Source organism: Nocardia sp. FBN12 (assembly GCF_050320175.1).
In the GTDB taxonomy this organism is placed as follows: domain Bacteria; phylum Actinomycetota; class Actinomycetes; order Mycobacteriales; family Mycobacteriaceae; genus Nocardia.
Genome location: NZ_CP190048.1, coordinates 786655 through 901997, shown reverse-complemented (window position 1 = coordinate 901997; position 115343 = coordinate 786655). Strand labels below are relative to the sequence as shown.

The 115343-nt window shown below is 67.6% G+C and carries 106 protein-coding genes (2 of these 106 only partly in view); 65 read left to right on the top strand and 41 right to left on the bottom strand.

What is annotated here, in order from left to right; all coding sequences use genetic code 11:
- From ACQHI0_RS04575 to ACQHI0_RS04535, 9 genes are all read left to right on the top strand, one after another.
- A protein-coding gene (locus ACQHI0_RS04575) for an LLM class flavin-dependent oxidoreductase (protein WP_427906675.1) crosses the window boundary here: on the top strand, positions 1 to 475 show its end. 596 nt of this gene lie to the left of the window's left edge; the window shows 475 of its 1071 coding nt (coding positions 597-1071); its start codon lies beyond the left edge, outside the window; it ends in the stop codon at positions 473 to 475.
- A complete protein-coding gene (locus ACQHI0_RS04570) occupies positions 472 to 2085 on the top strand; it encodes an ABC transporter substrate-binding protein (RefSeq protein ID WP_427906674.1) in 1614 nt (537 codons plus the stop codon). The genes ACQHI0_RS04575 and ACQHI0_RS04570 overlap by 4 nt, the downstream gene beginning before the upstream one ends.
- Positions 2085 to 3206: an ABC transporter permease gene (locus ACQHI0_RS04565; protein WP_427906673.1), complete on the top strand. Its 1122-nt coding sequence runs from the start codon at positions 2085 to 2087 to the stop codon at positions 3204 to 3206. The genes ACQHI0_RS04570 and ACQHI0_RS04565 overlap by 1 nt, the downstream gene beginning before the upstream one ends.
- Positions 3207 to 3301: 95 nt before the next feature.
- Positions 3302 to 4195, top strand: a complete 894-nt coding sequence (locus ACQHI0_RS04560; protein ID WP_427906672.1) for an ABC transporter permease — start codon at positions 3302 to 3304, stop codon at positions 4193 to 4195.
- Entirely contained in the window at positions 4192 to 5829 is a 1638-nt protein-coding gene (locus ACQHI0_RS04555) for a dipeptide ABC transporter ATP-binding protein (protein ID WP_427906671.1), read from the top strand. The genes ACQHI0_RS04560 and ACQHI0_RS04555 overlap by 4 nt, the downstream gene beginning before the upstream one ends.
- The gene (locus ACQHI0_RS04550; RefSeq protein ID WP_427906670.1) at positions 5826 to 7028 is read left to right on the top strand and encodes an LLM class flavin-dependent oxidoreductase; all 1203 of its coding nucleotides are present in this window, start codon (positions 5826 to 5828) and stop codon (positions 7026 to 7028) included. The genes ACQHI0_RS04555 and ACQHI0_RS04550 overlap by 4 nt, the downstream gene beginning before the upstream one ends.
- The gene (locus ACQHI0_RS04545) at positions 7025 to 8389 is read left to right on the top strand and encodes an NtaA/DmoA family FMN-dependent monooxygenase (protein ID WP_427906669.1); all 1365 of its coding nucleotides are present in this window, start codon (positions 7025 to 7027) and stop codon (positions 8387 to 8389) included. The genes ACQHI0_RS04550 and ACQHI0_RS04545 overlap by 4 nt, the downstream gene beginning before the upstream one ends.
- Positions 8386 to 9195 carry a DUF1684 domain-containing protein gene (locus ACQHI0_RS04540; RefSeq protein ID WP_427906668.1) on the top strand — a complete coding sequence of 270 codons (810 nt, stop codon included), beginning with the start codon at positions 8386 to 8388 and terminating at the stop codon, positions 9193 to 9195. The genes ACQHI0_RS04545 and ACQHI0_RS04540 overlap by 4 nt, the downstream gene beginning before the upstream one ends.
- Positions 9192 to 10340 (top strand): LLM class flavin-dependent oxidoreductase, encoded by a 1149-nt coding sequence (locus ACQHI0_RS04535; RefSeq protein WP_427906667.1) that lies wholly within the window; start codon positions 9192 to 9194, stop codon positions 10338 to 10340. Before ACQHI0_RS04540 ends, ACQHI0_RS04535 begins: the two co-directional genes overlap by 4 nt.
- 40 nt (positions 10341 to 10380) lie before the next feature.
- Here ACQHI0_RS04535 and ACQHI0_RS04530 read toward each other — a convergent pair whose 3' ends face one another.
- A complete protein-coding gene (locus ACQHI0_RS04530) occupies positions 10381 to 10860 on the bottom strand; it encodes a MarR family winged helix-turn-helix transcriptional regulator (RefSeq protein ID WP_427906666.1) in 480 nt (159 codons plus the stop codon).
- 88 nt (positions 10861 to 10948) lie between these two features.
- On the opposite strand from ACQHI0_RS04530, the gene ACQHI0_RS04525 reads away from it, so the two are divergent.
- The 3 genes from ACQHI0_RS04525 to ACQHI0_RS04515 all read left to right on the top strand — a co-directional run bounded on the left by ACQHI0_RS04525 (position 10949) and on the right by ACQHI0_RS04515 (position 13883).
- A complete protein-coding gene (locus ACQHI0_RS04525; RefSeq protein WP_427906665.1) occupies positions 10949 to 12535 on the top strand; it encodes a DHA2 family efflux MFS transporter permease subunit in 1587 nt (528 codons plus the stop codon).
- Between the two features lie 137 nt (positions 12536 to 12672).
- The gene (locus tag ACQHI0_RS04520) at positions 12673 to 13251 is read left to right on the top strand and encodes a DUF2867 domain-containing protein (protein ID WP_427906664.1); all 579 of its coding nucleotides are present in this window, start codon (positions 12673 to 12675) and stop codon (positions 13249 to 13251) included.
- 122 nt (positions 13252 to 13373) lie between these two features.
- The gene (locus ACQHI0_RS04515; protein WP_427906663.1) at positions 13374 to 13883 is read left to right on the top strand and encodes a DinB family protein; all 510 of its coding nucleotides are present in this window, start codon (positions 13374 to 13376) and stop codon (positions 13881 to 13883) included.
- 36 nt (positions 13884 to 13919) lie between these two features.
- Here the strand turns inward: ACQHI0_RS04515 and ACQHI0_RS04510 are convergent, their stop codons facing one another.
- A complete protein-coding gene (locus ACQHI0_RS04510) occupies positions 13920 to 14921 on the bottom strand; it encodes a methylenetetrahydrofolate reductase (RefSeq protein ID WP_427906662.1) in 1002 nt (333 codons plus the stop codon).
- A gap of 253 nt (positions 14922 to 15174) precedes the next feature.
- On the opposite strand from ACQHI0_RS04510, the gene ACQHI0_RS04505 reads away from it, so the two are divergent.
- The 4 genes from ACQHI0_RS04505 (at position 15175) to ACQHI0_RS04490 (ending at position 20941) form a co-directional block, all read left to right on the top strand.
- On the top strand, positions 15175 to 16329 hold the full coding sequence (locus ACQHI0_RS04505) for a polyprenyl synthetase family protein (RefSeq protein WP_427909079.1): 1155 nt from the start codon (positions 15175 to 15177) through the stop codon (positions 16327 to 16329).
- Positions 16330 to 16342: 13 nt separating this feature from the next.
- Positions 16343 to 17983, top strand: a complete 1641-nt coding sequence (crtI, locus tag ACQHI0_RS04500; RefSeq protein ID WP_427906661.1) for a phytoene desaturase family protein — start codon at positions 16343 to 16345, stop codon at positions 17981 to 17983.
- Positions 17984 to 18084: 101 nt separating this feature from the next.
- Complete coding sequence (locus ACQHI0_RS04495) at positions 18085 to 19746, top strand: alpha-(1->6)-mannopyranosyltransferase A (RefSeq protein WP_427906660.1); 1662 nt, start codon at positions 18085 to 18087, stop codon at positions 19744 to 19746.
- A 34-nt stretch (positions 19747 to 19780) separates the two neighbouring features.
- Positions 19781 to 20941, top strand: coding sequence for a phytoene/squalene synthase family protein (locus tag ACQHI0_RS04490; protein ID WP_427906659.1), 1161 nt, complete (start codon positions 19781 to 19783; stop codon positions 20939 to 20941).
- Positions 20942 to 21014: 73 nt separating this feature from the next.
- On the opposite strand, the gene ACQHI0_RS04485 is transcribed toward ACQHI0_RS04490, so the two are convergent.
- Positions 21015 to 21383, bottom strand: a complete 369-nt coding sequence (locus ACQHI0_RS04485; protein ID WP_427906658.1) for an Rv2175c family DNA-binding protein — start codon at positions 21381 to 21383, stop codon at positions 21015 to 21017.
- Between the two features lie 124 nt (positions 21384 to 21507).
- On the opposite strand from ACQHI0_RS04485, the gene pknB reads away from it, so the two are divergent.
- Positions 21508 to 23421 (top strand): Stk1 family PASTA domain-containing Ser/Thr kinase, encoded by a 1914-nt coding sequence (gene pknB, locus ACQHI0_RS04480; protein ID WP_427909078.1) that lies wholly within the window; start codon positions 21508 to 21510, stop codon positions 23419 to 23421.
- Positions 23422 to 23647: 226 nt separating this feature from the next.
- Here the strand turns inward: pknB and ACQHI0_RS04475 are convergent, their stop codons facing one another.
- Positions 23648 to 25033: a class II 3-deoxy-7-phosphoheptulonate synthase gene (locus ACQHI0_RS04475; protein ID WP_427906657.1), complete on the bottom strand. Its 1386-nt coding sequence runs from the start codon at positions 25031 to 25033 to the stop codon at positions 23648 to 23650.
- Positions 25034 to 25200: 167 nt separating this feature from the next.
- Between ACQHI0_RS04475 and ACQHI0_RS04470 the strand changes: the two genes are divergently transcribed.
- Positions 25201 to 25698: a polyadenylate-specific 3'-exoribonuclease AS gene (locus ACQHI0_RS04470; protein ID WP_427909077.1), complete on the top strand. Its 498-nt coding sequence runs from the start codon at positions 25201 to 25203 to the stop codon at positions 25696 to 25698.
- 49 nt (positions 25699 to 25747) lie between these two features.
- Here ACQHI0_RS04470 and ACQHI0_RS04465 read toward each other — a convergent pair whose 3' ends face one another.
- The 4 genes from ACQHI0_RS04465 to ACQHI0_RS04450 all read right to left on the bottom strand — a co-directional run bounded on the left by ACQHI0_RS04465 (position 25748) and on the right by ACQHI0_RS04450 (position 30135).
- Entirely contained in the window at positions 25748 to 27379 is a 1632-nt protein-coding gene (locus ACQHI0_RS04465; protein ID WP_427906656.1) for a cytochrome b, read from the bottom strand.
- Complete coding sequence (locus ACQHI0_RS04460; RefSeq protein WP_427906655.1) at positions 27376 to 28515, bottom strand: ubiquinol-cytochrome c reductase iron-sulfur subunit; 1140 nt, start codon at positions 28513 to 28515, stop codon at positions 27376 to 27378. Before ACQHI0_RS04460 ends, ACQHI0_RS04465 begins: the two co-directional genes overlap by 4 nt.
- Before the next feature lie 73 nt (positions 28516 to 28588).
- On the bottom strand, positions 28589 to 29464 hold the full coding sequence (locus ACQHI0_RS04455; protein ID WP_427906654.1) for a c-type cytochrome: 876 nt from the start codon (positions 29462 to 29464) through the stop codon (positions 28589 to 28591).
- A gap of 59 nt (positions 29465 to 29523) precedes the next feature.
- On the bottom strand, positions 29524 to 30135 hold the full coding sequence (locus tag ACQHI0_RS04450; protein WP_427906653.1) for a cytochrome c oxidase subunit 3: 612 nt from the start codon (positions 30133 to 30135) through the stop codon (positions 29524 to 29526).
- Between the two features lie 181 nt (positions 30136 to 30316).
- Here ACQHI0_RS04450 and ACQHI0_RS04445 point away from each other — a divergent pair, with 181 nt between their 5' ends.
- Together ACQHI0_RS04445 and trpD are read left to right on the top strand one after the other, a co-directional pair.
- Positions 30317 to 30733 (top strand): hypothetical protein, encoded by a 417-nt coding sequence (locus tag ACQHI0_RS04445; protein WP_427909076.1) that lies wholly within the window; start codon positions 30317 to 30319, stop codon positions 30731 to 30733.
- 90 nt (positions 30734 to 30823) lie between these two features.
- Complete coding sequence (gene trpD, locus ACQHI0_RS04440) at positions 30824 to 31885, top strand: anthranilate phosphoribosyltransferase (protein ID WP_427906652.1); 1062 nt, start codon at positions 30824 to 30826, stop codon at positions 31883 to 31885.
- A gap of 10 nt (positions 31886 to 31895) precedes the next feature.
- Here the strand turns inward: trpD and ACQHI0_RS04435 are convergent, their stop codons facing one another.
- The 3 genes from ACQHI0_RS04435 to ACQHI0_RS04425 form a co-directional block, all read right to left on the bottom strand.
- Positions 31896 to 32171: an Lrp/AsnC family transcriptional regulator gene (locus ACQHI0_RS04435; protein ID WP_427906651.1), complete on the bottom strand. Its 276-nt coding sequence runs from the start codon at positions 32169 to 32171 to the stop codon at positions 31896 to 31898.
- A gap of 4 nt (positions 32172 to 32175) precedes the next feature.
- Complete coding sequence (locus tag ACQHI0_RS04430; RefSeq protein ID WP_427906650.1) at positions 32176 to 32727, bottom strand: phosphoribosylanthranilate isomerase; 552 nt, start codon at positions 32725 to 32727, stop codon at positions 32176 to 32178.
- 104 nt (positions 32728 to 32831) lie between these two features.
- Positions 32832 to 34748, bottom strand: coding sequence for a DEDD exonuclease domain-containing protein (locus ACQHI0_RS04425; RefSeq protein WP_427906649.1), 1917 nt, complete (start codon positions 34746 to 34748; stop codon positions 32832 to 32834).
- Between the two features lie 585 nt (positions 34749 to 35333).
- Between ACQHI0_RS04425 and ACQHI0_RS04420 the strand changes: the two genes are divergently transcribed.
- From ACQHI0_RS04420 to ACQHI0_RS04370, 11 genes are all read left to right on the top strand, one after another.
- Positions 35334 to 35903 carry a C40 family peptidase gene (locus tag ACQHI0_RS04420; protein ID WP_427906648.1) on the top strand — a complete coding sequence of 190 codons (570 nt, stop codon included), beginning with the start codon at positions 35334 to 35336 and terminating at the stop codon, positions 35901 to 35903.
- 225 nt (positions 35904 to 36128) lie between these two features.
- Positions 36129 to 37193 carry an NlpC/P60 family protein gene (locus ACQHI0_RS04415; RefSeq protein ID WP_427906647.1) on the top strand — a complete coding sequence of 355 codons (1065 nt, stop codon included), beginning with the start codon at positions 36129 to 36131 and terminating at the stop codon, positions 37191 to 37193.
- Positions 37194 to 37202: 9 nt separating this feature from the next.
- Entirely contained in the window at positions 37203 to 38204 is a 1002-nt protein-coding gene (locus tag ACQHI0_RS04410) for a peptidase MA family metallohydrolase (protein ID WP_427906646.1), read from the top strand.
- Positions 38205 to 38248: 44 nt separating this feature from the next.
- Positions 38249 to 39376 carry a glycosyltransferase family 4 protein gene (locus ACQHI0_RS04405; protein ID WP_427906645.1) on the top strand — a complete coding sequence of 376 codons (1128 nt, stop codon included), beginning with the start codon at positions 38249 to 38251 and terminating at the stop codon, positions 39374 to 39376.
- A 43-nt stretch (positions 39377 to 39419) separates the two neighbouring features.
- Positions 39420 to 39812: a polyketide cyclase / dehydrase and lipid transport gene (locus ACQHI0_RS04400; protein ID WP_427906644.1), complete on the top strand. Its 393-nt coding sequence runs from the start codon at positions 39420 to 39422 to the stop codon at positions 39810 to 39812.
- 142 nt (positions 39813 to 39954) lie between these two features.
- Positions 39955 to 40392, top strand: a complete 438-nt coding sequence (locus tag ACQHI0_RS04395; protein WP_427906643.1) for an SRPBCC family protein — start codon at positions 39955 to 39957, stop codon at positions 40390 to 40392.
- Positions 40389 to 41669, top strand: a complete 1281-nt coding sequence (locus ACQHI0_RS04390) for an ArsA family ATPase (protein WP_427909075.1) — start codon at positions 40389 to 40391, stop codon at positions 41667 to 41669. The genes ACQHI0_RS04395 and ACQHI0_RS04390 overlap by 4 nt, the downstream gene beginning before the upstream one ends.
- Positions 41659 to 42453 (top strand): hypothetical protein, encoded by a 795-nt coding sequence (locus ACQHI0_RS04385; protein WP_427906642.1) that lies wholly within the window; start codon positions 41659 to 41661, stop codon positions 42451 to 42453. Before ACQHI0_RS04390 ends, ACQHI0_RS04385 begins: the two co-directional genes overlap by 11 nt.
- Positions 42450 to 43445 (top strand): ROK family protein, encoded by a 996-nt coding sequence (locus ACQHI0_RS04380; protein WP_427906641.1) that lies wholly within the window; start codon positions 42450 to 42452, stop codon positions 43443 to 43445. The genes ACQHI0_RS04385 and ACQHI0_RS04380 overlap by 4 nt, the downstream gene beginning before the upstream one ends.
- 117 nt (positions 43446 to 43562) lie before the next feature.
- Complete coding sequence (locus ACQHI0_RS04375; RefSeq protein ID WP_427906640.1) at positions 43563 to 44291, top strand: lysophospholipid acyltransferase family protein; 729 nt, start codon at positions 43563 to 43565, stop codon at positions 44289 to 44291.
- Between the two features lie 234 nt (positions 44292 to 44525).
- Entirely contained in the window at positions 44526 to 45905 is a 1380-nt protein-coding gene (locus tag ACQHI0_RS04370; protein WP_427906639.1) for an ABC1 kinase family protein, read from the top strand.
- A gap of 19 nt (positions 45906 to 45924) precedes the next feature.
- On the opposite strand, the gene ACQHI0_RS04365 is transcribed toward ACQHI0_RS04370, so the two are convergent.
- Positions 45925 to 46629, bottom strand: a complete 705-nt coding sequence (locus ACQHI0_RS04365) for a TetR/AcrR family transcriptional regulator (RefSeq protein WP_427906638.1) — start codon at positions 46627 to 46629, stop codon at positions 45925 to 45927.
- Between the two features lie 164 nt (positions 46630 to 46793).
- Here ACQHI0_RS04365 and ACQHI0_RS04360 point away from each other — a divergent pair, with 164 nt between their 5' ends.
- The 4 genes from ACQHI0_RS04360 to ACQHI0_RS04345 all read left to right on the top strand — a co-directional run bounded on the left by ACQHI0_RS04360 (position 46794) and on the right by ACQHI0_RS04345 (position 52305).
- Positions 46794 to 47486, top strand: a complete 693-nt coding sequence (locus tag ACQHI0_RS04360) for an O-methyltransferase (RefSeq protein WP_427906637.1) — start codon at positions 46794 to 46796, stop codon at positions 47484 to 47486.
- Positions 47487 to 47582: 96 nt separating this feature from the next.
- Entirely contained in the window at positions 47583 to 49136 is a 1554-nt protein-coding gene (locus ACQHI0_RS04355; protein ID WP_427906636.1) for an alkaline phosphatase D family protein, read from the top strand.
- 51 nt (positions 49137 to 49187) lie between these two features.
- On the top strand, positions 49188 to 50459 hold the full coding sequence (locus ACQHI0_RS04350) for an FAD-binding oxidoreductase (protein ID WP_427906635.1): 1272 nt from the start codon (positions 49188 to 49190) through the stop codon (positions 50457 to 50459).
- Positions 50460 to 50808: 349 nt separating this feature from the next.
- Entirely contained in the window at positions 50809 to 52305 is a 1497-nt protein-coding gene (locus tag ACQHI0_RS04345; protein WP_427906634.1) for an MFS transporter, read from the top strand.
- A 128-nt stretch (positions 52306 to 52433) separates the two neighbouring features.
- Here ACQHI0_RS04345 and ACQHI0_RS04340 read toward each other — a convergent pair whose 3' ends face one another.
- Entirely contained in the window at positions 52434 to 52850 is a 417-nt protein-coding gene (locus ACQHI0_RS04340; protein ID WP_101463622.1) for a cytochrome c oxidase subunit 4, read from the bottom strand.
- A 10-nt stretch (positions 52851 to 52860) separates the two neighbouring features.
- Positions 52861 to 53859, bottom strand: a complete 999-nt coding sequence (locus ACQHI0_RS04335; RefSeq protein ID WP_427909074.1) for a cytochrome c oxidase subunit II — start codon at positions 53857 to 53859, stop codon at positions 52861 to 52863.
- A 537-nt stretch (positions 53860 to 54396) separates the two neighbouring features.
- On the opposite strand from ACQHI0_RS04335, the gene asnB reads away from it, so the two are divergent.
- Entirely contained in the window at positions 54397 to 56340 is a 1944-nt protein-coding gene (asnB, locus tag ACQHI0_RS04330) for an asparagine synthase (glutamine-hydrolyzing) (protein WP_427909073.1), read from the top strand.
- A 60-nt stretch (positions 56341 to 56400) separates the two neighbouring features.
- Here asnB and ACQHI0_RS04325 read toward each other — a convergent pair whose 3' ends face one another.
- Both ACQHI0_RS04325 and ACQHI0_RS04320 read right to left on the bottom strand, forming a co-directional pair.
- Entirely contained in the window at positions 56401 to 57327 is a 927-nt protein-coding gene (locus ACQHI0_RS04325; RefSeq protein WP_427909072.1) for a carbohydrate kinase family protein, read from the bottom strand.
- A gap of 231 nt (positions 57328 to 57558) precedes the next feature.
- On the bottom strand, positions 57559 to 57915 hold the full coding sequence (locus ACQHI0_RS04320) for an iron-sulfur cluster assembly accessory protein (RefSeq protein ID WP_266299384.1): 357 nt from the start codon (positions 57913 to 57915) through the stop codon (positions 57559 to 57561).
- Positions 57916 to 58172: 257 nt separating this feature from the next.
- Here ACQHI0_RS04320 and ACQHI0_RS04315 point away from each other — a divergent pair, with 257 nt between their 5' ends.
- The gene (locus tag ACQHI0_RS04315) at positions 58173 to 58829 is read left to right on the top strand and encodes a DUF3043 domain-containing protein (RefSeq protein ID WP_427906633.1); all 657 of its coding nucleotides are present in this window, start codon (positions 58173 to 58175) and stop codon (positions 58827 to 58829) included.
- A gap of 192 nt (positions 58830 to 59021) precedes the next feature.
- Here ACQHI0_RS04315 and ACQHI0_RS04310 read toward each other — a convergent pair whose 3' ends face one another.
- Positions 59022 to 59189, bottom strand: coding sequence for a hypothetical protein (locus ACQHI0_RS04310; protein ID WP_427906632.1), 168 nt, complete (start codon positions 59187 to 59189; stop codon positions 59022 to 59024).
- An 85-nt stretch (positions 59190 to 59274) separates the two neighbouring features.
- Here ACQHI0_RS04310 and ACQHI0_RS04305 point away from each other — a divergent pair, with 85 nt between their 5' ends.
- The 6 genes from ACQHI0_RS04305 to ACQHI0_RS04280 all read left to right on the top strand — a co-directional run bounded on the left by ACQHI0_RS04305 (position 59275) and on the right by ACQHI0_RS04280 (position 64813).
- Positions 59275 to 60225, top strand: a complete 951-nt coding sequence (locus ACQHI0_RS04305) for a helix-turn-helix domain-containing protein (RefSeq protein WP_427906631.1) — start codon at positions 59275 to 59277, stop codon at positions 60223 to 60225.
- A 246-nt stretch (positions 60226 to 60471) separates the two neighbouring features.
- Positions 60472 to 61386, top strand: a complete 915-nt coding sequence (locus ACQHI0_RS04300) for an alpha/beta hydrolase (protein ID WP_427906630.1) — start codon at positions 60472 to 60474, stop codon at positions 61384 to 61386.
- Positions 61387 to 61471: 85 nt separating this feature from the next.
- Positions 61472 to 61999, top strand: a complete 528-nt coding sequence (gene cobU, locus ACQHI0_RS04295) for a bifunctional adenosylcobinamide kinase/adenosylcobinamide-phosphate guanylyltransferase (protein WP_427906629.1) — start codon at positions 61472 to 61474, stop codon at positions 61997 to 61999.
- Between the two features lie 76 nt (positions 62000 to 62075).
- Positions 62076 to 63149: a nicotinate-nucleotide--dimethylbenzimidazole phosphoribosyltransferase gene (gene cobT / locus ACQHI0_RS04290; protein ID WP_427906628.1), complete on the top strand. Its 1074-nt coding sequence runs from the start codon at positions 62076 to 62078 to the stop codon at positions 63147 to 63149.
- A 67-nt stretch (positions 63150 to 63216) separates the two neighbouring features.
- Complete coding sequence (locus tag ACQHI0_RS04285) at positions 63217 to 63966, top strand: adenosylcobinamide-GDP ribazoletransferase (protein ID WP_427906627.1); 750 nt, start codon at positions 63217 to 63219, stop codon at positions 63964 to 63966.
- A gap of 133 nt (positions 63967 to 64099) precedes the next feature.
- Positions 64100 to 64813, top strand: coding sequence for an MBL fold metallo-hydrolase (locus ACQHI0_RS04280; RefSeq protein ID WP_427906626.1), 714 nt, complete (start codon positions 64100 to 64102; stop codon positions 64811 to 64813).
- 260 nt (positions 64814 to 65073) lie between these two features.
- On the opposite strand, the gene ACQHI0_RS04275 is transcribed toward ACQHI0_RS04280, so the two are convergent.
- Together ACQHI0_RS04275 and gcvT are read right to left on the bottom strand one after the other, a co-directional pair.
- A complete protein-coding gene (locus tag ACQHI0_RS04275) occupies positions 65074 to 66171 on the bottom strand; it encodes a branched-chain amino acid aminotransferase (protein ID WP_427906625.1) in 1098 nt (365 codons plus the stop codon).
- 37 nt (positions 66172 to 66208) lie between these two features.
- On the bottom strand, positions 66209 to 67309 hold the full coding sequence (gcvT, locus tag ACQHI0_RS04270) for a glycine cleavage system aminomethyltransferase GcvT (protein ID WP_427906624.1): 1101 nt from the start codon (positions 67307 to 67309) through the stop codon (positions 66209 to 66211).
- Positions 67310 to 67421: 112 nt separating this feature from the next.
- On the opposite strand from gcvT, the gene ACQHI0_RS04265 reads away from it, so the two are divergent.
- The 4 genes from ACQHI0_RS04265 to ACQHI0_RS04250 all read left to right on the top strand — a co-directional run bounded on the left by ACQHI0_RS04265 (position 67422) and on the right by ACQHI0_RS04250 (position 71146).
- Positions 67422 to 67640 carry a hypothetical protein gene (locus ACQHI0_RS04265; protein ID WP_427906623.1) on the top strand — a complete coding sequence of 73 codons (219 nt, stop codon included), beginning with the start codon at positions 67422 to 67424 and terminating at the stop codon, positions 67638 to 67640.
- Between the two features lie 139 nt (positions 67641 to 67779).
- The gene (locus ACQHI0_RS04260; RefSeq protein ID WP_427906622.1) at positions 67780 to 69414 is read left to right on the top strand and encodes a bifunctional phosphatase PAP2/diacylglycerol kinase family protein; all 1635 of its coding nucleotides are present in this window, start codon (positions 67780 to 67782) and stop codon (positions 69412 to 69414) included.
- Positions 69415 to 69441: 27 nt separating this feature from the next.
- Positions 69442 to 69891 (top strand): hypothetical protein, encoded by a 450-nt coding sequence (locus ACQHI0_RS04255; RefSeq protein ID WP_427906621.1) that lies wholly within the window; start codon positions 69442 to 69444, stop codon positions 69889 to 69891.
- Positions 69866 to 71146 (top strand): hypothetical protein, encoded by a 1281-nt coding sequence (locus ACQHI0_RS04250; protein WP_427906620.1) that lies wholly within the window; start codon positions 69866 to 69868, stop codon positions 71144 to 71146. Before ACQHI0_RS04255 ends, ACQHI0_RS04250 begins: the two co-directional genes overlap by 26 nt.
- Positions 71147 to 71170: 24 nt before the next feature.
- Here the strand turns inward: ACQHI0_RS04250 and ACQHI0_RS04245 are convergent, their stop codons facing one another.
- Positions 71171 to 73144: a hypothetical protein gene (locus ACQHI0_RS04245; protein WP_427906619.1), complete on the bottom strand. Its 1974-nt coding sequence runs from the start codon at positions 73142 to 73144 to the stop codon at positions 71171 to 71173.
- Positions 73145 to 73190: 46 nt separating this feature from the next.
- On the opposite strand from ACQHI0_RS04245, the gene ACQHI0_RS04240 reads away from it, so the two are divergent.
- Positions 73191 to 74066, top strand: a complete 876-nt coding sequence (locus ACQHI0_RS04240; protein ID WP_427906618.1) for a pentapeptide repeat-containing protein — start codon at positions 73191 to 73193, stop codon at positions 74064 to 74066.
- 105 nt (positions 74067 to 74171) lie between these two features.
- Positions 74172 to 74828: a nucleotidyltransferase domain-containing protein gene (locus ACQHI0_RS04235; RefSeq protein ID WP_427906617.1), complete on the top strand. Its 657-nt coding sequence runs from the start codon at positions 74172 to 74174 to the stop codon at positions 74826 to 74828.
- A gap of 24 nt (positions 74829 to 74852) precedes the next feature.
- Here the strand turns inward: ACQHI0_RS04235 and ACQHI0_RS04230 are convergent, their stop codons facing one another.
- Positions 74853 to 75887 (bottom strand): hypothetical protein, encoded by a 1035-nt coding sequence (locus ACQHI0_RS04230; protein WP_427906616.1) that lies wholly within the window; start codon positions 75885 to 75887, stop codon positions 74853 to 74855.
- 115 nt (positions 75888 to 76002) lie between these two features.
- Between ACQHI0_RS04230 and ACQHI0_RS04225 the strand changes: the two genes are divergently transcribed.
- Complete coding sequence (locus ACQHI0_RS04225) at positions 76003 to 76251, top strand: hypothetical protein (protein ID WP_427906615.1); 249 nt, start codon at positions 76003 to 76005, stop codon at positions 76249 to 76251.
- A 53-nt stretch (positions 76252 to 76304) separates the two neighbouring features.
- On the opposite strand, the gene ACQHI0_RS04220 is transcribed toward ACQHI0_RS04225, so the two are convergent.
- Together ACQHI0_RS04220 and msrA are read right to left on the bottom strand one after the other, a co-directional pair.
- Positions 76305 to 77321: a hypothetical protein gene (locus tag ACQHI0_RS04220; protein ID WP_427906614.1), complete on the bottom strand. Its 1017-nt coding sequence runs from the start codon at positions 77319 to 77321 to the stop codon at positions 76305 to 76307.
- A gap of 134 nt (positions 77322 to 77455) precedes the next feature.
- Positions 77456 to 77971 (bottom strand): peptide-methionine (S)-S-oxide reductase MsrA, encoded by a 516-nt coding sequence (msrA, locus tag ACQHI0_RS04215; protein WP_427906613.1) that lies wholly within the window; start codon positions 77969 to 77971, stop codon positions 77456 to 77458.
- A 171-nt stretch (positions 77972 to 78142) separates the two neighbouring features.
- On the opposite strand from msrA, the gene ACQHI0_RS04210 reads away from it, so the two are divergent.
- The 4 genes from ACQHI0_RS04210 to ACQHI0_RS04195 all read left to right on the top strand — a co-directional run bounded on the left by ACQHI0_RS04210 (position 78143) and on the right by ACQHI0_RS04195 (position 82901).
- Positions 78143 to 78616, top strand: coding sequence for a carboxypeptidase-like regulatory domain-containing protein (locus ACQHI0_RS04210; protein WP_427906612.1), 474 nt, complete (start codon positions 78143 to 78145; stop codon positions 78614 to 78616).
- Positions 78617 to 78724: 108 nt separating this feature from the next.
- The gene (locus ACQHI0_RS04205) at positions 78725 to 80680 is read left to right on the top strand and encodes a GMC family oxidoreductase (protein WP_427906611.1); all 1956 of its coding nucleotides are present in this window, start codon (positions 78725 to 78727) and stop codon (positions 80678 to 80680) included.
- 164 nt (positions 80681 to 80844) lie between these two features.
- Entirely contained in the window at positions 80845 to 81312 is a 468-nt protein-coding gene (locus tag ACQHI0_RS04200; RefSeq protein ID WP_427906610.1) for a MarR family winged helix-turn-helix transcriptional regulator, read from the top strand.
- 131 nt (positions 81313 to 81443) lie between these two features.
- Positions 81444 to 82901 (top strand): MFS transporter, encoded by a 1458-nt coding sequence (locus ACQHI0_RS04195; RefSeq protein WP_427906609.1) that lies wholly within the window; start codon positions 81444 to 81446, stop codon positions 82899 to 82901.
- On the opposite strand, the gene ACQHI0_RS04190 is transcribed toward ACQHI0_RS04195, so the two are convergent.
- The 6 genes from ACQHI0_RS04190 to ACQHI0_RS04165 all read right to left on the bottom strand — a co-directional run bounded on the left by ACQHI0_RS04190 (position 82898) and on the right by ACQHI0_RS04165 (position 90083).
- On the bottom strand, positions 82898 to 83272 hold the full coding sequence (locus ACQHI0_RS04190; protein ID WP_427906608.1) for a DUF742 domain-containing protein: 375 nt from the start codon (positions 83270 to 83272) through the stop codon (positions 82898 to 82900). The two genes, ACQHI0_RS04195 and ACQHI0_RS04190, sit on opposite strands and share 4 nt — an antisense overlap.
- The gene (locus tag ACQHI0_RS04185) at positions 83269 to 85248 is read right to left on the bottom strand and encodes a sensor histidine kinase (RefSeq protein WP_427906607.1); all 1980 of its coding nucleotides are present in this window, start codon (positions 85246 to 85248) and stop codon (positions 83269 to 83271) included. The genes ACQHI0_RS04190 and ACQHI0_RS04185 overlap by 4 nt, the downstream gene beginning before the upstream one ends.
- A 182-nt stretch (positions 85249 to 85430) precedes the next feature.
- Positions 85431 to 86741, bottom strand: coding sequence for an AAA domain-containing protein (locus tag ACQHI0_RS04180; RefSeq protein ID WP_427906606.1), 1311 nt, complete (start codon positions 86739 to 86741; stop codon positions 85431 to 85433).
- Complete coding sequence (locus ACQHI0_RS04175) at positions 86738 to 88219, bottom strand: hypothetical protein (protein WP_427906605.1); 1482 nt, start codon at positions 88217 to 88219, stop codon at positions 86738 to 86740. The genes ACQHI0_RS04180 and ACQHI0_RS04175 overlap by 4 nt, the downstream gene beginning before the upstream one ends.
- Positions 88216 to 89301 (bottom strand): hypothetical protein, encoded by a 1086-nt coding sequence (locus ACQHI0_RS04170; protein WP_427906604.1) that lies wholly within the window; start codon positions 89299 to 89301, stop codon positions 88216 to 88218. The genes ACQHI0_RS04175 and ACQHI0_RS04170 overlap by 4 nt, the downstream gene beginning before the upstream one ends.
- On the bottom strand, positions 89298 to 90083 hold the full coding sequence (locus ACQHI0_RS04165) for a hypothetical protein (protein ID WP_427906603.1): 786 nt from the start codon (positions 90081 to 90083) through the stop codon (positions 89298 to 89300). Before ACQHI0_RS04165 ends, ACQHI0_RS04170 begins: the two co-directional genes overlap by 4 nt.
- Before the next feature lie 137 nt (positions 90084 to 90220).
- On the opposite strand from ACQHI0_RS04165, the gene ACQHI0_RS04160 reads away from it, so the two are divergent.
- Positions 90221 to 91729: a leucyl aminopeptidase gene (locus ACQHI0_RS04160; RefSeq protein ID WP_427906602.1), complete on the top strand. Its 1509-nt coding sequence runs from the start codon at positions 90221 to 90223 to the stop codon at positions 91727 to 91729.
- On the opposite strand, the gene ACQHI0_RS04155 is transcribed toward ACQHI0_RS04160, so the two are convergent.
- The gene (locus tag ACQHI0_RS04155) at positions 91730 to 92080 is read right to left on the bottom strand and encodes an oxidoreductase (protein ID WP_427906601.1); all 351 of its coding nucleotides are present in this window, start codon (positions 92078 to 92080) and stop codon (positions 91730 to 91732) included. It lies immediately after the preceding gene.
- A 233-nt stretch (positions 92081 to 92313) separates the two neighbouring features.
- Here ACQHI0_RS04155 and sucB point away from each other — a divergent pair, with 233 nt between their 5' ends.
- The 6 genes from sucB (at position 92314) to ACQHI0_RS04125 (ending at position 97696) form a co-directional block, all read left to right on the top strand.
- Positions 92314 to 94050 (top strand): 2-oxoglutarate dehydrogenase, E2 component, dihydrolipoamide succinyltransferase, encoded by a 1737-nt coding sequence (gene sucB / locus ACQHI0_RS04150; RefSeq protein WP_427906600.1) that lies wholly within the window; start codon positions 92314 to 92316, stop codon positions 94048 to 94050.
- A gap of 12 nt (positions 94051 to 94062) precedes the next feature.
- Positions 94063 to 94956: a TIGR01777 family oxidoreductase gene (locus ACQHI0_RS04145; RefSeq protein ID WP_427906599.1), complete on the top strand. Its 894-nt coding sequence runs from the start codon at positions 94063 to 94065 to the stop codon at positions 94954 to 94956.
- A 4-nt stretch (positions 94957 to 94960) separates the two neighbouring features.
- Complete coding sequence (locus tag ACQHI0_RS04140; protein ID WP_427906598.1) at positions 94961 to 95464, top strand: N-acetyltransferase family protein; 504 nt, start codon at positions 94961 to 94963, stop codon at positions 95462 to 95464.
- Between the two features lie 113 nt (positions 95465 to 95577).
- Positions 95578 to 96327, top strand: coding sequence for a lipoyl(octanoyl) transferase LipB (gene lipB, locus ACQHI0_RS04135; RefSeq protein WP_427906597.1), 750 nt, complete (start codon positions 95578 to 95580; stop codon positions 96325 to 96327).
- Positions 96324 to 97346: a lipoyl synthase gene (gene lipA / locus ACQHI0_RS04130; protein WP_427906596.1), complete on the top strand. Its 1023-nt coding sequence runs from the start codon at positions 96324 to 96326 to the stop codon at positions 97344 to 97346. The genes lipB and lipA overlap by 4 nt, the downstream gene beginning before the upstream one ends.
- A 38-nt stretch (positions 97347 to 97384) precedes the next feature.
- Positions 97385 to 97696, top strand: coding sequence for a pyrimidine/purine nucleoside phosphorylase (locus ACQHI0_RS04125; RefSeq protein ID WP_427906595.1), 312 nt, complete (start codon positions 97385 to 97387; stop codon positions 97694 to 97696).
- A gap of 47 nt (positions 97697 to 97743) precedes the next feature.
- Here the strand turns inward: ACQHI0_RS04125 and ACQHI0_RS04120 are convergent, their stop codons facing one another.
- From ACQHI0_RS04120 to ACQHI0_RS04110, 3 genes are all read right to left on the bottom strand, one after another.
- Entirely contained in the window at positions 97744 to 98277 is a 534-nt protein-coding gene (locus ACQHI0_RS04120; protein WP_427906594.1) for a hypothetical protein, read from the bottom strand.
- 79 nt (positions 98278 to 98356) lie between these two features.
- Positions 98357 to 99091: a glucose 1-dehydrogenase gene (locus ACQHI0_RS04115; RefSeq protein WP_427906593.1), complete on the bottom strand. Its 735-nt coding sequence runs from the start codon at positions 99089 to 99091 to the stop codon at positions 98357 to 98359.
- Positions 99092 to 99247: 156 nt separating this feature from the next.
- The gene (locus ACQHI0_RS04110; RefSeq protein WP_427906592.1) at positions 99248 to 100675 is read right to left on the bottom strand and encodes a DHA2 family efflux MFS transporter permease subunit; all 1428 of its coding nucleotides are present in this window, start codon (positions 100673 to 100675) and stop codon (positions 99248 to 99250) included.
- A gap of 144 nt (positions 100676 to 100819) precedes the next feature.
- Here ACQHI0_RS04110 and ACQHI0_RS04105 point away from each other — a divergent pair, with 144 nt between their 5' ends.
- Positions 100820 to 101821 (top strand): sigma-70 family RNA polymerase sigma factor, encoded by a 1002-nt coding sequence (locus tag ACQHI0_RS04105; protein ID WP_427906591.1) that lies wholly within the window; start codon positions 100820 to 100822, stop codon positions 101819 to 101821.
- On the opposite strand, the gene ACQHI0_RS04100 is transcribed toward ACQHI0_RS04105, so the two are convergent.
- Positions 101764 to 102390: a hypothetical protein gene (locus ACQHI0_RS04100; RefSeq protein WP_427906590.1), complete on the bottom strand. Its 627-nt coding sequence runs from the start codon at positions 102388 to 102390 to the stop codon at positions 101764 to 101766. The genes ACQHI0_RS04105 and ACQHI0_RS04100 overlap by 58 nt on opposite strands.
- 481 nt (positions 102391 to 102871) lie before the next feature.
- Between ACQHI0_RS04100 and ACQHI0_RS04095 the strand changes: the two genes are divergently transcribed.
- The 3 genes from ACQHI0_RS04095 to ACQHI0_RS04085 are packed head-to-tail and all read left to right on the top strand — an operon-like array spanning position 102872 to position 104714.
- Positions 102872 to 103087 carry a hypothetical protein gene (locus ACQHI0_RS04095; RefSeq protein ID WP_427906589.1) on the top strand — a complete coding sequence of 72 codons (216 nt, stop codon included), beginning with the start codon at positions 102872 to 102874 and terminating at the stop codon, positions 103085 to 103087.
- Positions 103084 to 104325 (top strand): hypothetical protein, encoded by a 1242-nt coding sequence (locus ACQHI0_RS04090; RefSeq protein ID WP_427906588.1) that lies wholly within the window; start codon positions 103084 to 103086, stop codon positions 104323 to 104325. The genes ACQHI0_RS04095 and ACQHI0_RS04090 overlap by 4 nt, the downstream gene beginning before the upstream one ends.
- Positions 104326 to 104354: 29 nt before the next feature.
- Positions 104355 to 104714, top strand: a complete 360-nt coding sequence (locus ACQHI0_RS04085; RefSeq protein WP_427906587.1) for a hypothetical protein — start codon at positions 104355 to 104357, stop codon at positions 104712 to 104714.
- On the opposite strand, the gene ACQHI0_RS04080 is transcribed toward ACQHI0_RS04085, so the two are convergent.
- The 7 genes in view from ACQHI0_RS04080 to brxC are tightly spaced (at most 42 nt apart) and all read right to left on the bottom strand, a layout consistent with a single transcriptional unit that may run on beyond the window.
- Entirely contained in the window at positions 104700 to 105149 is a 450-nt protein-coding gene (locus ACQHI0_RS04080; protein WP_427906586.1) for a TIGR02679 domain-containing protein, read from the bottom strand. The two genes, ACQHI0_RS04085 and ACQHI0_RS04080, sit on opposite strands and share 15 nt — an antisense overlap.
- Entirely contained in the window at positions 105149 to 105436 is a 288-nt protein-coding gene (locus tag ACQHI0_RS04075; protein WP_427906585.1) for a TIGR02679 domain-containing protein, read from the bottom strand. The genes ACQHI0_RS04080 and ACQHI0_RS04075 overlap by 1 nt, the downstream gene beginning before the upstream one ends.
- Positions 105437 to 105478: 42 nt before the next feature.
- Entirely contained in the window at positions 105479 to 107626 is a 2148-nt protein-coding gene (gene brxL / locus ACQHI0_RS04070; protein WP_427906584.1) for a BREX system Lon protease-like protein BrxL, read from the bottom strand.
- Complete coding sequence (gene pglZ, locus ACQHI0_RS04065; RefSeq protein ID WP_427906583.1) at positions 107626 to 110130, bottom strand: BREX-1 system phosphatase PglZ type A; 2505 nt, start codon at positions 110128 to 110130, stop codon at positions 107626 to 107628. Before pglZ ends, brxL begins: the two co-directional genes overlap by 1 nt.
- Positions 110123 to 110962 (bottom strand): RhuM family protein, encoded by an 840-nt coding sequence (gene rhuM / locus ACQHI0_RS04060; RefSeq protein WP_427906582.1) that lies wholly within the window; start codon positions 110960 to 110962, stop codon positions 110123 to 110125. The genes pglZ and rhuM overlap by 8 nt, the downstream gene beginning before the upstream one ends.
- Complete coding sequence (gene pglX, locus ACQHI0_RS04055) at positions 110955 to 114494, bottom strand: BREX-1 system adenine-specific DNA-methyltransferase PglX (protein WP_427906581.1); 3540 nt, start codon at positions 114492 to 114494, stop codon at positions 110955 to 110957. Before pglX ends, rhuM begins: the two co-directional genes overlap by 8 nt.
- 38 nt (positions 114495 to 114532) lie before the next feature.
- Positions 114533 to 115343, bottom strand: partial view of a BREX system P-loop protein BrxC gene (brxC, locus tag ACQHI0_RS04050; RefSeq protein WP_427906580.1) — the final stretch only. The gene runs 2702 nt beyond the window's last position; only the last 811 of its 3513 coding nucleotides appear in the window; the start codon falls outside the window, past its right edge; it ends in the stop codon at positions 114533 to 114535.

The following is a 115343-nucleotide window of genomic DNA, read 5'->3' as shown; positions in this document are numbered from 1 at the left end:
GAACGTCACCAACCCCATCGAGCCGTACGCCAAGCTGATCCGCCACTACCGCGAGCGGTGGGCGCACTACGGTCACGATCCGGCCGACGCCCTGGTCGGCGCGGGCACGGCGGGCTTCCACGTCGCACGGACCTCGCAGGAGGCCGTCGAGGTGTTCCGGCCGCTCTTCGAGGCGCGGACCGCACTGCAGCGCAAGGTCGGCAATCCGGTGGTGTTCGAGACCGTCGAGGACTTCCTCGCCCGTTCGTCGGCGCTGGTCGGCAGCCCGGAACAGGTGATCGACAAGGTGGGCCGCTATCACGAGCAGTTCGGGCACGAGGTGATCCACCTGTCCGCCGAACGTGACGGCCGCACCGAACCCGACTACCTGGGCAGTCTCGAGCTGTTCCAGGCCGAGGTGGCGCCCGAGTTGCGCCGCCGCATTCCGAGCCGTCCCCTGGCCGCTGGCCGTGAATTCTCTGGAGTTACCTCGTGATTCGACATCGACTCGCCGCTCTCGCGGGCGTCCTCGCCGCCGCTACCACGGTGGTCGCGTGCGGCGGCGACACCGGAGGCTCCGGTGGTCAGGCCGGTCCACCGCAGCCCGGCGGCACGTTGCGCTACGGGCTGTCCGGAGCGCCGACCTGCTCGGACCCGGCGCAGTCGGGCACCAACCAGACCATCTACGTGGCCCGTCAGATCGTCGACTCGCTGACCGATCAGGACCCGAAGACCGGCGCGATCACCCCGTGGCTGGCCAAGAGCTGGGAGGTCAGTCCCGACGCCAAGGTGTTCACCTTCACGCTGGCCGACGGCGTCACCTTCAGTGACGGCACCGCGCTCACCGCCGACTCGGTGCGCGATACCTTCGACGCGATCGTCCGGCTCGGTGCCGCGAAGGCGCAGCTGGGCGCGAGCTACCTCACCAGCTACGTCGGTACGACGGCGGTGGACAAGCTCACCGCGCGCGTCGAGTTCAGCCAGCCGAACGCCCAGTTCCTGCAGGCGTCCTCGACCCCGCAGCTCGGCATCCAGGCCACCTCCACCAATGCCAAACCGGCCGAGGCCAGATGCGCCGGCGACAACATCGGCAGCGGGCCGTTCACCTACGCCGCCTACCAGCAGGACACCTCGGTGACCCTGGCCAAGCGCGCCGGATACCACTGGGGCTCGCCCGTTTTCGGCCACCAGGGCGAGGCGTACCTGGATCGGATCGAGTTCACGGTCGTTCCCGAATCGGGTGTGCGCACCGGCAGCCTGGCCTCCGGCCAGCTGGACGCCGTGAGCGACGCCCTACCCCAGGACGCTCCGCAGATCGAGGCCGTCGGCGGGCGGATTCTGTCGACCTCCAACCCCGGCACCCCATTCGGCCTGCAGCTCAACGTGACTCGGGGCCCATTGCGTGATCCGGCGGTCCGGCAGGCGCTGCTGCCCGCGATCGATCGCAAGCAACTCGTCGAGACCGTTCTCGGTCCACAGTTCAAGCCGGCGACATCCAGCCTGGCCTCGGCCACCCCGGCCTACCTGGATCAGTCCACGCGACTCGCCTACGATCCGGCGAAGGCGAAGGCGATCCTCGATCAGGCGGGCTGGGTGCCCGGCGCCGACGGTGTGCGGGCCAAGAACGGTGAGCGACTGAGTTTCGCGGTGACGTTCAGCCAGGTGTTCGCGGGCAACCAGGCGATTCTCGAGCTGGTGCAGCAGCAACTGCGCCAGGTCGGGGTGGACCTGAAGCTCGATCTCGTCTCCACCCCGGAGGCGATCGCCAGGCAGAACGCCAGGGAAGTCGACGCGGGTTACGGCAATTCCACCCGTGCCGACGGCGACATTCTGCGCACGTCGTTCGGCCTCGCCGGTCGCAACATCACCGCACGCGGCCCGATCCCCGAGCTCGACGCGGCCCTCGACCGGCAGCTGGCCACCAACGATCCGGCCGCCCGCGCGGAACTGCTCGCGACCGCGCAGCGGCAGGTGCTCGACAACGGGCTCTACGTCCCCACGATCGAGCTGTCGCAGGCGATCGGTGCGGCCGCGCACACACAGGATCTGAAGTTCGAGGCCTCGGCGCGCTTGCAGTTCTTCGATACCTGGTTGAGCGGGCACTGATGAGCGGCTCGGACGGGGCGCGGGACGTGCGCGCGGCGAGTGGCGGTTTTCTGAGCCGGCGCGTCGGCCCTCGCCGCACTCCGGGCCGCGCGAACCCGGCGGGCGGCGGGGCGGCTCGCTACCTGGGTTCGCGGGTACTGCAGGCGATCTGGGTGCTGTGGGCGGCGTTCACGATCTCGTTCGTGGTGCTGTATCTGCTGCCCGCGGATCCGGTGTCGATGGCGGCCGACACCGCGGGCACCGGCGCGCCGGTCGACCAGGCGGCGATCGCCGAGTTGCAGGCTCGCTACGGCTTGGACAAGCCGCTGTGGGAACAGTATGTGACCGCACTCGGCAATGCCGTCACCGGCGATCTGGGGCGATCCATCAACACCGGTCAGCCGGTGACCCAAGCCCTCGGTGACGTCATACCGGCCACCCTCGGACTGGCCGCTCTCGCCCTGTTCTTCGCGATCATCGGCGGGACGGCCCTCGCGTTCGCCGCTACCTACACGCGGCGGCCGTGGCTTCGCAACACCTTGAGCGCCCTACCGCCACTGGGTGTTTCGGTACCGACGTTCTGGACCGGGCTACTCCTGTTGCAGCTGTTCTCCTTTCGGCTGCACTGGTTCCCGGCATTCGGTGGGACGGGGCTGCGCGGGACGCTACTGCCCGCGCTGACCCTGGCCTTGCCGATCGGGGCGGTGCTCGCCCAGGTTTTCGCCGCCGGTCTGGAACAGACGTGGCGGCAGCCGTTCACCGATGTGGCGCTGGCCAAAGGCGCGTCACGCTGGTGGGTGCAGCGTCGCCACATCGCCCGGCTGGCGAGCGTGCCCGCTTTCACCATCGCCGGTGTGCTGGTCGGCTCGATGCTGGCCGGGTCGGTGGTGGTGGAGTCGGTGTTCGCCCGTGCGGGAGTCGGCAGGCTCACCCAGACCTCGGTACTCAACCAGGACATCCCCGTTGTCCAGGGCGTGGTGCTGCTCTCGGCGCTGATTTTCGTCGGTGTGAACCTGGCGGTCGACCTGCTCTATCCGCTGCTCGATCCGCGCATCACCGGTACGCGTCGCAGTCGTCCGGTCGTGGCGCCTGCCGAAAGCGCTCCGTCGGCAGATGTCGCGAAGGCGGTGCGCGATGCCTGATGTCAGCGCGAATCGGCGCGGCGATCCACCCCGCCCCGGCAATAGCGGAGCGGGCACAGACCGGACTCGCACCACCGATACCGAAGGGAGCGAACATGGTTGACGTTCTTGTACGACGCGACAAGGTCGCTGATCGGCCCGCGGCGCCCAGCATCGTCGCGCGCCGCTCTCGCGGTGCCACGGTGCTCCGCTGGACGCGCGGACATCTCGGACTCGTGCTCTCCGGTGTCGTACTCGTGATCGCCGTCGGGTGGGCGGTGGCGCCGTCGGTGTTCGCCTCCGGCGACCCGCTGATCGGCGTGCCCGCGCAGAAGTTCCAGGGGCCGAGTGCCGCACACTGGTTCGGCACCGACAATCTCGGGCGCGACCTCTACACCCGCATGGTGCACGGCGCCGGGCTCTCGCTCACCGCCACACTCACCGCGGTCGGGATCGCGCTGGTGGTGGGGTCTTTGCTCGGGCTGCTGTCGGGGGCGGCGGGTGGCATCGTCGACACCGCGATCATGCGCGTGGTCGATGTGCTGCTGTCGATTCCCTCGCTCCTTCTCTCGCTCGCACTCGTGACCGCCCTCGGCTTCGGCACCCGCAATGTGGCACTCGCCGTGGGGATCTCACTGATCGCGAACTTCGCGCGGGTGATGCGCTCGGAGGTGCTGCGGGTGCGGCACGCACCCTATGTCGAAGCCGCGCACGCGTCGGGCGTGCGCTGGTACGCGGTCCTCGTTCGGCACGTACTTCCCAATTCGTTCCAGCCCGTCCTGGCCTTGGCCGCAGTGGAATTCGGCATGGCCGTGCTCGCGGTGTCGTCGCTCAGTTTCCTCGGGTACGGCACCAAACCGCCCACCCCCGAATGGGGTTCGCTGATCTCGGAGGGCCGCAACTTCCTCGCCTCGGCCTGGTGGCTGACCACATTGCCCGGCCTCGTCATCGTCGCCGTCGTGTTGTCGGCCCAGCATCTGGGCCGCTTCGCGGGAAAGGCCAACCGATGAGCGCAGACCGATCCGTCCCCGCCCCCCTACTGCGAGTGGACGATTTGCGCATCGCCTATCGGACCGGCGATCGGTCGGTCGACGCACTCCGTGGCGTCACCGTGGAGGTGGCGCGCGGGGAAGTCGTCGCGCTGGTGGGCGAGTCGGGGTCGGGCAAGTCGACCCTCGCGCATGCCGTGATCGGGCTTCTCGGCGCTTCGGCGCGGACGGTGTCCGGCACCGTCGAATTCGGCGGTGAGCGGATCGATCCGCGCGACGAGAAGGCGTTGCGGCGATTGCGCGGCGCACGAGTGGGGTTCGTACCGCAGGATCCGGGACTTTCGCTCAATCCGGTACTGCGAGTGGGCGATCAGGTGGCGGAGGCGCTGCTGGTGCACCGGCTCGCCGACCGGCGTGGGGCAGCACTGCAAGCCCTCGATCTGCTCGAGGAAGCCGGTTTGGATCGGCCGCGGGTGCGGGCCCGGCAATATCCGCACGAGTTGTCCGGTGGGCAGCGGCAGCGGGTGCTGATCGCGATCGCGCTGGCGTGCGGGCCGGAGTTGATCATCGCCGACGAGCCGACGAGCGCGCTCGACGCGACAGTGGCGCGGCAGGTGCTCGATCGACTGGCCGAGCGGATCGCGGCCCGCGGAACCGCGGTGCTGCTGATCACCCATGACCTGGCCGTGGCCGCCGAGCGAGCCGATCGGCTGGTCGTGCTCGAGCACGGCAGGGTTGTCGAATCAGGGTCGACCGCACAGGTGCTGGCCCGGCCCGCACAGCCCTATACCCAGCGTTTGCTGGCCGCGTCCCCGGCGCTCTCACCCACCGATTTCCGGCCACCGCGTCCCAGGGCGGCAGCTCCGTTGCTGTCGGTTCATGCTCTGCACAAGCGATTCCACGCGGGAGCCGGCTCGATCACCGCCGTCGACGATGTGGCGTTCAGCCTCGATCGCGGCGAAACACTCGCGCTGGTGGGCGAATCCGGTTCGGGTAAGTCGACGACGGCACGGATCGCCGTGCGACTCACCGAGGTGGACAGCGGCACGGTCACCTTCGACGGTCACAACCTCACCAGCGTCCGCCGCAAGCGGTTGCGCGAACTGCGTCAACGGTTCCAGGTGGTGTACCAGAACCCGTACTCCTCGCTGGACCCGCGCTGGACAGTCGCCGACATCATCGCCGAACCCTTGCGCGCCTATGGTCTCGGCGACCGCGCGAAACGGGTCGCCGAACTACTCGAACAAGTCGCGCTCCCAGCGGATTTCACCACCCGAAAGCCCGCGGAACTGTCCGGCGGGCAACGTCAACGGGTGGCGATCGCGCGTGCGCTGGCCTTGCGCCCGGACCTGCTCGTGCTCGACGAACCGGTCTCCGCACTCGACGCCTCGGTGCAGGCGCAGATCCTCGACCTGCTCGACACCCTGCAGAACGAACTCGCCCTCGGCTACCTGTTCATCTCCCACGACCTGGCCGTGGTGCGCCGGATCAGCGACCGCGTCGCCGTGATGCGCCACGGTCGCATCGTCGAAACCGGCCCCACCGCAACCCTGTTCACCGATCCACAACACCCGTACACCAGGGAGCTGCTCGCGGCGATCCCCGCGCCGGGGACCCGGATCGATCCCCTCCACGGAAAGGACCTCACCCGATGAGCAAGACCGGACTGTTTCTCGGCATCGAAATAGCGGGCACCGGAACGCATCCCGCGTCCTGGCGGCGCGCCGATTCCGCTGCCGAAGACCTGTTCACCGCCGGCTACTGGACCAGTGTCGTCAGCTCGGCCGAGGATCTCGGGTTCGACGCTGTCTTCCTGCCCGACTCGTTCGGCATCCAATCCGGTGGCGCCGCCGCGACCCGCGGCAGGCTCGACGCCGTCGCGATCGCCGCCCGCACCGCCCCGCTGAGCACGCGGATCGGCCTGATCCCCCAGGTGCCGGTGACCCACACCGAGCCGTTCCACGTGTCCAAGGCGGTGACCGCACTCGACTTCGCGAGCCTGGGCCGAGCCGGCTGGGAGGTGACCGTGTCCACCGCCGAGGCCAAGGCGTTCGGCCGCAAGGACATTCAAGATCCGGTGTCACTGTGGCACGAGGCCGACGAAGCAGTCGAGGTGGTGACCCGGCTGTGGGACAGCTGGGAGGACGACGCCGAGATCCGCGACGTCGCCACCGGCCGTTTCATCGATCGCGACCGCCTGCACTACATCGACTTCACCGGCGACAACTTCTCGGTCAAAGGCCCGTCGATCACCCCACGCTCGCCCCAGGGCCAACCGATTGTGACGGTTCGCGCCGACACTCCTGAGTCGACGGAAGTGGCAGTCCGCCGCGCCGATCTCATCCGCGTCACCGCCCCCGATCTCCCCACCGCGGCCGCACGTCGCACCGCCTTGCGCGCCGCGATCGCCGCCGAGGGCCGCGACCCCAGCACCGTGCGGATACTGCTCGATCTCCCTGTCCACCTGGCAGATTCGGCCGACGATGCGCGGGCGGCGGTGCGCGAACTCGACCGATGGGCCGAACACACCGAGATCTCCGCCGCGCATCGACCCAGCACGGCATCCACCAGCGCGGCCGAAACCACCCAGCTCCGCCATGTGGGGACTGTCGGCGAACTCGACGAACTGCTCGCCGAGATCGCGCGGTCCGGGATCGCCGACGGAGTGGTTGTGCGGCCACTGGCCCTCCAGGCAACCCTGCGCGCACTGATCACGCACCGGCGAACGGCCGTCGCACCGACGACCGACTCCGCGAGCGATCACCCGCAGCCGAACGGCCCCGCGACCCTGCGCGATCGCCTCGACCTGCCTCGCCCCGCCAGCCGATACGCCACGACAGGAACAGTGCTGTGACCTCGAAACCACGCAAGCAAGTCCATCTCGCCGCGCATTTCCCCGGCGTCAACAACACCACCGTCTGGGCCGATCCCGCGTCGAAATCGCAGGTCGACTTCGGGTCGTTCGAGCATCTGGCGCGCACCGCCGAACGCGGCCTGTTCGACTTCTTCTTCCTCGCCGAGGGCCTGCGGCTACGCGAGCATCGCGGACGGATCCACGACCTGGACGTGGTCGGCAGGCCGGATACGTTCACCGTGCTCAACGCGGTAGCCGCGGTGACCGAGCGACTCGGGCTGGCAGGCACCATCAACAGCACCTACAACGAACCGTTCGAGGTGGCCAAGCAGTTCGCCGCGCTCGATCACCTCTCCGGCGGCCGGGCCGCGTGGAACGTGGTCACCTCCTCGGATGCGTTCACGGGCGAGAACTTTCGGCGCGGCGGCTACCTCGAGCACAGCGAGCGGTATCGGCGGGCGGAAGAGGTCGTCGCGGCGACAAGGGCGCTGTGGGACAGCTGGCCTACCGACTCGCTGGTGATCGATCGGGAGCGGGGCGTTTTCGCTCGCGAGATTCCCGAAACCGCGTTCCGCAGTTCTCAGTTCGACTTCGCCGCACCGTTCGTCGTCCCGCCGAGCCCGCAGGGACATCCGGTGTTGTTGCAGGCGGGCGACTCCGACGAAGGCCGCGAGTTCGGTGCGAAGACCGCGGATGCGATCTTCACCGGGCACGGCACCCTCGAAGCGGGCCAGCGGTTCTACGCCGACGTCAAGGGCCGGTTGGCGAAATATGGTCGTGCGCAGGGCGATCTGCTGGTGCTGCCCGCGGCCACCTTCGTACTCGGCGACACCACCGACGAGGCACACGAGCGCGCCCGCGACATCCGCTACCAGCAGGTGAGCCCGCAGACGGCGCTCGCGTTCCTCGAACAGGTGTGGGGCCGTGACCTTTCCGGCTACGACCCAGACGGCCCACTGCCCGACATCGAGCCCGACGCCGCCGCCGAGATCACCCGTGGCCGGGTCAGGCACACGAAAGATCCACTGGCCGTGGCGAAAGCATGGCGCGCGCAGGCCGAGGCGGACAACCTCAGCATTCGCGAACTCATCATCGAGGTCACCGCCCGCCAGCAGTTCATCGGCACTCCCGCCGAGGTCGCCGAGCAGATCGACCACTACGTGCAGTCCGATGCCGCCGACGGTTTCATCCTCGTGCCCCATCTGACACCCGCCGGACTCGACGAGTTCGTCGACCGGGTGGTCCCCGAACTGCAGGAACGCGGCAGTTTCCGCACCGAGTACACCGGCACCACCCTGCGCGACCACCTCGGTCTGCGTCACCCCCACCACACCGTCGCCGAAGGAGCACGCGCGTCATGACCATCACTGTCGAGAACCCCAGCGCCACCACGACATTCGCCGACGACTGGTCGCGCTGGCATCATGCCCGCGAGGACGGCCTGCGCGATCCGCTCGGCTGGCTCAGCCTGGCGGGGCTGCACTGGCTCACCGACAGCCCGCAGCGCCTGGACGGCGTCCCCGGGACCTGGTGGGTCACCGACGAGAAGGTGTTCATCACCGCGCAGCCCGCCGACCGGCTCGATGTCGACGGCGAGCGGATCGGCGGCGTGCAGATCGTGACGCCCGTGGAGGGCGCGCCGGGGATCAGTGTGCTCAACGAGGAGAAGGTCCTCGAAGTGATCCGGCGCTCCGGACAATTCGCGGTGCGCGTGCACGATCCGGCCGCACCTACACTGACCGCGTTCACCGGCGTCGCCGCCTATCCGGCCGATCCGCGCTGGGTCGTGACCGGGCGTTTCACCGCGTTCGGGCAAGCACGCACCGTCACCACGGGCGCCGTCGTCGACGGGCTGGAGCACCACCACAGCGCCGCCGGAATCATCGAGTTCCGGATCGGCGACAGCCACGAGGCGCTGCTCGCGTTCGGCACCACCGACGACCTGAAGGTGCTGTTCACCGACGCCACCAGCGGCGTCACCACCTACCCGGCCGCCCGCTCGCTCGCCATCGGCGCGGTCGAGGCCGACGGCACCGTCACCCTCGACTTCAACCGCGCCGTGAACCTGCCGTGCGCGTTCACCGACTTCGCGACCTGCCCCGTCGCGCCGCGGGAGAACCGGCTGCGCGTGGCTGTCGAAGCGGGAGAACAGGATCCGAAGCGATGAGCGTTCCGCTGTCGATTCTCGATCTGTCTCCGATCAGCGAAGGTTCCAGTGCCGCAAAGGCATTGCGCAATACCGTCGACCTCGCCCGGCACGCCGAACAGTGGGGATATCACCGATACTGGCTGGCCGAACACCATTTCGTGTCGGTGGCGAGTTCGTCGTCGCTGACGCTGCTCGGATTGGTCGCCGCGGCGACCTCACGCATCCGGGTCGGGACCGGCGCCGTGCAGGTGGGGCACCACACATCGGCCTCGATCGTGGAGGCGTTCGGCACCGTCGACGCGTTGCATCCGGGCCGTCTCGATCTGGGTCTGGGCCGGTCAGGGCATCGACGCAGCCAGTTCGGTGCCGCCGCGACGACCACCAAAGGCGGGCACCCCGTACTGGACACGGTCACCGGACGGACCGAAGTGCGCGACGGTGTGGTGGTGCCGCCGCCCTTCGATCCACGCCGGGTCACCGACCGCACGAAGTTCCTCGCCTCGGCCGAGGCGCTGCAACAGCCCGGCGCGGAGTCACTGGACTTCGCGGACCAGGTGGCCGAGGTCCAGGCGCTGCTCGACGGCCGCTACTTCACTGCCGGTGGTGTCGAGCTGCACGCCGTTCCCGGCGAGGGAATCGACACCGAGTTGTGGCTGTTCGGCAGTTCGGCGGGCGAAAGCGCGGAGCTGGCAGGCAGGTCGGGGCTGCCGTTCGCGGCGGCCTACCATGTCGCGCCGGGATCCGCGCTGGACGCGGTCGAGGCATATCGGGCGGCGTTCCGGCCGTCGGAGCTGCTGGCCGAACCGCACGTCATCGTCTCGGCGGACGTAGTAGCCGCGGCCGACGACGACACCGCCCACCGTCACGCGAGCACCTACGGACACTGGGTGCACAGCATCCGCAGTGGCGGCGCGGCCGAATACCTCGACCCCGCAACAGCTTCCCCCCTCACCCCGGACCAGCTACGTCTCGTCGACGACCGCCTGTCCTCCCAGATCGTCGGCTCCCCCGCCACCGTGGTCGAGCGCCTCGACGCGCTTCAAAAGGTCACCGGCGCAGACGAACTCCTCATCACCACCATCACCCACCACCACGCCGACCGCCTCGAATCCCACCGCCTCCTGGCCGACGCGTGGGGATTGCGAGCCGCCCGCGCCGCCTGACCGCCCACTACCGAAAACCCTGGGGCGCCCCGCAGTTCGGCTACGGGGCGCCCTGCGGCTGTCCGCGGTCCATCGCCGTCCGCAATCGCCCGAGCAAACTCTCGAACTGCGCGAGCTGGGCGGGCTCGTACTCGGCCAGGATCGCATCCTGCTCGGCATTGATCGGGCGGAAGAACTCGTCGGCCAGCTGCCGGGCGTCCTCGCTGCACCGCAACGTCACGACCCGCCGATCGGTGTGCTCGCGGCTGCGAGTGATGTATCCCGCCCGCTCCAGCCGGTTGAGCAGGGTCGTCATCGCCCCCGATGTCAGGGTGATCCGCTTGCTCAGCAGCGCGGGCGACAGCGGGTCGGCGGCCTGTTCGGCGGCGGCGATCTCCATCAGCGCGAACGCGTCGGTGGAATGCACGCCGAGCGTATCCGCGAATCGCCGACCCAGTTCAGTGAAGCTCGCGCCGTAGTCGATGAGCCCCGCGGCGAGCCGCTGCCGCCGCATCGCGACATCGCCGGATGTCTGCTCCACCATCTCGTCCTCTCGTCGACCGCTCGATTGACAACCTACCGCCCCACCATTTACCTTCATCGTAAAGTCACTTTATGATGGAGGTATAGTGCGGACAGAAATCGAGACTCCACCGCTGCGCCGGTGGCTGGGCCTGATCGCCGTGTCACTTGGCGTCGCGTTGATCGTGGTCGACCTGACGATCGTGAACGTGATCCTCGCGCCGATCGTCGACGATCTGGGGATCACGTCGATTCAGGCGCAGTGGATCCAGGAGTCGTACGCGATCGTTTTCGCGGCACTGCTGCTGGTCGCCGGTCGGCTCAGTGACCTCTACGGCGCGCGCAAACTGTTCCTGATCGGATTGGTCGTCTTCGGCCTCACCAGCCTGCTGGCCGCCCTCGCGCCGACCGGCGGCTTGCTCATCGCGGCCCGCTTCCTGCAGGGCGTCGGCGGTGCGATGATCCTGCCGACCTCACTGGCGCTGGTGAACGCGTCCTTCACCGGCAAGGCGCGCGGACAAGCCTTCGCGATCTGGGGATCGACGATCGGCGCGGCGGCGGCAGTGGGCCCCCTGCTCGGTGGGTGGCTCGCCGACTTCTCGTGGCGCTGGGCCTTCGGCATCAACATCCCCGCGGTCGCGCTGATCATGGTGGCCGTGCTGATCTACCTGCCCGCCGCACCGAAGAACACCGGGCGCGTCGACCTGCTCGGCGCCGCCCAGTCCGCACTCGGCCTCGGCCTGCTCGCGTTCGCCATGATCGAAGGGCGCCGTTACGGGTGGCTGATGGTGACCGAGCCGCTGAGTATCGGTGAATTCTCTTGGCGCAGTGGACCTTCACCGGTTCTCATCGCGTTCATCGGCGCTGCCCTCGCGCTCGGACTGTGCTGGCGCAGGCAAGCGATGCTCGGCAGCACCGGCGGCGAACCGCTGATCGATGTGGGACTGTTCTCGATCGATTCGTTCCGCAAGGGCAATGTGGTGACGCTGATCGTCGGCCTCGGCGAGTTCGGCATCATCGCGGTGCTGCCGCTGTGGATGCAGTTCGCGCTCGACTACACCGCACTGCAGGCCGGGCTCGCCCTGGTGCCGCTGGCGATCGGCAGTTTCGTCGCCAGTGGCGCGAGTTTCTCACTGACAGCGTCGGTTTCGGCTCTGGGGCAGGTCAGGATCGGCCTGCTCCTCGAAGCGCTGGGATTGGCGATGCTCGGCTTGTTCGCCGCGGCGGACAGCAGCTGGTGGTCGATCGCGCTCGCCCTGTTCGTCTACGGCATCGGCGTCGGCTTCGCCACCGCGCAGGTCACCAATGTGGTGCTCGCCGACGTGCCCGGCGAGAGCGCGGGACAGGGCTCGGGAATCCAAAGCGCCGCACGCGAACTCGGCTCAGCACTCGGCATCGCCGTTCTCACCACCCTGTATTTCAGCACCCTCGGCGCCGACCTGAGCGACCGTCTGACCCGTGCGGGCCTGCCCGAGTCCGAGGTGGACCAGCTGTCGTCGACGGTTACCGACAGCGCGGGCTCGGCGATCCCGACCCTCGCCGCGAATCCGCACACGTTCCCCGTCGCGGAAGCGGCTCGCGCGGCCATGGCGGCCGGTATCGAAGTAGCGAGCTACCTGTGCGCCGGCCTACTCGCCCTCGCGCTGGTGACGACCACCTTCGTCAAACCTGCGAAACAAGCAGCAACACAGTAGTTCTCGCAGCACGTGGCGGCCATGGAATCACCCCGTGGCCGCCACGCCGTCTTCGTCACATGCCCCCTATCTATACGTAGGCGTATATCAGCGGTATCGTCGGTTTATACGCCGCCGTACAGATGGAGGTTCCAGTCATGCGACTACCCGAATCGGCCCACACCGATCAGCCATGGCGCATCCATGACATCGCCCCCGACTTCGCTGTCGAGGACATCTGGCAGTTCCGAACCCCAGGTGGGGGCCCCGACGACTTCCGCGCCCTGCTCACCGCCCTCCAAGCCGAACGCGCCTCCGAATCCACCGGCCTCAGCGGCCTGCTGTTCAAAGCCCGCTGGAAGCTGGGCGAATGGTTCGGCTGGGACCGCGAGGACGCTGGCACCGGCACCCGAGTCACCTCCCTGCGCGACCGCCTCCCCGCCGACCTCCGCGACACCGACACCCCCGTCGAGGACAGTCCGCTCACCAGCCTCTACGTCCTCGACGACGAATACGCCGCCGAAATCGCCAACGGCACGATGCACGGCATCATGCACCTGGGCTGGGTCCCCGACGACACCGGCTACCACCTGCAGATGGCGGTCCTGGTGAAACCCAACGGCTGGTTCGGCCGCTTCTACATGGCCCTGATCAAGCCCTTCCGCTACGGCATCGTCTACCCCGCGATGACCCGCAGCTGGGAACGAACCTGGAACGACCTCGCCGTCGCGCAGTAGTCAGCGCGATACCAGCCGGGTTCCAGAACATGCTGGGCTCAGTGGCTTCTGGTCGGCAAAACCAATGGTCGGGGTCGAAAGTTCCGAGCAAGATGTGGCGCGTGGATGCATCGTGTTCTGCTGTGCTGCGTTGGCAGTTCGATCTGATCTGGTCTTTGTTCGAGTTCCATCTCGACCGGCTGGAGGACGAAGACTTCCTCTGGGAGCCCGCGGATTTGTGCTGGACTTTGCACCTCGACGAACGCGGCGCCTGGGAGCCGGACTGGGCCGACTCCGAGCCCGATCCGATCCCGGTCCCGACCCTCGGTTGGGTCAGCTGGCATATCGGGTGGTGGTGGAGCGTCGCCATCGATCACCTGCGAGAACGCACTCCACGAGACCGTACCGAGATCGGGTGGCCGGGGCCAGGGCCAGCGACCGTGGACTGGCTGCGCGGCCTACGCGAGGAATGGCTGCCCATTCTGGATCAGGCCACCGAGGCCGATCTTGCTGCCCCAGCGTCCTTTCCGTGGCAGGACGACCCCGACAAGTCCGTCGCCCACACCTTCGCGTGGGTGAACAGCGAGCTGATGAAAAACGTCACCGAGATCGGCCAGTTGCGGCTACTGCGCGCAGCCCGGACCGACGGCTGACCGCGTCGCGACGCACCAGCGCCCGGCCGGTCGGTTCTAGGCGCTGAGCGGGGCGGCGGTTACTCCGTAGCCGAGGTTGGTGAGGACTTCGCTGGTGGCTTTGGCGAAGTTCAAGGTGATGAAGTGGAGGCAGGGGGCGCCTTCTTCGGTGAGGCGCTCGGCCATTTCGGTGGCTATCTGGATGCCCTCGGCGCGCACGGCGGCGCGGTCTTCTTCCGGGCCGGTGCCTGCGGCGCGGGTGAGGCGGGCGACGACCTCGGGGGGAACGGGGCGGCCGCTGAGTTCCTCGGCGCGGGCGACGGTGCGCAGGGAGGTGATGGGCATCAGTTCGGGGATGATCGGTTTGGCGCCCTCGATGGGGTCCATGGCGATCACGCGGTCGCGCAGGCGCAGGTAGTGCTCGACGTCGAAGAACATCTGGGTGATCGAATACTCGGCTCCCGCACGGAGTTTCGCGGCCAGGTGGTGGGTGTCGTGGTCGAGGTCGGGTGAGCGGTGGTGACCCTGGGGGAACGAGGCGACGCCGACGTGGAAGTCGCCGAGATCGCGGACGATGCGGACCAGTTCCTCGGCGTATTCGACGCCGCCGGGGTGCTTGGCCCATTCGCCGAGCGGGTCGCCGGGCGGGTCGCCGCGCAGGACCAGGACATTGCAGATGCCGGAGTCGGCGTAGGAGCCGATCAGGGAGCGCAGTTCGGCGATGCTGTGGCCGACGGCGGTGAGGTGAGCGACCGGGAGCAGGGTGGTTTCCTGCGCGAGGGCACCGGTGATGCGCACGGTGCGGTCGCGGGTGGACCCACCCGCGCCGTAGGTCATCGACACGAAGGCGGGGTGCATGCGTTCGAACTCGCGGACCGCGCGCCACAATCGGGCCTCGCCCGCCTCGTCACGTGGAGGGTTGAACTCCACGGAGAACGGCACGCCGTTGCCCGAATGGGTGCGCAGACTCTGCACCACCGAGGGGGTGTTCGAGACGATCGACGGCCGCTGGGCGGGTCGATCTGGGGTCGAACTTCCCCGTCCATTGTCGAAATCCACCGGCTCAGTCTAGTGGGAGGCGATGGCTGCCCGGCACCGACTGGGAATCCGGCCATCGAACACCGGACAACGTGTCAAGCCGTATGGACGTGACCACGGCGGCTGAAGCCCGCCGAAACGCCGGGTGTGGGCTGCGTCGCAGCGGCCGTGTGCGCCGCGAGTGCGCCCAGCTCACCCGCGTATCGTTCGAGACGACGCAGGTGAGGCGCACCACCGAGTGCCCAACCAGTCCCGCTGTTCACCCACCTCGCCACTGGAGGCCGCCCTGTCCGCCGGAATCGGTACCCCACTCTCCCGGTCCGCCGCCGACGCGCTGAGCTCGGTCGATCTCGTCGCGCTGACACCGGGCACACCGGCCTTCGTCGCCGCTGTCGAACAGGTTCTGACCAGTTTCTTCGCCACCCGGCGTGAGATCGTCGAGCCGCTGGGGCCCGTGTTCGTCGATGCCGTCGAGGCGCTCGAGCAGTTCGTCGTTCGTGGTGGCAAGCGGACCCGGCCCGGCTTCGCGTGGACCGGGTGGCTCGGTGCGGGCGGCGACCCGGCCGGGCACGACGCGGCCGCGGTACTCACCGCCTGTTCGGCGCTGGAATTGGTGCAGGCGTGCGCGCTCGTGCACGACGACATCATCGACTCCTCGCGGACTCGGCGCGGGTACCCGACCGTGCACATCGACTTCGAGGACCGCCACGGGACGGCGGGCTGGCCCGGCGACGGCGCCGCCTACGGCTCGGCCGTCGCGATCCTGATCGGCGATCTCGCGCTGGCCTGGGCCGATGATCTGGTCCACGAAGCCGGGTTGAGCCCGCGGGCGCTGGCCAGGTTCGCGCCGGTGTGGGCGCGGATGCGGACCGAGGTACTCGGCGGACAGCTCCTCGACATCAACGGCGAGGCCGGTGGGGACGAATCGGTCGAGGCCGCCCTGCGGATCAACCGGTACAAAACGGCCGCGTACACGATCGAACGGCCGTTGCATCTCGGTGCGGCGCTGGCCGATGCCGACGAGGCGCTGGTGGACGCGTTGCGGATCTACGGGACCGATGTGGGGATCGCGTTCCAGTTGCGCGACGACCTGCTCGGGGTGTTCGGCGACCCGGCGGTGACGGGGAAGCCTTCGGGCGATGACCTGCGCGAAGGCAAGCGGACCGTGTTGATCGCGGAGGCGCTGCGCCGGGCCGATGCGGCCACCGCCGCGCTGATCCGGACGGGTCTTGGCACCGATCTCGACGATGCGGCTGTCGACCGGTTGCGCACGGTGCTCACCGACCTCGGCGCGGTCGACGACGTCGAACGGCGGATCACCGAGCTCACCGATACCGGGCTCGCCGCCATCGCGACCAGTTCGGCGACGCCGACGGCCAAGCAGTTGTTGCACGCCATGGCCCTGGCCGCCACTCGTCGCGCAGCCTGATAGGAAAAGTGTTGTGGGACAAGTGAATCACGTCGTCGTAGTCGGTGCCGGGCTGGCGGGGCTCGCGGCCGCGCTGCATCTGCGGGGCGCCGGACTCGAGGTGACGGTGCTGGAACGGGCCGATCATCCGGGCGGGCGGGTCGGGCGCTACCGGTTCGACGACTACGAGATCGACAGCGGCGCAACGGTACTCACCTTGCCGGAGGTGATCGACGACGCGCTGGCCGCGGTCGGGCACACGCGGGAGAGCGTCGACCTGCGCATCCACCGCCTCACCCCCGCCTATCACGCGCGCTTCGCCGACGGCAGCGACATCCGCGTCTTCGACGACGCCGACCAGATGGCCGCCGAGGTCGAAAACGCGTGCGGGCCTGCCGAAGCGCGCGCCTACCGGCGCCTGCGCGAGTGGCTCGGTCGCGTCTACGACGCCGAATTCGACGAGTTCATGAACGCGGACTTCGATTCGCCGCTCGATATGGTGCGCACGCCGCGTGCCAGGGCCGCGCTGGCCGCACTCGCCAAGCTCGGCGCGTTCGGCAAGTTGGGGCCGCGCGTGCGGTCCTATCTGCGCGATGAACGGCTGACCAGGCTTTTCACGTTCCAGGCGTTGTACGCGGGCATGTCACCGGACGACGCGCTGGCGATCTACGGCGCGATCCCGAACATGGACACCTGCCTCGGCGTCTACTTCCCCGAAGGGGGGATGCGCGCGATCACCACCGCACTCGCCGCCGCCTTCACCGATGCCGGTGGCCACCTCGTGCTGAACGCCGATGTGGCCGGTATCGACTACGCGACAAGCGCCCGTCCCGACGGGCTGCGGAACACCCGAGCGAGCGCGGCAACGACTGGTGGCGCCTGGGCCCGCGGCATCGGTGCGTCGACCCGTGGACGGCGCGCCGAAGCGGTCCGCACCACCGACGGCCGCACCCGCCCCTGCGATGCGGTCGTCCTGACGGCGGACATCGGCTCGCTGCCCCGCTTCGGCCTGCGCCACCGTCGCGGCCTGCGCGCTTCACCGTCGGCAGTAGTCGCGCACGGCACCATCCCCGCCGAGATCGCCGCGCAGTGGCCGGTGCAGGCGCATCACACCATCGATTTCGGCGCGGCCTGGGCGCGGACGTTCGACGAGATCGCCGCCCGCAAGGGTCGCGGGCAACTCATGAGCGATCCGTCGCTGCTGCTCACGAGGCCCGCGCTGACCGATCCCGGGCAGTTCGTCGACCGGGCGAGCGGGCGCTTCGAACCGCTGTCGGTGCTCGCACCCTGCCCCAACCTGACCGCGGCCCCGATCGACTGGGAACGGCTCGGCCCGGCCTACTTGCGCGAGCTGCTCGCGGTGCTGGAACAGCGCGGCTACACCGGCATCACCGAGCACTTGCGCGTCGACCACCTCGACACTCCCGCAACCTGGGCCGCCCAGGGCATGATCGCGGGCACCCCGTTCTCCATCGCACACGTATTCCGGCAGACCGGGCCCTTCCGGCCACGCAATCTGCCAAGGGGTGTGGACAACGTCGTTCTCGCAGGTTGCGGCACCACTCCGGGGGTGGGTGTACCCACCACACTGCTGTCGGGCAAGCTGGCCGCGGCACGAATCACCGGCAGCCGGGCGCGCACCGGTAGCGACCACCGGGTTAGTGTTCCAACTTGAAGCCGTAAACTGACGGCCGACTTATCAGCTCGCGGTTGCGACCGCCGACCATCCGGGGGGACCGACCGAACATGCCGCCCCCCGAGACAACCGTAGGCACCATGGACAACACGCGCACACTCGAGCGCCAGCGTCACCTACCCAGCGGGAGCGATCCCGGCGTCCGGACCTGGCTGCGTACCGCAGGTGAGTTCGCTCGCAGCCCCGAAGGCCACGCGGCGCTCATGGGATTCCTCGGCGCGGCCATGATCACCTTCGGTGGGTTCGGCGCAGGCGCTGTTCGCAAACGCGACCCACTGCTCGAAGCGCTGCACCTGTCCTGGCTTCGGTTCGGCCACGGGTACGCGCTGTCGACGATCGTGATCTGGATCGGCGTGCTGATGATGATCACCGCGTGGGTTCGGTTGGGCCGCACCACGATCGGTAAGGGTGAATCGACGGTCACGCTCAACGAGTTGCGCGCGATCGTCGGGATCTGGATCACGCCACTGCTGTTCGCGGCGCCGATGTTCAGCCGCGACTCCTACTCCTACCTCGCCCAGGGCGCCCTGTTGCGCGACGGTTTCGACCCCTATCAGGTGGGTCCCGTCGCCAATCCCGGCGTGCTGCTGGACAACGTGAGCCCGGTCTGGACCACCACCACCGCGCCGTACGGCCCCGTGTTCTTGTTGATGGGCCGCGCGATCACCTCGATCACCGGCGACAATGTGATCGCCGGAACCATCGCCCTTCGCTTCGCCATGCTGCCGGGGCTGGCGCTGATGATGTGGGCCGTGCCGTATCTGACCAAGCATCTCGGCGGCAAGCCGACGGTGGCGCTGTGGCTGGCGGTGCTCAACCCGCTGGTGCTGGTGCACCTGATCGGTGGCGTGCACAACGAGATGTTGATGGTCGGCCTGATGTGCGCGGGCATCGCGCTCGTGCTCGAACGCCATCATGTGGCGGGCATCGTGGTCGTCGCCATCGGTGTCGCGATCAAGGCGACCGCGGGTATCGCGCTGCCGTTCCTGGTGTGGATCTGGATTCTGCACGAGAAGGAACGACGAGCAGCCGAGCGTCGAGCCGCGGTGGATTCCGATGCCGCGCTCGCCGAGGAAAACAAACACCCCGACGCCGCAAGACCGTCCGCGGATATGCCGCACCCACTGTTCGTCTTCGCCAAGATCGCCGGAATCGGCGTCGGCGTGTTCGCGCTGGTATTCGGCGCGGCATCGGTGATCGCGGGAGTCGGCTTCGGCTGGGTCACCGCGTTGCAGGGGTCGAACAAGATCATCAACTGGCTGTCGCTGCCGACGATTCTCGCGCACATGGTCACCTGGGTGACCCCGCTGAATTTCGATTCGGTGCTGGATGTGACCCGCCTGCTGTGCCAGATCGCCATGGTCGCGTTGCTGGTCGCGACGTGGTGGCGGTTCCGGCACAGCGAACGTGAGGCTGTGATGGGCATCATCATCGCCTTCGTCGCGATCGTGCTGCTCTCCCCCGCCGCGCTGCCCTGGTACTACTCGTGGCCGCTGGCGCTGGCCGCCGGGTTCGCGCTGTCGACCAGGACGTTGATGTGGCTGGTCGGGATCTGCACGTGGCTGATGCTGGTGTTCCAGCCGGACGGGTCGATCGGGCTCTACAACTTCTGGCATGTCGCGCTGGCGACGTTCGCGGCCGTGGTCGCGGCGGTGTCGCTGCGCACCGTTGATCCGCTGCATCTGCGTTCGGCCAGCTCGAAGCCTGTTGCGACGGAATCGGCGCCGCCTGTTCGGGCATGAGCCCTCGCGCGGGCTTCGGCGAGACACCGTGAGCATGCGTACGGATATCCGTCCGCCGACCTCTGAGCTGGATGCGGCCTACGCGACCTGCCGGCGGATCGCCGCCGAGCACGGGCGCACCTACTACCTCGCGACCACGCTGCTCTCACCGGAGCGTCGACGGGCCGTACACGCGCTGTACGCCTTCGCGCGGATGGTCGATGACATCGTCGACCACGCCGACGATCCCGCCCGCGTTCTCGACCCGCGTGACGCCGCCCGGCGCACCCCGGACCAGCCCCACCTCGTCGCCGCCCGGCGCACCCCGGACCAGCCCCACCTCGTCGCCGCCCGGCGCACCTCGGACCCGGCCCACCTCGTCGCGGTCCCCGGCACCCAGCTCGACACCGGCCCCGCGCAGCTCACCGAATCATCCTCCGGCAGGCGGCACGGCCCTAGTGACTCCGCGCAGGCCGTCTCCCCCGCTCAACACCTCGACCTCGTCGAGAAACAGCTGCGCCTAGCCCTCGAACACGGCGACATCGATACCGGCGACCTCCGCCGCCGCCAGATCGTCACCGCGGCCGCCGACACCGTCACCCGCTACGACATCGCGCACACCCACATCTGGACGTTCCTCGACGCGATGCGCATGGACGTCCCCGGTACGGCCACCCACCGCACCCGCTACGCCACGATGAGCGAGCTCCGCGAGTACATGCGTGGGTCCGCCGCCGCGATCGGCCTGCAGCTCCTACCGGTCCTCGGCACCGTCGTCCCCGTCGCCGATGCCGAGCCGGCCGCGGCTGCCCTCGGCGAAGCCTTCCAGCTCACCAACTTCCTGCGCGATGTCGCCGAAGACCTCGACCGCGACCGCATCTACCTCCCCGCCGACGAGCTGAAAGCTTTCGGTGTCGACGAAGCCCACCTACGCACCTGCCACGTTCACGGCCACACCGACGCTCCCGTGCGCCGCGCCCTGGCCCACCTGATCGCCGTCAACCGCGACATCTACCGGCAGGCTGTCCCCGGCATCGCACTGCTCGCCCCTCGGGTGCGTCCCGCGATCGCCACCGCCGCCACCCTCTACGCCGAAATCCTCGACCGCATCGAAGCCGCCGACTACCAGGTCTTCACCACCCGGGCCACGGTTCCCCGCCGTCGCCGAATCGTGGTCGCCGCCAAGGGTTTAACCACCCCGACCGGCCACCGCTAGTCCTCGGCCGAGGCGAACTCGCGCTACGGACTCCGGTGCCGCCCTGGTGAACCCGTTCGAACCGGTGTGACGCTCAGAAGGGTTCGGCGTGGGCGCGGCGGACTACCTCGCGGGCCAGGTGGCCGTGCAGGGCGTCGACGGGGCGACCGGGAAGCGAGGGGTCATCGGTGTAGAGCCACTCGAGGATGTCCTCGTTGCTGTACTTGCCGTCACGCATGACGGTGATCACGCCGGGGAGCATGCGGACGATCTCGTCTTCGGAGTCGAAGAAGCGGGACGGAATGCCGGGGACCCCGTTGCGGCGGACCGCGAGGATCTGGTAGTCACGCAGCAGTTGGTGCACCGAGGTGACCGGGATGCCGAGTATGTCGGCCGCCTCGGGGAGCGAGACGATGGTTTCGGTGTCGGGCAGCACGTCGTCGCCGCAGGGGAAGGAACTCACCCCACAACGGTAGTACGTGTCGGGCGGCACGCATCGTCTGGCATGCCGAGGACACCCGGTTACGATCGTGGTGGCCGCACCCGGCGGCCGGTTGAATGCCGGAGGACATCACTTGATCGGCCAGATGCTGGAAGGGCGCTATCGCATCGATGCGCCGATCGCTCGCGGCGGGATGTCGATGGTGTTCCGCGGGACCGACACCCGGCTCGATCGCCCCGTGGCGATCAAGGTGATGGACCCGAAGTTCGCCGGCGACCCGCAGTTCCTCAGCCGTTTCGAGTTCGAGGCGCGGGCGGTGGCCAAGCTCAAGCATCCGTCGCTGGTCGCGGTGTACGACCAGGGCATCGACGGCGAATACCCGTTCCTGATCATGGAATTGGTCGAGGGCGGCACGCTGCGTGAGCTGCTGCGCGAACGCGGGCCGATGCCGCCACACGCCGTGCGCGCCGTGGCCGAGCCGGTGCTGCGCGCGATCGGCACCGCCCACGACGCCGGCCTGGTGCACCGCGATGTGAAGCCCGAGAACGTGCTGATCTCCGACGTGGGCGAGGTGAAGATCGCCGACTTCGGCCTGGTCCGTGCCGTGGCCGCGGCCAACACCACCTCCGCGAGCGTGATTCTCGGCACAGCCGCCTACCTCTCCCCCGAGCAGGTCACCACCGGCACCGCCGACGCCCGCAGTGACGTGTACTCCTTCGGCGTCCTGATCTTCGAACTGCTCACCGGGCGGGTGCCGTTCACCGGCGACAACTCGCTGTCGGTGGCCTATCAGCGGGTCGAGAACGATGTGCCCGCGCCGAGCAATTTCATCGGTGGCGTACCGCCCGAGTTCGACGAGCTGGTCGCCAGAGCCACCTCCCGCGACCCCGCGCAGCGTTTCGCCGACGCCAACGAGATGGCCGCGACACTGCAGTCGATCGCGATGGAACTGAACCTGCCGCCGTATCGGGTGCCCGCGCCACGTGATTCGGCCGAACATCTCAGCGAGAGCTACCAGACCGGCGCCGCGCATCATCCCGGCGAGCGCCCGCACACGCCGAATCCCGTTGCCGCACATCATTCCCCCGCACCGGAACCGCATCACACCAGGGTGGTGACCGCGCCGCGCCCGCGGCAGGAGGAATACTCCCCGATACCCGCGGCCACCGCGTTCGGCGACAGCCATGCCCGCCGAACAGGTTTGGTGTGGGTGGGCATCGTCACCGCGCTGACCCTGCTGGTCGGCATCGGCGGCTGGTGGCTCGGTGTCGGCCGCTACAGCGCGGTGCCGCCGATCGCGGGCATGGACTCCGAGCGGGCCGTCGCGGTCCTGCAGGAGGCCGGTTTCGAGACACAGATGCGCCAGAAGGCTTCCGACACCATTCCCGTGGGCGGGGTGGTGGGCACCGACCCGTCGGCCGGGTCACGGGTGACCAAGAGCACTACGATCGCGGTGCTGATCTCCAACGGCAAACCGCGGGTGCCCGATATCAAGGCCGGCGATCAGATCAGTGCCGTCAACCAGGCGATCCGCGACGGCGGACTGCAGCCGATCGACGCGGGCGAGGCCGCCAGCACGGCGCCGAAGGGTTCACTGGCGAAGGTGGAGCCCGCACCGGGCACGATCCTGCCGATGGGCGGGCAGGTGAAGGTGTACCGCAGCAAGGGCTCTCAGCCGGTGAACGTGCCCGATGTGCGGGGCAAGACGGCCGAAGAGGCGGCCGCCGCGCTGACCACCGCGGGCCTGATCGTTCGCGAGACGCGCGTGCAGTACGACAAGAACGTCGAGGGCGACAAGGCGATCGCGACCGAGCCCGCTGTCGGCACCACGCTGCAATCGGGCGACACCATCACCCTGATCGTGTCGAACGCGGTGAAGGTCCCCAATGTGATGGGTCAGAGCGTCGGCAATGCCCGCTCGAAGCTGCAACAGCTCGGCCTGCGGGTGGAGGTCAAGTCCCTCACCGATTCCGACAGTTCCCTGGTCATCGGCCAGGTGCCGGGCTTCAGCTCGAATGTGGAGGCGGGCAGCGTCGTGACGCTCACCGCCCTGCCTTGAAGGGGCAAGGATCCCGAGAAGGACAAGGAAAAGCCCGGGCGCGGTCCTCGCTGACCGCACCCAGCCCCACACGACCCGACCTCGAGGAGGGTCCGCCGACGCAGTCGGCGGTTCGCGCCCGTCCCGTCGATCAGGTGCCGTTGCGTAGGCGACGAAGGAGCAAGCAACGGTGCCTGATCGACGGGACACAAGGGGGCGCGAACTCGAGCGCGCCAGCGCTCCAGAGTTACCGCAGCATCTCTGCGACCAGGAACGACAGTTCCAGGGACTGCTGGGTGTTCAGTCTGGGGTCGCAGGCGGTTTCGTAGCGGCCGCCGAGGTCGAGGTCGGAGATGTCCTGGGCGCCGCCGAGGCACTCGGTGACGTTCTCGCCGGTCAGCTCGATGTGCAGGCCGCCGGGGTGGGTACCGAGGGCATGGTGCACCTCGAAGAAGCCCTGGACTTCGTCGACGATGCGGTCGAAGTGACGGGTCTTGAAACCGGTGGACGACTCGTGGGTGTTGCCGTGCATGGGGTCGCACTGCCAGATGACCTGGTGGCCGGTGGCCTGCACCTTCTCGATGATCGGCGGCAGCACGTCGCGCACCTTGCCGTTGCCCATGCGGGCGACCAGGGTGAGCCGGCCCGGCTCGTTGTTCGGGTCGAGCCGCTCGACGTACTCCACGGCCAGTTCCGGCGTGGTGGTCGGCCCGATCTTGAGGCCGATCGGGTTCGCGAGGAGTTCGGCCAGCGCGATGTGGGCACCGTCGAGCTGACGGGTGCGCTCACCGATCCACAGGAAGTGCGCGGACAGGTCGTAGAGCAGCGGTTCGCCGGTCTCGGACTCGCTCAGCCGCAGCATCGCGCGCTCGTAGTCCAGCACCAGCGCCTCGTGCGAGGCGTAGATACGCGCGGTCTTCAAGCTCGGGTCGTTGACCTGACAGGCGGCCATGAAGCGCAGGCCGCGGTCGATCTCCTCGGCCAGCGTCTCGTAGCGCGCGCCCGCGGGCGACTGGGCGACGAAATCGCGGTTCCAGTCGTGCAGGCGGTGCAGGTCGGCGGTGCCCGCGCTGGTCAGCGCGCGTACCAGGTTCATCGCGGCGCTGGCGTTGGCGTAGGCGCGCACCAGGCGCGAGGGGTCGTGACGGCGCAGCGCCTCGTCGGCGACGAGGGAGTTCACCATGTCGCCACGGTAGGAGGTCAGGCCGAGTGCGTCGGTGTCGGACGAGCGCGGCTTGGCGTACTGGCCCGCGATCCGCGCCACCTTCACCACCGGCATGCTCGCGCCGTAGGTGAGCACGACCGCCATCTGCAGCAGCGTGCGGATATTGCCGCGGATGTGGGGTTCGGTGTTGTCGGCGAAGGTCTCCGCGCAGTCACCACCCTGCATGAGGAAGGCTTCACCGCGGGCCACGGCGGCCAGCTGCCCCTTGAGGTCCTCGACCTCGGCAGGCAGGCAGATCGGCGGCACGCTCTCCAGCACGGTGCGCATGGTGGCGGCCTCGTCGGCGTCCCACGACGGTTGCTGCAGGGCGGGCCGGGCCAGCGCGGCATCGAGGCGGCCACGCAGTTCGGCGGGCAGCGGCGGCAGTTCCGGCAGGCGATCAATGGGTACGTCGACGGTCCAGGTCACCAGATAAGAATACGGCCCGCGCACCCGGGCGAATATCCGGCGTACCCACCGACCCGTGCGCAGTGCGCGCGAAGTACCGACATAGGGTTTCGACGACACCTCGTGGGTCCATCGCCCGTCGCGCCGGAGCCCCACGAGCAACCCACCGGCACGAAGAGGCGATCTCCCTGCGATATTTCTACGATTCGGAATTCATCGAGGACGGCTCGACGATCGACCTGATCTCGATCGGCGTCGTCTGTGAGGACGGCCGCGAGTATTACGCGGTATCCACCGAATTCGATGAGCGGCGGGCCGGGCCGTGGGTGCGCAAGCACGTCCTCCCGAAACTGCCGCCCGCCGGGTCGCCGCTGTATCGCACCAGGGAACAGATCCGCGACGACCTGTTCAAGTTCTTCCTGCCACGGCCGAGCGTGCTGCCGGAGCTGTGGGCGTGGGTCGGCGCGTACGACCACGTGGCGCTGTGCCAGCTGTGGGGCGATATGACCGCGCTGCCCAAGAACATGCCGCGCTACACCAACGAACTGCGCCAGCACTGGGCCGTCAACGGCAGCCCTCCCCTGCCGCCGATCCCCGACGACGCCCACGACGCGCTCGCCGACGCCCGGCACAACCTGGCCAAGTTCGAGGCCATCGAGGCCTTCCGCCGCACACCGCGTCTGTAGAAAGCGAAGGCCCCGAGTCGAATTCGACTCGGGGCCTTTGTGCTGTCGGTCAGTGACCGGACGGCTCGCTGTTGTTGGCGATCGCCTGCTGTTCGGCGAGGACGGTGAGCATCCGGTGCTCCTCGGCCTCCTCGATCTCGACCCAAGCCTCGCCCTCGGCCTTGGGATCGGCCTTCAGGAAGCTACCGGTACCCGGCTTGCCCGCCGAACCCAGCTTGTTCATCTTCTTGGGCACCGGGGCGCCCTGGTATTCCAGCGGGATGGCGTGGCCGTGTGCGTCGACCCCACCCAGCGGCTGGTGCACCTCGATGTACTCACCGTGCGGCAGACGCTTGATCACACCGGTTTCGATGCCGTGCTCGAGCACCGCCCGGTCACTGCGCTGCAGACCGATGCAGAACCGGTAGGTCACGAAGTACGCGATCGGCGGCAGCAGCAGCACGCCGATACGACCGATCCAGGTGGTCGCGTTCAGCGAGATGTCGAACTTCAGCGCGATGATGTCGTTGACACACGACAGCGTGAGCACCACGTAGAACGCGATGGCCATCGCGCCGATCGCGGTACGCACCGGCACGTCACGCGGACGCTGGAGCAGGTTGTGATGCGCCGAGGTGTCGTTGGTGAGGCGCTTCTCGATCCACGGGTAGGCGATCAGCAGGGTGAACACCAGGCCCATCACCAGCGCGACCCAGAACGCCGCCGGGATCGTGTAGTTGCCGATGTAGATCTCCCAGGCAGGCATCAGACGCGCCATACCGTCGGTCCACATCATGTAGAAGTCGGGCTGTGAACCCGCCGACACCTGAGAGGGGTTGTACGGACCGAGGTTCCAGATCGGGTTGATCTGCAGCACACCGCCCATGATGCCGACGATGCCGAGGGTGAACGCGAAGAACGCGCCCTGATCGGCGGCGAACACCGGGATGATGCGCGCGCCGACCACGTTGTGCTCGGTGCGGGCCGGTCCGGGGAACTGGGTGTGCTTCTGGTACCAGACCAGCGCGACGTGCGCGCCGATCAGCGCCAGGATGATGCCGGGCAGCAGCAACACGTGCGCGATGTAGAGACGCGGGATGATGATGTCGCCGGGGAAATCGCCGCCGAACATCAGCCAGTGCATCCAGGTACCGATGACCGGCATACCGATGGTGATACCGGAGAACGCGGCGCGCAGACCGGTACCGGAGAGCAGGTCGTCGGGCAGCGAGTAGCCGAAGAAGCCCTCGAACATCGCCAGGATCAGCAGCAGCGAGCCGATCACCCAGTTCGCCTCACGCGGCTTGCGGAACGCGCCGGTGAAGAAGATGCGGAACAGGTGGATGATGATCGACGCCGCGAACAGCAGGGCCGCCCAGTGGTGGATCTGCCGGACGAACAGACCGCCGCGCACCTCGAAGGAGATGTTCAGCGCGGTCTCGTACGCCCGCGACATGCCGACACCGCGCAGCGGCTGGTAGGCACCGTCGTAGACCACGTGGGTCATCGACGGGTCGAAGAACAGCGTCAGATACACACCCGACAGCAGCAGGATGATGAACGCGTAGAGCGCGATCTCACCCAGCAGGAACGACCAGTGGGTCGGGAAGACCTTGTTGATCGACCGTTTCACGAACGCGGCGGCGCGATACCGCTCGTCCATCTCGTTGGCCTGGTTGGCGGCCATATCTCCCAAGCTCATGAACGACGCTCCCAGAAGGCCGGGCCGAGCGGCTCGATGAAGTCGCCCGCGGCGACCAGGAAGCCCTCGGAGTTGACGGTGATCGGCAGCTGAGGCAGTGCGCGGGCGGCAGGACCGAAGACCGGCTTACCCCACTCGGTCGCGGAGAACTGCGACTGGTGGCAGGGGCACAGGATCCGGTTGGTCTGCTGCTCGAACAACGAGGTGGGGCAGCCGAGGTGGGTGCAGATCTTCGAGTAGGCGAAGTAGTCGCCGAAGTTGAAGCTCTCCTGGCCCTTACGCTTGATCGCCTTCTCCGCATCTTCGGTGCGCAGACGGATCATCATGACCGCGTTGCGGATACCGCGCAGCGACTGCAGGGTCTCGTGCGCATCCCCGCGCCACTTCTCTTTCCACGGGAAGACGGTTTCCATCGAGCCCGCGTCGAGATCCTCGGGACGGACCAGCACGATGTCGTTGGGGCGGCCGGTGTCGCGACGGATGTAGATGGTCTCGCCCGGGTAGTCCGGGGTCCAGCCCGACACCCACAGCGGCGACTTCTCCCGCTTCGCCCACGGGTTCTTCACCATGCCGCCGACGAACACCAGCAGCGCGCCGATACCGAGCACGCCGACACCGGCGCCCGCGGTACCGAGCATCATCTTGCGGCGCCCCAGGGTGGAGGTGTCGAGCGCGTCCTGCAGCTCGGCTGCCAGGGTGCGGCGCTCGACCTCGTCGGACGGGCCGTCGTGGCGCTGCTGGATGGAGATCTCCGCGGGGATGAACCGCTTGCGGATCAGCACCACCGCGATACCGATGACCAGCACCGAGATGCCGAAGGTCAGGCCGACGAGCGGGGTGTACAGCGAATAGGCGGCGTGGCCCTCGTCGCCGTAGCCCTTCCACTCCCACGGCCAGAACAGGAAGACACCGATGAGCGCGGCAGCGGCAAGGCCGGAGATGGCGAACCAGAACGTGACCGCACGTTCGGCGCGCTTCTCGGCCTTGGTGCCCGGCACCGGCCACCGCTCGTTGCGGTAGACAACATCGACGTCGTCGCGTTTGGCGCCGAGCTCAGCCAGCTCGGCGGTCGACATCGCGTCGAGTTCGTCTTCGGTGGGTTCGCGACCCATGTCGCTGTGCTCCTGTCCACTCATGGCTGCATCCAATTCGTCATGCTCGGGCGCGCCGCGTGGTTACGCTGCGCTGCCGCCTTCGCGCGCTGACCGATCATGACCGCGAACCGATCCACATCGCGGCGCCGACAACGGCGGTGATGCCGATGACCCAGATGGCGAGGCCTTCGGTGGCCGGACCGAAACCGCCGAGATCCCAGCCGCCGGGCGACCTCTCCTCGGCGGAGTTCTTGACATAGGCGACGATGTCGCGCTTCTCCTCCGACGTCAGCTGCCGGTCGGAGAACTTGGGCATGTTCTGCGGGCCGGTGACCATCGCCTGGTAGATCTGCTGCTCGCTGGCCTCGGCCAGCGGCGGCGCGAACTTGCCACTGGACAGCGCGCCACCACGGCCGGTGAAGTTATGGCAGGAGGCGCAGTTCATGCGGAACAGCTCCGAACCACGGGCGATGTCGTCACCGCGCAGCGATTCCTGGGCGATCTCGCCGTTGGCGTCGCGGATCACCGAGGGGCCACCGCCGTTGGCGGCGACGTAGGCGCCGAGCGCGTCGGTCTGGTGCGCGTCGAACTTCACCGGCTTACGCTCGGCCTGAGCGCTGTTCAATGCCATCGGCATACGGCCGGAGGAGACCTGGAAGTAGACCGCGGCCTCGCCGACGCCGATCAGGCTCGGGCCGCGATCGGCGACACCCTGCAGGTTCGCGCCGTGGCACGTGACGCAGGAGGTGTCGTAGAGCTGCTTGCCCTCGCGAATGAGCGCGGACTGGTCTTCGTTCGCGGTTGCGACCTGCGGCTCTGGGGTGAGCGCGGTAGCCAGGAAGCCGGCTCCGACCAGGCCGATCATCAGCGCGAGAGCACCCGCGATACGACGGCGGGCGCGGCGCTGTTTACGCGCCTGCTTAGCGGCCTTGGCGGCCTGCCCGTTGCCGGGGCCGGCGGGCTCTGGGGCCGACGGGGGAGATGAACTCATCTGTGTCCCTTTGGAGTAGACGGAACCGACTTGTGCAAATGCTGAGTGTGCGCCGCGCGCTAACGGACGAAGTAGATCGTGGCGAACAGCCCGATCCAGACGATGTCGACGAAGTGCCAGTAGTAGGACACCACGATCGCGGCGGTGGCCTGGGCCGGCGTGAACTTGCTCAGTGTGGTGCGGACGAGCAGGAACACGAACGCGATCAGACCGCCGATCACGTGCAGACCGTGGAAACCGGTGGTGATGTAGAAAACCGAGCCGTACGAGCTGCCGGCGATCGAAGTTCCCTCCTCCACCAGGTGGTAGTACTCGTAGCCCTGCCCGGCGACGAAGAACGTGCCCATCAGCAGGGTGATCGTGTACCAGCGGCGAAGGCCGAACACGTCGCCCTTCTCCGCGGCGAACACACCCATCTGGCAGGTGAACGAGGACGCGATCAGCACGGCCGTCACCGGAATCGCGAGCTTCATGTTCAGCTCGGTCGGCTCCGGGGGCCAGTGCCCGTGCGCCTGCGCGCGAGCAACGAAGTACATGGCGAACAGCCCGGCGAAGAACATCAGCTCGCTAGACAGCCAGATGATGGTTCCGACGCTGACCATGTTGGGCCGGTTCAGCGAATGCACACGCTGAGTAATGGCCGATCCTGGGGTGCCTACTGCGGTCGTCACGGGGTAAGTATGACTCTTCGTAGTACGACACATGTACCCGGGTACGAAAGTTTGTGGCGCGAGTCGGAAAACCCACGCACAGAGGGGGTCTACGACTTCCGTCGGCGTGTTGGCGACGATCGCGCGACAACTCATTGTGACAGCGTTGGATGTGGATAGGCTGAGACTCGAGGAGGCGGCGATGGTCGTGGTGCGGATGTGGCGGCGGCTGTTCGGCGGGTCGGCGCGGGAGTTGGATGCCTCACGTGACGATCTTGTCGTGGTCGCGTCGAGTTTCGACGACGTCGAAGCGTGTTCGACGGCGCTGGATCGAGCGAGTGCGCTGGATCGGGAGGCCGACGCGGTGTTGCGTCATCATCTCCGGCTGCCCGCCGAGCGGATCGAGGCCGCGTGCGAGATCGCCGGATACGACGGTTACGAACGTGGTGCGTCCACGGTCGGGTCCGACGACCTGGTTCCGGTCATCTTGCAGCGGGTGCAACGGCTCGATCCGCTGACCTGTTCGCAGGAACGTTCGCGGATGGCCGGACTCGCCCAGCGCCACGACGGCGTCGCCGACGGCTGGGACGCCCTACAGCCGCCGCGTGGCGCCCCTTAAACTGCCCGAGCGGCGCAAAAGACCTTGCGCCACTTCCGCGCGCCCGAACTACAGTGGCGCAACGGTGTCGTCGAAGGAGAAGCAGAGCAGATGAGCGTGCGCAGCTGGCCCCAGGTGCTCGGAACCCTCGCCGACGGTGGCGACCTGGCCGCGGACGACACCACCTGGGTGATAGACGAGATCTTCACCGACAACGCCACCGCGGCCCAGATCGCCGCCTTCGGCGTCGCGATGAAGATCAAGGGCCCGACGCCGACCGAACTGGCGGGCATGGTGGCCGGGATGCTCGGGCACGCGCGGCTGGTCCACGTCGACGGCGACGCGGTCGATGTCGTCGGCACCGGCGGCGACCGTTCGGGGTCGGTGAACATCTCGACCATGTCCTCGGTGGTCGTGGCCGCGGCCGGGGTGCCCGTGGTCAAGCACGGGAACCGGGCGGCATCGTCGAAGTCCGGTGGAGCCGACGTGCTCGAAGCGCTCGGCGTGAAGCTCGCGCTCGGCCCCGAGTCGGTGGCGCGGTCGGTGCGCGAGGCGGGGATCGGTTTCTGTTTCGCGCCGCTGTTCCACTCCGGGCTGCGTTTCGCCGGGGCGGCGCGCAAGGAGATCGGCATTCCGACCGTGTTCAACGTGTTGGGGCCGCTCACCAATCCGGCGCAGCCGCGCGCCGGGCTGATCGGGTGCGCGTTCGCCGATCTCGCGCCCGTGATCGCGGGGGTGTTCGCGGCGCGTGACTCGAGCGCGCTGGTGGTGCGCGGGCGTGACGGGCTCGACGAGATCACCACCTCGGATGTGACCGATGTGTGGCTGGTCAGTGGTGGACGCATCCGGCAGACGGTGATCGATCCGACGCGGCTCGGCATCGTCCGCGTTGACCTGGACGACCTGCGCGGTGGGGATGCCGTGGTCAACGCCCAGGTCGCGCGCGATGTGTTCGCGGGAACGGCCGGGCCGGTGCGTGACGCGGTGCTGTTGAACTCGGCCGCGGCGATCGTGGCCTACGACCTGTCCCGAGGGGTCGGCGATGTCGATCTCGACCTGGACGCCGCGCTGGCCGGTGGGCTCGAGCGCGCCGCCGCCGCTGTGGACAGCGGCGCGGCGGCGAAACTGCTGCAGAGCTGGGCCGACCTCACCCAGACGCTCGACGAGAGCTGAACCCGAAGGCTCACTCCCCCAGCGAGAATCCGGCTTCCACATCCGCGCTGGAATAGGACTTGAAGGCGATGTGGGTGGTGGTGCGGACCACGCCGTCCACCTTGTCGATACCCGCGGTGACCACTTCGGCGATGCGCGCGTGGTCGCGGACGCGCACGATCGCGATCAGGTCCACGTCGCCGGCGCAGGAGTACACCTCGGCGACTCCGTCGGTGTCGGCGAGGGCCTGCGCGGTCTCGGGGATGCGAGAGTTCTGCGCCTGGATCATCACGATCGCGGTAATCATGGGATCACTCTAGAACTTCGGGCCGCTCGGTGGCCGCTTTGAACCGTCGCATCAGGTCACGACTCTTCACGCCGGGTGCCGATTCCACCGAACTCGACACGTCGACACCGTAGGGGTGGTGTTTGGCGATGACCTCGGCGACGTTGTCCGGGTCGAGGCCACCGGCCAGGACCACCTTGCCCGGTTGCGCGCGCACCCAGTCGGGGAATTCCTCGAAGACACCGGAGCCCGCGCTGGCGTCGTAGAAGAAGTATCGGCTGGCCTGCTCGGGTGCGGGCGGGTTCGACGAGCAGAAGGCCAGATTCGGCAGGTCGGCCCACTGGTAGAGCTGCACGATGTCGAACGCGTCGGCCACCTCGGCGACCTCGCTCGCCTCCAGGGCGACAGCGAAGGTGGTGATGCGGCCGCGCGCGTACTCGGCGAGCGCGCGTGCCTGTTCGGGGGTGCGATACCGCTTGCTCTTCGTCGTCACCATGACGCCGATCGCGGAGTACCCGAGCTCGACCGCCCAATCGATCTGCTCCTCGGTGGTCAACCCGCACACCTTCACGAACATCCGCCGCCACTCCTTGTCCTCAGGCCCCGCCACGCTGCGCGCAGTCGACGTCCATGATCCAGGACCCACGCGTCCCGGATCGACCAGGCCGCTGTGGCAGGCCGTCAGCGCTCGGCGAGGTACTGCTCCCGCTCGGATCTGGTGGTCGCGGCCGTGCGCGCGAGCTGCGCCCAACCGGCCCAGCGCGCGGCACCGTGCAGCGGCTCGCGATAGCCATCGCTGGTCCGCACGATCCTGGCGCCGGGTTTGGCGAGCCAGCGGGCGATGACGCCGACTTCCTCGGGGGGCGCGCCGCGTAAGGGCGGGATGTTGTCGTCGGGCTCGATAGTGACGCCGACGACAACGCTCGCGACGGGTGGAATTCCGTCGGCACGGGCATCGCTCGCGGGTGCGGTGGCGAGGTCTCCGGGCACGGTAGCCAGGTCGGCGGAGTCAACTGCGGCAGGGCGGCGCGCGGCGCCACTCGAGGCCGCGTCGCCCAGCTCGGGGATCACTGTTTCGGCGGCGGCGACTATCTGGTCGACCACAGCCATCGGCGGGGTACCGCGTGCGGCGGTGCCCGCGGCGGCGAGGCGGCCGTAGCGGATGACGGAGAATTCCCAGCCGCCCGCGTCGTCGGGCAGCGCGATGATCAGCTCCGCGAGGCGGGCCAGCGCAGCCAGGCGCTGGGTGCGGTGGAGTGTGCTGACAACGGTGGCGGCGCGGTCGCGCAGCCGGGCGGCGGCTTCGAAATGTTCTGCGGCCGAATGGGTTTCGATACGTTCGATCATCGCGCGGAGCACGGTGTCGGCGCGGCCGGTGAGCAGGTCGCGGACCGCGGCGACGGCCGGGGCGTAGCCGGGCACGTCGAGGTCACCGTCGTGCCGTGCGGCGGGGCAGCCGCCGACGACAGCGGGCGGACAGACGTGTTTCGCCGTGCGGGGCAGGCGGGTGGCGCAGGTTCGCAGGCCGGCGAATTCGGCGATCGTCAACGCCACATCGACGGCGTCGGTCCGAGAATTGAACGGCCCCAACGCTGTTCGGGTCGGGGTGCGCACGGTCACCAGCCGGGGGAAGGCCTCGTCACTCAGCGTGAGCCACCACCCACGCCGGGGGAACTTCGAGCGGCGGTTGTAGGGCGGTGCGTGCGCGGCGAGCAACCGCAACTCGCGCACCCCGGCCTCGAGACCGTGCGCACACACCACGTGGTCGACCCGAACGGCAAGTGCCACCATCTCTTTCATCCGGCCACGGGTTTCCGAACCGGTGAAGTAATTGCGCACGCGGCGACGCAGATTCACCGCCGTCCCTATATAGAGGACTTCGTCCGACGGTCCACGGAAGAGATAGACGCCGGGCGCGGCGGGCAGATCGGTCGCGAAAGTGCGCTTGGCGCGCTGGGTTCCGGTGACACCGGGCAGATAGTCGAGCAGCTCGGTCAGGCTGTGCACCCCCTGATTGCCGACCCGCCCGATCAACGCGTGCAGCACGTCGACGGTGGCGCGGGCGTCATCGAGCGCGCGGTGCGTCGGCGTCGTCGACGCACCGAGGATCTGCGCCAGTACCCCCAGCCGCGCCGACGGCGCCTCGTCGCGCGTGAGCACCCGCCGCGCCAGCTTCACCGTGCACAGCACCTGCGGGTTCGGCCACACGATGTCCTGACGTGCCGCGGCCGCCTTGAGAAACGCCGTGTCGAATCGGGCGTTGTGCGCCACCAGCACCGCCCCCGCCGCGAACTCGAGAAACCCCGGCAGCACCCCCTCGATCCGCGGCGCCTCGTACACCATCGCCGTCGTGATCCCCGTGATCTGCACGATCGCGGGCGGAATCGCGTACCCCGGATTCACCAGCGTCGCGAACTCCCCCAGCACCTCACCCCCACGCACCTTCACCGCCCCGATCTCGGTGATCGCATCCCGATCAGCGCTGGTCCCGGTCGTTTCGAGGTCGACGACAACGAAAGTCGTGGCATACAGCGGAGTATCGAGCTCATCGAAGGCCAACTGCCGTGCGGCAGCGGGGAGCGGAGCGGGATCGGGCACGGCGAGCAGCGTAGGACGGGGGTCCGACAAGCTCGGCAGGCCTTCGGAGCCGATAATTCGGTGCGAGACTTTCGTTCCGGTGCGAACAAAATGCCCAAGATCAAACTGATTTGTGACCGGGCTCACATTCTTATCGAATTCACATCAGTTCATCAGAATTCAACGGGTAATCGGCCTTACCGGTCTGCGCGCACCGCGATCGACGGCGCGCCGCCCGCGAGGTGGACCACCCGGCGAACGTGCGACGATTCCCCCAGGCGCCCACCACCTGCGGGTTCGCCGATTCGCGGAGCGAAAGCCGCCGCCCGCGGCCTATTGGCGACGCGCCGGTAGCACTCGGAAATCTCGGTCGACGTGACCTGGCGTTATCGTTTCGTGATCGGGTGTGACCCAGCTCGCACGCATTCCTCGGTGATATCACCCAAAAACCCCTTTGGACCGATGTCCGACTTTACAAACCCCCGTGATGTCTTCGTAACCTTTTCGAGACCTCACGGAGTCCCGCCGACCGGAAACGGCCGACGAGACGAAGCCCGCCGCGTCATACGGACACGTCGTCGTGGGGCAGATTGGAAGTACCGCATCATGGCGAACAACACCGTCAAGCGTCAGGCGCTGCGTGCCGTTGCCGTCGGAGCCGTCGGCGCTGCCACCATCGGCGCGTTCCTCCTGCCGGCCGCCCCGGCATCGGCGACGCCGGTGACCGTGCCCGGCATCGGCACCTTCGAGGTGCCGAACGAGATTCCGCTGCCCCAGGGTGTCCCCGGTATCGAGATCCCGTCCGCGCCGCCGGTTTTCACCGCGCCGCGCGCCACCACCGCCGACATCGCCCTCGATGCCGCGATGAGCAAGATCGGCTCGCCCTACGTCTACGGCGCCGCGGGCCCGAACGCCTTCGACTGCTCGGGTCTGGTCCAGTGGTCCTACGCCCAGGCCGGCATGGACCTGCCGCGCACCAGTGGCGCCCAGCTGGGCGCGGGCACCCCGGTCTCGATCGACGACCTGCAGCCCGGCGACATGGTGTCGTTTTACGGCGGCGGCCACTCCGGCCTGTACGCCGGCGACGGCAATGTCGTGCACGCCGCCACCTCGGGCACGCCGGTGCAGCTCGCGCCGGTCTCCTCGATGCCCTTCGCGGGCGCTCGCCGCTTCTGATTCCAGGCCGGTCGATGCGCGATTCACGGGGAAGTGCGCACCGTCACGGCACTGATCGTCGGGGGTACGTGCGCCGTCCACTGGGTTGGACGGCGCACGTATCTTTACTGGACACGCACGCGTGCGGTTCCGTAACCTGATCGAGACCTTCTCGGCTGACGAGGAGATCGCGCTCAGGTATTGCGCTGTATCGGCGGACAACGAGAGAACGGGGCACGGGCCACTGTGACTGGACACCACCGGAATTCGCGCGCGACGCGTGGTTTCGCCGGAACCCTGTCCGCCGCGATCCTGGTGTGCGCGATCTACACCGCCGGTCCCTCCGGCGCCGATCCGGTAGCCCTGCCGACCACCGCGTCCGACGCGATCTCCCGGATGGTCGACCTCTCGCGCCAGGCCGAACAGCTCAACCAGCAAGCCCTGACCGCCCAGATCGACCTCGACGCCAAACTCGCGCTGCAACGCGAGGCCGACGACAAGGTCGCCGCCACCTCCGCCGTCGTCGAGGCCGCCCGCGCCGAAGTGCGCAAGTTCCAGCCGATGATCGACCGCACCGCCGTGGCCGCCTATACCGGCGTGCGCACCAACAGCATGTTCGCCGTGCTGTCGAGCGGTTCGCCGCAGCAGTTGCTGGACAAGGTGTCGACCCTGGACGTGCTCGCCCAGCAGACCACCGACACGGTCCGCCAGTTCAAACAGGCCGCCGACGCCGCCACCGCGGCCGACACCGTCGCCCGCACCGCCGCCGAAGCCGCGCATACCGCGACGGCCGCCGCCGATACCGTGCGCGCCGACGTCGAACGCAAGCGCCAGGATCTCGCCACGTCGACAACCTCCGTGGTCGAGGCATGGAGCCAGCTCTCGGCCCGCGACAAGTCGACGCTGGCCGGTTCACCCTTCCCGCCCGGCTTCGACCGTGATTCGCTGCTGGCCGGGCTGGTCCCCGGCAGTGGCACCAGCGCGCTGGCCGCCGCCCTCACCCGCGTCGGCGATCCGTATGTGTGGGGCGCCACCGGACCCGATCAATTCGACTGCTCCGGGCTGGTGCAGTGGGCGTTCAAGCAGGTCGGTAAGAACGTGCCGCGCACCAGTTCCCAGCAGGCGGGCTACGGCACGCCGGTGTCCAAGGACGAACTGCTGCCCGGCGATGTGATCCTGTTCTATCCCGACATCACCCACGTCGGCATCTACGCGGGCAACGGAATGATGGTGCACGCCTCCACCTTCGGTGTGCCGGTCGCTGTCGCGCCGATCAACACCACCCCGTACCACTCGGCCCGGCGATACTGAGCCAGACCGGTGACCGATCCGTCGTCTTCCCGCTCGGGCCTGCGTTCGTGGTTCTCGTCGAACGGCCGCCTGGAATTCTGTATCACGCTCGCCTCGATCACGCTGCTGACCGGGGCGTGCGTCGCACTGATCCTGGTGCCGCGCAACGTAGGTGGGTTGCAGCTGGCCACCGATGAGGCCGAGGTGCTCGACACCTCCGAAGGCATCGACAACCCGCGGCTGAGCCCGGTGCGCCGCGACCTGCAGCCCTACGGCCCGATCGTGGTGCGTGAAGTCGCCGCGTCCGAGGCGCTGCTGGTGGCCCATCCCAGTCATCGCGGCGACCTCGAGGTTCTCGAACAGCAACTGGGACAGGCCATTTCGGATGTCAGCGCGGTGTGGGGCACCGACTGGAATCGCGCGCCCGTCGTGATCGTGGCGAGTACGCCTGCCGAATTCACCGCACTGACCAGGTCCGCCGGTGCCACCGGCGCCGACGTGGCCGCCGTGTCGCTCACCGGGTCCTACGCGCCCGGCACCCAGCCCACCGACCAGCGCATCGTGTTCAACCCCGACGCGCGCCGCCGAGTCGGCGACGAAGGCTTGGCCACGCTGCTGCGCCACGAACTGACCCATGTCGCCACCAGGGCCGACACGACCGACGGCGCACCGCTGTGGCTGCTGGAGGGCTTCGCCGAGTACGTCGCCCAGCGCGATCAGGCCACCACCTTCTCCCAGATCGCGCCCACGCTGACCACGCGGTTACGCGCGGGCACCCTGCCCACCGAGCTGGTCGCCGACGCCGATTTCACCGGGGTCGACGCGGCCTACGCCTACGAGAGCGCGTGGAGCACCTGCGCGTTCATCGCCGATCGCTACGGCACCACCGCCCTCATCACGCTGTACAAGCGGCTGGCGACCGGCCCGCAGTCCCCCGCGGCGCAGGATGCCGCGTTCAGCGCCGCGCTCGGAGCCTCGCGCGCCGAGCTGCTCGACGGCTGGCGGGCCTGGCTGCGCGGTCGCGCTGTCTGACCACGTCCGCCCACCTGTCAGCCGACCGATTAGGTTGTTCTCTTATGGCCCGAACTCTGCTGGTTACCAACGATTTCCCGCCTCGGCCGGGCGGAATCCAGTCGTATCTGCAAGCACTGTCGAATCAGCTGCCGCCCGAGAACCTGGTGGTCTACGCGCCGCGCTGGCGTGGTGACAGCCACGAGAAGTTCGACGCCGCGCAGAAGTTCCAGGTGGTGCGGCATCCGACGACGCTGATGCTGCCGACCCCCGCGGTGATCAAGCGGGCGGGCGCGCTGCTGCGCGAACACGACTGCGACACCGTGTGGTTCGGCGCGGCCGCGCCCCTGGCGGCGATGGCGCCGATGCTGCGGCGCGCGGGCGCCGAGCGCATCCTGGCCAGCACCCACGGCCACGAGGTCGGCTGGTCGATGCTGCCCGGATCGCGCCAGATCCTGCGGTCGATCGGCGAGCACACCGACGTGGTGACCTATGTCAGCAAGTACACCCGTAGCCGTTTCGCCTCGGCCTTCGGTCCGCACGCGGCACTGGAGCACCTGCCGCCGGGGGTCGACCCGGGCGAGTTCCGGCCCGACCCGGCCGCGCGGGAAGAGCTGCGCGCCCGTTATGGGCTCGGCGAGCGCCCGACCGTGCTGTGCCTGTCGCGATTGGTCCCGCGCAAGGGCCAGGACATGCTGATCGTGGCGATGAACGAGATCCGCGAGCGCGTCGACGGCGCGGTGCTGGTGATCGCGGGCGGTGGCCCCTACGAGCCGCGGCTACGCGGGCTGGCCGAGGCGCTCGGCGTGCAGGACAGTGTCGTGTTCACCGGACGGGTGCCCTCGGGCGAGCTGGCCGCCCATCACACGATCGCCGACGTGTTCGCGATGCCGTGCCGCACGCGCGGGGCGGGCCTCGATGTCGAGGGCCTCGGAATCGTCTTCCTCGAGGCATCGGCGACCGGGGTCCCGGTCGTGGCCGGTGATTCCGGCGGTGCCCCCGAGACCGTGCGCGAGGGCGAGACCGGGATCGTGGTGCACGGCCGGTCGGTCTCGCAGATCAGCGACGCCATCGTCGAGCTGCTCACCGACCGGGACAAGGCGGCCGAGATGGGCGCCGCGGGCCGGGCGTGGGTGGAGCGGAACTGGCATTGGGACCGTCAGGGTGCCCGCTTGCGGGAACTGCTGCGGTGACACCTTGGCCGCGCCCGGTGTCGCGTGAACTACGCTCAGCCAGGTGAGCAGTATCCAGGTCGCAGATCAGACCTTTCTCGCCGCACCGGGCGCCGCGATCGCCGAGGTGCTGAGCGCCGCGAACAACTGGCGCCGCTGGTGGCCCGATTTGCGCCTCGACGTGCGCGAGGATCGCGGCGACAAGGGCATCCGCTGGACGGTGGCGGGCGCGCTGACCGGCACCATGGAGGTGTGGCTCGAGGCCGTCCCCGACGGGGCGATCCTGCACTACTTCCTGCACGCCGAACCCGCGGCTGAGCCGAAGTCGGCGCGCGCGCTGGCCGCGGCCAACCGGGCCCGCCGGGTCGCGGGCCGGAACATGGCCTTCGAACTCAAGGCACGCCTGGAAGCCGGTCGCCCCGCAGGCGTCGCACCCACGGTCTTCATCTCGACCTGAGGCACGTTCTCGGCGCGCCTCCGCCTCTGGACTGACCGGAGGGTGCGACGAAGGAGTGCCCGGAGGGAGGGAAGAGGTGGAGTTCAGCGCCGAGAACCCGCGGCACCAGCCGCCAAAGATACAGAAAGAGGGCTTGGCTGCCATGGCCGACCGGACTCAGAGATCGATTCTCATCGACGCACCGTCGCAGCAGGTGATGGCCGTTATCGCGGATCTGGAGTCCTACCCGGAGTGGGTGGCCGCCGCGAAGTCGGTCGAAGTCATCGATCGTGATGCCCAAGGGCGCGCGGCCACCGCCCGGTTCGTGCTCGACGCGGGCGTCGTCAAGGACACTTACGTGCTGTCCTACACCTGGCGCGCCGACGGCAAAGCGGTGAGCTGGCGGCTGCTCGAGGGTGACCTGCAGAAGGCACAGGACGGCAGCTACGAACTCCTCGACCGGCCGGGCGGCGGCACCGAGGTGGTCTACGAACTCACCGTCGACCTGAACATCCCGATGATCGGCATGTTCAAACGCAAAGCCGAGAAGGTCATCACCGATACCGCGCTCAACGAGCTGAAGAAGCGGGTCGAAGGCTGAGCGCCCCGGGCGGTACCCGCGTCGAACTGTTCGTCGGCAAGGGTGGTGTCGGGAAGACGACGCTGGCCTGCGCGACGAGCATGACCTATGCCCGCTCCGGTCAGCGTGTGCTGATCGCCTCGCTGGATCAGGCCCATTCACTCGGTGACGCGCTCGGTTTTCGTTTCCCGCACGACCCGGGCACCGTCGCCGGGGTGGCCAGGGTGGCACCCGGCATCGAGGTGATCGAGATCGATTCCCTCGCCCTGCTCGAGGACCGCTTCCGCGATGTGGTGGCGATGCTGGCCAAGGGCGGTGGCCACGATCACGGCTTCGACCTGACCGCACTGGATCCGGCCGAGCTCACCGGGCTGCCCGGGGTGCAGGAACTGCTGATGCTGGTCGAGATCGGCCAGTACGCCGAGGAGAACGACTGGGACGTCATCGTCGTCGATTGCCCGCCCTCGGCCGACATGCTGCGCATCGTCACCGCCCCCGACACGATGCTCAATTATCTCGAGCGGCTGTGGCCCAAGCACGAACGCACGATGAGCGCGATCGGCCTCGATCTGCGCAAGGCGGTGCTCGCCGCCGCGGTCGAACGGATCGTGGTCGCGGTGACGCAGGTTCGCGATCTGCTCGCCGACCGCACCCGCACGAGCGCCCGCCTGATCACCGGCCCCGAACAGGTCGCCGTCGCCGAGGCTCGTCGAGTGCGTTCGGCGGCCGCGCTGCTCGGCCTGCGGATGGATGCCGTCGTGGTCAACAAGGTCCTGGCCGCGGTGCCCCCGCCCGGCGACAACGCCCACCCGGCCGTGCACTGGTACCTCAACCGCCGCGCCGAGCAACTCGAAGTGGTGGCGCGGCTGCACGAACAACTCACCGACGTCCCGATCCTGATCGCCCAGCACGCCGGTGCCGAACCGGTGGGGGTGCATTCGCTGTCGGCGTTCTCCTATTCGGTCGACACGCTGCCCGCCCCGCACGCTCAGGGAGCGGATTCGGGCGAACCGATGGTTCGATGGGAGTCCGGCTCCGGTGTCGACTCCGTGTACGCGATGCGGATGCGGCTACCGGTGGTCGATCCCAGCACCTTGCGGCTGGGCCGAGTGGAGGACGATCTGATCGTGGGAGCCGACGGGGTACGCACACGCGTACGGCTCGCGCCGGTGCTGCGACGCTGCACGGTGGCGGGCGCCGAACTCGACACCGGTCACCTCGTGGTCCGCTTCCGGCCCGATCCGCGGGTGTGGCCCGCCGATCCGAACTACACGAAGGCCACCGCAGATGAGCACTGACTCCCAGTCCGAGCGCCACGGCCACGACGGCTTCGCCGAGTTCACCGAGGAGCTGCGCCTACTCGCCGAAGTCCTACTCGCCCGCGTCGAACCGGTCCTGCGCCGCACCGCGGCCGACGGCCAGGCCGACCTGGGTGGTTGCGCCTGGTGCCCCGTGTGCGCGGCCGCCGCGCTGGTCCGCGGCGACCACCACGACGTCGTCGCCGCCCTCGCCGACCACGGCACCTCCATGGTGACCGTCCTGCGCGAAGCCCTCGCCGGCATCCCGGTCGAACCGGTGATGCCCCCGGAATGGGCCGATCACGCTGCGGGACACCCGGATTCGGGCACCCGTCCCGGCACCGACGCCAGCGGGCGTTCGAGGTACCCCGCCGAGCCCGACGCCACGTCCGGTCAATCGCCACAGGCCGCTCCCACCGGCGGCCATGACCCCGGCTCCACCACCTCCGACCGGCCGCAGCAGCGCACAGTTGCCGCACAAGCCGACGTCGGCGCAGGCCCGCGTCGGGGCACATCCCGCCAGAACGCCTCCGCCGCCCGGCGGCCCCGCAGAGTGGACGAGTACTCCGCTCCCCGCACCGCTCGCACGCCGCAGGCCCCCCACATCGCTGCCGAGCCGGCCGACGCAGCCGCGGCCGACTCGGGCACAGGCGCTTTCGCCACCACCGCGCCATCAGCAGCCGACAACACGTCCCAGCGCCGTCGCCCCACCGAGGATCGGTCGGCCACCGCCCGCGCGCCGCGCTCGCAATACGTCGACATTCCGGTGACGATCCGGGGATGACCAGCCGGATCGACCCTCAACACCTGCTCACCGTCGGGATCGACGTGGGTGGCACGAACATTCGCGCCTCGGTGGTCGATGCCGGGGGCGAGGTGCTCGACACCGTGCAGGCGCCGACCCCGCATTCGGCGCGGGCGCTCGAGGACGCGATCGACCGCTCGGTGCGCGAGCTGGCCCGGCGACATCCGATCGCGGCGGTCGGGCTGGCCGTCGCCGGTTTCATCTCGACGGATCAGTCGACGGTCCTGTTCGCCCCGCACCTGCCATGGCAGAACGCCCCGGTCGCCCAACGGCTCACCGCGCGCCTGCGCCTACCGGTGATCCTCGAACACGACGCGAACGCCGCGGGCTGGGCCGAATATCGCTTCGGCGCGGCGGCGGGCGGGCAGACGGTGGTGCTCGTCGCGATCGGCACCGGCATCGGCGCGGCCCTGCTCATCGACGGTCGGCTCTATCGCGGCAGTCACGGCATCGCCCCTGAACTCGGCCACCTGCAGGTCGTCCCCGAGGGTCGCGCCTGCCCCTGCGGCAAACACGGCTGCTGGGAGCGCTACTGCAGTGGCACGGCACTGGCCGACACCGCCATCGAGATGCTCGCCACCGACCCCGTGCGTTCGGTGCTCGCCCGTGACGTGCTCCGCGATCCGGGTTCGCTCACCGGCCGCCGGGTCGCGGGCGCGGCCCAGGACGGCGATCCCCTGGCCGTCCGGGTGATGGCCGACTTCGCCCGCTGGCTCGGCCTCGGCCTCGCCTTCGTCAGCGACCTGTTCGATCCCGACCTCGTGGTGATCGCCGGCGGGGTGAGTAGTTCGGCGCCGCTGTTCCTCGACGAGGCCCGCGAGCACTACGCCGATGCGGTCACCGGCGCCGGGCATCGGCCGCTGGCGCGGCTGCGCACCACCCAGCTCGGCGAGGCCGCCGGCATGATCGGGGCCGCGGAATTGGCCAGGGCGGCGGTCGATGTGCCGGTGGCCGGTCGCGTGGCGAGATAAGGGTCACAGGCATGTGGTCCAGCTACCATCCTGGGTTGGTTGTGACCTGCGACCAGCGGTAAAGTCGTTGTCCGACGAGGCTCTACACGACCATCACGGTCCCGGGGAAAGGACGCCATGTTCTACTGGCTGCTCAAGTTCGTTCTCGTGGGGCCGTTCATGCACGTGTACAACCGGCCCGAGGTCGAAGGGGTCGAGAACATTCCGACCGACGGACCGGCCATCATGGCGGGCAATCACCTCTCCTTCTCCGACTGGCTCTTCGCTCCCCTGCTGAGCCCGCGCCGGATCAACTACCTGGCCAAGGCGGAGTACTTCACCACCCCCGGCTTCAAGGGTCGGCTGCAGAAGTTCTTCTTCAGCGGCACCGGCCAGTACCCGATCGACCGCAGCGGCGCCTCGGCCGCCGAGGACGCCCTGACCGCCGCCACCAAGCTCCTCGACGAAGGTCGCCTCGTCGGCCTGTACCCCGAGGGCACCCGTTCCCCCGACGGCCGTCTCTACAAGGGCAAGACCGGCATGGCGCGCCTCGCGCTGGAGACCGGCGTCCCGGTGATCCCGGTCGCGGTGATCGGCACCGACAAGGTCTCGCCGCCCGGGCCGTTCAAGTGGCGTCGCCAGAAGGTCACCCTGAAGTTCGGTGCGCCCCTTGATTTCTCGCGGTACGAGGGGATGAGCGGTAACCGCTTCGTCGAGCGCGCCGTCACCGACGAGGTGATGTACGAACTGATGCGCCTCACCGGCCAGGAATACGTCGACGTGTACGCCCACAGCCTCAAGAAGGGCGTCGCGCCCACCGACAACCAGATCGACGCCACCCGGATCCCCGAAACCAAGGCGAGCTGAGCCGAACCTGTTGCGCCGCATGATGAGCTGACTCGCCGACCGCTCCGCTCCCACGCGCGATTGTCACGTGCCGGGCAACACCGAACCGTTCATGCGCCGAGCCTCCGTCGCCAATGCGCAATCGTCTGTCGTTGCCCGGACACCCGCGCGCCCGATTGGTAGCCTTTGCCAGGCACTGGCCGACGGGCAGGTGGGTCACCAGACGTGGCGACGTCGGCGGACAGCGAGGTAAACATGGCCGGAGGCGAATCCGACGAGGGTCGCGTCGTGCCGTTCACCCGGCGCAGACTCCCACGCGACGGCAATCCGCCCACCGGCCGGGTAGTACGCAGCGCGCGCTTGGCCGCGGTCCCGGTCGCCTACGCGGGCAGGCGCATCGCGGGCTTCGGCAAACGCGCGGCGGGCCGCGATCCCGCCGACGTGGACCGGGACATCCGCGTGCGCACCGCCGAGCACCTCTTCCAGGTACTCGGCGAACTCAAGGGTTGCGTCGCGAAACTGGGCCAACTCCTCGGCCTGCTCGAACTCGGCCTCGCCCCCGACCTGGCCGAACCCTACCGCCAAGCCCTTGCGCGCCTGCACGATTCGGCGCCGGCCATGCTGCCCAGCGCGGTCCACGCCGAACTCGCCGAACACCTCGGCCCGCAGTGGCGTTCACTGTTCCTCGAATTCGACGACCGCGCCTCCGCCGCGGCCTCGGTGGGCCAGGTCCATCGCGCGCGCTGGCACGACGGCACCCAGGTCGCGGTCAAGGTCATGTACCCCGGTTCCCGCCGCGCGGTACTGGCCGACCTGCAAGCCCTGCGCCGCGCGACCCCGCTGTTCACCGCGCTGCTGCCCGGCGCCGACACCCGCCCGGTGGTCGAGGCGCTGTGCGACGAGATCCGGGACGAACTCGATTACGCCCGCGAGGCCGTCAACCAGCGCGCCTTCGCCGCGGCCTTCGCCGACGACGCCGACGTGCTGGTGAGCCGGGTGATCGCCCAGCGCGGCGACGTCCTGGTCACCGAGTGGCTCGACGGTGTTCCCCTGTCCCGCTTGATCATTCGCGGCCATGCCGACGAACTCGACCGCCTCGGCGTGTTGATCATGCGCTTCCTGTTCTCCGCCCCCGCCCGCGCCGCCCTCGTCTACGGCGACCCGCACCCCGGCAACTTCCTTCGCATGCCCGACGGCCGCCTCGGCGTCGTCGACTTCGGCGCCTGCACCCCCTGGCCCGCCGCCTTCCTCGACGTCGCGAGCGACGTGGGCGCCGCGGTCATCGCCGACTCCCCCACCGACCTCGAGGCGGCCATGCGCCGCCACGGCTTCGTAGCCCCCGACCGCGACCTCGACATCGCCACCGTCGCCGCCCGCCTTCAACCGGTCCGCGAGGCCCTGCTGGCCCCCAGTTACCCGCTCTCGGCCGCCTGGCTCCGCGAACAGGTCCGCCTCGCCACCGACCTCCGCCTCTCGAACGTCCTGCGCCAACTGACGATGCCCCCCGGCCACACCCCCATCCTGCGCTCCTTCCTCGGCGGTCTGGCAGTCCTGTGCCAACTCCACACTGCCGTCCCCCTGCGCGCCGAATGCACCCGCTGGTACCCCGAAACCGCCGCGGCGGCGGGGCTGTAGGCGGAGCCCATCACCCAGCTCAGCGCTCGCGGAGCCGGGTGATGGTGTGGGCGATGTCGTCCACCATGCGGTCGAACATTTCATCGGGGTCGGTGCGGGGAACGTCCATGGCTTCGCGCAGGTGCGGCACGTCGAGGTCGGGAAAGCGATCGAGCCAGCGCCTCGGCATCGGAGAGTCGTCGACACCCGGCTGACCGAGGTCATGGCGGTAGTCGACGAGTAGGGCGAAGGCGTACAGCCGCAGGGTCAGGTCGCGGTGCACGAACAGCGCGTCGGGCATGCTCAGGCCGAGGCCGGTCAGGAAGCCGAGGAAGGCGTCGGGCGCGGTGAGGCGCCTCGGGTGCAGGCGCACATCGCCGACTTGCTCATCGAGCGAGAAGAGCAGCGCACGCGGATGCGCACGGTTCGTTTCGCGTCGCAGGCGGCAGTACTCGGCAAAGCTCGCCCGCCAATCGCCCGGATCGAGTTCGGGCTCAGGCCATTTCGCCAGCCAGAGTTCGACCGCCCGGTCGACGGCATCCTGCCGGTCCCGGACATGGCGATACAGCGCACGCACGGTCACCCCGAGATGTTCGGCGAGGACCTGCATCGTCACCGCACGGAACCCGTCGCGCCCGGCCAACTCGAGCATGGCCGCGGCGATCAGGTCGGCGTTGAGCGTCGGCCGCCCGCCGCGGGCGACCGGACTTCGGCGCTGACGCCCTGGTGATAGCTGGTCCGGCACTCCTGCACGATAACCCAGGCGCTTGATGTTCACACCTCATTGACATTAATGCGATGCCGTCGCAGACTGGGGCCGGTCGCCCCGAACGACAGCGGAACTGCCGCGCGCCGGAATACCGCCGCCGCCGTGCCGCGCAAAGATCTCCAGCAAGAAAGGTTGTCCCCGTGACACACAGCGAACTGCGAAACCCGCACCTCGATCGGCTGATCGCCGAGCTGCAGCAGCGAAGCACCGACCAGATCGTCGATATCGGTGACCATTTCACCGCCCGCGCCGAACGTGGCGAAGCGCTCGATCCAGGCACGATCGACAACGACGCCACCCGCTTCCTCGCCGACAAATTCGTCGCTCTCGACCACGACAAGGCACTGTTCTGCCACCGCCTCTGCCTCGCCCTCCGCGCGAAATGCGCGGTAGAAGTGGGCACTTCGTACGGCGTCTCCACCCTCTATCTCGCCCAGGCGATCCACCTGGTCGCCACCGAAGACGGACGACCCGGCGTGGTCATCGGCACCGAACACGAACCCGCCAAGGCCGCCGGTGCGCGCGAGCACCTCGCCTCCGCCGACCTCGACCGATACGTCGATCTCCGCGAGGGCGACCTCCGCGAAACCCTTCAGCACATCGATCAACCCATCGATTTCGCCCTGATCGATATCTGGCCGGTCATGGCCCGTCCCGCGATCGAATTGATCGCACCCCACCTTCGCCGCGGCGCCGTCGTCATCGTCGACAACACCGAGAACCGCCCACCGAGCTACCGCGACCTGTTCGACTTCATCGATGATCCAGTCAATGGGTTCACCACCCAAACGCTGCCGTTCGAAGGAGGTTTGGAGATGGCGGTCAAGCTCTGACGCGCCAACCGTGTTCGGCCTGCCGTACGGCATCGTTCATGTTCCGTTGCCTTGCTAACGACCGCGCGTTACGACCGGTGCCGCACCGTAAGGCTTATGGCTGTCTCGGATTTCGCGATGTCTCGGCGCACGCTGTTGCGCGCAACCGCACTCGGTGTGGTGACTGCTCCTGCCCTGGTGGCCTGTGGTGATGACGGGCCGGGGCTGGTGCGGGCCCGGCCGACGCTCACGCACGGGATCGCCGTCGGTGATCCGCGCAGCGATGGTGCGCTGATCTGGGCACGGTCGGACACGCCCGCCACGCTGGTGGTGGAAACCTCGGCGAGCGAGACGTTCAGTGACGTCAAGCGGTTCACCGGGCCGCTGCTCACCCCGGCGACCGACGGCACCGGGCGGGTACGGGTGAACGGTCTGCCCGCCGGACAGCTCGTGCACTACCGGGTGCGTCTCGAGGGAGAAGACGGTGCGAGCTCGGAATCTCTGTCCGGCGTCTTTCGCACGGCGCCGACCGCGCCAGCGGATATCTCGCTGCTGTGGTCCGGTGACGTCGCGGGCCAGGGATTCGGCATCAACCCCGACCTCGGCGGCATGAAGGTGTTCTCCGCCATGGCCGCTCGCGACCCGCACCTGTTCCTGCATTCCGGCGACTGCATCTACGCCGACAACGCGCTCAAAGAATCGGTGACGCTGCCCGACGGCCGGATCTGGCGCAACGTCACCGCCGAAGCCAAGAACGCCCCCGCGGAAACCCTCGACCAGTTCCGCGGCAACTACGCCTACAACCTGACCGACGACAACTACCGCCGGTTCAACGCCGCCGTCGCCCAGATCGTCCAGTGGGACGACCACGAGACCACCAACAACTGGTCCCCCGGCGGTACGGTCGCCGCCGACAAGGGCTACACCGAGCGCAGCATGGACACCCTCGCGACGCGTTCCTGGCAGGCCTTCCACGAGTGGATGCCGTTGGAGCCCAAGGAAGCCGTCGACGGTCGCCTCTACCGCAAGATCTCCTACGGCCCACTCCTGGATGTCTTCGTCCTGGACATGCGCGCCTACAAGGACGCCAACACCGCCAATACCGCGCCCACGGGCCAGACGCTCGGCGCCGCCCAGGTCAAGTGGCTCACCGACAGCCTGAAGGACTCCAAGGCCACCTGGAAGATCGTCGCCGCCGACCTTCCCCTCGGCGTGGTCGTCCCCGACGGCAAGACCGCCTTCGAAGGCCCCGCCAACGCCGCCCCCGGCGCACCCTCGGGCCGCGAAACCGAGATCGCCCAGGTGCTCTCGTCGATCAAGGCGAACAAGGTCAGCGACGTCGTGTGGCTCACCGCCGACGTCCACTACACGGCGGCGCACCACTACTCCCCGGCCCGCGCCGCCTTCACCGATTTCGACGAGTTCTGGGAGTTCGTCTCGGGCCCGCTCAACGCAGGCGCGTTCGGCCCGAACCCGCTCGATCCCACCTTCGGGCCCGACGCGGTCTACGTCCACGCGCCGCCCACCCCCAACACCTCCCCGATGGACCCGGAGTACCAGCACTTCGGCGAGGTGAAGATCGACGGCCGCACCGGAGAAATGACCGTCAACTTGTGCGACGCGACCGGAAAAGTCCTGTTCACCAAGCAACTCGCGCCTACGCGGAAATAGGTGCGAAGTACCCTGCGCAAGAACCGCGCACCTGTGGTTAGCTATGCGGTCATGGGCACGCCGCAGACCGTCATCTCCGAAGAATATCTCCCCACCGATACGGCGGATGTCGTTCGCACTGTGCGTGATTCGCGCGGGCGGTCGGAACGGTTGACGGTGCGCGGCGGCGAACAGACCGAAGAGTCCTATGGCCTGACCGATCAGCGCGGCGCGCTGTCGCTGCGCAAGATGAACTCGGTGCTCGACATCAACCTGGGCAGGCGCACCGTGCGCGTGCAGGCGGGCGCGAAGCTGTCCGAGATCGACCGCCGCCTCGGCGCGCACGGTCTCGGCCTGCCGGTGGTCGGCGATCATCGCGACATCACCGCGGGCGGCTTCGCCTCCGTCGGCGGGGTGAGCACCGCCTCGCACCGCTACGGCATGTTCATCGACCAGATCGTCGACCTCGAGTACGTCGATCCCGACGGCCGGATCGGCACCTGCGGGCGCGGCCACCACACCGAGCGTTTCCACCGCATCCTCGGCGCGGGCGGTCGCGCGGGCATCATCACCGCCCTCACCCTCGACGTGGTGGAGGTCGACAAAGACCACACCATGCTCACCACCGACGCCGACCGGTTCCTCGACTTCGACTCGTTCGTCGAGCACGCGACCAACGAGATCACCAACCCCGGCAGCGCGGCACTGCAGGTCGGCCGCTGGGTCGACACCGCCCCGCTGAAGGTGGCGCGCCCCGTCGGCACCGGCCAGGTGACCCTCGGCGCCGTCCGCTTCGGGCAGTGGTCGAGCCTGTACCCCACCGCCCCCACCCGCGGCCTGCGGGCCCGGCGCGAGGTGGGCACGCGCACCCGGAAGTCGTTGGGCGCCATCGCTTCCGCCGCGGGCGGCCGCGCGGGCATGCCGGTCCGCAACGCGGCGGCGGGCGCGCTGATGTTCGCGCCGAAGGTACTCACCATGCGCGACGCCGAGTACCTGGCCGATACCGTGATCAACTCCTCCGAGCGCGGCCCCGCCTACCGTGTCGGCGTGTTCGCCCCACTGGCCAATTACGGTTCGGTCTTCTACGGCCTGCACGACCTGTTCTCGGCCCACCGCGAACGCTCGGGCTGCTTCACCGTCATCTCCGCGATGACCTACGGCGTGCGCTCGGAGTACCTGCGCGCCGAAGCCGCCGCACGCGGCCTCACCCCCGCCGACTACGGCCTGATCACCTTCACCTGCCGCCTGCGCCCCTCGGCCCTGCCCTCGGAGCAGCTGCGCGAGATCGTCTCCGGCATCGACGACATCTGCCGCTCCGAGCAGGCGCTGCGCTACAGCGTCTGAGGCACAACGCCTCGGCAGAGGACGCACGACGGGCGATGATCACCCGTCGTGCGTTTCCCGCTGCCGCCATGGTGTCGGCCGCGGGCCGTACCCATCCCGGTCACCGACAGTGCACACGTTCGGGCACAAGCGGTTCGGCGATTCACCCGGCTGCGCGTGTTCGCAGGATGTGATACACCGCGAATCCGCTGGTCATGCCGGATTCACCATCGACAATCTGACTATCAGGCATATCCATCTCCCAGTGGATGGGATAGCGGGCTCTACGGATCACCCGGAGAAAGTGTGATGTCGGTTACGCATTCCGATCGTTCGTCGGATGCGGGCCCCATCCTCGAAAGGACCTCCGATGGTCGCTTCCACTCCGACACCCACCGCGGACCGCTGGACTCCACGCCTGATCTTCTCGCTCGCCTCGATCGTGCTCCTCCTGGAGATGCTCGCGGTGAGCTACATGATGATCTCGACGGCCCTACCGTCGATCGCCGCGCATTACCAGACCACCCAGGGCGCCTGGCTGCTGACATCGTTCCTGCTGGTCGGCGCCGTCACCGCGCCGCTGATCGGCAAGCTGGCGGACATGTACGGCAAGCGCAAAGCCCTACTCGGTTGCGTGGCCGTGGCGGCGGCGGGATCGTTGCTGTCCGCGGTCGCGGGCAGCTACGCGGTCCTGATCGCCGGTCGCGCGCTCACCGGCCTGCTCATCCCCTGCCTGTTCTTGAGCTATTCGCTGATCCGGGACGTGTTCCCGGCGAAGACGATCGCGCTGGCGGTGAGCATCGCGACCAGCGGCATGGGACTGATCGCGATTCCCGCGCCGTTCCTCACCGGATGGCTGATCGACAACTTCGGATTCCGCAGCATCTTCTGGTTCTTCGTCATCGGTCTCGCCGTGCTCGGCGCCCTGATCTTCTTCACCACGGCCGAATCGGCGGTGCGGCTGCCCTCACGAATCGATCCGCTCGGAGCGGTTCTGCTCGGCGGCGGTATCGCGGGCATTCTCATCGCGGTCAGCTTCGGGCCCACCTGGGGCTGGCGTGACAGCTCGACCATCGCTTACCTCGCCGGTGGCGTGGTGTTGCTGGCGGCGTGGCTGGTGAGTGCGCGAGTGCTCCGGGAACCGCTGATCGACCTGGATGTGCTCGGCCGGCGTTCGGTGCTGCTCACCACCATCGGCGCCGGACTCTGTTACGGCGCCAGCGGTCTGTTCACCATCCTGTTGCCGATGCTGGCCATGACACCTGCCGTGCTCGGGCTCGACTACGGATTCGGTGTCACCGCCGAGGGTTTCGCGATCTTCCAGGCCCCGGTAGGGCTGATGGTGGTAGTCGGCGGTGTCGTCGTCGGGTTGCTTGTCGGCCGCCGCGACGTCCGCCCCCGCGTTCTGATGACCATCGGCATGCTGTTGATGGCCCTCGGATTCGCGTTGACCGCGGCCGTGCACGACAGCAAGCCGCTGCTGATCGTCTTCGCGGGCATCTTCGGCACCGGCATGGGCATGGCCTACGCCGCTATCCCGAATCTGCTGATCGAGGCCGTGCCGCCGCAGTTGCAGGCAGGTACCGCCAGCATCGTCGGGGTCTCGCAGAGTGTGTTCCCGGCCGTCCTGCCGGTGATCGCGTTCACGATCATGAACAACTCCTACATCGCACCCATCCCGCCGGAGATGACGCAGGGCGCGGTGTTCTATCTGGACCGCGGCTTCACGATCGCCTTCCTGATCGGCGCCGTGACCGCGCTCATCGGCGCGGTTGTCGCCGCGGCATTGCCCCGCCGGATCGTGCAGCTGTCCGCTCCGCGCAAGGTGGCGGGACCCGAGGAAGAAGGGCTCGTGTTCGCGCACTGAGGCATTCGATGCACTGAGCCGGTCGTGCGGTCGCACGGCCGGCTCGGTCGTTCTCGGGCCACCCAAACGAAAACGGTCGCCGCGACTCCCTCGGTTCGAGGGTGTCGCGGCGACCGTGTCGTGTTGTCTCAGTGCTTCTCGGCACCCAGGTAGTACTCGAAGACCAGGCCCGCGGCGGCGGCGAGCACGAGCACCACGCCGAGACCGATCAGCCAGAACTGGAAGAACGCCAGGCCGAGTGCGGTGACCGAACCAGCGGCCGCCAGCAGGATGGGCCAGAAGCTACCGGGCGAGAAGAAGCCCAGGTCACCGGCACCGTCGACGATCTCGGCCTCTTCGTAGTCCTCGGGACGCAGGTCGATGCGACGCGCGACGAACCGGAAGTAGGTGCCGATGATCAGCGACAGGCCCGCGGTCAGCACGATCGCGGTGGTGCCTGCCCACTCGATACCGGTGCGCGACTGGGCGGTGAAGAACCCGTAGACGATGCCCACCAGGATGAAGAACGCCGTGAGCAGTTCGAAGATCCGCGCTTCGATCCTCATATCAGAATCCTCACTTGCTCTCGTTCACCGAAGCGCTCTTGGCATCGCGCTTGGTGTTGAAGGGGTACGTGGAGGTGGCCACCGGCGACTCGCCGATCGACGCGAGCGCCTCACCGTTGGTCAGCCCGGACTCACGCGCCTTGATGTACTGAGCGAACTTCTCCGGCGAGACCGCACGGACCTCGAAGTTCATCATCGAGTGGTAGGTGCCGCACATCTCGGCGCAACGGCCGACGAAGGCACCTTCCTTCTCGATCTCCGAGATCTGGAAGACGTTGTCGGACTGGTTTTCCTTCGGGTTCGGCATCACGTCGCGCTTGAACATGAACTCCGGCACCCAGAAGGCGTGGATCACGTCGGCGGCGGCGAGCTGGAACTCGATGCGCTTACCGGTCGGCAGCACCAGCACCGGGATCTCTTCGCTGGAGCCGAAGGTCTCGATCTTGTCGTAGTGCAGGTACGAGAGGATGTCGTTGGCCGGCTTGCCGTGCAGCGGACCCGGCTGCGGGTGACCCTTGTCGTTCTTGAGCTCACGGTATTCGGCGAGCTGCTCTTCGTTCAGCAGCTCCTTCTCCGTGTCGATGCCGTTGTAGGTGAGACCGGCGACGTTGTTCACGTTGCGGTAGCCGAACTTCCAGTTCCACTGGAAGGCGGTCACGTCGACGGTGACATCCGGATTGTCGGTCTTCTCGTGCACGTAGTTCTGCACGACCACGGTGAAGTAGAACAGCACCGCGATGATCACGAACGGGATCGCCGTGTAGGTCAGTTCCAGCGACACGTTGTAACCGGTCTGGCGCGGGAACTCCGGGGAGTTCTTGCGCTTGCGGTGGAAGATGACCGTCCAGAAGGTCAGGCCCCAGACCAGCACGCCCATGGCGAGCGCGGCCAGCACCGACCAGGTCCACAGCTCACGCATCCGGGTGGCCTGCGGGGTGATACCCGAGGGCCAGCCGAACCGGAGCCAAACATTGTCGATCGAGCAGCCCGAGACGAGCAACGCGGTCATCCCCAGGGACACCGCCAGCCCGGCCCGCCGAAGGACCCGGCCCTGCCGGCCCTTCTCGGGTCGTGCCCCGATCTCTTCGCTCGCCTTGTGCGCCACGCTCACGCCTTCCTGGTCGCCACACATTCCGACACATTGCGTCGTCCGGGCGGCGATTCGCCCGTTCCGACACCTCTTCAAAGCAGTTTCAGGCCTCTCGAAGTATTGCCGCTGTGACGCACGCACACCTGAGAAGGACCTGAGTACTACGCAGCGTAGACCAAAGCGGGCACTGTCTTGTCGCGGGGTCACTTTCGACACTCCGCAGCGACCGCACCGGAAGCAACGACCTGTGGTTTTCCGTCCGAAACCGTCGACGTCGCGCGAGCGGGCGTCTGGGCGGAGCGCATGCGCCTCCTCAGTACCATCGATGGAACCCATCTCGGTACAGTGCATGAAACCAATCGCCCATGAATGGCACTGCACGCGGGGCCAACCCAGCTGCCTCCCAGGCTCCCTGGGCCACGCGTGCAATCCGAACGAGAGAAGGTTGCCGACACCGTGTGCGGACTGCTCGGATTCCTGACAGCTGATACGGCGACGACCGAGGTGGTCGATCAGGTGTACGACGCGCTGCACTGCCAGCGACATCGTGGCCCGGACGAGAAGGGCACCTGGCACGACGATCACATGATCTTCGGCTTCAACCGCCTGTCCATCATCGATATCGAGCACTCGCACCAGCCGCTGCGCTGGGGCCCCGCGGACAACCCGCAGCGCTACGCGATGACCTTCAACGGCGAGATCTACAACTACCTCGAACTGCGCGAGCAGCTGGCCGCCGAGCACGGCGCCGAATTCCCCGATGCCAAGATCTTCGCCACCGACGGTGACGGCGAGGCCATCGTGGCCGCCTTCCATTTCTGGGGCCCCGAGGCCGTGCGCAAGCTGCGCGGCATGTTCGCCTTCGCGATCTGGGACACCGAGACCTCGGAACTGTTCCTCGCGCGCGATCCGTTCGGCATCAAGCCGCTGTTCATCGCGACCGGCCCCGGCGGCACGGCCTTCGCCAGCGAGAAGAAGAGCCTCCTGGAGCTGCTGAGCCCGCTGGAACTGTCCGACGAGCTCGACCCGCGCGCACTCGAGCACTACACCGTGCTGCAGTACGTGCCGGAGCCCGAGTCGCTGCACAAGAACATCCGTCGCCTCGAATCCGGCAACTACGCCACGGTGAAGGTCGGCCAGGAGCCGGTCGTGACCCGCTACTTCCGTCCCGACTTCCGGGTTCGCCCGTTCGTCGCGGGTTCGGAGAAGGCCCGCTACGCCGAGATCGCCGCGGCGCTCGAGGACTCGGTCGCCAAGCACATGCGCGCCGATGTCACCGTCGGTTCGTTCCTGTCGGGCGGCATCGACTCCACCGCGATCGCCGCGCTGGCCATGCGCCACAACCCGAAGCTGATCACCTTCACCACCGGCTTCGAGCGCGAGGGCTACTCCGAGGTCGACGTGGCCGCCGAGAGCGCCGAGCTGATCGGCGCCCGCCACATCGTCAAGGTGGTCTCCCCCGCCGAGTTCGCCGCCGCGATCCCCGAGATCGTCTGGTACCTCGACGATCCGGTCGCCGACCCGGCGCTGGTCCCGCTGTACTTCGTGGCCAAGGAAGCCCGCAAGCACGTCAAGGTCGTGCTTTCCGGCGAGGGCGCCGACGAGCTGTTCGGCGGCTACACGATCTACCGGGAACCGTTGTCGCTCAAGCCTTTCGAGTACCTGCCCGCCGGTGCGCGCAAGCTGCTCGGCAAGCTCGGTGACAAGATCCCCGACGGCAAGCGCGGCAAGTCGCTGCTGCAGCGCGGCTCGCTGCGCCTCGAAGACCGCTACTACGGCAATGCCCGCAGCTTCAACGACGCCCAGCTGCGCGCGGTCCTGCGCGACTTCCGCCCCGAGTGGACCCACCAGGACGTCACCGCGCCGATCTACGCCCAGTCCGCGGGCTGGGACCCGGTCGCGCGCATGCAGCACCTGGACCTGTTCACCTGGCTGCGCGGCGACATCCTGGTCAAGGCCGACAAGATGACCATGGCCAACTCCCTCGAACTGCGCGTGCCGTTCCTGGACAACGAGGTCATGCGCGTCGCCGAGGGCATCCCCTTCGACCAGAAGATCACCAAGGAGACCTCGAAGTACGCGCTGCGCCAGGCCCTGGACGGCATCGTCCCCGACCACGTCCTCAACCGCGCCAAGCTCGGCTTCCCGGTCCCGTTGCGCCACTGGCTGCGCGGCACCGAACTCTACGACTGGGCCGAAACCCAGATCGCCGAGTCCCAGACCGACCACCTGCTGCACAAGCCGGCCATCCTCCAGATGCTCCGCGACCACAAAGCAGGCGTCTCGGACCACAGCCGCCGCCTCTGGACCGTCCTGGTCTTCATGGTCTGGCACGGCATTTTCGTCGAAGACCGCATCAAGCCGGAGATCCAGGAACCGACTTACCCGGTCTCGCTGTAAAACCCACAGAAACGCCCCCTGGATCGAAAGAAGATCCAGGGGGCGTCCGTGTTCCGTACGTCAGAGCAGGACGGCCAGTTCGTCGGCGGCGTCGGTGCCGTAGGCCTTGGTCAGGCGCTCGAGGGCGTCTTCGGTGTTGAGGGTCCATTCCTGGGTGCCGGTGGTTTCCAGGATGAGTACGGCGATCAGGGAGCCGAGCTGGGCGGCGCGTTCCAGGCTCAGGCCCGCGCGGTGGGCGGTGAGGAAGCCGGCGCGGAAACCGTCGCCGACGCCGGTCGGGTCGACCTTCGATACCTCTGGCACCACGCCGACGCGGACCTCGGTGCCGTCGGCATCGACGACGAGCACACCTTCGGAGCCAAGTGTGGTGACCCGGATGCCGACCTTGGCGGTGATGTCGGCTTCGCTCAGGCCGGTCTTCTGCTGCAGCAGCGCCCACTCGTACTTGTTGGTGAACAGGTAGGCGGCCCCGTCGACCAGCTCGGCCGCCTGCTCACCGTCGAGGCGGGCCAGCTGCTGGGACGGGTCGGCGGCGTAGGCGATGCCCTGTGCCTTGGCCTGACGGGTGTGCGCGACCATTGCCTCGGGATCGTTCGCGCCGACCAGCACCAGGTCGATATCGTGCGCGGCGGCGATCGCGGCGATGTCGATATCGCGCGCCTCGCTCATCGCACCGGGATAGAACGACGCGATCTGCGCCATCGTCTCATCGGTGGTGCACACGAACCGGGCGGTATGCGACGTCGCGGAGACATGCACCGCGGAGCAATCGACGCCGCTGGCCTCCAGCCACTGGCGGTACTCGGCGAAATCGGCCCCGACGGCACCGACGAGCACCGGACGCTGCTTCAGCAGACCCATCGCATAGGCGATATTGCCCGCCACTCCGCCACGGCGGATCTGCAGATCGTCGACGAGGAAGCTCAAGGACACATGATCGAGTTGATCGGCGAGCAGCGCATCGGCGAACCGGCCGGGGAAGCGCATGAGGTGGTCGGTGGCGATGGATGCGGACACGGCAACAGACACGAGGCAGGGCCCCTTCGACGCTAGAGGTAGGAAAACAGAAAGTCCGGGATCACCCGATCCCGGACTTCAACGTTAGCAAGCGCTACCGCCTGTGGTTCACCTGTTCGCTACCTCGCCACGCAACCACAATGTTCCCGGGCGTGCCCAGGAAGGCGAGGTTACGGCGCCGCTAACCCGCGGCGCCGAACATCAGTTGAACGAATCGCCGCAGGCGCAAGAACCGGTGGCGTTCGGGTTGTCGATGGTGAAGCCCTGCTTCTCGATGGTGTCGACGAAGTCGATCGAGGCGCCGTCGATGTACGGGGCGCTCATGCGGTCGACGGCCAGCTTCACACCGGAGAAGTCGACGACGATGTCGCCGTCGAGGATGCGATCGTCGAAGAACAGCTGGTAGCGCAGACCAGCACAGCCACCGGGCTGCACGGCGATCCGCAGGGCCAGATCGTCACGACCCTCCTGGTCGAGCAGCGCCTTCGCCTTGATGGCGGCAGCGTCGGTCAGCGTCGCACCGTGGGTCTCGGTGGCGGTCTCGTTCTGCACAGTCATGGACACTCCTAGTTCGACTCAGCCCGTCAACGGACCTCAGGTGCACAGCGCACGACTGATTCCAACGCTGTCGCAGCAACTGCTATTCCTATTTTGCCACCCTCGGCGCAGCCAGTAGACGCCACCTGGGTGCTTGCGCCCACACTACGCCCTGTTACGGCGTGATCTGCGTCGCAGACCAGCCGGTATGAGACCGGCCCCACCGCTGAGCGGACCGCATTTCCCGATGGTCGGCATCATCGAATAGCCTGGTGAACGTGAAATTGTTCCGTCGCGACGAGTCCAGCACCATCGACGAGTCCGTCGACCCGTCGGTGTCCGGCTCCGAACAGGCCGCCGCCACCGCTTCGACCACCCCCGGCAAAGGCAAGCCGACGCCGAAAAGGCGTGAGGCAGAAGGCAAACGGCGCGGCCCGGTCGCGCCCGCCCCGCTGACCGCCAAGGAAGCCCGCGCCCGCCGCAAGGCCGTCAAGGGCACCAAACAGGATCGCAAGGCCGCCGCTGCCGACCGCCGCGCCGCCGTGCAGGACCGCCGCGCCCGCATGCTGGCCGGCGAGGACAAGTACCTGCTGCCCCGCGATCAGGGCCCGCTCCGCGCCTACGTGCGCGACCTGGTGGACGCGCGCCGCAACCTGGTCGGCCTGTTCATGCCGATGGCACTGGTGCTGATCCTGTCGATGTTCGTGGCCCCCGGCCTGCAGACGATCGTCACGCTGGCCATGCTGGTGATGATGGTCTTCATGATCATCGAGGGCTTCGTCCTCGGCAAGATCGTGAACAACCGGGTGATCGAGCGGTTCCCCGACACCACCGATACCGGCTTCAAGCTCGGCTGGTACGCCTTCGTCCGCGCCTCCCAGATCCGCAAGATGCGCGCCCCGAAGCCGCGAGTCGGCCCCGGCGACGCGGTGTAATTTTGCGGCTGGCGCCGCGAGTTTTCGGCCTCGTAACCCCGGATCCGAGGGGCGATACTCCGGCTTCGCCGTTACGTCTCGCCCCTCGGATCCGGGGCGGCCGAAAACGTGGTGGTCGGATCGGGAGTCCGTAGGTGGTTGCGGAAGGCTCGGCGATTCGCTCGTGAGGGTGGTCGCTCTCACCATTCACGTTCAGTGGTGACTAGGGCGGATGTAACCGGCGTAGCCGGCGATGGCTTTGAGTTCGGTGTCCATGCGCTGGGCGTCGCGGTCGATGATTCCGGTGGAGCCGGCGGTGCCGCGGCCGATCAGTACGGCGAGTCCGATGATGACGGTGATGACGATCAGAAAAGTAAGCATGGCAGTAATTTTGCGCTCGATGATTTTCAGCCAAAAGTGGCAGCCCTGTCATTGTGCGTAAAGATTCAGCCAGCTACGATGAGTCATGCTCTCGACGGTTGCCGTAGTACTCAACGACCGGCTCGCCATGTTCGAATTCGGTGTGGTCTGTGAGGTTTTCGGCCTCGACCGCACCGCCGACGGCCTGCCCGGCTTCGACTTCCGGGTCTGCGGCGCCGAGCCAGGCAAGCCATTGCGCTCCACCACCCCCGGCATCTCCGTCACCCCCGACTTCGGCCTCGACCAGCTCGCCGACGCCGACCTGGTCGCCATCCCGGCCTCCCCGATCGGCCGATACGACGATCGAGTGCTCGAGGCGGTGCGCGACGCCGCCGACGCGGGCGCGACGGTGCTCACCGTCTGCTCGGGTGCCTTCCTGGCCGGCGCGGCGGGCCTGCTCGACAACCGCAAGTGCACCACCCACTGGCGCTATGTCGACCAACTCGCCGCGATGTTCCCCGAGGCCACCGTCGACCCCGACGTCCTGTTCGTCGACGAGGGCAACCTGATCACGAGCGCGGGCACCGCCGCGGGCATCGACGCCTGCCTGCACCTGGTCCGCCGCGAGATCGGCACCGCCGCCGCCAACGGCATCGCCCGCCGGATGGTCGTCCCCCCGCAACGCGACGGCGGCCAGCGCCAGTTCATCGAGCAGCCGGTCCCGGAGTGCAGCTCCGCCGGCCTGTCCACCACCCTGGCCTGGCTCACCGAGAACCTCGCCCACCCGCACACCGTCGACGAACTCGCGGCCCGCTCGAGCATGTCCACCCGCACATTCGCCCGCCGCTTCGCCGCCGAAACCGGCACCACGCCCGTCAAATGGCTCACCACCCAGCGCGTCCTGTTCGCCAAGCACCTGCTCGAAACCACCGACATCGCCTTGGAACGGATCGCCGACGAGTCCGGCTTCGGCTCCGGTGCGCTACTACGTCACCACTTCCAGCGCCAGGTCGGCATCGCCCCCACCGAATACCGCCGCCGCTTCGGCGGCGCCTGAGTCAGCTGCTCGCGCGCAAGCCGAGGCCGATCGCGCCAGCGATGAGGTGGATGCGGTTGCGCATGGCTACCTCTCGAGATTGCACTCTTCTTTTCACATCGCGAAAACCATTGGTGAACAGCACAGTTCCCCACGTGCCGGGTTGTAGAGTGTCCGCGTCAGCTTGACTGGGCCATCCGCTGCTGGTCAGCTGACTGCGTGTTCTACACGCGGGGACGTTCTGGCTGGTTGAAAAAAGCTCTCACGGTGGTCGCTACGGCGACCGTCCTGTCGATCGGGGTGAGTCCGGCCGACGCGGCACCGGTATCACGCACGCCCGCAGGCGGTTTCGAGGAACTGATCGTGCCGTCCAGCATGGGCCCGATCAAGGTCCAGGTGCAGTGGGCAGCGCGAGGCGGCAGCGCCGCGCTGTACCTGCTCGACGGCCTGCGCGCCCCCGCGGACCACAGCCAGTGGACCACCGACACCGACGCGCTGCGTCAATTCGCCGGTGACAACGTCACTTTGGTGTTCCCGGTCGGCGGGCACTCCAGTTTCTACACCGACTGGTACCGGCCGAGCAGCACCAACGGTCAGAAGTCGACCTACAAATGGGAAACGTTCCTCACTCGCGAACTCCCCGATTTCCTTGCAGGGTACGGGGTTTCGCGCACGAACAACGCCATCATCGGCGCGTCCATGGGCGGTAACGCCGCACTGACCCTCGCGGCCCACCACCGCGACCAGTTCCGCTTCGCCGGCTCGTTCTCCGGTTTCGTCAACCCGACCTACCCGATGTGGAACGAAGCCATGCGCGTCGCCATGCGCGACGAGGGCAATTTCAACGTCGACGACATGTGGGGCCCGGCGAGCGACCCCGCGTGGGCCCGCAACGACGCCACCAACCAGCTCGAACGGCTGCGCGGCCTGCCCCTCTACGTCACCACCGGCAACGGCATCCCCGGCGCCGCCGACGTCCCCTTCGGCATCGGCAACACCCTCAACGCGATGAGCCTCGAGGCGATGACCGTGGTCGCGGCCGGTATTTTCCGCGACCGCGCCACCGCCCTCGGCGTCTCTGCGCGCGTCGACGTCGTCAACGGCACCCACACCTGGCCGTACTGGCAGCAGGCCCTGACGAACGCGCGCCCGATGGTGCTGGACGCGCTCGGCGTGCGCTGAGCGGACACTCCTCCATGGCCGATTCGACCACGAAACCATGTGCCCAGCGTGGTGATCTCCGCGCGGTGATTGCTACCGTGCGGGCATGCCAGCGCCGACCCGCACCCTAGTTCTCGGCGGCGCGCGCTCGGGCAAGTCGGCCTTCGCCGAGAACCTGCTGACCGACGCGCCGACCGTTCGCTACCTGGCGACCGCCGTCCACGATCCCGCCGATCACGACTTCGCCGACCGGATCGCCCTCCACCGCGACCGACGCCCCGCGCACTGGACGACCGTCGAGAACACCGAGCCCGCAACGGTTCTCGCCACCGCGTCGGCTGCGACGCTGCTCGACGACATCGGTACCTGGCTCACCGCGCGCCTCGACACGCGCAACGCGTGGGACGCACCGCGCGGCACCGTCGCCCCCGATTGCGCCGCGCTCGTCGAGGCCGTCGACGCCTACCGGGAGCGGTTGGTGATCGTGTCGCCCGAGGTGGGGATGGGGATCATCCCGGCAACCCGGTCGGGACGGCTGTTCCGTGACGAGATCGGCACGCTGAATCAGCAACTCGCGCGGGTGTGCGACGAGGCGTATCTCATCGTGGCCGGGCTGCCACTTCGATTGAAATGAGGCGGGTCGGTCGGCGCCGCGCGCGGTGATCCGGGCAAGATGAGTGCCGAACACCCGACTTTCGAAAGGCTCGCCAGTGACTCACGGATTCGACCCGGTCGTGGCCCCGGACGCACAGGTGCGCGTGGCGGCCGAGCAGCGTCAGACGCAGCTCACGAAGCCGGCCGGATCGCTGGGGCGGCTCGAGGAACTCGGCAACTGGGTCGCGGCCTGCCAGGGCACGTGCCCACCCGAACAGTTCGAACGGGCCCGCGTGGTGGTGTTCGCGGGCGATCACGGTGTGGCCAAGCACGGCGTCTCGGCGTACCCGAGTGAGGTCACCGCCCAGATGGTCGCCAATTTCCTGGCCGGCGGCGCTGCCGTGAACGCACTCGCCGCGGTGGCGGGCGCGACCGTGCGAGTCGTCGATATCTCCGTCGACGGAGATACCGATCCGTCGGTTTCCCAGCACAAGGTGCGCCGCTCGAGCGGTTCGATCGACCGCGAGGACGCCCTCTCCGACGCCGAGGTCACCGCCGCACTCGCCGCGGGCCGGGCGATCGCCGACGAGGAGATCGACTCCGGCGCCGACCTGCTGATCGCGGGTGACATGGGCATCGGCAACACCACCCCCGCCACCGTTCTCATCGCCATCCTCACCGGCACCGAACCTGTTTCCGCCGTTGGCCGCGGCACCGGCGTCGACGACCAGGGCTGGATCCGCAAGGTCGCCGCCATCCGCGACGGCATGCGCCGCGCCCGGCCCGTCGCCACCGACCCCGTCGACCTGCTGCGGGTCGCCGCGGGCGCCGACTTCGCCGCCATGACCGGTTTCCTCGCCCAGGCCGCCGTCCGCCGCACCCCCGTCCTGCTCGACGGCGTCGTGGTCACCGCCGCCGCCCTGGTCGCCGAAGACCTCGCCGCGGGCGCGAAAGCCTGGTGGCTCCCCGCCCACCGCTCCACCGAACCGGCCCACGACCTGGCCTTGAAGCACCTGCGCCTGACCCCGCTGATCGACCTCGAGATGCGCCTCGGCGAAGGCTCCGGCGCGCTGATCGCCCTGCCGATCCTGCGCGCCGCCGTCGCCACCCTCGCCGAGATGTCGACCTTCGCCGACGCGGGCGTGAGCACCGCCGCCGCGGAATCGGACACCGTCGACCTGGCCAAGTGAACACGTCGCGTTCCGTCGCCGAGTCGCCCGCTCGGATTCACCACCCGGACGCCGCGGCGACCTCGTCATGAACGCCATGAGACTGGCCGTCTCCTGGCTCACGGTCATCCCCGTGCCGGGACCAGCGAAGGTAGACCGTGGCATCGCAGGCCACGCGATCACTCTCGCCCCCCTCATCGGCCTCGCTCTCGGGGCGGTAGTCGCGGGCGCTTCCTGGCTGCTGATCAGCGCCGGATCGACCCCCCTCCTCGCCGGCCTGCTCACCGTCGGGCTCCTCGCGCTACTCACCCGCGGGATGCACCTCGACGGCCTGGCCGACACCGTCGACGGGCTCGGTAGCTACGGCCCGCCGCAGCGCGCCCGCGAGATCATGAAGTCCGGCGGGGCGGGCCCATTCGGGGTCGCTGCCCTCATTTTCGCCATCGCCATCCAATCGGTGGCCTTCGCGGCGCTGGCCGAACAGCACCGCTGGCTCGCGATCGTCCTCGCCGTCGCCATGGGCCGAGTCGCCGTCGTCCTGGCTTGCCGCACCGGCATCCGCGCCGCCCCCGACGCCGGTTTCGGCGCGTTGGTCGCAGGCACCCAGCCGCGTGCTGTCGCGCTGATCTGGCCGGCGCTCGCGGTCGTCACCGCCGCCGCGGCCATCCCAGACAACCTCTGGCTCGGCCCGGTTGTCGTGCTCGCCGCCCTCGCGCTGACCGTCGCGATCACCCGCCATTGCGTCCGCCGTTTCGAGGGTCTTTCCGGCGATATTCTCGGAACAGTCGTCGAAATCACGGTTTCGTTTGGCGCAGTGGGGTTCTCGCTGGCGTTATAGCCGAACGACCGGTCACAGCAAACTCGGACTGGTCACAAGTCCAAGATATCGGGAATTGTGCGCTCCCACAGACCGTCCGGTCATCGGTACTCGGGTGCGCCCCCAGCACACCGGTGGCAATAAGGTGGAGCACATGTCATCCGAGCGCCTCTACTTCCGCCAGCTGCTGTCCGGCCGGGATTACGCCGTCGGCGATCCGATCGCGACACAGATGCGCAATTTCGCGTACCTGATCGGCGATCGGGAGACCGGCGAGACCCTGCTGGTCGACCCCGCCTATCAGGCGGCCGACCTGGTCGACGTCGCGGCAGCCGACGGCATGCGCGTATCCGGCGTGCTGGCCACCCATCACCATCCCGACCACGTCGGCGGCACCATGCTCGGTTTCACCCTCGGCGGCGTGGCCGAACTGCTCGAGAAGACCAGCGTCCCCGTACACGTCAACAAGCTCGAACTCGACTGGGTAGCCCAGACCACCGGCATCGCCCCCAGCGAACTGACCGGCCACGACCACGGCGACAAGGTCACCGTCGGCGCCTTCGACATCGAGTTACTCCACACCCCCGGCCACACCCCGGGCAGCCAGTGCTTCCTGTTCGACGGCCGCCTGATCTCCGGCGACACCCTCTTCATCGACGGCTGCGGCCGCACCGACTTCCCCGGCGGCGACTCCGACGAAATGTTCCGCAGCCTCCGCCAACTAGCCGCCCTCGACGGCAACCCCGTCGTCTACCCCGGCCACTGGTACTCCGAAGCCCCAAGCAGCGCACTGGCTTCCCTCCGCAACACCAACTACGTCCTACGCCCGAAGTCCCTCGCCGAATGGCAAGCCCTGATGCCGGGATAACACCCCCGAAAAACCCCAGATCCGCCATGACCGCACTCCCAGCCCCCCACCCGCGACCCATAGGGAGCGGCGGCCACGAAGTGGCCGGTCGCGGCCGGGTCGCCGGTTAGGCGCCGGGGCGTAGGCGACGAAGGAGCAAGCCCCGGTGCCTAACCGGCGGCCCCTCGGGGCCGCGACTCGAGCGCGCCAGCGCTCCAACAAACACAGCCAGCGCCTCTAGGACTACTCAAACCCCAGAGCACTGCCAAACCCGTCCCCGCCTACAGAGCCCGCATCCACCCGTGCGTATCAGCAAAAGTACCCCGCTGAATCCCGGTCAACGTATCCCGCAGCGCCATCGTCACCTCACCGGGTTCCCCACCGCCGATAGCGAATTCACCCTCAGCGGACTTCACCCAGCCGACCGGCGTGATCACCGCAGCCGTCCCACACGCGAAAACCTCACTGATCTCCCCGGTTTCGGCACCCTTGCGCCATTCCTCCACCGAGATCTTGCGTTCCTCCACCGGGTAGCCGGAGTCGGCAGCCAGCGTGAGCAACGAGTCGCGAGTGATACCGGGCAGCAGCGAACCCGACAGTTCCGGCGTCACCAGTCGCGCCGCCGAGCCGGTACCGAACACGAAGAACAGGTTGTTGGTGCCCATCTCCTCGACATAGCGACGCTCACAGGCATCCAGCCAGACAACCTGGTCACAGCCTTCGTCGGTAGCCTGCGCCTGCGCGAGCAGCGACGACGCGTAGTTGCCCGCCACCTTCGCCTCGCCGGTGCCACCGGGCGCCGCGCGGACGTATTCGTTCGACAACCACACCCGCACCGGCTTCACCCCACGCGGGAAGTATGCCCCGGCGGGCGACCCGAGCAGCAGGTACTTGTACGCCGAAGCAGGCTTCACGCCGAGCCCAGCCTCGGTGGAGAACATGAACGGCCGCAGGTACAGCGAATCCTCGCCACCGGCCGCGGGCACCCAGTCCGCGTCGACATCGAGCAGCTGGCGCACGGATTCGACGAACAGCTCCTCGGGCAGCTCCGCCATCGCCATGCGCGCGGCCGAGCGACGGAACCGCGCGGCGTTGGCATCGATGCGGAAGGTCGCGATCTCGCCGTTCGGCTGACGGTAGGCCTTGAGCCCTTCGAAGATCGCCTGACCGTAGTGGAACACCATGGTCGCCGGGTCCATCGAGAGCGGGCCGTATGGTTCGACGCGTGCGTTACCCCACTGGCCGTCGGCGTAGTCGATCGACACCATGTGATCGGTGAAGAACCGCCCGAAACCCGGGGCCGCCAGTACCTGGTCCCGCTGCTGCGCCGGAGTGGGCGCGGGGTGCGGAATACGGGTGAACTGTGCGGCGACTGTCATGATGCGATCCTATCCGGGCCGGTTTCTGGTACTGAAACTACTTGGTTTTGGTGTCGACGAACGGCGGCTTGACGACCTTCGCGCGCAGCTTGCGCCCGCGCACGTCGACCTCCACCTCGTCGCCGGGTTCCAGCTTCGCGTCGGTGTCGAGCAGCGCCAGCGCGATGCCGACCTTGAGCGACGGTGAGAACGTCCCCGAGGTGGTCTCGCCGACCGGCGCGCCGTCCCGCAGCACGGTCTGGCCCTGCCGCAGCACGCCACGATCCAGCGCCTCCAGCCCCATCAGCGTACGGCGCGGGCCGTCGGCCTTCTCCTGCGCGAGCGCGGCCTTACCCCAGAATTCCGGCTTCTGCCAGCCCACCGCCCAGCCGGTGCGGGCCTGGTTCGGGGTGATGTCGAGGGACAGTTCGTGCCCGTGCAGGGGATAGCCCATCTCGGTGCGCAGGGTGTCGCGCGCGCCGAGTCCGGCCGCCTGGCCGCCCGCCGCCTCGACCTGCGCGATCAGCGCACGGAACACCGGCTTCGCGTCCGCCCATTTCGGCAGCAGCTCGTAGCCGTGCTCGCCGGTGTAGCCGGTCCGGCACACGCGCACCGGGCGACCCTCCCACTCGGCGTCGGCGTAGGCCATGTACTCCATCTCGGTGGGCAGGCCGAGCGCCGTCAGCACCTCGGTGGCCTTGGGACCCTGCACCGCGAACACCGCGTAGTCACGATGCTGGTCGGTCACGGTGATGCCCGTGGGCGCCACCTTCCGCAGCTCCGCGACCACCGCCGCGGTGTTCGCCGCGTTCGGCACCAGGAACAGCTCGTCGTCGCTGACGTAGTAGGCGATCAGGTCGTCGATCACGCCGCCGTCTTCGGCGCAGCACAGCGTGTACTGGGCCTTACCCGGCCGGATCCGGCCGAGGTCGTTGGTGAGCGCCGAGTTCACGAACGCCGCGGCGCCCGGCCCGGCGACCGTCGCTTTGCCGAGGTGGCTCACGTCGAACAGCCCGACGGTGGTGCGCACCGCGGTGTGCTCGCCGACCGTGCCGCCGTACTGCACGGGCATCTCCCACCCGCCGAACGGAGCGAAGGTGGCTCCGAGCTCGACATGAACAGCGTGGATGGGGCCCTCGAGCAGCGCGTCGTCGGTCATGGGCAGAGCTTATCGGGCCGTCGCCGCGCCGCGCGAAGCCCCCGATCACCGCCCGGAGCCCCAGCAATTGGGGGCCGCGCTCGATGCCCGGCGAGTGCAAGGATCTGCCGGTATGAACACACGAAAGCTCGGCGCCGCCATTGTGCTCGCCACCGCGGCAATGCTGCTCGGCAGTCCCACGGCCCTCGCCGATACCGGCAGCGCCGACCCCTTGGCATTCCTCGGCCCCTCCGGTTCGGGCGGCGGAATCAACCTCGGCTGCATTCTCGAGTCGCTCTCGGGCGGACCGGCCACCGCCGACTGCAATCCGGTCCAGATCCCGACGCCATAGTCCGCGACCCGGCATCGTGCGGCCTGCGTTCCAGCGGGCGGCCGATCGGGCACAGCGCCACCCCTGCCGACGAGGGGTGTACGGGTGGCGCGGTCCGCATCGAAAGAGACTGACGGACAACGACGGTAGGGTTCTCTGTGTGAGTGAGCTACCCCGCGCCCGATTCGGTCACGTCGCCACGATGGACGACACGATGAGCCGAGCGGTGTCCCGGATCCCGGAATCGGCGGTCGATCGCGGGATGCTGCATCTGACCCGGTCGGCCAATACCGGCGGTCTGTGGCTGGCCGTCGCGGCGGCGCTCGCGCTGCAGCCGGGCCCGCCACGGCGGGCCGCGCTGCGCGGTGTGATCGCGCTCGGCGGCAGCAGTTTCCTGGTGAACCTCGTGCTCAAGACGCTGATCCCGCGCCGCAGGCCACCGGCCGAACTGATGCCGCTCGGCCGCAGGCTGGTCGCCGCACCGGTGTCGTCGTCCTTCCCGTCCGGCCACAGCGCCAATGCCGCCGCCTTCGCCACGGCCATCGCCCTGGAGAGCCCGCGCACCGCACTCGCGGTGGCGCCGGTGGCCGCCGCCGTCGCCTATTCGCGCATCCACACCGGCGCGCACTGGCCGTCCGATGTCCTGGTCGGCGCCGGCGTCGGCACCGCTGTCGCCCTCACTACCCGACGCTGGTGGCCGATCCGCGAATCCGACGAGGCCGACGCGCACGTGGTGCACGGCGCCCCGATCCTCGCCGACGGCAAAGGCCTTGTGCTGCTGGTGAATCCGCGCTCGGGCGATTCTTCCTACGACCCCACTGCCGACATCGCCGAAGCTCTGCCCGCGGCCACCCTGGTACGCACCGAACCCGGCCGTGACGCCGCCGAGCTGCTGCAAGAAGCCGTTGACGCCGGGGCCAACCCGACCGAGGAGCTCGGTGTCGCGGACCGCGCGACAGGCAGCGCCGGCGCGGCCCGTTCGGCGAATGCCCGCACCTCGGTCCTCGCCGTCGGCGCGGCAGGCGGCGACGGCACGATCGCCGCGGCCGCGGCCGTCGCGATCCGCAGCAAGTTGCCCCTGGTCGTCATCCCGGCCGGCACCCTGAACCACTTCGCTCGCGACCTCGGTGTCTACGACCTGCGCGAAGTGGCCGATGCCACCGGCGCGGGCGAGGCTGTCGAAGTCGACATCGCCGCAGTCGAATTCGAGACCTCCGACGGCCCGCACACCCACCACCTGATCAACACCGCCAGCATCGGCGCCTATCCCGAGCTGGTGCGCCTGCGCGAGCAGTGGGAGGACCGCTGGGGTAAGTGGCCCGCGTTCGCCGCGGCCCTCGTCGTGACGCTGCGCCGCGCCGAACCGATCCACATCCGCATCGACGACCGCTGGCACGACATGTGGTTCCTGTTCATCGGCAACGGCCCCTACCACCCGCACGGCGCTGTGCCCGCCTTCCGCTCCCGCCTCGACGAGGGCCTGCTCGACGTGCGCTGGCTGCGTGCCGACGTCCGTTTCTCCCGCACTCGCGCCGTCATCGCGCTGATGCTCGCCGCTATCGGCCACAGCCGCGTCTACGGGGAACGCCAGATGCACGAACTCACCGTCACGTCGAAAACCCCCGTCGCCGTGGCCGCCGACGGCGAGGTAGTAGGCATCGCCACCACTTTCCGCTTCGGCGTAGCGGGCCGGGTCCCGGTCTATCGCCGCGACGAAGACAACCCCCGCTGGGAAAACCGCCCCCGCCCGCACCACCGCCGCCCGCTGGCCTGGCTCACCGACCGCCGTCGCTGACCGCGACCGGCAGTAGCATCACCTCGCGTGTCACCCAGCGTCAGACCCAAGTTCGCCGCGCAACGCAATGCTCGGTGGTCCACTTTTCGCCACGAACGGGCGGTGCTGGCAGTCGTGCACAACGTCACCGCCGCGACGCGACTGTTCGACACGCTGCCGATCCTCGCCGAGGACCCCCGGCTGCGTATCGCCTTCACCTGCACCGGATCATCGGCCTTCGATCGCGGCACGGTGGAATTCCTCGAACAGCGTGGCGTGTTCTGCATCAGCTGGCGGGACGCTCGGCGGTTCTCTTTCGATTTGGCACTTTCCGCGAGTTATGGCGGAAAGCTCCACGAAATAGAAGCTCCGCTCTTTGTCGTCCCCCATGGAATGGGATACAATAAATATCTGAACAAAGAAACAAAGAAACAAAGAAACAAAGAAACAAAGAAACAATTCGGTATTCGGTTTGTCGGCGGAGTGGCTCACGCGTGACGGCGCACTCGTCCCCACCGCGATCGTCCTGTCGCACATCGAGCAGCGCAACCGCCTGATCAGCGCCCTCCCCGCCGCGGCGTCGAACATCATCGTCGCCGGCGACATCTGCTTCGACCAACTCTCGGCGAGCCTGCCGTTGCGCGCGAGTTATCGACGCGCGTACGGTCTGCCCAGCCATCGCAAACTGGTAGTGATCTCGTCCACTTGGGGCGAGAGTTCACTCCTGGAAAAGCACCCCGACTTGCCGCGAAGAATCGCCGAGTCCCTCCCGGTCGACGAATTTCGCATCGTGCTCGCCCCGCACCCGAATATCGTCGCCGAGCATTCCTCCTGGCAATTCGGTAGATACCAGGCCGCGGCGACACGGGCCGGTGTCCACGTGCTCGACGACGTCGACGAATGGAAGGCCGCCGTGCTCGCCGCCGATCTTGTCGTCGGTGATCACGGCTCGGTGCCGTTCTACGCCACCGCGATCGGCATCGCGCCCCTCCTCGCGACGGTAGCCGACCACACCGTCGACCCCGGCTCGCCGATCGCCGGATTCCTCGCCGCCGCACCGGCATTGGAGCATGACGGCGACCTCGCACAGCAAATTCGCACAGCGATAGCCGCGCACACGGCGGACCGCTACACCGCGATCACCGACCTGACCACCTCCCGACCCGATGCGAGCGCGTCGATCCTGCGCACCGTGATGTACGAGGCGATGGGGCTATCCGAGCCGACGATCCCCGCCGAATTGTGCGCGGTCTCGCTGCCGACGGCGCCCTTATCCGACACCGAATCACATCTGGTACAGGTGAATTCGCCCCGGCGTGGTGCCGCCGACGTCGTGCGCTACCCCGCCGAGCGCCTGCGCACCGGGACGGATCTCCCCCGCGGCGCGCATCTCGCGGTGAGTGTCGTCGAGCCCAGCCACCGCTGGCTTCGCCTGGCCGACATCATGATCGGGCTGCCCGGAGCGAACACCGCGGGCTGGATCGCCGACACACTGCTCGGGCTTCCCGGCTGCCGTCTCGCGACGGCGCCGGACGAATCCGGTGGGTGGCTGCTCGGCGACGGAAGCACGCTCCTCTCGGTCACCGGCTCCGACGAAGTCTGCCGGGTGTTCGCGTCCGTCGCTCAGCGCCGGATCAGCGGCGGCGACGCACTGGCGGATCTGAGCGGCGAGTGGAAGATCAACTGCGGCGGCGTCGAGCACACGGTGCACGTATCAGAGGTTCCGCGGCCGGATAGCTCGTCGGGTGCATGATCCGCGGGGCCAGCACTGCGGCGACTACTGACCGGACGCCTCATCGAGCAGTACCCGGGCCCGCTGCGCCGACGAGGTGAGCCCGAGCCGGTCGTAGGCGGCCACTGCCCGCTCGAGGTGCGCACGAGCCGGGACCGATTCCCCGCGACGCAGGGCGATTCCGGCCAGCGCGACCGCGATCTCGGCCTGATCGAACCCCCGCCCGCGGGCCACCATCATCGACAGCGCCAGTTCCAATTCTGTTGCCGCGGCGTCGAGTTCGCCGAGCTCGGCCAGCTTTCGCCCGCGCCAGTACTTCACCTTGGCCTCGTTGTCGGCCTCGTCCGCGGGCTCCGCGGCGAAGCCAGGCCCGGCGATGTCGAGCAGCGCCAGCGCGGCCTGCGGTGACTCGGCTTTCGCCAGATGGAAGGTGGCCAGCAGGATCCGGCGCCGATCCGCGATCTGCTCCGCGAGCTCGGCATTGCGACGCAACAGATCTCGAGCCTCGGTAACTCGTCCCTGCTCGAGCCGGACCAGTCCGAGTCCTTCCACCGCACTGGCTTCCAGATCCGGCCTCGGCACTTCCTGGGCCCCCGCGGCGAATTCGGCGGCGGCGAGCTCGAGATCGCCCGCCCACACGTGGCCGAAACCGAGCTGGGTGTGCAGCAGACTCACCACATCCGGTCTCCCTGCCCGCGCCGCCGCGGCCAAGCCCCACCGGTGCAGAACGCGCAGGTCGTCGAGGATTTTCTCCTTCTCGTAGAACGCCCACAGCAGCACCGCCCACCGCTGCGGAAAGTGCTGATCGCCGTGGTCCTCGAGAAATTCCGCCGCGGCGAGAATCGCGTTGCGTTCGCGCCACAACCACGCCCGCGCTCGGTCGGCACTGTCGAATTGCGCACTGGCCGCGCCACTTTCCCCCAGTAGCAGGCCGCGCCACGGCCGGGCGGGCGCGATGAGGGTGTCGGCGGCGAGGATCTGGCGGTCGTAGAACTCGACGAGCCGATATTCGTCGGCAAGGCGGTCGGGCGCCGCGCGATCGTCGACCTCGGCCGCGTGCCGGCGCACCAGTTCGCGAACCCGGTATCGCCGATCGGATTGCGGCTCGACCAAGTACATGTCGGTGAGCTCGATCAACAGTTCGGCCACCACGGGTTCCGGCAGGTCGAGCACCGCTGCCAAGGAGACGGCACTGACACTGCCACCGTGCGCGCGCAGACCGAGCGCGCGGTAGCACCGGCGGGTCGGCTCCGGCAGTGATCGATAGGCAGCGCCGTACACCCGCTCCAACGACAGGGCGGTGCGTCTGCGCGTCTCGTCACGCAGCCGGTCGACGGTGTCTGCCAGCGGTCGATCGATCCGATGACTCGCGGCGCGGCACACCATCGTGGCGACGATCCGAAGTGCCTGCGGCAGCCGGTCACACAGCGCGATCAGTGCGGTCACCGCGTCGGGTTCGGCGGCGCACCGTGCCGAATCAGCGATCGATTCGAGCAATTGCCGCGCGGCGATCTCGTCCATTCGCTCGACCACGAACAGTTCCATTCCCGTCGCGTCGACCGGCGCAGCGGGACGTGCTTCGGTCACCACCACCAGCGACGATCCCTCGCCCGGCAGCAAGGCCCTGACCTGCTGCTCGGTGACCACCCCGTCCAGGAACACCACCATCGACCGATTCCGGGTCAGCGCACGGTAGCGCGCCTCGCGCGCACCACGCCGGGTGGGAATGTCGTCTGCCGACTCACCGAGTCCGCGCAACGCGAGGCCGAGTACGTCGTCGGGGTGGTCGGGCTGTTCGGTCCCGCCGAAAGCCAGGTAGAGCTCGCCGTCCGCGTAGTACTGGCGCATCCGGTGGGCCAGTTCGATACCGAACGCGGTCTTCCCGATGCCGGGTTCGCCCGCCAGTACCACCGTCCGATTCCCCGGACCGCCCGCGAGCACCGACTCGGTCACCGTCGCCATCAGTCGTTCATGGTTGACGAAGGGGCGAACACGTTCCGGCAGTACGAAATTCGACATTCTCTCCCACCCCCAGCGACGTGTCTGGATAGTACAGTGCGAATCGATGAGAATACGCGCCGTCCTCCTGGCCATCGGTGTCATCGCCGGTGCGGCCGTACTCCTGTACCTGATCTACCGGTTACCGAACCTGCTTGCCGAGGACAGGTTCCGCGAACTGGGACCCAAGGACCGCCTCGACGCCACCGCCGCGCTGCGCACCCAGTTCGCCGCGTTGATCGGGACCCCGATCGCCCTGGTAGCGCTGCTCTATACGGCCCGAAAGTTCCTGCTGGACAGAGACAAACAGGACATCGATCGATTCAGTACCGCCGTCGCCCATCTCGCGGCCGACGACCCGGTCACCCGATCCGGCGGCATCTTCGCGCTCCAGCGGCTCATGGAGGACGCCCCACGCGAACGAGAACGCGGCCGTCGACTACTGGCCCGCTATCTCCAGCAGCGGACCGCGAACGGTGAATTCACCAGCGCTCCAGGCGATCTGGTCGATGCCGTGGCTGTGCTGCGCAGTCAGCTCACCAGCCGTCACCGCACGCTCGGCCTCGACCTGACGGCCGTTCGACTCCCCGCCGCCGACTTCGGTGACGCTCGGCTCCCCGGAGCACTGCTGTCCCGGGCCGACCTGACCGGAGCGCGACTCCGCGGCGGCGACCTACGCGAGGCCGACCTGTCCGCGGCCAATCTCACCGGCGCGGACCTGCGCGACTGCGACCTCACCGGGGCGTCACTGCGCGGCGCCCGCCTCAACGACGCCCAGCTGTCCGGCGCACGGCTCGCGGGCGCCGACGTGACCGGCGCGGTCTTCACCGGCGCCGATCTACCCGCGGCCGCACGCCGCGGTCTAGCTGCCGGCGAGGCGATCGGGCTCGGGTCCTCCCCCGCGGACACGCAGACCCCGGCCGCCGCGCTACCCGACGCGTGACCTGAGCAACACCCGGCGGCTGCTTCTTCACAAACGCGTCTCACCTCGATCACCATCGCCCACAACAGCCTTGCGCCGCGAGCGATGGGTACCGAGGATGGACAGATGAGCTCGCCGGACGGGGGACGTCCGATCACCGCAACCGAAGCTGCCCGCCGCTGGGACCCGTGGACCCCGAGTGTGGTGGCCGCCCGTCTCGCGACCTGTCGCGCACCGTGGGCTGTCGCGGGCGGTTGGGCCCTCGATCTGTTCGCTGGCGCGATCTCGCGGGCGCACGATGACATCGAAATCACCGTCCCCCGAACAGATTTCCCCCAGATCGCCGATGCCTTCCCCGAATACGAATGGGACGTCGTCGGCGACGGCAAGCTCTGGCCGTACTCCCGAGCTGCGAATCACCCAGAACTCCACCAGACCTGGCTGCGTGATCCCTTCACCGGCGCCTTCCATCTCGACGTCTTCCGCGAGCCGCACGACGGCGATACCTGGATCTGTCGCCGCGACCCCACGATCACCCTCCCCTACACCGAACTCATCCGCACCACGGCCAACGGCATCCCCTATCTGATTCCCGAGGTCGTCCTGCTGTTCAAGGCAAAAGCCAACCGTCCCAAGGACGAGGCCGACTTCCGCCGCATCGTCGCGCTGCTTCCGGCGCACCGACTTGCCCGCCTGAACTCGTGGCTGACCCAGCTCCATCCGGGCCACCCGTGGTCGACCGAGATCTGCGTGCCCGCGATCGGCTCACCACCGACGGAATAGCTCGCCTCCACCGATGAGCCGAACTCACCCAGCCATCCGACACCAATCCCCGCGATAGTCGGCCCAATCCTGCGGTGTCGCAGCGAAATCCACATACAACGCCACGCCGAAGTTCGCCCGGCCCACCGCGGTTTCGGTCAGCCCGAGCCGAATCCCCCGCACCGCGGCGGCCACCGTCTCGGCGGCACCGTGATGACCCGGATCGTCGGCCCAGAACGCGGGCGCCCCCATCAGCAGGTCGACGTCGTCCGGCGTCACCTCGGCGGCCAGTTCGGTCTGCTGCGCCACATACCCGCTGTACAGCGCCCGTGTCGGCATCGCGGTGTCATAGGACATCACCGCCACCTGATCGACTCGACGAGCCACCTCGGCGAAATAGGCCTGACTCCACCACTTTCCGTGATCGGCGATCGCCAACCCCACCGAATGCAAACCCGGCAGCGGATCGATCACCGGTGCCGACACCGACAACGGGACGCGCGCCGCCGAGGTCACCGCACGGGTGGCGTCGAGCAGCGCGAGAAATCCCGGCGACCCCGATCGAATCGGTTCGAGGTCGTAGTGCACCCCGTCGAACCCATAGGCCAGCACCCGCCGCGCCGACGCCACCACTCGCTCGCGCGAGGCCGCCGATTCCACATCCAGCCCGTCGAATTCGGGCTGCACGATGTCACCCAGCCACGACTGCACCCGGATCCCCGGCAATCGCGCGTGCACCGCGTCGACGAACCATTGCGCGCGCGGCGCCAGCTCGTCGCGCAGACTCCCGTCGTGCTCCAGCGGCCCCGTGTGCACATACAGATCCCGCACCCCGGTACCCGCCAGCAACCGCGCCAACCCGTCGATATCGGCATCGGTCTTACGCCCGTCCACCCAGGCATGCCCGAGCCACACCGCGTCCTTACCCCTGGTCCGCGCCTGTTCAGACTGCTCGCCGACGTTGTACACCAGCAACGCCGTGACCACTCCGGCCACCGGCAGCGACACCACGACAACCAGCGCGAGCGCGATCACCGCACCCCGCCTCCACCACGACCACGCCCGCCATTTCCCCCGCATGAATCCCCCTTGTTCGAAGAATCCCGATCCTACCGGCAGGTACCGACAAGCTGATTTCCGGCAAATCGCCCACCCATGAAACACTGTGCGCCGCTAGATGATTGATCGGAGAACAATGAAATACGTCCTCACCCTCGGTTCCGCTGCCGTCGCGGTCTTCGCGATGGCGATCGCGACCCCCGCCGTAGCAGGAGCGCAGTCATCGGACTGCCACGACTCCTACTCCCCCTGCCTACCCATCGTCAGTGACGTCGACTGCGAGGGCGGCAGCGGCAACGGGCCGGTCTACACCGGCCGGGTACGGGTGATCGGACCCGACGACTACGGCCTCGACCGCGACGGGGACGGCATCGGCTGCGAGTGAACAGCGCGAAGGGCGTGCGATGAACGACATCGCACGCCCTTCGTGGTCAACGCTCAGCGATTACCTTCGGGCCCCCAGCCCTGATCGCCGGGCTTGCCCAGATCGGGACCGTCGGGGTTGCCCGGGCCGCCCTGACCGGGGGAACCCGGCCCGCCGTAGCCCTGTCCACCTTCGGGACCGCCATAGCCGGGCCCACCGTAACCGGGCCCACCGTAACCGGGTCCGCCGTAGCCCTGTCCGCCTTCCGGGCCGCCGTAACCCGGCTGGCCGTATCCCGGCTGACCGTATCCCGGCTGACCGCCGTAGCCCGGCTGACCACCGAATCCCTCTGCGGGCCCGCCGTATTGCTGCGGGTACCCCGGATCAGCGACGGGTGCGGCCCCGACCACCGGTCCACCGACGATCACCCGGTAGGCGTAGGTGGAGGCGATGACCGACACCGGGATCGTCACCAGCAGTCCGAGCCCGCACAGCAGCGCACCGACGATATTGATGCCGAACAGCGCCAGTGCCAGCAACAGCAACGGCCCGGCATTACTCGAAATCGCCGAGAAACTCGACTTGATCGCGGTGATCGCGTCCTGATCGCGGTCGAGCACGAAGTTCATCGTGAACCAGGTGAAGAAGGCGATGATGATGCCCGGCAGAATGCACAACACGAAGCCGATGCCGGTGGCGATACCCACCAGGAAGCACGCCAGAATGACCGCTCCCACATTGGTGAACTTGAAGAAGTCACCGAATCCTGGTTTGCGACCGTCGGCTTCGTGAAGGGAGCCGCGCACGAGTGCCGCCGAGATCAGATACCCGATCACGGTGCTCACCACACTGCCGATGAATCCCCAGAGGCTGAACCCGAAGCTCAGCGCACCGTCGGCGTCGGTGTCGACGGAGCCCGACGATCCGAATACGAAACTGATCGCCACCTGGATGATCGCGGCGATCAGGATGATGCCGACCCACACCACCGCGTTGTTCTTGAATTTTTCCCAGCCGTAGCCGAGGGCGTCACCGACGCCGAGTTGCGGTCCCGGAGCGGGATATCCGGGTTGCTGCTGTCCATACGTCATTCGAATCGCGTCCCCTCATCGTCTGCGGCGACCGGGGCCGCCGTCGTGAGTTATTTCGATCCGACGTCACTGCGCACACGCCGACACTGCCGATCATGGCATATCGACAGTGCGGCGGACGGAGTACGAAACAGTTACCCGCCGATGGTGTCGCGCTTCGGGAGTTTCCACCCCGGGCGTGGAAAATGGCAGGTGTAGCCATCGGGGTAGCGAATCAGATAATCCTGGTGCTCGGGCTCGGCATCCCAGAACGTGCTCGCCGGGGTCACCTCGGTGACGACCTTGCCCGGCCACAGCCCGGAGGCGTCCACATCGGCGATGGTGTCGAGCGCGATGCGGCGCTGATCGTCGTCGAGATAGAAGATCGCCGAACGATAACTGTCACCGAGATCGTTGCCCTGGCGATCCTTGGTGGTCGGATCGTGGATCTGGAACAGGAACTCGAGCAGCGCGCGGTAGTCGGTCTGCGCCGGGTCGTATTCGATCTCGACGGCCTCGGCGTGGCCCGGATGATTCCGGTAGGTCGGGTTGTCGTTGGTCCCGCCGGTGTACCCGACCCTGGTGGCCAGCACGCCCGGCTGACGACGGATCAGATCCTGCATACCCCAGAAGCATCCACCGGCCAGAATCGCCTTACGAGTGTCGCTCACACGTCCTCCTTCATGAGGGCTCAACGGTCGCACAAATCGGCCACAACCGCCTCTATGGAACACCGGATTCAGCGCCGGAATTCCCGTCAGTATTGTTGCCGCCCGAGCGTTACCTCAGCAATGTCCACATGCACTTTCATGTCCGGCTAGCAGCAGGAGGAACACGGCGCGATGCCACGGTTTGTCATTACCCAGTGTTTGGCGATCGGATTGGCGGCAACAGCTCTGGTCGGGTCGGCGGTGGGCGGCGCGTGGGCGCACCCCGGCGCCGACGACACGATCGCGCAGGACGCGGCGCCCTGCGAAGAAGTACGACAGGCACGACAGAACGACCGGGGCATCCGCGCGGCCACCCCGGCGGCTGCGGGTCAGATCGACGCGGTGCTGATCACCGCGACGAACCGCACCCCGATCGCGGGCGGGAAAGTCGTCCTCACCGGCATCGACGCGTGCGGCGACAACATCCACCGGCACATGTCCACCGGCGCGAACGGCCAGGTGAGTTTTCGCGGACTGCAACCCGGCCGCTACCAGCTCACCGCCTACCGCAACGACTCGGCGACGAAGTCGGTGACCAAGGCCGATGTCGATCTGTCGACACCGTCGCTCAAAACGATCCAGTTCACCGTGGATTCGGCCGACTGATCCGCCTCGGGCCGGGCGTCACCGCCCGGCCCGAAACCTGTTGACCCCCAGCGCGGCCGCGTGTCGCGTGATAGAACTCACCCCAGAGTGAAGAGGGGTGGTTTCCGTATGGAACCGACAGCCGAACAGCGAGCCGCGCTGGGCATGATCTGCGATACGTTTCTCCCTGGCGACGGGCTCGACCTGCCCGCCGCGACCGAGATCGGCGCGGTCGATACGATCTTCCGGATCCTGGGCCGCAATCCACGCGAGGCCGAACAGAAACAGCTGGCGATGCTGTTGGGGCTGTGGGATTCTCGCGCGTTCGGCCTGCTCACCGGCAGCGGCCTGCGCCGGTTCTCCACGCTCTCGCAGGAGCAGCGCGAAGCCGCCCTGCTCCGCCTCGGCGATTCGGGCCTCACCCCCGTGCGGGCGATCTTCCAGGCACTCAAGCAGGCGTCACTACTCGCCTACAACGTGAGCCCCGGTCCCACCGGAACGAATCCGCTGTGGACGACGATCGGCTACCCGGCGCCGGCCGGCCGTCTCGAGACCGCCCCGAAGCCGCCGCTGTCGCCGCTGCGGTTCACCGAATCCACGGCGCTCGACTGCGATGTCGTGGTGGTCGGCTCCGGCGCCGGTGGTGGCGCGGCGGCGGCGGTGCTGGCCGAAGCAGGCCTCGACGTGATCGTGCTCGAACGCGGGAACTATTACGACGACCAGGATTTCGGCGGCGGCGAACTCGACGCGCTGACCAGCCTGTACGCACCCGGCCCCGCGGCATCGGCGGAGGGCCAGATCACCCTCGTCGCCGGTACCTGCCTCGGCGGCGGCACGGTGGTGAACTGGAGCACCTCGCTGCCGACCCCCGACCCGGTTCGCGCCGAATGGGCCGAGACCGGCGTGCCGCAGTTCGCCGAGGACGAGTTCAGCGACGCGCTGGCCGCGGTCGGGAAACGGATCGGCGTCACCGACGGAAAATCGCCGCTGTCGGCGCGCGACGGCATTCTCGAACGCGGCGCGCGGGCGCTGGGCTGGGATGTGGACACCCTGCCGCGCAATGTCAGCGACGCCTGCGATGCCGGGGTGGAGTGCGGGCGATGCGGTTACGGCTGCCGTCTCGGCGCCAAGCAGTCGGCGACCAAGACCTGGCTCGCCGACGCGGCCGAGCACGGCGCCCGCCTGGTGGTCGACGCCGACGTTCGCGCGATCACCGTGAAATCCGGTCGCGCCGAATCGGTTTCGGCCGTCACGGCCGACGGAGTGGAGATCACGGTGCGCGCCAAAGCGGTCGTGGTCGCCGCGGGCGCGATCCAGACGCCGGCGCTGTTGCGCCGATCCGGCCTGCGGAACAAGAACATCGGACAGCATCTGCGCCTGCATCCCGCCGCGGCGGTCTTCGGTGTGTTCGAAGACGAGATCCGGCCATGGGAAGGCGCGTTGCAGGGGCGCATCAGCAGGCACCACGCCGATCTCGACGGTAACGGCTACGGCGTGATCTACGAGACCGGCCCGATCCACCCCGGCCTGGCCACCGGCTTCATGAGCTGGCGCGGCGCGGCGCAACATCGCGCCACCATGCTCGATTTCGCCCGCACGAACTCGATCGGCATCATCACCCGCGACCGCGACCCCGGCAGCGTCTCGATCGACAAGTCCGGCGAACCGGTGGTGAAATACCAGCTGTCGGCCTACGACGCCGCGCACCTGCACACCGGCATCGTCGGCGCCGCCTCCATCCTGGAAGCCGCGGGCGCGCAACGGATCTACTCCGGGCACCAGGCGGGCATCTCCTTCGAACCCGGCACCCGCGGCTCGCTCGCCGAATTCGACGCGGCAGCCAAGAAGGCGGGCTACGGCCCCGGCCACTGCTCGCTGGGCGCCCTGCACATCATGGGCTCGGCCCGCATGGGCGGCTCGGCGGACGTCTCGGCCACCGATCCCGACGGCGCCACCTGGGACGTCCCCAACATCGTGGTCGCCGACGGCTCCACGTTCCCCACCGCGCCGGGTGTCAACCCGATGGTCACCATCGAGGCCATCGGCTATATGAACGCGAAACGACTCGCGGCCCGGCTGAGTTGAGACCGATGTCGTCGGCGCACCCGGATGGCCGCAACGGGTGCGCCGCTACGCTGGGCGACTGGGTGATGCGGTCCCCGATATGTAGCGGACACGTAATATGGTTGCTACACATGCGGTAGGTCCGCCAACGGCCGGACCAGCGCGAATTCGCGGAAAGGGCTGAGATGGACAAGGCGACGCAGTTGGTCGAATTCGAGACCATGCTCCTCGGCCGCCACAGCCTGCGATCGCGCCGTGGCGCCGACGCCATGGACCGCAGTGCCTACATCTTGCTCAGCCGGCTGCGGATGGGTGGCCTGATGTCGATCGGGGAGCTCAGTGCCGCACTGGGTTTGGATGCCTCGACCCTCAATCGGCAGACCGCGGCCATGATGCGGGCCGGCGTGGTCGAGCGCATTCCGGATCCCGAGGGCGGGATGGCGCGGAAGTTTCGGGTCACCGTCAAAGGTGAGCGCCGGTTGAATGCCGAACGGGCGCTGATCGTCAACGCACTGGATTCGATCCTCGCGGACTGGCCTGCCGAGGATGTCGCCGCATTCGTCGGCTACCTGCGACGATTCAACACCGATATCGAACGCCGGTCCGGCGAGTACTGGCCACGGCCGCTGGCGACGATGCCCGCGGATCACTAGCGGCACTGCGACCTACATCACGATTGCGCGCTGAACTCTGCGCGCGCAGCGATGTGTACTGTACACATGAAATGCAGCATGCATATCTTGTGCTCTGTACATAACTTTCTGATTGTCGAGAGGAGCGGTACGTGGGGATCTCAGCTGAGAGGGGCCGACCCGGAGTGGTCGTGGGCGTCCTCGCCTTCGGCGGCACTGTCGCCGCGATCACGCAGACGGCGGTCGTGCCGATCATCGGGGAACTTCCGGGACTGCTCGACACCAGCGCCGCCAATGCCTCCTGGGTGATCACGGTGACGCTGCTCGTGGGAGCGGTGTTCACCCCGGTCGCGGGCAAGCTCGGTGACCTGTACGGCAAACACCGCATGCTGCTGGTCTCCGGCGGATTCCTGATCGTGGGCGCCGCGGTGGCCGCCATGTCCAGCTCGCTGGTACCCATGCTGATCGGCCGCGGAATCCAGGGCATGGGTGTCGGCTTGATTCCGCTGGGAATCAGCCTGATGCGCGATGTGCTGCCCGCGGAGCGGCTGGGTTCCTCGATCGCGCTCATGAGCGCCTCGCTCGGCGTCGGTGGCGCGTTGGGTCTACCGGTGTCGGCCGCGGTCGCGCAATACGCGAGCTGGCGGGTGCTGTTCTGGGCCGCGGCGGCGCTCAGCGCGCTGGTGATGGTGCTCATCGTGACTCTGGTCCCGGCCGAGGCGAAGCGCGGTGACGCGGGCGGACGATTCGATTTCGTCGGCGCGGTGGGACTCGGCGCGGGGCTGGTATTCCTGCTTCTGCCGGTGTCGAAGGGCGCCGGGTGGGGCTGGACCAGCGCCACCACGCTCGGCCTGTTCGCCGCGTCGGCGATAACGCTGGTCGCATGGGGATGGTGGGAACTGCGCACCGCCGACCCGCTCGTCGATCTGCGCACCACGGCGCGACCGCAGGTACTGCTGACCAATGCCGCATCCGTCCTGGTCGGCTTCGCCATGTACGGCCAGGCGCTGATCGTGCCGCAGCTGATGCAGCTGCCGACCGCCACCGGCCACGGCATGGGACAAACCATGTTGAGCATGGGCCTGTGGATGGCGCCGGGCGGCCTGATGATGATGGCGTTGTCGCCTGCGGGCGCGAAACTCTCAGCCGCGCGCGGACCCAAGGTCACCCTCGCGGTCGGGGCGCTCGTCATCGCCATCGGCTACGGCTCTTCGGCCGTGCTGATGGGTTCGACCTGGGGCCTGATGACGATGGTCTGCATCACCAATGTCGGCGTCGGCCTGGCCTACGGCGCCATGCCCGCCCTGATCATGGGAGCGGTGCCGCTGTCGGAAACCGCCTCCGCCAACAGCATCAACACGCTGATGCGCTCGCTCGGTACCTCGGTGTCGGCCGCCGTCGTCGGAGTGGTGCTGGCCAATATGACGACCGACTTCGCCGGGCATGCCGTGCCCTCGGAGACCGGTTTCCATGTCGGGCTGCTGATCGGTGCCGCGGTGGCGCTCGTGGCGGCCGGGATCGCGTTGGCCATTCCGCGCCGATCGGCCGAGCCCATCGATCTCGATGCCGAACTCGCGACCCTGCCGACGCAGTCGGTGGCGAAGGCCTAGGACCGTTTGATCCCGGCGAGCACCGCCCGCAGGACATTCACGTCCGGGGCGGTGCTCAGCTGGTTTCGGGGTGCCCTGGCGAGGAGTGCGCCCTCGTCGATGAGGTCGCCGACGAGAACCTTCGTCGAGGTCAGTGGTAGGTGGAGATGGGCGGAGACCTCCGCGACCGACAGCGGGGAACGGCACAGGTCGACGATCGCGTCGTATTCGGGCCCGAGCAGGCGGGATCGGACACCGGAGCGCGCGGCGACGAGCAAGGTGGTGAGCTCGAGGTCGTGGCGCTGCGGTGTGGCGCGCCCGCCGGTGACGGCGTAGAGGCGGACCAGCGGGCCCGCCTCGTCCTCGTACCAGTGTTCGCGTTCGTCGCTCATGGCCGCGGCGCGACGGCCGGGAACTGGCCGGAGATCGCCGACTCGGGGTCGGCCGCCTCGGCCAGCGCGGTCGGGATCAGCACCACGACCCGGACACCGCCGTAGACCGATTCCGAGAGCCGCACCACGATGCCGTGCCTGCCCGCCAGCGTGGCGACGACGAACAGGCCGAGCCGTGAGGTACCCGACAGCGCGCCGACGCTGAACGCAGGCGGGTCGGCCAGCATCGCGTTGCGCTCGGCCGTATCGGTCTCCGACATACCCAGACCCTGGTCGGTGATCTCCACCGCGACCCCACGCCCGACCACGATCCCGGACACCACGACCTGGGTTTCGGGTGGGGAGAAGGCGGTGGCGTTGTCCATCAGCTCGGCGAGCAGGTGGATCACGTCGGCGACCGCGTGCCCAGCGATCCGCACCTGCGGCATCTGCTTGGCCACGATCCTGGTGTAGTCCAGGCTTTCCGCGATCGCGCCGCGCACCAGTTCGAGCAGCGGGACCGGCTTGCGCCACCGTCGACCCGGCTGTTCGCCGCCGAGGATGATGAGGTTCTCGGCATTGCGCCGGGCCCGGGTGGCCAGATGGTCGAGCTGGAAGAGCAGCTCGAGCTGATCGGCATTGCTCTCGTCGCGCTCGGCGCGGTCGAGCAGCGCGAGCTGGCGGTGTACCACCACCTGGCTGCGGTGCGCGATATCGACGAAGACGGTGTTGATCCCGGCCTTGGTCTCGGCCTCTGCGACGGCGGCCGACATCGCGGCGACGTGGGCGCGGTTGAACGCCGCGGCCACCTGGCCGAGCTCGTCGGTGCCGAAGTCGAGGCGCGAGGCCTCGGTCGTGGTATCGACGACCGCACCGGCCGCGACCCGGCGCATCACGTCGGGCAGACGCTCGTCGGCCAGTTCGAGGGTGTCGTGGCGCAGGCGGTGCATCCGCGCGATGAACCGATTCGCCATCACCAACGCGACGAGGAACGCGGCCACCGCGGCGAACGCGATCAGCGCGCCGCCGAGCAGCGCGCTTTCGGTGTCGCGTTCGCCCTGTTGCCTGGCGATCAGATGAGCGTCACCGCTCTGGTCTTCCCACAGTTTCTGCAACGCAAGGCCGACAGATCTCGACGCGTCCTGCCAGGCCGCCAGACTGATCGGAAGTTCTGTCTCCCCGTCCTTTTCCGATACCGGTCCGCGCAGGAGCATCGCGTCCTGCATCGCGATCACCTGCTGCCACTGCGGACTCGCGGTGATCTCCGAAAGCTGTGCCAGGCGGTGACCTTTCAGCACCGTCGCGGAATAGGCGGCCTCACCCCGGAACTCGCCGACCCGACGGCCGAAATCGACCACCTCGGCACTGGTCATCCGACCCGTGGTCAACGCGACCGAACCGAGGGTATCGGCCTGCGACAGCGCCTCGGCCGCCCGCAATTGGTCGACGGCATAACCCAATTCGATACCGACCTTCGCCTCCGGCGCGACCCGGGCCGCCAGCATCGACGCGGCGATGATCGTGCCGATCACCCCGGTGTAGAACTCGAAAACCTCACCGGCGGGAATCTGGGTGGCTTCGACGCCATTGCGGACGACCGGCACCATGGCGAAGAGTTTGTTGTACCCCTCGATATCCTCCCGGGAACCGTCGGGATTCAGCGCGCGAGCCGCGTCGCCTTTCGCGATCACCGCGGCGAGCGCCTCATCGGAGCGCTGCTTGGCAGTGACCAACGCGGGTGCTGACGACACGTCACCGGCCAATCGCAGCAGCGACAACCTGCGCTCTTCCTGGAATGCCGAAACCATGAGAATCGCGGGCGCGGTGGTGCTGCTCGCCAAGTCGGCCCATTCGGTGGAATCCCTGGCCGAATTCACCAGGTAAACAGCGCCGCCACCACCGACCACCACAAGCATGACGCTGGAGATGAGCACCATCGACAGCAATCGGATACGGACACTGACCCGGCCACGAACACCGGTACGCCTGATCTTCAATTCTGAATCTTTCCACTCCCCGGAACGCCCCGGCGCCCCGCTGCGCGCAGGTGCCGGTAATGGGCCACCCACCACGCGTGTCTCGCCGTGAGACTAACCGACTGCTTGACCGGGCGCGTGCTGTAGCCGAATGTCGAAACAGACGGTGTATCAGGCAAACTCGCAGCGTTCGGTGAGCCGCGCTAGGAGTGCGGTGCCGCTGCCCGCACGCGATGGTTCGACAGATGACTCAGCACCGCCTGATTCGCCTCCCACCCGTCGGGGAACTTCACCGGAACCCCGAGATGGACCGGGTCGGCGGAGGGGTGGGCGTCGAGGAGTTCGGGGATGCCCGCGCGGCCGACCAGGATGCAGGCGTGGCGGTGCCGGGAGGCCAGCACGCACAGCCGGCCTGCCTCCAGATGGAAGGCGCTGGCGTCGCGACGGCCCGAGAGCGGGTGCAGCACCAGGGTGACGTCGTATTCGCGGCCCTGGAGCCGGTTGGCGGTGTCGACGGTGACCGGTTCGGCGCAGGTGCCGCGCAGCGCGGTGCGGATGGCGTCGGCCTGGTCGCGGTGCGCGGTGCCGATCGCGACCCGGTCGGTGGTCACGGGGTGACTGCCGGATTCGGAATGCGCGGTGGCGCCGCGTTCGATCAGCCGCGCGGCGATCGCGGCGATCGCGGCCACGGCTTCACGGTCGGTGCGCAGGGTGTGCCGGGCGGGCAATTCGTACCAGCCCCAACCGGATTCGGCCGCCTCCTCCAGCACCTCGTCGATCGGGCCGCCCATGCCACGGGTCGTGAAATCCATTCGCCGGTCACCGAATCCGGTGCCGGACTGGAATTCGGTGAAGGGGTAGAACGCTGCCGAGACCACCGGTGCCGCGGTGGCGGGCAGTCGCCAGGACACGGGCAGGCGGTGGGTGGGGATGTTGTCGTTGTTGGCCAGCATCACGCTGACGGCGCTCATCGTCGGGTCCCAGGTGAGTCCGGCCCAGCGCGCGGTTTCGACGGTCGCGAACGGGTCGAGTTGCCCCGGGTCGCCCACGAACAGCCCCCGATCGAACCGATTCGCGATGCGCAACAACATGTCCGAGCGCATCTGGTACGCCTCGTCGATAATCGCGTGCGTCCAGGTGCCCTCGGTGATGGTGGCCCATTTGGCGGCGGTGCCGATCACGATGGCGCGATCCTCGAGGTCACCCGGCTGCTTGGCGACGCGCACAGTGCTGTGCCGGTCCACCCGGTCGCTCACCACGTAGGCCGCGCTGGAGAGCCGTCCGATCCGCAGCGCGGGGTCGGCGACGGCAAGGCGGTCGATGAGGTCGTCGACCTGCTCGTTGGTCTGGGCGACGATCATCCGCTGGTCGCCGTCCTCGGCGAGCTGGCGGGCCGCACGGACGACGAGGGTGGACTTGCCCGCGCCTGGTGGTGAGTCGACGACGATCGCGCGATGGCTTTCGTCACGTAGGTCGGTGAGGATTCCGGCGACTGCCGCGTCCGGGGTGGTCACTGGAGTTCTTCCCCCTCGTCGTCGGTGGGCGGCGTCCATTCCGGCGGCGGACCACCGTGGGTCCACGGAGTTTCCTCGCGCGCGGGCAGATTCAGCATTCCGTTGAACGGTGTCGGTTTGAAGCGGGCGAAACCGAGGTCCTCGCCTTCCTCGGGAACACTGCCCGGCTCGGCGACGAGTTTGCGCCCCATACCGCCGGACAGTTCGAGAACCACGCTGTCACCGTCGATGTCGACTACCAGCCCGGTCTGCTTCGGCCGTTCGACGCAGGTCAGTTCTTCACCGACCACCGCGACAAACGGATCGGTTGTTCGAATGTGGATGTGCGGGCGCAGTTTCGGCCGCGAACCCGACCGGTCGAGACGCTCCGGCTCGGCGTGTACGACGGTGCCACGGAAGGCCGCACCGCTGACGCGGTGTTCGAGCATGCGCAGCGGATCATCGAAAGCACACTGCGCCTGCAATGCCTCCAGAGCGCGTTCGCGCTCGAGCAGCCTGCGCACCGCCGGAACGGCGGAATCGCGGCGGGCCTGCGGAATCCCCTCCGCGACATCGGCGGCGAAGCGGGAGAACGCACCGCGATCGTCGGTCCATCGATTCTCGACGCTGGCACCTTCCGGCAGTGCGCGCAGCAGCTCGATCGAGCGCCACATCAGCTGCCAGGTGGGTTCGAGCTGACCGCGCAGCGAACGCTCCAGCCGTTCGGCCGCGACAGATCTGGCCGAGTCGTCGGGTGCGGCGTTGTAGGCGGCGATCAGCGGCGCCAGTTCTTCGTTGTCGAATCCGGGATCGGTGGCCGGGCCTGCGGGCGGTGACAGCAGCGGATCTTCCGCCAGGGCAGCGGCTTCCGCGCCGGTCAGCCCGGGTGGCGGATCGATCCAACCGAGCAGCGCGGTGAGATTGCCGTCTTCGAGGGTGGACTGACCCGATGCCCAATGCGACGACAGCACCGACGTCATCGCGGGCAGCACCGCCGACCCGGGGTGTTCGGCCCGATCACCGAACCAGGTGAGCCACCGCCCGAGCAGCGGAATCGACTCGGGCACCGGGTTGTCGCCGTCCACACGATGAAATCGCACCGAACGTCCCAGCAGTTTCAGGAAATTCACGCCGCCGGGATTGGGTGTCCACATCTGCGGCGCGTCGAGGCACCGGGTGTAGGTCTCGCCCGCTTTGCTGGTGAGCTCCTCGGTCTCGACGAGAAACATCGAAAGATAGGGCAGCACAACATCAGCCAGCTGTTCGATGAACCGCAACCGCAGCACTCGGTCGCGCGGCTGGGGCACCGTCAACACGTTCTGGTCGCCGACCGAGGTGCCGATCATGATCGCCACCGGCGCCGCCGCCTCCCCCGCCAGCCGCAACGGCACGGCGACCAGCGGCCGCTCGGCGAGGTGGAGGTGGCGCACCGCCGCGGTCGCCTGCGCACGCCCGGCCCGCACGGCCTCGGCCTTGGCCAGGGCCGCCAGCACGCTCATCCGGCGATCTCCCATCGCAGCCGGTGGGCGGTCCGCAGCATGGCGGTGATGTCGGCGTGTTCGGGGCCGGGTTCCAGTGTCCCGTCGGCCAGGCCGAGGACGGTGTGGATGTTGTCGATGCCGCCGACCACATCGCACACCCCGCGCCCGAGCGCGTCCACCGAACCACAGGTGCGGGCCTCGTCGCGGCAGGCGAACGCGAGCTCACAACTCGACATGCACTCGGGCGCGTAGCGAGCCGGGATGGCGGCGATCGTCTTCTCGAGGTTCTCCCCCGGCGCGAAGGTCGCCTCGGGTGGCAGCAGATCGAGCAGATCGGGAATCGCGGTGAGCCTGGTCAATTGACGCGAGACCGTGGCGAGTTGTTTGCGCAGATCCACCAGTTCGGCGGTCGGCCGGTTCGAGAAGTCCTTCGCGCAGACCAGAATCGCGTTGTGCGACACGATCTCCGGCGACTCGCCGATCTCGGCCATCAACTCGCGCAACGCGATCACATACACCGCGGACTGGCGCGCGGCGGCCGCCACCTGCGCCGGATCGGCCTGCCCGTCGATCACCGGGAACGCCTTGACCTCCACCACATGGAACTTGCCGTCCACTTGCACGGCCACCACATCGGGTTCGAGATAGGCGGTGGCACCGGCGATATCGAGCCGCAGCATGGGGTGATCGAACAGCGTGCCGTCGCCCGCCGTGATCGTGCTCTTCAGCAATTGCCTGGTGCGTTGATAGCGCACCGCGTTGCCGGTGTTCTCCCCCACCGAATTGAGGTCGTGGTAGGCGACTTCGGGAATGGTGAGGCCCAGCTTTTCGCGCAACAGGGCGAGCAATTCCGCGCAACCATTCGCCTTGACCATCGCCTCGAAAGCGTTGCCGCGGGTGATGGCGAATTGGGACTGACCGAATTGCGGTGGAAATCCGAGCGATTGGGCGATCACGGTTTTGTCCACCGCGGCCGCGTCGAGCAGGGCGCGGCGGGCACATCCGGGATTGGCCGTCAGCGCGGCGATGGTGCGGGCATTGTGTCTGGTGGCGGGGACTTCGCCCCGCAATTCGTCCAACTGTGTTGCGAGAGTGCTCATTTCACCTCGATTCGTCGCCGATCGGCTACGCCGAGCCGAACACCGAATAGTTGTGCGGCCGGATCCGCCAGCTGATCCGCGGCCCGGCGCGCGGCCGACGCACGCTGGGACGCGTCCTCGTCTTCGTGCACCGCCAGCTCCCGCCGGGCGGCCTCGATCACCTGCGCCGGGTCGAGCGAATCCGGGGCGGTGGAGATCCCGGGAATCGACACGGCGAGCCGCCACAGTACGCGCACACCGGACGTTTCCCGGGCAGGCTGCGCCGAAAGATGTTCCGCCAAGCGAATAGCCGACACCAGCAGCCCCACCCGCGGGCTCAACGGGCCGACCATCCGCCTTTCCAGTGGCCACGAACTCACGGCCATCAACCCGCGCGCGGGTGCGAGCAGATCCGTGGTGAGCGCCGCGCACAGGTAGTACGGGCGCGCGTACGGCGCCGCCCGGAAGGAGCGTTCCTCGTCGCGCCGCAGACTGGTCAGCCGGGCGGGCAGCAGCTCCCCGGAGAAGAACGCGTCATGTGTCGCGAGCACCAATTTCGGCGACGACGGCACCGACAACAACGTCAACGCGCGATGCACATGCTCACGCACCGGCACCCCTGGCGCCTCCGCGGCCTCATCCGGAATCGACCCGAGAACCGCCGCGTCCCACGCCGATTCGGCCTGACGCAACTGCGCCCGCAATTGCCGGGCCCCCGCCCGATCCCCACCGGCGGCCGCCCGTCGCACCTCGGCCCGCAAACCGGAGATGCGCACCTCCAGCTCCTCGGCCGAGTCCGTCACGAGTCGGAGCGTATCCACAGCTACCAGTATTGTCCAGTAAATCCCAGTATTTCCGGCAGCGCCGAACGGTAACCCCGCACACCCGTACACCCGGACTCATGATGCGAGCACCGATAGCGACCGAATAACCTGGGGCAATGACCGCAGTCGCAGATCGTTCCCTCGGACCAGAATTGGCGCGTACCGAAACCATCGCCCCCGACACCGACGTGCTGGTGATCGGGTTGACGTCGTCGGAGAACGGCCCCGCCATCGTCCCCGCCGACCTGTTCGGCGACGTGCTCACCGCCGAGGTTCGCGCGGAACTGCTGGACGCTCTCGGCTCGGTCGGCGCCAAGGGCAAGGCCGAGGAACTCACCAGGGTGCCCGCGCCGTCCGCCCTGGCCGACGTCACCAGCGTGCTCGCCGTCGGACTCGGCGCGGCCGAGAAGGTCGACGCCGAACAGGTGCGCCGCAGCGCCGGCGTCGCCGGGCGCGCGCTCAGTGGCACCGAACTCGTCGCCACCACCCTGTCCGGCATCGACCTCGGTGCCGCGGCCGAAGGCTTCTACCTCGGCGCGTACACCTTCTCCACCTTCAAGTCCAAGAGCGCGCCCAAGCCGGACGAGCGTCCCGTGGTCCGCCTCGAATTGCTGGTGCCCGAACCGGAGTTCGGCACCCTGGAACTACTGCGCGCACAGCTGGTGGCCGAAGCCATCGCCACCGCCCGCGATTTCGTCAACACCCCGCCCAGCGCGCTCTACCCCGCCGAGTTCGCCGACCGGGCCCGGGTACTCGCCGAGGGCGCGGGCCTCGAGGTCGAGGTGCTCGACGAGAACGCCCTCGCCGCGGCCGGGTACGGCGGCATCATCGGCGTCGGCCAGGGTTCCTCGCGGCCGCCGCGGCTGATCCGGATCAGCTACGCGGGCGGCCCGAAGAAGATCGCGCTCGTCGGCAAGGGCATCACCTTCGACACCGGCGGTATCTCGATCAAGCCCGCGGCCAACATGGAGAACATGACCTCGGACATGGCGGGCGCCGCGGCGGTCATCGCGACCGTGCTGCTGGCCGGGCGCCTCGGCCTGCCGGTCACCGTCACCGCGACCGTCCCGATGGCCGAGAACATGCCGTCGGCTACCGCCCAGCGGCCCGGCGACGTGCTCACCCAGTACGGCGGCACCACCGTCGAGGTCATCAACACCGACGCCGAGGGTCGCCTCATCCTGGCCGACGCCATCGTGCGCGCGGTCGAGGACGAGCCCGACTACCTGATCGACGTCGCGACCCTCACCGGCGCGCAGATGGTCGCGCTCGGCACCCGCACCCCTGGCGTGATGGGCACCGACGAATTCCGCGACCGTGTCGCCGCGATCTCGCGGTCGGTCGGCGAGAACGGCTGGGCCATGCCACTACCCGCCGAGCTGCGCGCCGATCTCAATTCCAAGGTCGCCGACCTGGCCAATGTGGCGCCGCACCGCTGGGGCGGCATGCTCTCGGCCGCGCTCTTCCTCAAAGACTTCGTGCCGGAGGGTGTGCAGTGGGCACACCTCGACGTCGCAGGTCCGGCCTACAACACCGGTGGACCGTTCGGCTACATCGGCAAGGGTGGCACGGGCGTTCCGGTGCGCACGCTGATCACCGTGATCGAGGAGATCGGCGCGGAGTAGTCACTCCTCCAGTTCGGCTTCGCGGGCCCGCCGCTGCTCGATGCGGCGGCGGGCATCGAAGTCGCGCATGCGTTGCGGATAGCCGGTGCGGTTGACGTCGTAGACCGGAATCTTCAGCGCACCCGCCAACCGGCGCGCACCCTTCTCACCGACGATGCGGCGGGTCCATTCGCCGTCCACGGCCACCAGCACTGCTGTGACATCGGTCACAGTTGTTTTGGGTTCGATGAACGCTTCGACGCCGCGCCGCGTCCGCGCCCAGTCCGCCAGGGCGCTCACCTCCGACGCGCTCTCGCGAGCGACTGACCTGCTCGCACCGCGCCCACCACGGAAACGATCCAGCAAACCCATCAGGCTCGACCTCCTACATTCCGGCGGAATTCTGCTCACCGCCGTACATTCCATGGTGCCAGCTTCGCCCGGATCGCCGCCCTGCGCCACACCCGCGACGGACGAGTGCAAGGATGGTTGCCGGAACAAGAACCAACGTTTCCCGGGTGCTTCGCCGAGACCGGCGGAGTGGACGAAAGCCGCGACCCGCGACGAATGTCCGCCGGGTACACACTGCAGAGGAGTCAGAGGACATGGCCTTCTCCGTCCAGATGCCAGCCCTTGGTGAGAGCGTCACCGAGGGCACGGTGACCAGGTGGCTGAAGCAGGAAGGGGACACGGTCGAGGTCGACGAACCGCTGCTCGAAGTCTCCACCGACAAAGTCGATACCGAGATCCCGTCGCCGACCGCGGGCGTGCTTTCCAAGATCGTCGCCCAGCAAGACGACATCGTCGAGGTCGGCGGTGAACTCGGCGTGATCAGCGACGCCGGCGAGGCCCCCGCCACCGCACCTGAACCGGCTGCCGCACCGGCCGCCGCCGAGCCGGCCCCCGCGCCCGAGCCCGAACCCGCCGCCCAGGCCCCCGCCGCCGAGGCACCTGCCCCGGCCGCCGCGCCTGCCGCGTCCGCCGCTTCCGGCACGCCCGTGAAGATGCCCGAACTGGGCGAGTCGGTCACCGAGGGCACCGTTACCCGCTGGCTCAAGGCCGTGGGTGACACCGTCGCCGTCGACGAGCCGCTGCTCGAGGTGTCCACCGACAAGGTCGACACCGAGATCCCCTCGCCGGTCGCGGGCACGCTGCTCGAGATCACGGCGCAGGAAGACGACGTCATCGATGTGGGTGGCCAGCTGGGTGTGATCGGTAGCGGTCAGCCCGCGGCTGCCGCGCCTGAGCCCGAGCCCGAGCCCGCCCCGGCACCGGCTCCCGCACCGGCCGCCGCTGCTCCCGCACCGGCACCCGCGCCGAAGCCCGCGCCGGCGCCGGCACCCAAGCCCGCTCCCGCGCCTGCCGCGTCCGCTCCTGCCCCGGCTTCGACTTCGGCCAACGGCAGCACCCCGTACGTGACTCCGCTGGTCCGCAAGCTGGCCGACGAGAACAACGTCGACCTGTCGTCCCTCACCGGTTCCGGTGTCGGCGGCCGCATCCGCAAGCAGGACGTGCTCGCCGCCGCCGAAGCCAAGAAGGCGCCCGCCGCCGCACCGGCTCCGGCCGCTGCCGCACCTGCGCCCGCGGCCAAGCAGTCCGCCGCCCCGAAGCTGGCCGCGCTCGTCGGCACCACGCAGAAGGCCAGCCGGATTCGCCAGATCACCGCGACCAAGACGCGCGAATCGCTGCAGAGCACCGCGCAGCTGACCCAGGTCCACGAGGCCGACGTCACCAAGATCGCGCATCTGCGTCAGCTCGCGAAGGCCTCGTTCAAGTCGCGCGAGGGCGTCAACCTGACGTACCTGCCGTTCTTCGCGAAGGCCGTCGTCGAGGCACTCGGTGTGCACCCGAACGTGAACGCGTCCTACAACGAGGACACCAAGGAGATCACCTACCACGCGTCGGTGCACCTCGGTATCGCGGTCGACACCGAACAGGGTCTGCTCTCGCCGGTCATCCACAACGCCAGCGACCTGTCGCTGGCCGGCCTGGCCCGCGCGATCGCCGACATCGCCAACCGCGCGCGCAACGGTGGACTCAAGCCCGACGAGCTGTCCGGTGGCACCTTCACCATCACCAATATCGGTAGCGAGGGCGCGCTCTTCGACACCCCGATCCTGCTCCCGCCGCAAGCGGGCATGCTCGGCACCGGCGCGATCATCAAGCGCCCGGTGGTGGTGACCGACGAGAACGGTGGCGAGTCCATCGGCGTGCGCTCGATGGTGTACCTGCCGCTCACCTACGATCACCGTCTCATCGACGGTGCCGACGCGGGCCGGTTCGTCTCCACCATCAAGCACCGGCTCGAGGATTCGGCGTTCGAGGCCGATCTCGGCCTGTAGCCGAGGAATTCGATGAAGGTGGTCATCGCCGGTTCGTCCGGCTTGATCGGGACGGCGCTCGTCGCGGCACTGCGCCGCGACGGGCACCAGGTCTCCCGTCTCGTGCGGCGCCCGGCCGCGGCACCGGACGAGTTCACGTGGGAACCCGCGCGCGCCCAGCTCGACGAGCGGGCGTTGCGCGGGACCGACGCGGTCGTGAACCTCTGTGGTGCCGGCATCGGCGATCATCGCTGGAACGGCAGCTACAAGCAGTTGCTGCGCGACAGCCGCATCACCCCCACCGACGTCCTGGCCACCGCGGTCGCCGCCGCGGGTGTGCCGACGCTGGTCAACGCCAGCGGCGCGCACTATTACGGCGTCGGCACCGGTGACGCCGTCGTCGACGAAACAGCACCTGCCGGAACAGGTTTCCTCGCCACGCTGTGCCGCGACTGGGAAGCCGCCACCGAACCGGCCACCGAAGCGGGCGTGCGCACCGTGCTGATCCGCAGCGCCGTGGTGCTGGCTCGCAACGGCGGCATGCTCAGCAAGCTGCACCCGCTGTACTGGCTCGGCCTCGGCGGGCGCCTCGGTAGCGGCCGCCAGTACTTCCCGTGGATCTCCCTCGACGACGAGGTCGGCGCCATCGTCTTCGCGCTCACCCACCCCGAGATCTCCGGCCCGCTCAACGCGGTCGGCCCCGCCCCCGTCACCAACGCGGAGTTCAACCGCGCCCTCGGCCGAGCCCTGCACCGGCCGACCCCCTTTATCGTCCCCGGTTTCGCCCTGCAAGCCCTGGTCGGCGAGCTGGCCGACTCGATCCTGCACGGACCACGCGCCATTCCCGCCGTACTCGAGGAATCCGGGTACACCTACCAGCACCCGACGATCGGCGCCGCGCTGGCCGCCGCCGTCGGCCGAGGCTGAGCCGATGCTGATCCGCGACGCCGACAAGGCCGACCTCCCCGCCGTCCTGGCCATCCACAACACCAACATCGCCGAGTCGACCGCGATCTGGGACACCGACGAAGTCGACCTCGACGACCGCCTCACCTGGTTCGCCACCCGCACCGACGCCGGGATGCCGATCCTGATCGCCGAGATCGACGGCGAGGTCGCCGGCTACGCCTCCTACGGCCAGTGGCGGCCCAAATCCGGCTACCGCTTCACCGTCGAGAACTCCGTCTACGTCGACAGCCGTTTCCAGCGCCGCGGCGTGGCCACCACCCTGCTCACCGCATTGATCACTCGCGCAACAGATTCCGGCCGCGTTCACGCGATGATCGCCGCCATCGAAGCCGGCAACAGCGCCTCGATCGTCCTGCACGAGCGCTTCGGCTTCCACACCGTCGGCGAGCTCCCCGAGGTCGGCCACAAATTCGGCCGCTGGATGGACCTGACCCTCATGCAGCGAAACTTCCCCATCGAACCGTGAATCGGCCCGGTCGCTGGGAATTCGCGGTGCGCGCCGATCGGCCTGTGCTCGCACCGAACCAGACGCTGTGGCCGGGCTGACCGACCGGCACCCCGGGGCGTAACGTCAGAGCTGTGAACGACACGCGCCCCACCGCGTCCGCTCGATTCGATACGACCCCGATCGTGGTCGAGAATCTCGGACTCATCGAATACAACGCCGCCTGGGAGCTACAACGGCAGATCGCCGATGAGCGCGCCGCGGGCGAAGGCACCGATCGGCTGCTCCTGCTCGAGCACCCGTCGGTCTACACCGCGGGTCGCCGCACCGAGTCCGAGGACCTGCCGATCGATGGCAGCCCGGTGGTGCAGGTCGACCGTGGCGGCAAGATCACCTGGCACGGTCCCGGCCAGCTGGTCGGCTATCCGATCATCCGCCTCGCCGAGCCCGTCGACGTCGTCCACTACGTCCGGCGCCTGGAGGAAGCTCTCATCCACGTCGTGTCCGGCCTGGGGATCGAGTGCGGTCGCATCGAAGGCCGCTCCGGTGTGTGGCTGCCCGCCACCGAACTGCTCGCCGAGCGCAAGGTCGCCGCGATCGGCGTGCGTGTGCAGCGCGGCGTCGCCTTGCACGGCATCTCCCTGAACTGCAATTCCGCCCTCGACGGCTTCCAGGCGATAGTGCCCTGCGGCATCAAGGACGCCGGTGTCACCACCCTGACCCGCGAACTCGGCCGCGAAGTCACCGTCGCCGAACTCGAGCCCCTCGTCGCCGCCGCGATTGTTGCCGCGCTCGACGGCGAAATTCCCGTTTCGCCCCATGACATTGATCGCACCACCGCGGCTGCGAACGCGCAGGCCCCGAGCGTAGAGTCGGTCCGGTGACTTCCGTCGACGCCTCTGCCCCCGCCGGACGCAAACTGCTGCGCATCGAAGCGCGCAACGCGGAGACACCGATCGAGCGCAAACCCAAGTGGATTCGCACGCGCGCCACGATGGGCCCCGAATACACCGAGCTCAAGAGCCTGGTGAAATCCGAAGGCCTGCACACCGTCTGTGAAGAAGCGGGTTGCCCCAACATCTTCGAGTGCTGGGAAGACCGCGAAGCCACATTTCTCATCGGCGGCGAGCAGTGCACCCGCCGCTGCGATTTCTGCCAGATCGACACCGGCAAGCCCGCCGCCCTCGACCGCGACGAGCCGCGCCGCGTCGCCGAGAGCGTCCAGTCGATGGGCCTGCGCTACTCGACGATCACCGGCGTCGCCCGCGACGACCTCGACGACGGCGGCGCCTGGCTCTACGCCGAAACCGTGCGCGCCATCAAGGCGATCAACCCCGCCACCGGCGTCGAACTGCTCATCCCCGACTTCAACGCCGACCCCGCCCAGCTCGCCGAGGTCTTCTCGTCGCGCCCCGAGGTCCTCGCACACAACCTGGAAACGGTGCCGCGCATCTTCAAGCGCATCCGCCCCGCCTTCCGCTACGAGCGTTCCCTCGCCGTGATCACCGCCGCCCGCGAGGCGGGTCTGGTCACCAAGTCCAACCTCATCCTCGGCATGGGCGAAACCCCCGAAGAGGTCACCGAGGCGATGCGCGACCTCCACGAGGCAGGCTGCGACATCCTCACCATCACCCAGTACCTGCGCCCCAGCCCGCGCCACCACCCGGTCGACCGCTGGGTGAAGCCGGAGGAATTCGTCGAGCATTCCCGGGTCGCCGAAGAGCTCGGCTTCGCCGGCGTCATGGCAGGCCCACTGGTTCGCTCCTCGTACCGGGCAGGCCGCCTCTACGCCCAGGCGATGGCCCACCACGGCCGTGAGATCCCCGAAGCCATGGCCCACCTGGCCAAGGAAGGCACCGCCTCCCAGGAAGCCAGCTCGGTCCTGGCCCGCTTCGGCAGCTGACCTAGACTAAGGGTCCCCTCATCCCCTCGGAAGGACCCATGTCGAAGTTCGAGAACGTCTCCGTCAGCAAGAAGGCCAACGTCTACTTCGACGGCAAGTGCGTCAGCTACAGCCTCGAGATGCCCGATGGCGCCGCGGTGTCGGTCGGCGTGATCCAGCCGTCGTCGCTGCGCTTCACCACCAGCGCGCCGGAGATCATGGAGCTGGTCGCGGGTGAGGCCAACGTGACGTTGGCCGGGATGACCGAGGCCATCACCTACCGTGCGGGCGAGTCGTTCAAGGTCCCCGGCGACAGCGCCTTCGACATCGAGGTCGTCGACACCATGCACTACGTCTGCTACTACGGCTGACGAACCGGAGCCGGGGCGACCAGCGCGGTCGCCCCGGTTCGCCGGATCTACTTCACCAGGAACTCGTCCTTGTACAGCCGGTTGGGCCGCGGGGCCGTGGCCTCGCTCAATTCCACCTGAAAGTCGCTCTCGCGCTTGTTCCTCGGCCGGTAGCTGCCACCGAAGGTGACCATCACCGAACCGCCGACACTGTTGGTGCCCCGCGCCGAGACCGTCTCCCGGCCCGCGTTGAACACCGTCGCCACATCGCGCCCGTCGTTGCCGACCGCGATCTGGCCGTCATGGAAGAACTGCACGAACGTCCCGTTATCCGCACCAACGGTCGCGGCGATCGTGTGACCCTTCTCCGGGTCGAGTTCGAATTCCGCATCGCACTGCTGACGCCGATCCACGGGCCCGGCCGTCCCGAGCGTGCGCCCGATCCCGAGCAACACAGTCTCGCCGAGGGCATTGTGCCGCTCGCAACCTTCTTCGGTCCACAGGTGGGTGGTCGACCAAACCTTCACGCGCCCGTCATCGAAAAGCGACACCCGGTCGTCGGTGCCGTTGCTGATCAGATATTTCGCACTGTTGGGGGCCATAACTCCATCTTCCTCGCTTTCGCGCGCCGAGATCACCCGTTCGGGTGAGCCGATCGCCCACCGCGCGCTGCACGCCAGGTCAAAAGCTTTTGTGCGGTACACCGACGGTCAGACCACCGTCCACCACGAACTCCGCGCCGGTCGAATACGAGGACTCGTCGGACGCCAGATACGCCACCAACGCCGACACCTCATCCGGCTCGGCCGCCCGCGCGAGCGGAATCTGCAAGAAGTCCGCCGGAATCCCCTCGGTCATCGGCGTGGAAATCAGCCCCGGGTGTACCGAATTCACCCGAATCCCCTGCGGCGCGAGCTCCAACGCCGCCGACTTGGTGAGCCCACGCACCGCGAATTTCGTCGCCGTGTACCCGTGCAAACCGGGACTCCCCCGCATCCCCTCGACCGAGGAGATGTTCACGATCGACCCGCCGCTCTTCATCGCGGGCACGGCGGCCTGCATCCCGAGAAACGTCCCGGTCAAATTGATATCGATGATCCGCTGCCACTCGTCCAACGCGAAGTCCACCAACAGATTCCCGTTGACGATCCCCGCATTGTTCACCAGCACATGCAGCCCACCGAACTCCTCGACCGCCGCCTCCACGATCTCCGCCCACTGCGCCGGCTCCCGGACATCGAGATGCCGATACACCACCGCATCCCCGAGTTCGGTTGCCACCGTGGCACCTTCGTCATCGAGCACATCCCCGATCACCACCGACGCACCCTCGGCGACAAACCGCCGAGCATGCGCCGCTCCCATCCCGCGCGCACCACCACTGATCACCGCGACCTTGCCGGCCAACCGTCCCATGTCCGCATACTCCTTCGTAGAAACCGAACCCCCTCACACCGTACGAGCACGAGCCATCCCGGCGGGCCACTTTCTAGAACAGGTTCCACTTGTGGTGAGAACGGGCGTGGACGCTTGGGCGCCCTTCGAGATGCGATAGCCGTCGAATCCGATCACTCAGGACAAGACCCGGACACCCGGTTCGTCCGCGACGCCCTCGCTGGGTTTCACGTCCCGACCGGGCAATGCGAGCGCCACCACCGCCCCGAGGAACGACAGCACCGCCCCCGCCGCGACCGCGGGCACGAACCCGTCCACGAACTCCGAGATCGACCCGTACCCACCGAACCCAGCGAAGATCGCGACCACGACGGCGATCCCGAACACCCCGCCGAGTTCGCGCATCATGCTGTTGGCTCCCGCCGCCTTACCGATCGCCCCGTGCTCGACCGCACCCACTACCGCACTCTGCGCGGTCGGAATCGCCATCGACACACCCACTCCCGCCACCACCAGCGGCACAATCATCGCGGGATAGGACATTCCAGGTTCCACGATGAGCGCGATCCAGCCCAAACCCACCGCCTGCAGCGTCAGCCCCACGGTCATCAACGGCCGCTCCCCCACCCGATCCGCCAGCGCTCCGGCCAGCGGCGCGCAGAAGAACAGCGTCAGCGTCCACGGCAGCAGCCGCAGCCCCGCGCCCAGCGGCCCGTAGTGGAATACCAGCTGCATGAACTGCGCGAAGAAGAACACCGCGCCGAACAACGCCGCGAAGGTCAGGAAGATCGCGACATTCCCCGCCGCGAACCCCCGCGAGGTGAACATGCGAACCGGGAACATCGGTGTGCGCGTGCGGGATTCCCACACCGCGAACAGAATCAGCGCCAGGATCCCGCCGCCGAGCGTCACCACGATCTCCGGATCCGGCCACCCCGCGATATTGCCGCGCACCAGCCCCCACACCACACCCAGCGCACCACCGGTCACCAACGCCAGCCCGATCCCGTCGAACGCCGTGTCCGAGCCGAAGCTCTCCGGAATCCGAGCCAGCACCAGCGGAATCGCCACCAGCCCGATCGGCACGTTCACCCAGAAGATCCAGTGCCACGACAGCCCCTCCGCGATCGCCCCGCCCACCAGCGGCCCACACGCGACCGCCAACCCGGTCACACCCTCGAGCACCCCGATCGCCACCCCGCGCCGCGCCGCCGGATAGGCGGCCGAAACCAGCGCCAACGCCAAACTCATGATCAACGCCGCGCCCACACCCTGCACGACCCTGGCCGCGATCAGCGCCTCGACCGAGCCCGCCATCGCGCATGCGGCCGAGCCCGCGACGAAGATCGCGAGCCCGAGCGCGAACATCCGCTGCCGACCGAACCGGTCACCGAGCACCGCCGCCGGGATCAGCAGCACCGCGAAGCTCAAGTTGTAGCCGTTCACCGTCCATTCCAGCATTTCCAGCGACGCCCCGAGATCGTCGCGAATCGTGCCGAGGGCGGTCGAGACAACCAGGGTGTCCAGCGCCGCCATCATCGAGGCGACCGCGGCCAGGGCGAGCACCCAGCGCCGCGTACCTTTCGAAACTGTCGGTGTATCCACGAGGCTTCCTTCCGATAGATCGAGCCTGCACACATACAGACCGACCACCCGGGAAAACTCATCGCGCGCGCACCGATGACTTCACACCACCTGCCCGGTCTGTATTAGCGGGCCGCCATACGCCCAGGCAGAAAGGGATTTCGGATGATCGACACCGACGAATTCGCGTTACGCACGCAGCCGTATCGACGCGAACTGCTCGCCCACTGCTACCGCATGCTCGGTTCCCTCGACGACGCCGAGGACCTCGTCCAGGAGACCATGCTGCGTGCCTGGCGCGGATACGCCGACTTCGAAGGTCGCGCCTCGATGCGCACCTGGCTGTACCGCATCGCCACCAACGCCTGCCTCAACGCCCTGGAGCACAGCAGTCGCCGCGTCCTCCCCTCCGGCCTCGACGGACCGGCCGAACACCCCGAAAACCTGCGCAGCGCCGCCGACTCGATCCCCTGGCTGCAGCCCATTCCGAACATCGTGATCGACCCCGAAACCACCGACCCCGCCGCGATCTTCGCCACCCGCCACGGCACCCGCCTTGCCCTGATCGCCGTCTGGCAGACCCTCCCGCCCCGCCAGCGAGCCGTCCTGATCCTGCGAGATGTGTTGCGCTGGAAGGCAACCGAGGTCGCGGACCTACTCGAAACCACCCCCACCGCGATCAACAGCGCCCTGCAACGCGCCCACGCCACCCTCGCCGATCACACCGCCGACGCCGACCACATCACCGAACCCGACGATCCCGCGGTCAGATCGGTCGTCGATCGCTGGGCGGCCGCGTTCGAATCCGCCGATATGACAGCACTCGCCACCCTGCTCATAACCGACGCCACCTGGGAAATGCCGCCTGTGCCCGACTGGTTCGCCGGCCGCGACCAGATCATTCGCCTGATCACCACGCAGTGCCCCGCCCGATCAGGCACGGCGCGCATGATCCCCGTTGCGGCCAACGGCCAACCCGCCTTCGCCCTGTACATCAACGGCGAGGCCCACTCCCTCCAGATCCTCACCGCGACCCCGACGGGCGTCACCCGAGTCGTGGCCTTCCACGGACCCGAGCGTTTCGCCCCCTTCGGCCTCCCCGAACGGCTTCAGCAGGCGATATTCGTCGCGCCCGACGACTCGAACGAAATGTGCACGTGGTCATAGTGATTCTGCGTCGGGCTGCCGCGATCCTCCATGTAGGACCAGCCGTTGCCGTCGTTGTAGCGCTGCTGCCAGATCACATAGGTGACGCCGAAGCGCGCCTTGTTGGCCAGCACGAAATCGGCGATCGTATTGCCCAGCGCGGCATTCGATGTCATCACGTCGAGTGCCTGCCCCGCGCCGTGGTCGCCGTCGTAGCGACCGTGCGCACCACCGATGTCGGCGACTCCGAACATCTTCTGCAGCAGGTTACCGACCTGCGCCACATGCGGCAGAGTCCCGTTGAACTCCGTCCCGCACAACACCTTCACCTTCAGCGCCGACAGCGCCGCCATCTCGTCATCGGCCCGGACGATCGGGCCCGGCTGCGGCTGATCGTTCGTCGGCGCGGCGGCGATCGGATCGGGTTCGATCGCCGAAGTCGACAGCGGTTCGACCGAAGCCACTGCCTCGACGTCCGCACCCGGCCGCATCACCATCATCAACATGCCGGGAACGGTCGCCGCGAGACTGCATACGGCCAGCGGCAGGCGACTCTTGGGAGCCGACGGTTTGCGATGCGAAGCAGTCACGTTGTCTATCACCAGTCATTGTCGAGAACAGGTCACTGTCAGATTACGAAATGGTCGCGGAAAAGTCACGCCCAGACACATACCAACAGTTGGACCAGCATCTATCACCGACAACGATCGCGCAATCCTTCCCCCGCGTGTCGCGGGCGTGGGCGGCACGGCCCTGTCGACCGCACGTGAATTCGAATTCCTCCCGCACCTGGCGTCATCGTCGCCGGGATGGCGATTATCGGCACCACCGCGCGCCCCATCCGTCGGCACCCGCGTAGCGCCGACCGACCTCCATGACTCCAATTCTGGCTTATGGCAATTGAATTCGAGCATGAACCGCTCGGCATCATCCACCGATTCGTCGGCACCATCCACCGATCCACCCCCACGATCCACACCCCGACGATCACATCAAGAACCCGGTACCGGCAGTATCGTTAACAACCACCAGCGGTACAGACTGCTGGACACCACGTCAAAGGAGACGGTTGTGCCGGATGCCCTGGATCAACTCACCGCAACACTCGGCGTCTCACCACCACCCGACTTCGCCACCCTCACCCCCGACGAGCTGACCCGCCTCGACGACTACGTCCGCACCGCCCTCGATCACCGCAAGGCCGCCCTCGACGGCGCCCTCGACTCCGGCATGCGCCTGATCCCCCGCCTGGCCCGCCCCGCCGTCAAGAAGGTACTCGGACTATGACCGCCACCCACCACACCGCCGCCGAGCTCGCCAAACTGGCCCGCGTCCTCGACCGCGACCCCGCCGACCTGGACTTCCTCGCCACCCTCCCACCCGAGGCCCTGCGCGAATTCCGCGACCAGATCACCGATCTCATCGCCGGCCGCGAAGCCCGCCGCATGCAGCGCATCGGCGCCGCCGCCAAACTCGTCCCCGCCCCCATCGCCGCCAAGATCACCGAAGCCGCCTTTGGCCCCGTCCTCGCGGCCGCGGTCGCCGGCTCAGTCGACCCTTCTCGCGCGGTATCGATCGCCGGTGCCCTCTCTCCCCAGTTCCTCGCCGACGCCACCCGCACCCTCGACCCACGCCGAGCCGCGGAAGTGATCGCCGAGGTCCCCGCCCCGATGGCCGCGGCCGTCGCCAGCGAATTGATCCGCCGCGGCGACTATCTGACGATGGGCCGCCTCGCAGGCTCGGTCCCCGACTCGGTCCTGCGCGCAGCCCTCCCACACGCCTCCGACCTCGACATCCTCCACGTCGGCTACTACCTCGAGGAAACCTCAGCCGCCGACCGCCTCCTCACCCTGGTCGCCGACCGCGTCCCCGGCACCATCCGCGCAGCCCACAACGCAGGCGAATGGCCCAAGGCCATCACCCTGTTCGACCTCCTCGGCCCCACCGAACGCTCCAAACTCGCCGACGTCGCCGCCGCCCAAGAAGACGAAGTCATCGACGGCCTCCTCACCGCGGTAGCAGACCTCGACGCCTGGGACACCTTCCTCCCCGTAGCCGCAGGCATGAGCCCGAACCCCCTCCAACGCCTAGCCCAACGCCCCACCATGCAAAACCCCACCCTCCTGACCGAAATCACCGACCTGGCCATCACCCAAAACCTCTGGCTCTCCTTACTCCCCCTGACCACCCACCTCTCCCCGACTCAACTCCACACCGTCGCCGACCGGGTAGCCACCGAACCCGACGCCTCCCTGACCACTCTCATAGAACAAGTCCACACCGAAAACCACTGGCCCACCCTGCTCCACATCGCACTCCATCAAGCCGCCCCCGCTCGAGCCCGCACCCTCACCCTCCTCAACGAGTCCCCCGACCTGGATTCCCTCGTCGCCACCATCACCACCCAGGACCCCACAACCTGGCAAGCCATCTACGAAGCCCGCGACGAAACCCCCGAACCCCTCCGCACCCTCCTGGCTACGCAGGCGACTCGATGCGGTCAACCGAACCCAGCCTCGACCTAACCGCCGACCGCCCCAATTACTCTCCGCCCATGCACGCAATCGGCACCCGCCGGCGAAACCAACCCGCCCCACCCCACGCGATCTTCGCCGCCCTCACCAACCCCGATCGCGACCCCACCCGCCCCTGGCTGAAATTACTCAAAGACGAACAACGCCCCACCGTCCTCGACAGCGAACACCCCACCCTCGTCATCTGGTCCACCCTCTGGCCCAAACACCCCTCCGCCCGCCTACATTTCGACCTCCCGCCCGACAACCACGGCGGCACCAACCTCCGCTGGACCCTTTACGTCGCCTCCCCCGACCTCGACACCTCCACCCTCGGCCACCTTCGCCACCGCATCAACACCCTGATCAACGCCAACCTCCGCCGCTCATTCGGCCAATAATCCGAACCGATCCGCACTGCATGCCGGTATCGGAGGGTCTCGCGCGTGGCCGAATCGGCATGCGCATTCAAGGACGACACCCGCCAGCGCCCACAACCGCCGCAACTCACCCGCATCGGTCGGTACCGGACGGTCGTGAATCACCGCCAATGCTCGAATCACCATCGCCTGCAAGCGAGTTCCATCATCCAGCGCATGCGGATCATCTACCGTTTCATCCGCGAAAACCGGCAACGGCTGCCCCTGCGCCGGAATCGCCCCCAGAACCCGCAGCGCCGACTCCAACAATGTCCGCGTTCGTGGAATGGACTGCTCGACCAGCCCCGCCCGCTCCATCGCCGCCACCCACCCCGCGCGCACCGGCTGCGCGGCAACCACCGAATGGGCGCCGAGCCACTCCCACAACTCCCGCCGGTCCAACGACCGTGCTGCCATCAAGCAGCCCTGTCCTCGATCGGACCGACCATCCGCTCCACCACGTCCCGACCGGTCAGCCCCGTCAGCTCGACCAACACAGCGTCGAGCCGCGCGCAGTTGACGGTATATTCGGCACCGGGCAACGCGGCCATCCCGAACAGATCGGCCAACGCCGTCCGCTGCTCGGTACCCGACATCGCGACCTTCACCGAAGCCACCGCCCGCCCACTGCCGAGCCGGTGGTGCAACGCGTGCCACAACGGCATCAAGTCCGCTGACAACGCTGCGATGGGAACCTTCGGCATATCGAGATGCTACTGCTACTCGAAAGTGCGCAATGTCAACTGTCACTTCACTTCTCGAATGTACGTCACTCCGAATGCCCTGACTTGGCGGAACTCCTGGCGGGTACTTCCGAATTCGAGCCAGCCGCCGTCTTGCTTCTGAAAGATGTCGAGGCCACGGCCGAGGTTGATACGCCATCCGTTGTCTGTACGGATCCAGCGATCGTGCCCGCCGGGATCTTTGGCCACCTCCATCTCGATGCCCTGTTTGGCAGATCCCTCCATGATCTGATTGAGCATCTGCAACTGCTTCTTCTGGTACTCCGGGGCGGCTTCGAGCACAGTGAACAGTTTGAATTTCACCTCATCGGCCGGGTCTTTGGCCGAGGCTATCAAGGCAAGCAACTCGACGAGGTTGCGGCCCTGGTGGCTCATTCGGATGTACGGGTCGTGCAGCTCGATCTCGGACGCGCCACGCAGGTACGGCATGAGCAGAGACTCATAGGAGAGGCCGCGTTGATTCTCGACGAAGTCGCGCTGACCCTGGAATAACTCCGCTGTGATCGCGCCGGGCAGGGCCACTGCCTCCGCGCCAACCGCGCCTGGTGCGCGGCCAATCGGATCGGTGAGATCCCCACCATCGTCCACCGCGTCGGGGCCGCCTCGGTGATAGTGCCGGGGGTACTCGTCCTCCTCCAGGGTGGTGACCGCCGTCCATTCTCCCGCGAGCGGCTTGTACCCGAACTTCACCGCAGCCATGGTGTCGTCTATCCGCAGGATCTGATCCTTGACGCGCTTGCGGCCCTCGACCGCGAAGTGCAGAATCTCCTCGATCTCCTCGGCGGTGGCCTGCTCATGCGGGTAGAGCAGCTTCATCAGACCGGAGAAGGTCTTGTGGATGCCGTCACGGTCACGGGTGGAGATGTCCGAGCCGAGGGTGAAGTACCGCTGGTAGCGGTCGGAGTAGTCGAGGTCGCGCATCGACTTGAGAACTTCGGCGATGTAGTCGACGACAAAGCCGTAACCGCCGCAGAACATCTCGCTGCGGATCGTGTCGATCTCCCAGCCGGGAATGTAGAAGTGCAGCCGGTCGAGGTAGGCCGAGTCGTGATAGCTCTCGGGGAGCTCGTCGAAGAGGTCTGAGTGCTTGAGCATGTATGGCACTGTGTGCGAGGTGTTGCCGACGAATACCATCGACGCCTCCGCGCCCAGAGTCTCGACACCACGGGAGAACGACTTGTTCGCCATGTAGTTCTTCATGATGTCAACCAGCGCTTTGTCGGCGCGCTTCTTCTTGCCCGCGAACTCGTCGAACGCGACGACGTCCCAATAGCCGAGCAGGCCGATCTTGCCGTTGGCATTGTTCACGAACAGTTTCGGCACGGTGATCTCGCCGCCGGAGATCAGCATGCCGTGGGGCGAGAACTCGGAGTAGATGTGCGATTTACCAGTACCCTTCGGGCCCAGTTCGACGAGGTTGTAGTTACGTTCAACAAACGGGATCAGCCGGATCAACTGCAGCATCTTCGCACGTCGCCCGAACATCTCGGGGTTGAAGCCGATCGACTGGATCAGCAGCTCGATCCACTCATCCGTGGTGAACTCGGCGCGAGCGGCGAGGTAACCGGCATAGTCGAAACTCGACATCTGGATCGGCTGCAATCGACCCAGAATCCAGGGCACCAGGCGGGCGTCGTCGCTGTGGAAGTATTCGATGTCGCACAGGCACCACACTCCTCCCACCAGCAGTTTCTGGTTCGCGTTCACCGTGCTCGGGTCCACGACCACCCCGCTGATGCCGAGGTTCGCGAACGACGCCTGATAGACGTCGTCCTTCTCGTTGAGCGTCACACTGACCCGGTCGATGATCCGGAAGCGGCCCTTCTCACGGATCTTCGACTTCACCAGCTCCGACTCGTTGCGGTGCACGTAGTGCTCAGCGAGGATCCGGCGCACCTTCTCGATGCCCTCCTGGATCGTCGCCTCGTCGTCGGTCGCGGCGAACTGCCCGAGCAAATACTCCAGCACGTAGGACGGGACGATCGCATTGCCTTTGACGGCCTTGACGAGGTCCTTGCGTACGACCGCTCCGGGGAAGTGCGCGTTGATCTTGCGATCCAGCGCCGTCGGCTCGGTGACAGCGTCCGCGGGATCGTCGTCGAGCGCCTGCTCGTCGAGGGCCGCTTCGGTCAGGTCGATGTGGTCGCTCATCAGAAATCCCATCCGTCGTCACCGGCGAAGGCCCGTTTGATCGTGTACGGCGCGCTCTTGTATTTCTTCCACTGGTCCGTGCCTTCGATCGGCTCGGAGAGCCGGAATTCGACGCTGTGGTTATTGGCCTCGTCCGCATCTTTACTGAGCAGCAGTGTCACGCTCTGGAACCGGTCGCGTCCAGCATCGCTACTCGAGTCGAAGGTCATCTCCTTCTCGTCCGAGATGAGCGTGTCGCCGAAGTAGAGGCCGACGCGCAATCGCCGCGCAGGCTTGTGCGGCTCCACCTTGGTCGATTGATACAGCTTGACGACGACCTGCCCGGTCGTGATCCGATCCGACTCGGGATGGACGTCGACGTTCACCGGTGTCACGGTATCGCTGCGACGTTTGTTGATCTGGATCACCGGCACCACGATCTCCTGCAACGAAGCACCCCCGTGGACGAACTGGAATCCGGCTCCAGGCTGCACGATTCGCTGGATCGAGTTCGGAATCTGCATTTCCAGCTCACTCGACAGTCCAACCTGGTCCGGCTGGAAGGTCGTGAACGCGGAGTCCTTCTTGAACCCTCGCCCGAGCACGTAGCGCCTTGTCGACTTCACGATCTGCTCACCCTGCGGTTTCACCGTCAGGTTGAACTGCGCAGCCAGCTTGGAACGCTGATAGAGGAACCCGTGATCGGCGGTGACGATGATGTTCGTAGCGTTCGCACTCGCGAGCTTCTTGACGATGTCGATCAACTCGCGAACCGCGTCCGCTGCCGCCGTGAATGCTCGGTGCTCGGAGACCGCCTTGTCACCTGTCGCATCGATCGTGTCGTGGTAGACGTACACCACCTGATTCGACGAATACAAGTCACGACGATCGGCCGGCTTCATCTCGACGAAGTCCTTGGCCTGGATCGCCGCACCGCCGACAGAATTGAGAATCTTGTCGCGGTTCGTGGTGCCGTCGGACCGCTGTCCGTCGACCAGTACCGGATCACCACCCTCGGAATGCGCCAGCGTTGTGTGCGGAAGCAATGCTGCCATCCCGAGTTGGGTGTAGGACGGCAGCACCCCGAGCATGGCGTCAATGGCGGCGGAGAATTTATTCTCGCCGCGAATCTTGCTGCTCAGTTCGTCGGCGACCTCGTACCGGAGCGCATCGGAGACGATCACAACGGCCTTCTTACGACCCTTGAGAATCGGCGCGACGTAGTGGTCGTAGAACGAAGATTGGGAGGTCATGCCGAGGGTGCGCCACTGGGTGACAGCATCGACCTGCTGCTGCCACGCCACCCCTAGCGGGGCGAGGAAATCGGTGACATACGCCTTCTCAACCAAATCTGCCAAAACCTCGATCGGCTGCTTGAACTCGGCGGTCAGATACGCCTGAGTGAACTGTCGATAGCGCTGGTCGATGCGGAACCACTCGTCGCGATACCGTGTCAGTCCCTCGCCGAAGCTGGAGATCTGGTAACTGGCGTTTCGGATCGCCGGAAGCAATTCGGCTGCGGCGCTGAGCCCCTCATACAGGGTTGCGTAGTCGTCGAACCAGAAGCTGTCGCGCCGCCGGGCGCTGATCGCATCGTCGATTTCGCGGTACGGCATAGTCTGCGTGCTGATCCCCTCGACCAGCCGCCGGATCACTTCACGCTCGCTGGCATCGAACACGTCAGTGACCTTCAGCGTCTCCCACGCGATCTCACTGACGTGGTCGGCGTAGTCGAGGTTGCCCTCAACGGTACGGGCCAGCGACTTCATCGCTGCACTGCTGCGCTTGGAGTCGCGGAAGCCGCGGAAGTCGAGGGCGAGGTTGCGCGCCTTGTTCGACTCGGTGACCCCGAATTTGTCAACGGCGCGCTGGAACATCCACAGCACGAAACCCGCCACCGTCGGCGCCGGTGACACGTACCCGTAGATGCCAGCGGCTCCTGCCCAGTAGAAGTCCGCGAGCCCGTGGGTGGCGAGCGCGTCGAACCCAGCGGAATCGTCGTCGGCGTGGCGCATGAGCAGTGTGCGGGTCAGTTCGGAGAAGCTGTGCTCTTTCTGGGTCAGCAGTACCGCACACATCTGCGCCCGCACCACCGTCAAGTCATCGCCGAGCAATGGCAGCGCGGTGAGCTTCGCCACCAGCTTCGCGTCGTTGAAGAACAGCGGATGCTGGGCGATCAACTCGTCGGAACCGGGTGCTGTCAGCCCGAGGTCAACGCGCATCAACGCGACCCGGTCGGCGGTGAACACCGGACCGTAGGCCAGCTCGACGTCGAGCAGCCAGTTCCCGACGCCTTCGGGCACACGCCCGCAGCGATAGATCAAGAATTTGGCTGTCGGTTCCGCGCGCAGCACACGATGCTTGATAGCGAACTCGTCGTCGGCGACACGCAGCACCGTCACCCCGTTCGGTGCGTGTGCGTCGAGGTCTGCCGCGTAATCGCCATCGACGTCGTGCCACACCACGATGCGCCGTGATTCGAAACGGGCCACTAGATGGTCGGCGATCGCGGGACTCCTACTCATGCTGCGACCCTTCAGTTTTCGCTTCCAGCTCGCGCAGTGCCGCGAGGTCGGCCATGTCGGCCTCCAATGCCGCCTGGTGTTGTCGAGCCGCATCGAAATCTGCGTAGCGGTTTTCAGCGAGTGCGCGAGCCACCTCCGCTCGCACAGTGCCTGCGTGGGTGAGTAGTTCGCGATCGTTGAAGGCGAGGAAGGCGTCGAGCTTGTTCGCCCAATCAGCCATCGTCATGGCGGTGCGCCGCTCGGCCTGGTCTTCGGCATAGTCGAGATACATGGTCACGATGCGGTCGAGTTCGCTGATCTCCGCGCTGGCGAGATAGTTCTTCGCGGTGACGACGTCGCCCTTGCGTACTACGGTGCCTGCCCAGGTGGTGAGGCCCATGTCGGGCGTCGTGGCCCGGATGGAGCGGATGCGCTCCAACCACTCGTCGAAGTAGTCCCACCCGTCAGCGGCCTTCAGCTTGGCGTCGTCCATAGCGAAGCCCTTGACGAGATACTCGCGCAGCACGCTGGTTGCCCACTGACGGAACTGCACGGCGCGCGGTGACGTGGAGCGGTAACCGACGGCGAGCACCATGTCGAGGTTGTACACCTTCACCTCGCGGCGTACCGGCCGGGTCCCCTCGGTGCGAACAATCAACTCAGAGTTGATTGTTGCCTCGCTCACCTCGCCATCAGCCAATACGCGCGCGATGATCTGCTGCACGTTCTGGAGTGAGGAGTCGTACAGCTCGGCGATCTGCGCCTGGGTGAGCCACACGGTGCCACCGGATGCGCGCAGCTGCACCCGCGCGCCATCACCGGACTGATAGAGGATGATCTCGCCATCACTCATCGCTCGCCTCCAAGCCGACGATCTTGCGCACTGCCGGGTAGAACTTCGGGTAGTTCACCTTGACGCCGTCGTCGAGATCGATCTCGACCCGCTGTGTGGCAAGGGGATAGAGCACGTCGTGTTCGTAGTCGCGCAGCTCGGCGAGCACCTTGCGCAGCCGATCGGCTTCCTTCTGATCCTTCGCCGATGCCCCACCGGCAGCCGCCGCTTCGGCACGCTCGAGTGCCTTGCGCAGCTTGTTCTCGTACTCGCGCAGATACTCATTGAGGACGGTCGAAACCGTTGACGGGGTGTACCTGTGCAGGTAGATCAGCGCGTTGAACGAGCCATTGGGGCTGGAGAACATCCAGTAGATGGGGCGCTTCTTGTAGCGCTTCACATGATCGTCGTAGAACTTCGACTTGCCTGCCTTGGTGATGAAGTAATCGCGCAACGTCTTCACGCCCAACGATTCCTCCACGAACCGCAGGCTCTCCTCGAAGTGCTCCGCACCGAACGCAACCTTCAGGAACTGCCGGAATTGTTCGACAACGTCATCTTCGAACCAACCGTCATCTACGAAGGGAATGACGTTGTCGGCATCCGGCATATACCTGACTTCACTGGCTGAGCCTGCCGCAACCTTCGCGAGATAGTCTTGGCGCGTTGCGCCCTGATCGGCGAGGATCAGGCCCGGCTCATCAAGACTGTAGCGGCCGAACATGCAGCCTAGCGCGTAGGAAATCAACTCTGCGGCGAGATCCGCTCGCTCCAGAGCCTCATACTCGGCAGCTGTTTTGCCAGGTCCGTATCTGAACTCGACGTTACGCGTTAACGAGACCCGATGCAGCGGCACATCGGTCGGCACCTCACCGATCAAGCCGTATGCTTCCGCGACGACGCGATTATTCTCAACCTCGCACTCCTGCTGGCGTTTGGCAAGAACCATCGACTCGGCCGAGTAGGCGTCAACTGCATCCACAAGGTTCGCCGATCTTAGGGGCACAAGCGGATTGCTGGTGAAATCCCACGATGTCTCGAAACTATCCCAATCACCTTTTGATGCGACCAAAGCATCGCTCACGGCTTGCACATTCAAGGAGGACCGCAATTTTGGGGTTGGCATATTTCCTACAGCCGCAAGCCGAAAGTCCAAAGTGGGACTGGTTGCCGCTAGGACCACTCGGAGGGCAGAGCTATTCATAAGTGACAGCAACTGAATCATGTCAGATTCCGGAGCGAACAGCGATGGTGCGGTTGAGTCAAATAATTGCCCCTCCGGATACCAACGAATTGAAAACTCACCGGAGGTTACTCGCCCCCATGAAAGTGAAGACTTAAAGTACCGGTCTTCACTGCGGATTGACTTCGTGTATGAACCGCCATACTGCTCAATTACCTCGGACTTTATCTCAGCACCATCTTGAGCCCAGTTGATTACGAACTGCTGGTTTCCGTACCACCGCCTGAACTCTCCGCCTTTCTTGTGCGGAAACCAGCGCCCGCCCCGTTCGCGTGCCTCACTACGGCTAGCGCATGTAAATTCAGAACGAGACATAGAAACTTCCCACCAGGACCTAAGATGCCGTGCATTATCGCCGGTCGTCAGGCCTTCTCTAAGCTCGACCTGACTTTTCAGCGGAAGACCACGCGTAAAGGCGGCACGCACGGCGTCCGAGAGCCAGTATGCGATCGGCGCCCCAGGCACCTTTGCGAAGTCCTCAGATGAGGCCATAAACCGCCACTCGCACTCGGTTCGCTGTGCGGCGTCTAGCAAAGCGGTGCGTTTCGCAGCTTCGTTCTCTCCATCAACGACACGGACAAATCCTGCGGGGCGAGAGGTATCTCGCCCCGGTTCGAGCACAAAGGCGGTCGTTGACACGACAGAGCCGCCGATCGAATCGAAGGCTCGTTCACCGAGATGGGCCATCGATACCGGCGGGCTGAGACGAACGATCTTCTTACGTAGCACTTCGTAGGAGGAGATGAACATCCACGACTGCATCGTGATCATGGCAGTGGCACCGTGGGAAACTGTCAGCGCCAGGCATCGCTGGATGAACATCGCGAAGAGGTCCGACTTCGCATCCTTGAACTCGGACTTGGCGAATTCGGCAAGCCGCGCATCCATGTTCTTGCTGCCCATGTACGGCGGGTTGGCAGTGACCACCGAGTACTCGCGGCTCAACATCTGCGCCTGAGAAACGGCCTTGCGCGCGCGGACCAAGGTGTCGTAATAGAACGTCGCTTCCTGGTCTTTCAGGCGTGCCAAGGCCGCAGCCGCCTGCGCGGTCACATCTGCGTCCGGTCGGATCAGCGAACCCAATATGTCCGCGTCGCGGAACTGATTCCAGAACGCCGCTTCGGCATCCCGGTCCCCATCCTTCGTGATGAGCAGATCCAGCTCATCGGGCGTGAAGGAAATCGGCTCGATCACGCAGACCTGTGGCGGAACTCCCGAACGAGTGAGGAATCGGCGGTCTTTCGCCCGCGCCTTCATCGTGAGCGCGAACGCGGCGAGCGCTCCGGCGCGAGGGTCGATCTCGGTGCCGTGGAGGTTATGGGTGAGGATCAGGCTCGGGATCTCGGACGGCGCGTAGCCCTCCTCGTCATAGATCTCATACAGCAGATCGAAGGCATAGGTGAGCATGTGGCCCGACCCGCACGCAGGGTCGATCACCGTCAACTCCTCCGGCCCCGAAATCTTCAGGAAGTCGCTCTCTTCGTCCACCGGCGCGATGTAGTAGTCCATCCGCTCGATCAGACGGGATTTCGGGCGGTTGAGCATCCACAAACGCCCCAGCGAGTTCTCGAGAAGGTAGCTCACGATCCAGTGCGGAGTGAAAAGTTGGGTAGCGGCGGGGATCTCGTCGGCACCGGCCTTCTTGTTCTTGCTGAACCCGGCGAAGACCTCGTCTTTGCGTTCCGAGATGTAGAACTGGTAAAGCCAGCCGATCACTTCGACGTCGTCACAGACCTTTTCGGTAAGCACCTCTCGGGCCCGCGACAACAAAGCCCCATCCGCGAGCAGTCCTGCGGGCACCAGCAGTTCGGTGTAGGCGCCCTCGGCCTCGAACATGAACGGCATCGTCTTGTGCCAATAGCGGCAGTACGCGGTCAGCAGCAGCGCATAAGCCTCACCCTCGGCATCGGTGCTACGGCGGCTGCCGTCGAGCAGACCGGTGATCGCGTCGTGGACGCGAGGATTGGCGACAACCTCGGTGTCGAGGTCGCCGCGCTTCGCGTCGGCCAGGATCTCCGACTGGCCGTGTGCCTGGCCGTGGGCCGGCGAGACGACCCCGGCGTTGGTGTAGCCGTGGGCGTCCATGAAGCGCAGCGCGATGAGCCGGTTGAACCAGGTGTAGGCGACCTTGTCGATCACGTGCTTGCGACCGTGGTCGGCGATCGCCGACTCGAGCAGGCGCACCGTCTCGGTGCTCTCGCTACGCGCGAGGGATCCTGAGCCGAGCACCGCCGACAGGCGCGCCTCGACGGCGACGATCAGTTCGCGCCGGGCGGACTTCGCGAAGCTCTCCAACGGTTTGGTGTCCATGCTGCGTCCTTGAACTCGTGCCCGCGAGGGCGTGGGCACTAGAGCGTGATGCGCTTGTTGTCCTTGATCGTCGCGAGCAGCGTCGCGCGCAGCTCAGCGAGGTAGGCGTCGACCTGCTCCGCTGTCTCCAAAACCCCACCGGCTCCTGGCATTTGAATCTTCTTGATCGAGATGCTCTGCTTCGCTGGCGGCGGCACCGGCACAACCGTCGATTCGCCATCGACGGGTTTTTTCGGTGTCGGAGCCTTCGCGGCTTCGAGCTCGTCGAGAATCGCCGGGTAGATCGTGTCCGTGAACTGTTCGGTGAGGTGCCGGATCGTCGGGATCTGGATCTCTTGTCGTATCCGGGTCCGCAGCTGCTCGGTCTGGCGGGTCACCGAGCTACGAGCTGCCTCCGTCGCCGCAGCGAACGCCGCGCTGCCCGGCACCAGATTCCAGTACTCGTCGATTTCCGTTGTGGCCGCGCCGCGTTCCTTGGTGAGTACACCGTCGAGCTGTTCGCGCAATGCCGTGACCGCGCTGCCGAGTTGTGTGGTCTTACTGCCACGGAAGATCTGGGCGTCCTCGAGCGCTGTCTCGATCCCATCGGCGACTCCGGCAGGCAGGTAGCTGATGTTGGTGCTGTTGGCCTGCATGAATTCACGGGCGCGGTCGTAGATGTCGCGCTGGTTGCCGTTGAGGAACGCCTTGATCGGATCGATCGCGTTGTCCTTGGCGTCGAGCAGATCGTCGGCACCGGCGAAATGCTCGACGAACCACGCCGGCGGATTGGCGCACAGCTCGGTCAGGAGTCTGATCGGCTCGTCGAGCTGGTCGATGAAAGGGTAGGTAGCAGCGGCGCCGGAACGC

Excerpts from the sequence above, each read along its gene's own strand:
- ACQHI0_RS04105 (WP_427906591.1), top strand. The coding sequence starts at position 100,820 with ATGATCGACACCGACGAATTCGCGTTACGCACGCAGCCGTATCGACGC.
- ACQHI0_RS04490 (WP_427906659.1), top strand. The coding sequence starts at position 19,781 with ATGCGTACGGATATCCGTCCGCCGACCTCTGAGCTGGATGCGGCCTAC.
- ACQHI0_RS04090 (WP_427906588.1), top strand. The coding sequence starts at position 103,084 with ATGACCGCCACCCACCACACCGCCGCCGAGCTCGCCAAACTGGCCCGC.
- ACQHI0_RS04220 (WP_427906614.1), bottom strand. The coding sequence starts at position 77,321 with ATGACGTATGGACAGCAGCAACCCGGATATCCCGCTCCGGGACCGCAA.
- ACQHI0_RS04115 (WP_427906593.1), bottom strand. The coding sequence starts at position 99,091 with ATGGGACGGTTGGCCGGCAAGGTCGCGGTGATCAGTGGTGGTGCGCGC.
- ACQHI0_RS04350 (WP_427906635.1), top strand. The coding sequence starts at position 49,188 with ATGGGCACGCCGCAGACCGTCATCTCCGAAGAATATCTCCCCACCGAT.
- ACQHI0_RS04395 (WP_427906643.1), top strand. The coding sequence starts at position 39,955 with ATGGCCGACCGGACTCAGAGATCGATTCTCATCGACGCACCGTCGCAG.
- ACQHI0_RS04340 (WP_101463622.1), bottom strand. The coding sequence starts at position 52,850 with ATGAGGATCGAAGCGCGGATCTTCGAACTGCTCACGGCGTTCTTCATC.
- ACQHI0_RS04375 (WP_427906640.1), top strand. The coding sequence starts at position 43,563 with ATGTTCTACTGGCTGCTCAAGTTCGTTCTCGTGGGGCCGTTCATGCAC.
- ACQHI0_RS04455 (WP_427906654.1), bottom strand. The coding sequence starts at position 29,464 with ATGAGTTCATCTCCCCCGTCGGCCCCAGAGCCCGCCGGCCCCGGCAAC.
- ACQHI0_RS04535 (WP_427906667.1), top strand. The coding sequence starts at position 9,192 with ATGAGCGTTCCGCTGTCGATTCTCGATCTGTCTCCGATCAGCGAAGGT.
- ACQHI0_RS04200 (WP_427906610.1), top strand. The coding sequence starts at position 80,845 with ATGGACAAGGCGACGCAGTTGGTCGAATTCGAGACCATGCTCCTCGGC.
- ACQHI0_RS04305 (WP_427906631.1), top strand. The coding sequence starts at position 59,275 with ATGCTCTCGACGGTTGCCGTAGTACTCAACGACCGGCTCGCCATGTTC.
- rhuM (WP_427906582.1), bottom strand. The coding sequence starts at position 110,962 with ATGAGTGATGGCGAGATCATCCTCTATCAGTCCGGTGATGGCGCGCGG.
- ACQHI0_RS04265 (WP_427906623.1), top strand. The coding sequence starts at position 67,422 with ATGAACACACGAAAGCTCGGCGCCGCCATTGTGCTCGCCACCGCGGCA.
- ACQHI0_RS04430 (WP_427906650.1), bottom strand. The coding sequence starts at position 32,727 with ATGTTCGTGAAGGTGTGCGGGTTGACCACCGAGGAGCAGATCGATTGG.
- ACQHI0_RS04210 (WP_427906612.1), top strand. The coding sequence starts at position 78,143 with ATGCCACGGTTTGTCATTACCCAGTGTTTGGCGATCGGATTGGCGGCA.
- ACQHI0_RS04075 (WP_427906585.1), bottom strand. The coding sequence starts at position 105,436 with ATGCCGAAGGTTCCCATCGCAGCGTTGTCAGCGGACTTGATGCCGTTG.
- ACQHI0_RS04175 (WP_427906605.1), bottom strand. The coding sequence starts at position 88,219 with ATGAGCGTGCTGGCGGCCCTGGCCAAGGCCGAGGCCGTGCGGGCCGGG.
- ACQHI0_RS04080 (WP_427906586.1), bottom strand. The coding sequence starts at position 105,149 with ATGGCAGCACGGTCGTTGGACCGGCGGGAGTTGTGGGAGTGGCTCGGC.
- ACQHI0_RS04495 (WP_427906660.1), top strand. The coding sequence starts at position 18,085 with ATGGACAACACGCGCACACTCGAGCGCCAGCGTCACCTACCCAGCGGG.
- ACQHI0_RS04205 (WP_427906611.1), top strand. The coding sequence starts at position 78,725 with ATGGAACCGACAGCCGAACAGCGAGCCGCGCTGGGCATGATCTGCGAT.
- ACQHI0_RS04320 (WP_266299384.1), bottom strand. The coding sequence starts at position 57,915 with ATGACTGTGCAGAACGAGACCGCCACCGAGACCCACGGTGCGACGCTG.
- ACQHI0_RS04160 (WP_427906602.1), top strand. The coding sequence starts at position 90,221 with ATGACCGCAGTCGCAGATCGTTCCCTCGGACCAGAATTGGCGCGTACC.
- ACQHI0_RS04230 (WP_427906616.1), bottom strand. The coding sequence starts at position 75,887 with ATGCGGGGGAAATGGCGGGCGTGGTCGTGGTGGAGGCGGGGTGCGGTG.
- ACQHI0_RS04335 (WP_427909074.1), bottom strand. The coding sequence starts at position 53,859 with ATGACCGCGTTGCTCGTCTCGGGCTGCTCGATCGACAATGTTTGGCTC.
- ACQHI0_RS04170 (WP_427906604.1), bottom strand. The coding sequence starts at position 89,301 with ATGAGCACTCTCGCAACACAGTTGGACGAATTGCGGGGCGAAGTCCCC.
- ACQHI0_RS04085 (WP_427906587.1), top strand. The coding sequence starts at position 104,355 with ATGCACGCAATCGGCACCCGCCGGCGAAACCAACCCGCCCCACCCCAC.
- sucB (WP_427906600.1), top strand. The coding sequence starts at position 92,314 with ATGGCCTTCTCCGTCCAGATGCCAGCCCTTGGTGAGAGCGTCACCGAG.
- ACQHI0_RS04280 (WP_427906626.1), top strand. The coding sequence starts at position 64,100 with ATGTCATCCGAGCGCCTCTACTTCCGCCAGCTGCTGTCCGGCCGGGAT.
- pglX (WP_427906581.1), bottom strand. The coding sequence starts at position 114,494 with ATGGACACCAAACCGTTGGAGAGCTTCGCGAAGTCCGCCCGGCGCGAA.
- ACQHI0_RS04155 (WP_427906601.1), bottom strand. The coding sequence starts at position 92,080 with ATGGGTTTGCTGGATCGTTTCCGTGGTGGGCGCGGTGCGAGCAGGTCA.
- ACQHI0_RS04385 (WP_427906642.1), top strand. The coding sequence starts at position 41,659 with ATGAGCACTGACTCCCAGTCCGAGCGCCACGGCCACGACGGCTTCGCC.
- ACQHI0_RS04275 (WP_427906625.1), bottom strand. The coding sequence starts at position 66,171 with ATGACAGTCGCCGCACAGTTCACCCGTATTCCGCACCCCGCGCCCACT.
- ACQHI0_RS04345 (WP_427906634.1), top strand. The coding sequence starts at position 50,809 with ATGGTCGCTTCCACTCCGACACCCACCGCGGACCGCTGGACTCCACGC.
- cobU (WP_427906629.1), top strand. The coding sequence starts at position 61,472 with ATGCCAGCGCCGACCCGCACCCTAGTTCTCGGCGGCGCGCGCTCGGGC.
- ACQHI0_RS04190 (WP_427906608.1), bottom strand. The coding sequence starts at position 83,272 with ATGAGCGACGAACGCGAACACTGGTACGAGGACGAGGCGGGCCCGCTG.
- ACQHI0_RS04120 (WP_427906594.1), bottom strand. The coding sequence starts at position 98,277 with ATGGCCCCCAACAGTGCGAAATATCTGATCAGCAACGGCACCGACGAC.
- ACQHI0_RS04460 (WP_427906655.1), bottom strand. The coding sequence starts at position 28,515 with ATGAGTGGACAGGAGCACAGCGACATGGGTCGCGAACCCACCGAAGAC.
- ACQHI0_RS04405 (WP_427906645.1), top strand. The coding sequence starts at position 38,249 with ATGGCCCGAACTCTGCTGGTTACCAACGATTTCCCGCCTCGGCCGGGC.
- pknB (WP_427909078.1), top strand. The coding sequence starts at position 21,508 with ATGCTGGAAGGGCGCTATCGCATCGATGCGCCGATCGCTCGCGGCGGG.
- ACQHI0_RS04445 (WP_427909076.1), top strand. The coding sequence starts at position 30,317 with ATGGTCGTGGTGCGGATGTGGCGGCGGCTGTTCGGCGGGTCGGCGCGG.
- ACQHI0_RS04420 (WP_427906648.1), top strand. The coding sequence starts at position 35,334 with ATGGCGAACAACACCGTCAAGCGTCAGGCGCTGCGTGCCGTTGCCGTC.
- ACQHI0_RS04435 (WP_427906651.1), bottom strand. The coding sequence starts at position 32,171 with ATGATTACCGCGATCGTGATGATCCAGGCGCAGAACTCTCGCATCCCC.
- ACQHI0_RS04125 (WP_427906595.1), top strand. The coding sequence starts at position 97,385 with ATGTCGAAGTTCGAGAACGTCTCCGTCAGCAAGAAGGCCAACGTCTAC.
- ACQHI0_RS04325 (WP_427909072.1), bottom strand. The coding sequence starts at position 57,327 with ATGCGCTTCCCCGGCCGGTTCGCCGATGCGCTGCTCGCCGATCAACTC.
- ACQHI0_RS04285 (WP_427906627.1), top strand. The coding sequence starts at position 63,217 with ATGAACGCCATGAGACTGGCCGTCTCCTGGCTCACGGTCATCCCCGTG.
- ACQHI0_RS04235 (WP_427906617.1), top strand. The coding sequence starts at position 74,172 with ATGAGCTCGCCGGACGGGGGACGTCCGATCACCGCAACCGAAGCTGCC.
- ACQHI0_RS04465 (WP_427906656.1), bottom strand. The coding sequence starts at position 27,379 with ATGAGCTTGGGAGATATGGCCGCCAACCAGGCCAACGAGATGGACGAG.
- ACQHI0_RS04560 (WP_427906672.1), top strand. The coding sequence starts at position 3,302 with ATGGTTGACGTTCTTGTACGACGCGACAAGGTCGCTGATCGGCCCGCG.
- ACQHI0_RS04555 (WP_427906671.1), top strand. The coding sequence starts at position 4,192 with ATGAGCGCAGACCGATCCGTCCCCGCCCCCCTACTGCGAGTGGACGAT.
- ACQHI0_RS04355 (WP_427906636.1), top strand. The coding sequence starts at position 47,583 with ATGGCTGTCTCGGATTTCGCGATGTCTCGGCGCACGCTGTTGCGCGCA.
- ACQHI0_RS04380 (WP_427906641.1), top strand. The coding sequence starts at position 42,450 with ATGACCAGCCGGATCGACCCTCAACACCTGCTCACCGTCGGGATCGAC.
- ACQHI0_RS04565 (WP_427906673.1), top strand. The coding sequence starts at position 2,085 with ATGAGCGGCTCGGACGGGGCGCGGGACGTGCGCGCGGCGAGTGGCGGT.
- brxL (WP_427906584.1), bottom strand. The coding sequence starts at position 107,626 with ATGAGCGACCACATCGACCTGACCGAAGCGGCCCTCGACGAGCAGGCG.
- ACQHI0_RS04370 (WP_427906639.1), top strand. The coding sequence starts at position 44,526 with ATGGCCGGAGGCGAATCCGACGAGGGTCGCGTCGTGCCGTTCACCCGG.
- gcvT (WP_427906624.1), bottom strand. The coding sequence starts at position 67,309 with ATGACCGACGACGCGCTGCTCGAGGGCCCCATCCACGCTGTTCATGTC.
- pglZ (WP_427906583.1), bottom strand. The coding sequence starts at position 110,130 with ATGAGTAGGAGTCCCGCGATCGCCGACCATCTAGTGGCCCGTTTCGAA.
- ACQHI0_RS04145 (WP_427906599.1), top strand. The coding sequence starts at position 94,063 with ATGAAGGTGGTCATCGCCGGTTCGTCCGGCTTGATCGGGACGGCGCTC.
- ACQHI0_RS04140 (WP_427906598.1), top strand. The coding sequence starts at position 94,961 with ATGCTGATCCGCGACGCCGACAAGGCCGACCTCCCCGCCGTCCTGGCC.
- ACQHI0_RS04240 (WP_427906618.1), top strand. The coding sequence starts at position 73,191 with ATGAGAATACGCGCCGTCCTCCTGGCCATCGGTGTCATCGCCGGTGCG.
- trpD (WP_427906652.1), top strand. The coding sequence starts at position 30,824 with ATGAGCGTGCGCAGCTGGCCCCAGGTGCTCGGAACCCTCGCCGACGGT.
- ACQHI0_RS04540 (WP_427906668.1), top strand. The coding sequence starts at position 8,386 with ATGACCATCACTGTCGAGAACCCCAGCGCCACCACGACATTCGCCGAC.
- ACQHI0_RS04550 (WP_427906670.1), top strand. The coding sequence starts at position 5,826 with ATGAGCAAGACCGGACTGTTTCTCGGCATCGAAATAGCGGGCACCGGA.
- ACQHI0_RS04310 (WP_427906632.1), bottom strand. The coding sequence starts at position 59,189 with ATGCTTACTTTTCTGATCGTCATCACCGTCATCATCGGACTCGCCGTA.
- ACQHI0_RS04225 (WP_427906615.1), top strand. The coding sequence starts at position 76,003 with ATGAAATACGTCCTCACCCTCGGTTCCGCTGCCGTCGCGGTCTTCGCG.
- ACQHI0_RS04520 (WP_427906664.1), top strand. The coding sequence starts at position 12,673 with ATGCGACTACCCGAATCGGCCCACACCGATCAGCCATGGCGCATCCAT.
- ACQHI0_RS04245 (WP_427906619.1), bottom strand. The coding sequence starts at position 73,144 with ATGTCGAATTTCGTACTGCCGGAACGTGTTCGCCCCTTCGTCAACCAT.